The sequence below is a fragment of the Blastococcus sp. SYSU D00669 genome, from assembly GCF_054050715.1.
Genome location: NZ_JBJGZV010000018.1, coordinates 1 through 104,057, shown reverse-complemented (window position 1 = coordinate 104,057; position 104,057 = coordinate 1). Strand labels below are relative to the sequence as shown.

At 74.3% G+C, this 104,057-nt stretch carries 107 protein-coding genes and 2 tRNA genes; 53 read left to right on the top strand and 56 right to left on the bottom strand.

Annotated elements, in window-relative coordinates; genetic code table 11:
• The first annotated feature begins 309 nt into the window (after positions 1–309).
• Complete coding sequence (locus ACI8AF_RS14615) at positions 310–465, top strand: hypothetical protein (protein ID WP_456540447.1); 156 nt, start codon at positions 310–312, stop codon at positions 463–465.
• Between the two features lie 58 nt (positions 466–523).
• Here ACI8AF_RS14615 and ACI8AF_RS14610 read toward each other — a convergent pair whose 3' ends face one another.
• The 4 genes from ACI8AF_RS14610 to ACI8AF_RS14595 form a co-directional block, all read right to left on the bottom strand.
• Entirely contained in the window at positions 524–1,357 is an 834-nt protein-coding gene (locus tag ACI8AF_RS14610) for a tyrosine-protein phosphatase (RefSeq protein ID WP_456540446.1), read from the bottom strand.
• Positions 1,354–2,271, bottom strand: coding sequence for a 3-methyladenine DNA glycosylase (locus ACI8AF_RS14605; RefSeq protein WP_456540445.1), 918 nt, complete (start codon positions 2,269–2,271; stop codon positions 1,354–1,356). Before ACI8AF_RS14605 ends, ACI8AF_RS14610 begins: the two co-directional genes overlap by 4 nt.
• 19 nt (positions 2,272–2,290) lie before the next feature.
• Positions 2,291–4,087 carry a helix-turn-helix domain-containing protein gene (locus ACI8AF_RS14600; RefSeq protein ID WP_456540444.1) on the bottom strand — a complete coding sequence of 599 codons (1,797 nt, stop codon included), beginning with the start codon at positions 4,085–4,087 and terminating at the stop codon, positions 2,291–2,293.
• 65 nt (positions 4,088–4,152) lie between these two features.
• Entirely contained in the window at positions 4,153–4,902 is a 750-nt protein-coding gene (locus ACI8AF_RS14595) for a 3-hydroxybutyrate dehydrogenase (protein WP_456540443.1), read from the bottom strand.
• 265 nt (positions 4,903–5,167) lie between these two features.
• Here ACI8AF_RS14595 and ACI8AF_RS14590 point away from each other — a divergent pair, with 265 nt between their 5' ends.
• Positions 5,168–6,532, top strand: coding sequence for an MFS transporter (locus ACI8AF_RS14590; protein ID WP_456540442.1), 1,365 nt, complete (start codon positions 5,168–5,170; stop codon positions 6,530–6,532).
• 63 nt (positions 6,533–6,595) lie between these two features.
• On the opposite strand, the gene ACI8AF_RS14585 is transcribed toward ACI8AF_RS14590, so the two are convergent.
• The 9 genes from ACI8AF_RS14585 to ACI8AF_RS14545 all read right to left on the bottom strand — a co-directional run bounded on the left by ACI8AF_RS14585 (position 6,596) and on the right by ACI8AF_RS14545 (position 12,375).
• A complete protein-coding gene (locus tag ACI8AF_RS14585; RefSeq protein WP_456540441.1) occupies positions 6,596–6,787 on the bottom strand; it encodes a hypothetical protein in 192 nt (63 codons plus the stop codon).
• A 10-nt stretch (positions 6,788–6,797) separates the two neighbouring features.
• Entirely contained in the window at positions 6,798–7,016 is a 219-nt protein-coding gene (locus ACI8AF_RS14580) for a hypothetical protein (RefSeq protein WP_456540440.1), read from the bottom strand.
• Between the two features lie 83 nt (positions 7,017–7,099).
• A complete protein-coding gene (locus ACI8AF_RS14575) occupies positions 7,100–8,944 on the bottom strand; it encodes an acyl-CoA dehydrogenase (protein ID WP_456540439.1) in 1,845 nt (614 codons plus the stop codon).
• 287 nt (positions 8,945–9,231) lie between these two features.
• Positions 9,232–9,606 (bottom strand): lipopolysaccharide assembly protein LapA domain-containing protein, encoded by a 375-nt coding sequence (locus tag ACI8AF_RS14570; RefSeq protein ID WP_456540438.1) that lies wholly within the window; start codon positions 9,604–9,606, stop codon positions 9,232–9,234.
• A 63-nt stretch (positions 9,607–9,669) separates the two neighbouring features.
• Positions 9,670–9,846, bottom strand: a complete 177-nt coding sequence (locus ACI8AF_RS14565) for a hypothetical protein (protein WP_456540437.1) — start codon at positions 9,844–9,846, stop codon at positions 9,670–9,672.
• A 29-nt stretch (positions 9,847–9,875) separates the two neighbouring features.
• The gene (locus ACI8AF_RS14560) at positions 9,876–10,301 is read right to left on the bottom strand and encodes a hypothetical protein (RefSeq protein WP_456540436.1); all 426 of its coding nucleotides are present in this window, start codon (positions 10,299–10,301) and stop codon (positions 9,876–9,878) included.
• Positions 10,302–10,326: 25 nt separating this feature from the next.
• Positions 10,327–10,968 (bottom strand): TetR/AcrR family transcriptional regulator, encoded by a 642-nt coding sequence (locus ACI8AF_RS14555; RefSeq protein ID WP_456540435.1) that lies wholly within the window; start codon positions 10,966–10,968, stop codon positions 10,327–10,329.
• A 162-nt stretch (positions 10,969–11,130) separates the two neighbouring features.
• A complete protein-coding gene (locus ACI8AF_RS14550; RefSeq protein WP_456540434.1) occupies positions 11,131–11,268 on the bottom strand; it encodes a hypothetical protein in 138 nt (45 codons plus the stop codon).
• 90 nt (positions 11,269–11,358) lie between these two features.
• On the bottom strand, positions 11,359–12,375 hold the full coding sequence (locus ACI8AF_RS14545) for a TIGR03617 family F420-dependent LLM class oxidoreductase (RefSeq protein ID WP_456540433.1): 1,017 nt from the start codon (positions 12,373–12,375) through the stop codon (positions 11,359–11,361).
• Between the two features lie 50 nt (positions 12,376–12,425).
• On the opposite strand from ACI8AF_RS14545, the gene ACI8AF_RS14540 reads away from it, so the two are divergent.
• The 3 genes from ACI8AF_RS14540 (at position 12,426) to ACI8AF_RS14530 (ending at position 16,424) form a co-directional block, all read left to right on the top strand.
• Positions 12,426–13,580 (top strand): acyl-CoA dehydrogenase family protein, encoded by a 1,155-nt coding sequence (locus ACI8AF_RS14540; RefSeq protein WP_456540432.1) that lies wholly within the window; start codon positions 12,426–12,428, stop codon positions 13,578–13,580.
• Positions 13,581–13,620: 40 nt separating this feature from the next.
• Positions 13,621–14,778, top strand: a complete 1,158-nt coding sequence (locus ACI8AF_RS14535) for an acyl-CoA dehydrogenase family protein (RefSeq protein ID WP_456540431.1) — start codon at positions 13,621–13,623, stop codon at positions 14,776–14,778.
• A 62-nt stretch (positions 14,779–14,840) separates the two neighbouring features.
• Entirely contained in the window at positions 14,841–16,424 is a 1,584-nt protein-coding gene (locus tag ACI8AF_RS14530) for a 4-coumarate--CoA ligase family protein (RefSeq protein WP_456540430.1), read from the top strand.
• Here the strand turns inward: ACI8AF_RS14530 and ACI8AF_RS14525 are convergent.
• From ACI8AF_RS14525 to ACI8AF_RS14515, 3 genes are read right to left on the bottom strand one after another with little or no spacing between them, the layout of a single operon-like run.
• Complete coding sequence (locus ACI8AF_RS14525; RefSeq protein ID WP_456540429.1) at positions 16,415–16,567, bottom strand: hypothetical protein; 153 nt, start codon at positions 16,565–16,567, stop codon at positions 16,415–16,417. The two genes, ACI8AF_RS14530 and ACI8AF_RS14525, sit on opposite strands and share 10 nt — an antisense overlap.
• A 39-nt stretch (positions 16,568–16,606) precedes the next feature.
• Positions 16,607–17,533 carry a ribokinase gene (locus ACI8AF_RS14520; protein ID WP_456540428.1) on the bottom strand — a complete coding sequence of 309 codons (927 nt, stop codon included), beginning with the start codon at positions 17,531–17,533 and terminating at the stop codon, positions 16,607–16,609.
• Positions 17,534–17,561: 28 nt separating this feature from the next.
• Positions 17,562–18,137: a DUF6328 family protein gene (locus tag ACI8AF_RS14515; protein WP_456540427.1), complete on the bottom strand. Its 576-nt coding sequence runs from the start codon at positions 18,135–18,137 to the stop codon at positions 17,562–17,564.
• A 45-nt stretch (positions 18,138–18,182) separates the two neighbouring features.
• Between ACI8AF_RS14515 and ACI8AF_RS14510 the strand changes: the two genes are divergently transcribed.
• From ACI8AF_RS14510 to ACI8AF_RS14495, 4 genes are all read left to right on the top strand, one after another.
• Positions 18,183–18,524 carry a DUF3140 domain-containing protein gene (locus ACI8AF_RS14510; protein ID WP_456540426.1) on the top strand — a complete coding sequence of 114 codons (342 nt, stop codon included), beginning with the start codon at positions 18,183–18,185 and terminating at the stop codon, positions 18,522–18,524.
• Complete coding sequence (locus tag ACI8AF_RS14505; RefSeq protein WP_456540425.1) at positions 18,521–19,225, top strand: methyltransferase domain-containing protein; 705 nt, start codon at positions 18,521–18,523, stop codon at positions 19,223–19,225. The genes ACI8AF_RS14510 and ACI8AF_RS14505 overlap by 4 nt, the downstream gene beginning before the upstream one ends.
• Before the next feature lie 43 nt (positions 19,226–19,268).
• Positions 19,269–20,297 carry a type III polyketide synthase gene (locus ACI8AF_RS14500; protein ID WP_456540424.1) on the top strand — a complete coding sequence of 343 codons (1,029 nt, stop codon included), beginning with the start codon at positions 19,269–19,271 and terminating at the stop codon, positions 20,295–20,297.
• An 84-nt stretch (positions 20,298–20,381) separates the two neighbouring features.
• Positions 20,382–21,044 carry a response regulator gene (locus ACI8AF_RS14495; protein WP_456540423.1) on the top strand — a complete coding sequence of 221 codons (663 nt, stop codon included), beginning with the start codon at positions 20,382–20,384 and terminating at the stop codon, positions 21,042–21,044.
• 16 nt (positions 21,045–21,060) lie between these two features.
• Here the strand turns inward: ACI8AF_RS14495 and ACI8AF_RS14490 are convergent, their stop codons facing one another.
• The 3 genes from ACI8AF_RS14490 to ACI8AF_RS14480 all read right to left on the bottom strand — a co-directional run bounded on the left by ACI8AF_RS14490 (position 21,061) and on the right by ACI8AF_RS14480 (position 24,394).
• Positions 21,061–22,710 carry a GAF domain-containing protein gene (locus tag ACI8AF_RS14490; RefSeq protein ID WP_456540422.1) on the bottom strand — a complete coding sequence of 550 codons (1,650 nt, stop codon included), beginning with the start codon at positions 22,708–22,710 and terminating at the stop codon, positions 21,061–21,063.
• A gap of 50 nt (positions 22,711–22,760) precedes the next feature.
• Entirely contained in the window at positions 22,761–23,255 is a 495-nt protein-coding gene (locus tag ACI8AF_RS14485; RefSeq protein WP_456540421.1) for a universal stress protein, read from the bottom strand.
• A gap of 131 nt (positions 23,256–23,386) precedes the next feature.
• Positions 23,387–24,394 carry a hypothetical protein gene (locus ACI8AF_RS14480; RefSeq protein ID WP_456540420.1) on the bottom strand — a complete coding sequence of 336 codons (1,008 nt, stop codon included), beginning with the start codon at positions 24,392–24,394 and terminating at the stop codon, positions 23,387–23,389.
• A 157-nt stretch (positions 24,395–24,551) separates the two neighbouring features.
• Here ACI8AF_RS14480 and ACI8AF_RS14475 point away from each other — a divergent pair, with 157 nt between their 5' ends.
• The 4 genes from ACI8AF_RS14475 to ACI8AF_RS14460 are packed head-to-tail and all read left to right on the top strand — an operon-like array spanning position 24,552 to position 28,147.
• Complete coding sequence (locus tag ACI8AF_RS14475) at positions 24,552–25,493, top strand: decaprenyl-phosphate phosphoribosyltransferase (protein WP_456540419.1); 942 nt, start codon at positions 24,552–24,554, stop codon at positions 25,491–25,493.
• Positions 25,486–26,868, top strand: coding sequence for an FAD-binding protein (locus ACI8AF_RS14470; protein ID WP_456540418.1), 1,383 nt, complete (start codon positions 25,486–25,488; stop codon positions 26,866–26,868). The genes ACI8AF_RS14475 and ACI8AF_RS14470 overlap by 8 nt, the downstream gene beginning before the upstream one ends.
• Positions 26,865–27,632, top strand: a complete 768-nt coding sequence (locus ACI8AF_RS14465) for a decaprenylphospho-beta-D-erythro-pentofuranosid-2-ulose 2-reductase (protein WP_456540417.1) — start codon at positions 26,865–26,867, stop codon at positions 27,630–27,632. The genes ACI8AF_RS14470 and ACI8AF_RS14465 overlap by 4 nt, the downstream gene beginning before the upstream one ends.
• Positions 27,629–28,147, top strand: coding sequence for a GtrA family protein (locus ACI8AF_RS14460; RefSeq protein ID WP_456540416.1), 519 nt, complete (start codon positions 27,629–27,631; stop codon positions 28,145–28,147). Before ACI8AF_RS14465 ends, ACI8AF_RS14460 begins: the two co-directional genes overlap by 4 nt.
• Here the strand turns inward: ACI8AF_RS14460 and ACI8AF_RS14455 are convergent.
• Positions 28,136–29,248, bottom strand: coding sequence for a phosphatase PAP2 family protein (locus tag ACI8AF_RS14455; protein WP_456540415.1), 1,113 nt, complete (start codon positions 29,246–29,248; stop codon positions 28,136–28,138). The genes ACI8AF_RS14460 and ACI8AF_RS14455 overlap by 12 nt on opposite strands.
• Before the next feature lie 82 nt (positions 29,249–29,330).
• Between ACI8AF_RS14455 and ACI8AF_RS14450 the strand changes: the two genes are divergently transcribed.
• On the top strand, positions 29,331–30,842 hold the full coding sequence (locus ACI8AF_RS14450) for a hypothetical protein (RefSeq protein WP_456540414.1): 1,512 nt from the start codon (positions 29,331–29,333) through the stop codon (positions 30,840–30,842).
• On the top strand, positions 30,839–31,465 hold the full coding sequence (gene pgsA / locus ACI8AF_RS14445; protein ID WP_456540413.1) for a CDP-diacylglycerol--glycerol-3-phosphate 3-phosphatidyltransferase: 627 nt from the start codon (positions 30,839–30,841) through the stop codon (positions 31,463–31,465). The genes ACI8AF_RS14450 and pgsA overlap by 4 nt, the downstream gene beginning before the upstream one ends.
• Here the strand turns inward: pgsA and ACI8AF_RS14440 are convergent.
• Positions 31,431–32,948, bottom strand: coding sequence for a hypothetical protein (locus ACI8AF_RS14440; RefSeq protein WP_456540412.1), 1,518 nt, complete (start codon positions 32,946–32,948; stop codon positions 31,431–31,433). The two genes, pgsA and ACI8AF_RS14440, sit on opposite strands and share 35 nt — an antisense overlap.
• Positions 32,949–33,012: 64 nt before the next feature.
• Between ACI8AF_RS14440 and ACI8AF_RS14435 the strand changes: the two genes are divergently transcribed.
• Entirely contained in the window at positions 33,013–33,387 is a 375-nt protein-coding gene (locus ACI8AF_RS14435; RefSeq protein ID WP_456540411.1) for a DUF2784 domain-containing protein, read from the top strand.
• 59 nt (positions 33,388–33,446) lie between these two features.
• Here ACI8AF_RS14435 and ACI8AF_RS14430 read toward each other — a convergent pair.
• The 3 genes from ACI8AF_RS14430 to ACI8AF_RS14420 form a co-directional block, all read right to left on the bottom strand.
• Positions 33,447–33,513: transfer RNA gene (locus tag ACI8AF_RS14430), tRNA-Gly, on the bottom strand.
• Positions 33,514–33,516: 3 nt separating this feature from the next.
• Positions 33,517–34,347, bottom strand: coding sequence for a tyrosine-type recombinase/integrase (locus ACI8AF_RS14425; RefSeq protein ID WP_456540410.1), 831 nt, complete (start codon positions 34,345–34,347; stop codon positions 33,517–33,519).
• 44 nt (positions 34,348–34,391) lie between these two features.
• Complete coding sequence (locus ACI8AF_RS14420) at positions 34,392–34,535, bottom strand: hypothetical protein (protein ID WP_456540409.1); 144 nt, start codon at positions 34,533–34,535, stop codon at positions 34,392–34,394.
• Between the two features lie 211 nt (positions 34,536–34,746).
• Here ACI8AF_RS14420 and ACI8AF_RS14415 point away from each other — a divergent pair, with 211 nt between their 5' ends.
• A complete protein-coding gene (locus tag ACI8AF_RS14415; RefSeq protein WP_456540408.1) occupies positions 34,747–35,154 on the top strand; it encodes a hypothetical protein in 408 nt (135 codons plus the stop codon).
• Here ACI8AF_RS14415 and ACI8AF_RS14410 read toward each other — a convergent pair.
• The 12 genes from ACI8AF_RS14410 to ACI8AF_RS14355 form a co-directional block, all read right to left on the bottom strand.
• Entirely contained in the window at positions 35,141–35,416 is a 276-nt protein-coding gene (locus ACI8AF_RS14410; RefSeq protein ID WP_456540407.1) for a hypothetical protein, read from the bottom strand. The two genes, ACI8AF_RS14415 and ACI8AF_RS14410, sit on opposite strands and share 14 nt — an antisense overlap.
• A complete protein-coding gene (locus tag ACI8AF_RS14405; protein ID WP_456540406.1) occupies positions 35,416–35,769 on the bottom strand; it encodes a hypothetical protein in 354 nt (117 codons plus the stop codon). Before ACI8AF_RS14405 ends, ACI8AF_RS14410 begins: the two co-directional genes overlap by 1 nt.
• Complete coding sequence (locus tag ACI8AF_RS14400) at positions 35,766–36,086, bottom strand: DUF3467 domain-containing protein (protein ID WP_456540405.1); 321 nt, start codon at positions 36,084–36,086, stop codon at positions 35,766–35,768. Before ACI8AF_RS14400 ends, ACI8AF_RS14405 begins: the two co-directional genes overlap by 4 nt.
• Before the next feature lie 365 nt (positions 36,087–36,451).
• Positions 36,452–36,628, bottom strand: a complete 177-nt coding sequence (locus tag ACI8AF_RS14395) for a hypothetical protein (protein ID WP_456540404.1) — start codon at positions 36,626–36,628, stop codon at positions 36,452–36,454.
• Positions 36,629–36,849: 221 nt separating this feature from the next.
• Entirely contained in the window at positions 36,850–37,302 is a 453-nt protein-coding gene (locus tag ACI8AF_RS14390; RefSeq protein ID WP_456540403.1) for a hypothetical protein, read from the bottom strand.
• 287 nt (positions 37,303–37,589) lie between these two features.
• Positions 37,590–37,835 (bottom strand): hypothetical protein, encoded by a 246-nt coding sequence (locus ACI8AF_RS14385; RefSeq protein WP_456540402.1) that lies wholly within the window; start codon positions 37,833–37,835, stop codon positions 37,590–37,592.
• Between the two features lie 323 nt (positions 37,836–38,158).
• The gene (locus ACI8AF_RS14380) at positions 38,159–39,199 is read right to left on the bottom strand and encodes a hypothetical protein (RefSeq protein ID WP_456540401.1); all 1,041 of its coding nucleotides are present in this window, start codon (positions 39,197–39,199) and stop codon (positions 38,159–38,161) included.
• Positions 39,200–39,513: 314 nt separating this feature from the next.
• Positions 39,514–39,584, bottom strand: a tRNA-Gly gene (locus ACI8AF_RS14375).
• A gap of 57 nt (positions 39,585–39,641) precedes the next feature.
• Positions 39,642–40,601, bottom strand: a complete 960-nt coding sequence (locus ACI8AF_RS14370; protein ID WP_456540400.1) for a methyl-accepting chemotaxis protein — start codon at positions 40,599–40,601, stop codon at positions 39,642–39,644.
• 1 nt (position 40,602) lies between these two features.
• Positions 40,603–41,181, bottom strand: a complete 579-nt coding sequence (locus tag ACI8AF_RS14365; protein ID WP_456540399.1) for a PAS domain-containing protein — start codon at positions 41,179–41,181, stop codon at positions 40,603–40,605.
• 129 nt (positions 41,182–41,310) lie between these two features.
• Positions 41,311–41,826 carry an IPT/TIG domain-containing protein gene (locus tag ACI8AF_RS14360; RefSeq protein ID WP_456540398.1) on the bottom strand — a complete coding sequence of 172 codons (516 nt, stop codon included), beginning with the start codon at positions 41,824–41,826 and terminating at the stop codon, positions 41,311–41,313.
• A complete protein-coding gene (locus tag ACI8AF_RS14355; RefSeq protein ID WP_456540397.1) occupies positions 41,760–44,021 on the bottom strand; it encodes a S8 family peptidase in 2,262 nt (753 codons plus the stop codon). The genes ACI8AF_RS14360 and ACI8AF_RS14355 overlap by 67 nt, the downstream gene beginning before the upstream one ends.
• Positions 44,022–44,215: 194 nt before the next feature.
• On the opposite strand from ACI8AF_RS14355, the gene dcd reads away from it, so the two are divergent.
• On the top strand, positions 44,216–44,806 hold the full coding sequence (gene dcd / locus ACI8AF_RS14350) for a dCTP deaminase (protein ID WP_456540396.1): 591 nt from the start codon (positions 44,216–44,218) through the stop codon (positions 44,804–44,806).
• On the opposite strand, the gene ACI8AF_RS14345 is transcribed toward dcd, so the two are convergent.
• The 5 genes from ACI8AF_RS14345 to ACI8AF_RS14325 form a co-directional block, all read right to left on the bottom strand.
• The gene (locus ACI8AF_RS14345) at positions 44,772–46,112 is read right to left on the bottom strand and encodes a CynX/NimT family MFS transporter (RefSeq protein ID WP_456540395.1); all 1,341 of its coding nucleotides are present in this window, start codon (positions 46,110–46,112) and stop codon (positions 44,772–44,774) included. The genes dcd and ACI8AF_RS14345 overlap by 35 nt on opposite strands.
• A gap of 43 nt (positions 46,113–46,155) precedes the next feature.
• Positions 46,156–47,109 carry a DUF389 domain-containing protein gene (locus tag ACI8AF_RS14340; RefSeq protein ID WP_456540394.1) on the bottom strand — a complete coding sequence of 318 codons (954 nt, stop codon included), beginning with the start codon at positions 47,107–47,109 and terminating at the stop codon, positions 46,156–46,158.
• 23 nt (positions 47,110–47,132) lie between these two features.
• Complete coding sequence (locus ACI8AF_RS14335; RefSeq protein WP_456540393.1) at positions 47,133–47,699, bottom strand: hypothetical protein; 567 nt, start codon at positions 47,697–47,699, stop codon at positions 47,133–47,135.
• A gap of 46 nt (positions 47,700–47,745) precedes the next feature.
• Entirely contained in the window at positions 47,746–50,052 is a 2,307-nt protein-coding gene (locus tag ACI8AF_RS14330; protein ID WP_456540392.1) for a (Fe-S)-binding protein, read from the bottom strand.
• Positions 50,053–50,260: 208 nt separating this feature from the next.
• On the bottom strand, positions 50,261–51,256 hold the full coding sequence (locus tag ACI8AF_RS14325; RefSeq protein ID WP_456540391.1) for a type IV toxin-antitoxin system AbiEi family antitoxin domain-containing protein: 996 nt from the start codon (positions 51,254–51,256) through the stop codon (positions 50,261–50,263).
• 325 nt (positions 51,257–51,581) lie between these two features.
• On the opposite strand from ACI8AF_RS14325, the gene dnaK reads away from it, so the two are divergent.
• The 7 genes from dnaK (at position 51,582) to ACI8AF_RS14290 (ending at position 58,511) form a co-directional block, all read left to right on the top strand.
• Entirely contained in the window at positions 51,582–53,453 is a 1,872-nt protein-coding gene (gene dnaK / locus ACI8AF_RS14320; protein WP_456540390.1) for a molecular chaperone DnaK, read from the top strand.
• Complete coding sequence (gene grpE / locus ACI8AF_RS14315) at positions 53,450–54,121, top strand: nucleotide exchange factor GrpE (protein ID WP_456540389.1); 672 nt, start codon at positions 53,450–53,452, stop codon at positions 54,119–54,121. The genes dnaK and grpE overlap by 4 nt, the downstream gene beginning before the upstream one ends.
• Positions 54,122–54,140: 19 nt before the next feature.
• The gene (dnaJ, locus tag ACI8AF_RS14310) at positions 54,141–55,361 is read left to right on the top strand and encodes a molecular chaperone DnaJ (RefSeq protein ID WP_456540388.1); all 1,221 of its coding nucleotides are present in this window, start codon (positions 54,141–54,143) and stop codon (positions 55,359–55,361) included.
• Positions 55,358–55,819, top strand: coding sequence for a heat shock protein transcriptional repressor HspR (locus tag ACI8AF_RS14305; RefSeq protein ID WP_456540387.1), 462 nt, complete (start codon positions 55,358–55,360; stop codon positions 55,817–55,819). The genes dnaJ and ACI8AF_RS14305 overlap by 4 nt, the downstream gene beginning before the upstream one ends.
• Positions 55,816–56,298 carry a MarR family winged helix-turn-helix transcriptional regulator gene (locus ACI8AF_RS14300; RefSeq protein ID WP_456540386.1) on the top strand — a complete coding sequence of 161 codons (483 nt, stop codon included), beginning with the start codon at positions 55,816–55,818 and terminating at the stop codon, positions 56,296–56,298. Before ACI8AF_RS14305 ends, ACI8AF_RS14300 begins: the two co-directional genes overlap by 4 nt.
• Before the next feature lie 147 nt (positions 56,299–56,445).
• On the top strand, positions 56,446–56,904 hold the full coding sequence (locus ACI8AF_RS14295) for a MarR family winged helix-turn-helix transcriptional regulator (RefSeq protein WP_456540385.1): 459 nt from the start codon (positions 56,446–56,448) through the stop codon (positions 56,902–56,904).
• Positions 56,901–58,511 carry a DHA2 family efflux MFS transporter permease subunit gene (locus tag ACI8AF_RS14290; RefSeq protein ID WP_456540384.1) on the top strand — a complete coding sequence of 537 codons (1,611 nt, stop codon included), beginning with the start codon at positions 56,901–56,903 and terminating at the stop codon, positions 58,509–58,511. The genes ACI8AF_RS14295 and ACI8AF_RS14290 overlap by 4 nt, the downstream gene beginning before the upstream one ends.
• A gap of 65 nt (positions 58,512–58,576) precedes the next feature.
• Here ACI8AF_RS14290 and ACI8AF_RS14285 read toward each other — a convergent pair whose 3' ends face one another.
• Positions 58,577–59,011 carry an OsmC family protein gene (locus tag ACI8AF_RS14285; RefSeq protein ID WP_456540383.1) on the bottom strand — a complete coding sequence of 145 codons (435 nt, stop codon included), beginning with the start codon at positions 59,009–59,011 and terminating at the stop codon, positions 58,577–58,579.
• Positions 59,012–59,091: 80 nt separating this feature from the next.
• The gene (locus ACI8AF_RS14280; protein WP_456540382.1) at positions 59,092–59,547 is read right to left on the bottom strand and encodes a MarR family winged helix-turn-helix transcriptional regulator; all 456 of its coding nucleotides are present in this window, start codon (positions 59,545–59,547) and stop codon (positions 59,092–59,094) included.
• 213 nt (positions 59,548–59,760) lie between these two features.
• Here ACI8AF_RS14280 and clpB point away from each other — a divergent pair, with 213 nt between their 5' ends.
• The 11 genes from clpB to ACI8AF_RS14225 all read left to right on the top strand — a co-directional run bounded on the left by clpB (position 59,761) and on the right by ACI8AF_RS14225 (position 71,691).
• Positions 59,761–62,349 carry an ATP-dependent chaperone ClpB gene (gene clpB, locus ACI8AF_RS14275; protein ID WP_456540381.1) on the top strand — a complete coding sequence of 863 codons (2,589 nt, stop codon included), beginning with the start codon at positions 59,761–59,763 and terminating at the stop codon, positions 62,347–62,349.
• 117 nt (positions 62,350–62,466) lie between these two features.
• Positions 62,467–63,165, top strand: coding sequence for a hypothetical protein (locus ACI8AF_RS14270; RefSeq protein ID WP_456540380.1), 699 nt, complete (start codon positions 62,467–62,469; stop codon positions 63,163–63,165).
• A 58-nt stretch (positions 63,166–63,223) separates the two neighbouring features.
• The gene (locus tag ACI8AF_RS14265; protein ID WP_456540379.1) at positions 63,224–64,900 is read left to right on the top strand and encodes a molybdopterin-dependent oxidoreductase; all 1,677 of its coding nucleotides are present in this window, start codon (positions 63,224–63,226) and stop codon (positions 64,898–64,900) included.
• Between the two features lie 159 nt (positions 64,901–65,059).
• Positions 65,060–65,734 (top strand): fasciclin domain-containing protein, encoded by a 675-nt coding sequence (locus ACI8AF_RS14260; RefSeq protein WP_456540378.1) that lies wholly within the window; start codon positions 65,060–65,062, stop codon positions 65,732–65,734.
• A gap of 34 nt (positions 65,735–65,768) precedes the next feature.
• A complete protein-coding gene (pyrE, locus tag ACI8AF_RS14255; protein WP_456540377.1) occupies positions 65,769–66,371 on the top strand; it encodes an orotate phosphoribosyltransferase in 603 nt (200 codons plus the stop codon).
• Between the two features lie 91 nt (positions 66,372–66,462).
• Positions 66,463–67,896, top strand: a complete 1,434-nt coding sequence (locus tag ACI8AF_RS14250; protein ID WP_456540376.1) for an FAD-binding oxidoreductase — start codon at positions 66,463–66,465, stop codon at positions 67,894–67,896.
• A gap of 13 nt (positions 67,897–67,909) precedes the next feature.
• Complete coding sequence (locus ACI8AF_RS14245; RefSeq protein WP_456540375.1) at positions 67,910–69,265, top strand: FAD-dependent oxidoreductase; 1,356 nt, start codon at positions 67,910–67,912, stop codon at positions 69,263–69,265.
• Positions 69,262–69,843 (top strand): pentapeptide repeat-containing protein, encoded by a 582-nt coding sequence (locus ACI8AF_RS14240; RefSeq protein ID WP_456540374.1) that lies wholly within the window; start codon positions 69,262–69,264, stop codon positions 69,841–69,843. The genes ACI8AF_RS14245 and ACI8AF_RS14240 overlap by 4 nt, the downstream gene beginning before the upstream one ends.
• Positions 69,844–69,919: 76 nt before the next feature.
• A complete protein-coding gene (gene fbaA / locus ACI8AF_RS14235) occupies positions 69,920–70,954 on the top strand; it encodes a class II fructose-bisphosphate aldolase (RefSeq protein ID WP_456540373.1) in 1,035 nt (344 codons plus the stop codon).
• On the top strand, positions 70,954–71,376 hold the full coding sequence (locus ACI8AF_RS14230) for a DUF3151 domain-containing protein (RefSeq protein ID WP_456540372.1): 423 nt from the start codon (positions 70,954–70,956) through the stop codon (positions 71,374–71,376). Before fbaA ends, ACI8AF_RS14230 begins: the two co-directional genes overlap by 1 nt.
• 171 nt (positions 71,377–71,547) lie before the next feature.
• Positions 71,548–71,691: a GPGG-motif small membrane protein gene (locus ACI8AF_RS14225; RefSeq protein WP_456540371.1), complete on the top strand. Its 144-nt coding sequence runs from the start codon at positions 71,548–71,550 to the stop codon at positions 71,689–71,691.
• Here the strand turns inward: ACI8AF_RS14225 and ACI8AF_RS14220 are convergent.
• The 3 genes from ACI8AF_RS14220 to ACI8AF_RS14210 form a co-directional block, all read right to left on the bottom strand.
• Entirely contained in the window at positions 71,688–72,488 is an 801-nt protein-coding gene (locus tag ACI8AF_RS14220) for an ATP-binding cassette domain-containing protein (RefSeq protein WP_456540370.1), read from the bottom strand. The genes ACI8AF_RS14225 and ACI8AF_RS14220 overlap by 4 nt on opposite strands.
• Complete coding sequence (locus ACI8AF_RS14215) at positions 72,485–73,543, bottom strand: ABC transporter permease (protein WP_456540369.1); 1,059 nt, start codon at positions 73,541–73,543, stop codon at positions 72,485–72,487. The genes ACI8AF_RS14220 and ACI8AF_RS14215 overlap by 4 nt, the downstream gene beginning before the upstream one ends.
• Before the next feature lie 100 nt (positions 73,544–73,643).
• A complete protein-coding gene (locus ACI8AF_RS14210; RefSeq protein WP_456540368.1) occupies positions 73,644–74,261 on the bottom strand; it encodes a hypothetical protein in 618 nt (205 codons plus the stop codon).
• Between the two features lie 68 nt (positions 74,262–74,329).
• Between ACI8AF_RS14210 and ACI8AF_RS14205 the strand changes: the two genes are divergently transcribed.
• Positions 74,330–75,619: an adenylosuccinate synthase gene (locus ACI8AF_RS14205; RefSeq protein ID WP_456540367.1), complete on the top strand. Its 1,290-nt coding sequence runs from the start codon at positions 74,330–74,332 to the stop codon at positions 75,617–75,619.
• Positions 75,620–75,676: 57 nt separating this feature from the next.
• Here the strand turns inward: ACI8AF_RS14205 and ACI8AF_RS14200 are convergent, their stop codons facing one another.
• The gene (locus ACI8AF_RS14200) at positions 75,677–76,696 is read right to left on the bottom strand and encodes a glycerophosphodiester phosphodiesterase family protein (protein WP_456540366.1); all 1,020 of its coding nucleotides are present in this window, start codon (positions 76,694–76,696) and stop codon (positions 75,677–75,679) included.
• Positions 76,697–76,792: 96 nt separating this feature from the next.
• Between ACI8AF_RS14200 and rsgA the strand changes: the two genes are divergently transcribed.
• Complete coding sequence (rsgA, locus tag ACI8AF_RS14195) at positions 76,793–77,836, top strand: ribosome small subunit-dependent GTPase A (protein WP_456540365.1); 1,044 nt, start codon at positions 76,793–76,795, stop codon at positions 77,834–77,836.
• A gap of 23 nt (positions 77,837–77,859) precedes the next feature.
• Complete coding sequence (purD, locus tag ACI8AF_RS14190; protein WP_456540364.1) at positions 77,860–79,128, top strand: phosphoribosylamine--glycine ligase; 1,269 nt, start codon at positions 77,860–77,862, stop codon at positions 79,126–79,128.
• Positions 79,129–79,141: 13 nt separating this feature from the next.
• On the opposite strand, the gene ACI8AF_RS14185 is transcribed toward purD, so the two are convergent.
• Positions 79,142–80,044 carry an ABC transporter substrate-binding protein gene (locus ACI8AF_RS14185; protein WP_456540363.1) on the bottom strand — a complete coding sequence of 301 codons (903 nt, stop codon included), beginning with the start codon at positions 80,042–80,044 and terminating at the stop codon, positions 79,142–79,144.
• Positions 80,045–80,237: 193 nt separating this feature from the next.
• Here ACI8AF_RS14185 and ACI8AF_RS14180 point away from each other — a divergent pair, with 193 nt between their 5' ends.
• Genes ACI8AF_RS14180 through ACI8AF_RS14165 form a run of 4 tightly spaced genes read left to right on the top strand, consistent with a single transcriptional unit; the run spans position 80,238 to position 84,998 of the window.
• Entirely contained in the window at positions 80,238–81,332 is a 1,095-nt protein-coding gene (locus ACI8AF_RS14180) for an alpha/beta hydrolase family protein (protein WP_456540362.1), read from the top strand.
• Complete coding sequence (locus ACI8AF_RS14175) at positions 81,329–82,285, top strand: NAD(P)-dependent oxidoreductase (protein ID WP_456540361.1); 957 nt, start codon at positions 81,329–81,331, stop codon at positions 82,283–82,285. The genes ACI8AF_RS14180 and ACI8AF_RS14175 overlap by 4 nt, the downstream gene beginning before the upstream one ends.
• A 32-nt stretch (positions 82,286–82,317) precedes the next feature.
• Entirely contained in the window at positions 82,318–83,526 is a 1,209-nt protein-coding gene (locus ACI8AF_RS14170) for a M24 family metallopeptidase (RefSeq protein ID WP_456540360.1), read from the top strand.
• Positions 83,527–83,537: 11 nt separating this feature from the next.
• A complete protein-coding gene (locus ACI8AF_RS14165) occupies positions 83,538–84,998 on the top strand; it encodes an NAD-dependent succinate-semialdehyde dehydrogenase (protein WP_456540359.1) in 1,461 nt (486 codons plus the stop codon).
• A 203-nt stretch (positions 84,999–85,201) separates the two neighbouring features.
• On the opposite strand, the gene ACI8AF_RS14160 is transcribed toward ACI8AF_RS14165, so the two are convergent.
• The 5 genes from ACI8AF_RS14160 to ACI8AF_RS14140 are packed head-to-tail and all read right to left on the bottom strand — an operon-like array spanning position 85,202 to position 89,505.
• A complete protein-coding gene (locus ACI8AF_RS14160) occupies positions 85,202–85,837 on the bottom strand; it encodes a carboxymuconolactone decarboxylase family protein (protein WP_456540358.1) in 636 nt (211 codons plus the stop codon).
• Positions 85,838–85,851: 14 nt separating this feature from the next.
• Entirely contained in the window at positions 85,852–87,903 is a 2,052-nt protein-coding gene (locus tag ACI8AF_RS14155; protein WP_456540357.1) for a molybdopterin cofactor-binding domain-containing protein, read from the bottom strand.
• Positions 87,900–88,358 (bottom strand): (2Fe-2S)-binding protein, encoded by a 459-nt coding sequence (locus ACI8AF_RS14150; protein WP_456540356.1) that lies wholly within the window; start codon positions 88,356–88,358, stop codon positions 87,900–87,902. Before ACI8AF_RS14150 ends, ACI8AF_RS14155 begins: the two co-directional genes overlap by 4 nt.
• Complete coding sequence (locus ACI8AF_RS14145; RefSeq protein WP_456540355.1) at positions 88,355–89,008, bottom strand: GntR family transcriptional regulator; 654 nt, start codon at positions 89,006–89,008, stop codon at positions 88,355–88,357. Before ACI8AF_RS14145 ends, ACI8AF_RS14150 begins: the two co-directional genes overlap by 4 nt.
• On the bottom strand, positions 89,005–89,505 hold the full coding sequence (locus tag ACI8AF_RS14140) for a VOC family protein (RefSeq protein ID WP_456540354.1): 501 nt from the start codon (positions 89,503–89,505) through the stop codon (positions 89,005–89,007). Before ACI8AF_RS14140 ends, ACI8AF_RS14145 begins: the two co-directional genes overlap by 4 nt.
• Positions 89,506–89,629: 124 nt before the next feature.
• On the opposite strand from ACI8AF_RS14140, the gene ACI8AF_RS14135 reads away from it, so the two are divergent.
• Positions 89,630–91,807, top strand: coding sequence for an alpha-ketoacid dehydrogenase subunit alpha/beta (locus ACI8AF_RS14135; RefSeq protein ID WP_456540353.1), 2,178 nt, complete (start codon positions 89,630–89,632; stop codon positions 91,805–91,807).
• A 3-nt stretch (positions 91,808–91,810) separates the two neighbouring features.
• Positions 91,811–93,091, top strand: coding sequence for a dihydrolipoamide acetyltransferase family protein (locus ACI8AF_RS14130; RefSeq protein ID WP_456540352.1), 1,281 nt, complete (start codon positions 91,811–91,813; stop codon positions 93,089–93,091).
• Here ACI8AF_RS14130 and ACI8AF_RS14125 read toward each other — a convergent pair whose 3' ends face one another.
• Complete coding sequence (locus ACI8AF_RS14125; protein ID WP_456540351.1) at positions 93,092–94,501, bottom strand: AI-2E family transporter; 1,410 nt, start codon at positions 94,499–94,501, stop codon at positions 93,092–93,094.
• Positions 94,502–94,605: 104 nt separating this feature from the next.
• Between ACI8AF_RS14125 and purB the strand changes: the two genes are divergently transcribed.
• The 7 genes from purB (at position 94,606) to ACI8AF_RS14090 (ending at position 101,493) form a co-directional block, all read left to right on the top strand.
• The gene (purB, locus tag ACI8AF_RS14120) at positions 94,606–95,913 is read left to right on the top strand and encodes an adenylosuccinate lyase (protein WP_456540350.1); all 1,308 of its coding nucleotides are present in this window, start codon (positions 94,606–94,608) and stop codon (positions 95,911–95,913) included.
• Complete coding sequence (locus ACI8AF_RS14115; protein ID WP_456540349.1) at positions 95,910–96,776, top strand: phosphoribosylaminoimidazolesuccinocarboxamide synthase; 867 nt, start codon at positions 95,910–95,912, stop codon at positions 96,774–96,776. Before purB ends, ACI8AF_RS14115 begins: the two co-directional genes overlap by 4 nt.
• 126 nt (positions 96,777–96,902) lie before the next feature.
• Positions 96,903–97,787 (top strand): endonuclease domain-containing protein, encoded by an 885-nt coding sequence (locus ACI8AF_RS14110; protein ID WP_456540348.1) that lies wholly within the window; start codon positions 96,903–96,905, stop codon positions 97,785–97,787.
• A 106-nt stretch (positions 97,788–97,893) separates the two neighbouring features.
• Positions 97,894–98,145: a phosphoribosylformylglycinamidine synthase subunit PurS gene (gene purS, locus ACI8AF_RS14105; RefSeq protein ID WP_456540347.1), complete on the top strand. Its 252-nt coding sequence runs from the start codon at positions 97,894–97,896 to the stop codon at positions 98,143–98,145.
• Between the two features lie 5 nt (positions 98,146–98,150).
• Positions 98,151–98,822 carry a phosphoribosylformylglycinamidine synthase subunit PurQ gene (gene purQ / locus ACI8AF_RS14100; protein WP_456540346.1) on the top strand — a complete coding sequence of 224 codons (672 nt, stop codon included), beginning with the start codon at positions 98,151–98,153 and terminating at the stop codon, positions 98,820–98,822.
• Positions 98,819–101,101, top strand: a complete 2,283-nt coding sequence (purL, locus tag ACI8AF_RS14095; RefSeq protein WP_456540345.1) for a phosphoribosylformylglycinamidine synthase subunit PurL — start codon at positions 98,819–98,821, stop codon at positions 101,099–101,101. Before purQ ends, purL begins: the two co-directional genes overlap by 4 nt.
• Complete coding sequence (locus ACI8AF_RS14090; protein ID WP_456540344.1) at positions 101,101–101,493, top strand: sterol carrier family protein; 393 nt, start codon at positions 101,101–101,103, stop codon at positions 101,491–101,493. The genes purL and ACI8AF_RS14090 overlap by 1 nt, the downstream gene beginning before the upstream one ends.
• Positions 101,494–101,507: 14 nt before the next feature.
• Here ACI8AF_RS14090 and ACI8AF_RS14085 read toward each other — a convergent pair whose 3' ends face one another.
• Both ACI8AF_RS14085 and ACI8AF_RS14080 read right to left on the bottom strand, forming a co-directional pair.
• Entirely contained in the window at positions 101,508–101,660 is a 153-nt protein-coding gene (locus ACI8AF_RS14085) for an MFS transporter small subunit (RefSeq protein ID WP_456540343.1), read from the bottom strand.
• Positions 101,657–103,081 carry an L-lactate MFS transporter gene (locus tag ACI8AF_RS14080; protein ID WP_456540342.1) on the bottom strand — a complete coding sequence of 475 codons (1,425 nt, stop codon included), beginning with the start codon at positions 103,079–103,081 and terminating at the stop codon, positions 101,657–101,659. The genes ACI8AF_RS14085 and ACI8AF_RS14080 overlap by 4 nt, the downstream gene beginning before the upstream one ends.
• Positions 103,082–103,204: 123 nt before the next feature.
• Here ACI8AF_RS14080 and ACI8AF_RS14075 point away from each other — a divergent pair.
• A partial coding sequence (locus ACI8AF_RS14075; RefSeq protein ID WP_456540341.1) for a zinc-binding dehydrogenase occupies positions 103,205–104,057 on the top strand: 853 nt, incomplete at its 3' end.

Below are 104,057 nucleotides of genomic sequence, written 5' to 3'. Positions count from 1 at the left end.
TATCGATAGTCGGCGGGCGGGTGGGCGGCGCGGCGGGGCGGGCCGGGCGGCGCCCCCCCCCCCCCCCCCCCCCCCCCCCCCCCCCCCCCCCCCCCCCCCCCCCCCCCCCCCCCCCCCCCCCCCCCCGCACGCCGCCCGGGAGGCGGTCCGTGCGGTCCTCGCAGCCGAGGGGTGAGGCGAAGCTCACCCCTCGGGGTGAAGTTCTCTCGGTGTTTCCGCGCTGCTGCCTTCAGTTCTTAGGAATAGTCTTCGCTGCGCCTGTATTAGTACGGGTAGGACACCGAGACAGCCTGAGAAGGAGCAGTAGAGATGAGCAGCGTGACGTCCAGCTGGCGCGAGCGTCGGCAGGCGGCGCGGACGCGGCGGGCGCTCGACAACGCCCTCGCCCGCGCGACCGGCCCGGCGATGGTCGACGAGTTGCTGACGCTGGCCTCGAGCCACGCGTACAACAGCGTCCCTCGCTGAGCGCGCACGACGACGGCCCCGCCTCCTGCAGGAGGCGGGGCCGTCGTCGTCCGTCGGCTCAGTCGCGCAGGCGTGAGCGCAGCGCCGCGCGGTCGTCGGCGCCGAAGCCGTGGCTCTCCAGCCAGCCGATCGGCCCGCCGTGCCGCTCGTCCAGCACCCGCAGCAGCCCCTCCATCGTCGCGGCGTGCGGCGTGTGGTCGGCGACGGCGCGGCGCTGCATGTCCTCGGCGTAGGTGGGCGTGGCGGCCAGCCGGGCGACGATGTCGTGGATGACCTGGGCGGTCAGCGCGTAGTCGGCGACGATCTCCTCGTGGGGCACGCCGGCCACCGCGAGCGAGAGCGCCACGACGACCCCGGTGCGGTCCTTGCCGGCGGCGCAGTGGACGACCGCGGCACCCGGTCCGCCGTACCCCAGGGCGCGCAGCGCCTCGACCACGGCGTCGGACCGGTCGTGCAGGTAGCCGAGGTAGGAGCGCACCGCCGGCGGCTCGTGCTCGTCGCCCTCGGCCACCTGCCGCGGCAGCACCGACTCCTGCCAGCCCGCGGGCAGCTCCGGCAGCTCGTCGTCCTCCTCGACGGCGAAGACGTCGGTGCGGTGCCCCCGCTCGGGCAGCAGCGAGAAGTGCCGGTGCACCACGTCGGGGACGTCGCGCAGCGGGCCGCGGCCCTCCAGCAGGACCTCGGCGGTGGTGCGCAGGTCGATCACCTCGCGCACCTTGAGCTCGTCGACGAGCAGGCGGACGTCGTCGACGGTCAGGGTCTGCAGGTTGTCGCTGCGCAGGATCCGGCCGGGCAGCGTGTGCCCGCCGTCGGTGGTGGGCAGGCCGCCCAGGTCGCGGGTGTTGGCGGTGCCGGCGAGCCGGATCCAGCGGTCGGGGTGCGGGGAGGTCACGCCTCGACGGTACGGCCCCCGGACGACGGGACGGTGTCGAGACGGTTGCCGCGACCCGTACGCGCCAGCAGCCCGTCGCAGACGGCGACCAGCCGCTCCCGGAGTTCCGCCGCCCGCGCGGCGAACGCCCGTTGGCGCCGCACGTACTCCGCCTTGCCCTCCGCCGTCTCGACCGCGACCGCGGGCTGGCCGTAGGAGGACAGGTCGTACGGCGAGGCCTGCATGTCGAGCAGGCGCACGTCGCGGGCGAGCTCGAAGCAGTCGAGGGCCAGCTCGCCGGGCACGGCGGGTGTCAGCTTGCCGGCCCACTTGTGCAGGTCCATGGAGGCGTGCAGGCAGCCGGGCTGCTCGAGGTCGACCTGCGTGGCGCGGGTCGGCTGCAGCCGGTTGAGCGGGACGGCGGCCGGGGTGAAGAACCGGAAGGCGTCGAAGTGCGAGCAGCGGACCGGGTGCGCCTCGACGACGGCGTCGGTGCCGGCCTGGCCGAGCCGCAGCGGCAGCGGGTGCCGGTGCCCGTCCTGGCGGTAGACCATGGCCCACTCGTGCAGTCCGAAGCAGCCGGTGTGGACCGGCCGGGCGGCGGTGGCCGACAGCAGCCGGTGCACGAAGCGGACCGTGTCGCCGCGGTCGGTGACGAACGCGGCGACGTGGAGCCGGACGGCGCCGTCGTCACCGGTGGCGTACCAGCGCCAGTCCGCGTGCGGGGCCGGGCCGCCGTCGGCCGGCTCGAGGACGACGCCGGCGCCCGGGTGCCAGCGGCGCAGCAGCGACGGGCGGGTGCTGTAGTACTCGAACAGGAAGTCCTCGACGGCGTGCCGATCGCCGGTGGCCTTGCGGGCCCGGTGGCCGGCGGTCAGCGCATCGGCACGCTCGGCGTGCGCGCGCGACCGCTCCTGCCAGACCTCCGCGCGCACCGGTCCAGGGTACGGACGGTCAGGCGGAGGTGAGCCGGAGCAGCCGCAGGGCCAGCTGCAGCTCGAGGGCGGGGCCGGGCGCGGACCAGTCCGCACCCAGCAGGCGGCCGATCCGGTCGAGCCGCTGGCCCACCGTGTTGACGTGCACGCCCAGCGCCTCGGCCGCACGGGCCGGTGAGCCGCCGGCGTCGAACCAGGCCTCGAGGGTTGCCACGAGCGCGGTGCCGCGCCGCCGGTCGTACTCGACGACGGGGCCGACGGTCGCCGTCACGAAGCCGGGGACGTCGCGGTGCTCGCCGATGAGCAGCCCGACGAAGCCGAGCTCGGCGGCGCTGGCGGACTGGCCGGACCGCCCGAGGGCCAGCAGGGCCGCGGTGCAGCGGGAGGCCTCGGTGTACGCCGTCGCCAGGCCGGCCGCGCCCGCCGCAGGCCCGGCCGCCCCGGCGGTGACGGGCGCCCCTCCGGCGCCGGAGAGCTCGCGCCCGGCGGTGGCGGCCGCCTCCTCCGGGCCGATCCCCGGCACGCACAGCACGACCCGCCCGTCGTGCAGGCCGGCCAGGCCGCCCCGCGTCGCGGCCAGGTGCACGGCGGCGGCGAGCGCCCGCGCGCGGCGCGCGTCCGGCACCTCGGCGACGACGACGGCGTGCGGCTGGTCCAGGTCGGCCCCGAACCGCCGCGCGCGCTCGCGCAGGCCGTCGGGGTCGCGCCCCGGGGCGGTCAGCAGCTCGTCGAGCAGCTCGCCGCGCACGCGGTTCTCCGCCTCGCTCGCCGTCCGGCGGATGAGCAGCAGCAGCGCCGTGACCAGCGCCGCCCGCTCCAGGATCCGCCGGTCGGCACCCGACAGGTCGTCGTCCCGGTGCAGCACGAGGCCGCCGAGCAGCTCGTTGCCCACGGTGACCGCGGTGGTCCACCAGCTGCCGTCCCGCGCGGTCCGCCCGGTCGCCCGGGCCTGCGCCAGGGCGGCCGCGGGGTCGGGCGGGAGCTCGTCGTCCGGTCCTCCCGGGGACGGGCGGCCCTCCTCGTCGAGCACGGTGATCCGGCCACCGAGCACCTCGGTCACCGCCCCGGCGACGTCGTCCACCCCGCCGCCGCGGAGCACGACGTCGATGAACCGGTCGTGCGCCTCGGCCGCCCGCTCGACGGAGGTCGTGTGGGCGCGCAGCTCGCGGGTGGCGGCGGAGAGCTCCTCGAGGGCGGTGCGGGTCTCCTCCAGCAGCCGGGCGTTGTCGAGGGCGATCGCGGCGTGCGCGGCCAGCGACCCGAGCAGCGCCACCTCCGAGCGGTCGAACGAGCGCTGGCTGCGGTCGGCGGCGTAGAGGACGCCCATCACCGACGAGCCGCGGATGAGCGGGACGCCGAGGATGGCGACCAGGCCCTCCTCGTTGACCCCGCCGTTGATCTCGGCGGTGTGCAGGAACCGGTCGTCCCGCGAGTAGTCCGCCGTCGCGTACGGCGACGCCGTCTGCGCGACCAGCCCGCCGAGGCCCTCGCCCATGCCGAGCCGCAGCGCCTGGAACCGCGCCGAGACCGACCCGTCGGTCACCCGCATGTAGGTGTCGCCGCGGCCCTCGTCGTTGAGCGTCAGGTAGGCGACGTCGGTGCCGAGCAGCTGGCGGGCCCGGCGGACGATCGCCGTCAGCACCGAGTCGACGCTGCGCAGCGCGGCGAGGTCGCCGGCGGTGTCGAACAGGGCGGCCAGCTCCGACTCCCGCCGGCGGCGGGCGGCGAACGCCTCGCGCACGCGCAGCGCGAGGAGCTTCAGCTGCTCCAGCTCGGCGACGGTGGTGCCGTCGGCGCCCGCGGCGCGGGCGCGCACCAGCGGCCGCTCGTACTCGATCGCCGCGGCGTCGTCGAGCAGCAGCTGGAAGTACTCCGCGGCCGTCAGCGGGCGCTCCAGCCGCCGTCGAGCAGGAGCGACGTGCCGGTGACCGACGCGGCGGCGGGGGAGCAGAGGTAGGCGACGGCCTCGGCCACCTCCGCCGGCTCGAGCAGGCGCTTCACCGCGGCGGGGGCGAGCATCACCTGCTCCACCACCTCGTCCTCCGACAGTCCGTGCGCGCGGGCCTGGTCGGCGATCTGCCCCTCCACCAGCGGGGTGCGCACGTAGGCGGGGGCGACGCAGTTCGAGGTGACGCCGTGCTCGGCGCCCTCGAGGGCGATCACCTTCGACAGGCCCTCCAGGCCGTGCTTCGCCGTCACGTAGGCGGACTTGAAGGCCGAGGCGCGGTGCCCGTGGATCGAGCTGACGTGCACCACCCGGCCCCAGCCGCGGGCGTACATGTGCGGCAGCGCGCCGCGGACCAGGCGGAACGGCGCCTCGAGCATCAGCCGGAGGATGTGGGAGAACCGGTCGACGGGGAACTCGTGCAGCGGCGCCACGTGCTGGAGCCCCGCGTTGTTGACCAGGACGTCGACGTCCAGGTCGAGGTCGTCGACCGCGTCGAGGTCGGAGAGGTCGACGACGACGGCGAGCCCGCCGACCTCGTCGGCGACGGCCTTGGCGGCCTCGGCGTCCCGATCCACCACGACCACCGAGGCGCCGGCCGCGGCGAGCCGCTGCGCGCACGCGCGCCCGATGCCCGAGGCGCCCCCGGTGACCAGTGCCCGTCGTCCCACCAGCTCGTCGGCCATGGCAGCACGGTATGCCGGGGGCGTGCGGTGCGCGCACGTGGCGCCGCCACACACCCCGGGTTTCGACCGTGTCGTCGAGCGACATCGCGGGTAATGCGGCCGCACGGCCGGACCCGGGACGCACGGCCGGCGCGCGCCCGGTGTGGGCCCGCACCACATGGTCCGCAGGGCTTTCGCGGCCGGTCGCCACATGGTGACGCTCGTCACCGGCTCCTAGCGTCGGGAGGACTGCACCTCCCGGCCTCTCGACGAGGAGACCTCCCCCATGTCCGCACCCGCCACCTCCGGCACGCGCTTCGGCCGCGTCGTCGGCGCGAGCATCGTCGGCACCACGGTCGAGTGGTACGACTTCTTCCTCTACGGCTCGGCCGCCGCGCTCGTCTTCAACGACCTGTTCTTCCCGAAGCAGGACGACTTCGTCGGCACCCTCGCCGCCTTCGCCACCTACGCCGTGGGGTTCTTCGCGAGACCGGTGGGCGCGCTGGTGTTCGGCCACTTCGGCGACCGGCTCGGCCGCAAGAAGCTGCTGGTGATCTCGCTGCTCATGATGGGCGGCGCGACCTTCCTCATCGGCCTGCTGCCCACTTACGCCACGGTCGGCGTCCTCGCCCCCGTCCTGCTCATCCTGCTGCGTCTCATCCAGGGCTTCGCCCTCGGCGGTGAGTGGGGCGGCGCGGTGCTCATCGTGTCCGAGCACGGCAAGCCTGAGCACCGCGGCTTCTGGGCGTCCTGGCCGCAGGCCGGCGCCCCGGCGGGCAACCTGCTGGCCACCGGCGTGCTGGCCCTGCTGGCCGCGTTCCAGTCCGACGACGCCTTCGCAGCGTGGGGCTGGCGGGTCCCGTTCCTGCTCTCGGCCGTGCTCATCGTCGTCGGTCTGTTCGTGCGGCTGGCCGTGAGCGAGTCCCCGGTGTTCCTCGAGGCGCAGCGCGCCGCCGCCGAGAAGGCGGCCGCCAGTGGCGTGGCCGAGAAGGCCCCGATCGTCACGGTCCTCGCCCGCTACAAGCGCGAGGTGCTCACCGCGATGGGCGCTCGCATCGCCGAGAACGTCTCGTTCTACGTCCTCACGGCGTTCACGCTGGTCTACATCCGCGACGTGCGGGGGCTGGAGGCGTCGTTCGCGCTCAACGCCGTCCTCATCTCCTCCGCCGTCCACCTGGTGACCATCCCGCTGTGGGGGGCGCTGTCCGACCGGATCGGCCGCCGGCCGGTCTACCTGTTCGGCGCGGCCGGCATCGGGGTCTGGGCGTACGCGCTGTTCGGGCTGCTCGACCAGGACAACTTCGCCCTCGCCGTCGTGGCGATCACCACGGGCCTGCTCTTCCACGGTGCGATGTACGGGCCGCAGGCGGCGTTCTTCTCCGAGCTGTTCGGCACCAAAGCGCGGTACACGGGCGTGTCCGTCGGGGCGCAGCTGGCCTCGGTGGTGGCCGGGGCGCCCGCGCCGCTCATCGCGCTGGCGCTGCTGGGCAGCTTCGAGGACCCGAACCCGGGTGCGGTGGCGCTGTACCTGATCGCGTGCGCGGCCGTCACCTTGATCGCCGTCTGGTCCTACGGCGAGACCCGCACACGCGACCTCGCCGGCGACGAAGGCGTCGTGCTCGAGGACGGGCGCACCGCCGCGGGCGTGTAGGAGCCGCACGCAGGAACGGGCTCCCCGCGACCGGCCGGTCGCGGGGAGCCCGTTCGCGTGTCGTCAGTCGGAGGTGTTGCCGGGGCGGGCGACGCCGTCGTCCCGCTGCGCCTCGTCGTCGGTGGTCAGGGTGACGTCGCGCTCGCCGCCGTCGCTCGCGTCGTTGCCGGGCGTGCCGTCGACCATGTTGCTGCTCGAGTCGGCGTCGCTGGTGTCCGGGGACTCCCGGTAGCCGGTGGGCTGGGACTCGGTCACGGTGCTCCTCCTAGGCCGGGTCGGGTTCGGCGCGCTGCGCGGTCGAGAGGTCGCTGCCACCCCGGGCGGGCTGCTCGTCCGGCGACGCGGCGTCCCGCTCGACGGCCTGCTCACGGGTCAGGGGGACGTCCTCGAACGAGGACCCGGACCCGCTGTCGCTGTTGTCGCCGCTGCCCGAGGCGGTGGGGACGTCCTGCTGGATGCGGTCGCTGCCCGCAGGGTCGGTCATGGTCCGACCATGCCCAGGCCGGGCCCCCGGAAACGGCGACGGCCGCCTCCCCTGGTCGGGGAGGCGGCCGCCGGCGCTGTGGCTCACAGGGCCGCTTCGGGCACCTCCATGAGCGCGTTGTCGGTGTTCTCGACGACGAACCGCTCGGCGGTCAGCTTCGGCAGCACCTGGGTGCAGAAGAAGCGGGTCGCGGCGAGCTTGCCCTCGTAGAAGTGCCGGTCCCTCTCGCTCACCTCGCCGGCGAGCGCGGCGAGGGCGACCTCGGACTGGCGGACCAGCAGCCAGGCGGTGATCAGGTCGCCGGCGGCCAGCAGCAGCCGCGAGGTGTTCTGGGCGACCTTGTAGAGGCTGGTCATGTCCTCCTGCGCGGCCGTGAGGTGGCCGAACATCGCCGTCAGCATGCCCTGCACGTCGGAGAGGGCGGTGGCCAGCAGCGCCCGTTCCTCCTTGAGCCGGCCGTTGCCCACCTCGGCGTCGATCGTGGCCTGGATCTGCGAGGCCAGCCAGGTCAGCGCGACGCCGCCGTCCCTGACGATCTTCCGGAAGAAGAAGTCCTGGCCCTGGATCGCCGTCGTGCCCTCGTAGAGGGTGTCGATCTTGGAGTCCCGGATGTACTGCTCGATGGGGTAGTCCTGCAGGTAGCCGGAGCCGCCGAGGGTCTGCAGCGACTCGGCGGTGAGCAGCTGGGTGGCGCGCTCGGAGCCGAAGCCCTTGACCACCGGCAGCAGCAGGTCGTTGACCTTGGCCGCCAGCACGGCCTGCTCGCTGTCGGCAGCGCCCTCGGCCTCGGCCTGGATGACCTGGTCGCGGAAGGTGGCGGCGTAGAGGTAGAGCGCCCGCATGCCCTCGGCGTACGACTTCTGCAGCATCAGCGACCGGCGCACGTCCGGGTGGTGGGTGATGGTGACCCGCGGGGCGTCCTTGCTGGTCGCCGTCAGGTCGGCGCCCTGCACCCGCTCCTTGGCGAAGGCCAGCGCCTGCTGGTAGCCGGCCGACAGGGTGGCGATGGCCTTGGCGCCCACGAACATCCGGGCGTGCTCGATGACCTTGAACATCTGCGCGATGCCGTCGTGCACCTCGCCGACCAGCCAGCCCTTGGCCGGGACCGGCCCGTCGCCGAAGGTGAGCTCGCAGGTCGTGGAGACCTTGAGGCCCATCTTCTTCTCGACGTTGGTCACGTACACGCCGTTGCGCTCACCGAGCGCGCCGGTCTCGAGGTCCACGTGGAACTTGGGGACGACGAACAGCGACAGGCCCTTGGTGCCGGGCTTCGCGCCCTCCGGGCGGGCCAGGACCAGGTGGACGATGTTGTCGCTCAGGTCGTGCTCGGCGCTGGTGATGAACCGCTTGACGCCGGTGATGTGCCAGGAGCCGTCATCCTGCTGCACCGCCTTGGTGCGGCCGGCGCCGACGTCGGAGCCGGCGTCGGGCTCGGTGAGCACCATCGTGGCGCCCCACTTGTGCTCGATCATCAGCTCGGCCAGCCGCTGCTGGTCGGGCGTGCCGAGCTCGTGCAGCACACCGGCGAAGGCGGCCCACGCGCCGTACATGAAGACGGCGGGGTTCGCGCCCAGCACCATCTCGAAGGCGGCCCACGACAGGGCGTGCGGGGCGCCGAAGCCGCCGAGCCCCTCGGGCAGGTCGAGCCGGTACCACTCCCCGGCCTCGAGGGCGCGGACCGACTTCTTGAACGACTCGGGCAGCGTGACCGAGTGCGTCGACGGGTCGAACACCGGCGGGTTGCGGTCGGCGTCGGCGAAGGACTCCGCGATCGGGCCCTCGGCCAGCTTGCGGATCTCGGCGAGCACCCCGCGCGCGGTCTCGGCGTCCATCTGCTCGAACGGCCCGGTGCCGAACCGGTCCTTGGTGTCGAGGAACTCGAAGAGGTTGAACTCGAGGTCCCGCAGGTTCGCGGTGTAGTGGCCCATGCCGGTGGCTCCTGTGCTCGCTGTGACGGCGCTCGCTTACTCGCCAGTAACAAACGCTATTACTCGCGAGTAGCAAGAGCAAGCCAGCACGCCCGCGAGGGCGCTCGTCCGGGGTGGACGGGTGACCCTCGCGGTGCGGTCGCGGGCCTCGCGGCAGGCGGTGGGGGTGGCGGCCACGCGGCGCCGGTGACCGCCGTCCTCCCCCACCGGAAGAGGTCCTCCCCCGTGGTGCGGCGTGGGGGAGGAGCCCGCGGGATCAGGTCAGCTGATCGTGGCCGCGGTCGACGTCAGGGCTTCTTGGTGCGGCGCGCGCGCAGGGCGATGCCGGCCAGGGCGACGACGAGCCCGCCGAGCGCCGCGGCGATCACCAGCGCCAGCACCAGCGGCGCCTCGATGTTGCCGAACACCAGGCTGATGTCGACCGTCTGCGTGTTGAAGACGACGAACAGCACCAGCAGGACGGTCACGAAGATCAGCAGCGCCGCGGCCAGCGACCAGCCGATGGTCTTCCCGCGCCCACCGCCGGACGCAGGCGCGGGCGGCCGGGTGCCGACGGGGCCGGGAGCGCCGGGGGCCCCGGGGGCCCCGGGCAGCGGCCCGCCAGGACCGCCCGGGACGCCGGAGGGGCCAGGGGTGCCGATCGGGGGCTGGGGCGCGGTCACACGCCCAGTCTCCTGCGCGCCGACGCGGAGGTCACGGCCGGACCGCGCAGCGATACCGATCCGTCACCGGTGCGCGTCGGGCTCGCTCCCGGCGGGCGGGTAGGACGGCCCCGCCTGGCCGGACGCCGGCCCGGACGGGGCGCCGCCGGAGTCCTCGTCGTCGGGCGGGGCCACCGCGCTGCCCAGCGGGGCCGCGTCGGGGTCGAGCTCGGCGTCGTCCTTGCCCGTCGGTGTCGTCACCACCCGCGACTACCCCGGCTCGCGCGCGGTCAGTCGGACAGCGCCGGTCCGGCCTCGTGCCGCGGGTGGCCCGGCGTGCGCTCGCGCTGCTTCATCCGCGCCTCGAAGACGTGCCGGTCGCCGTCGGCCAGCTCGTTGCGCGCCCGCTCGTCGAAGGCGCGGAAGGTCGACCAGTAGCTGGCGTCGTAGTCCTCGACGATCTGGAACGTCCAGCGGTCGGCGATGACGTTGCGGCCGACGAGGTCGCGGTCGAGGTCGTCGGCCAGCGCGGTGTGGCCCGCCTTGCGGAACAGCTCCACCGCCTCCTGCAGGGTCAGGTCGGCGGTGCCGGTGAGCCGGTGGAAGCCGTAGAGCAGCCCGCGGGCGTGCTCGGCGGCCTCGAGGGCCTCCGAGAGCTTGCCGAGGGCCTCCACCGTGGTGTCGTCGAGGTCGGAACGGGTGCGATCGGTGCTCACCGGCCCATCCTGCGGGCGGCGGGCGTCAGGCGCGCGCCGTACCCGCCAGCTCGGCGGCGTGGTCGATCAGCTTCTCGGCGAGCTGCCGGCCGTGGGAGGCCGGGCCATCGGGGCCGAGCAGGCCGCCGGAGAGGTACATGCCGTCGATGATCAGGTGGATCTGCGCGGCCAGGTCCTCGCCGGCACCGGGCAGCAGCTCGTCGGCCAGGCGCTCCAGGCGGCCGTGCAGCTCGAACTTGTAGTCGGCGGCGGCCACGCGGGCGGGGTGCTGCGCGTCGTCGTACTCGCTGCTCACGTTGGTGAACGGGCAGCCGCGGAAGCCGGTGCGGGTGACGTCGCGCTCGACGTGGTCGACGACCGCCAGCAGCGCGGCCCGCGGGTCGCCGTCGCACCGCAGCAGCTCGGCGTCGATCGAGGCCAGCACGGTGGCGGCCTTGCGGGCCAGGTAGGCGCCGACCAGCTCGTCCTTGCTCTTGAAGAGCCGGTAGACGGTCATCTTGCCCAGGCCCGTCTCGCGCACCAGCTCGTCCATCCCGACGCTCCGCGAGCTGCGCGTCGCGAAGAGGCGCTCAGCGGTGTCGAGGACGATCGCCTGCCGCTCGGCGCGGCTGCGGCGGACCGGGGCCGACGCGTCGTCGGCGGGGGCTAGCTTCAGGGCGGCGGTCACGCGAGGGATGCTGCCGCAGCGCGTGACGGAAGAGTTCGCGGCACGCCGAGGATGGTTGCTCTGTGTGACCAGGGGCGATCGAGCTGTGCGGTGCGCCGGGGGTCTCTGGGACCGTTGTGGCCACTCTCGGTGAGATCGCAGCACGCCCCCGGCGCCGGCCGGTCAGTTGCGGCGGATGCGCCGGGGGTTGGCGAGCAGCCGCGCGGTGGGCAGGACCGCGGTCTCCTGGGGCCGGGACCCGTCGGACTGCTCCGCCGCGGCGCCGTCGGCTACTCGGATCTCGCGCTGGGTGTCGTCCACGCCGACCAGCCTGCCCGTGCCCCCACCGGCGGAAACAGCCCCGAACCGGTGATCCCGCTCGCAGTGGGGATGATCTCCGTCACGTCCGCCTCAGCGGAGGTCGGCCAGCAGGGGGTCCCACAGGTCGAGCGACGACGGGTACGAGGCGTACACGCTGAACCGGTCGACCAGCCCGCCGAACCGGTCCCGCACCCGGCCGCCGAGCTCCTCCGGCGTCCCGACGACGGCGAACTCGGCCAGGACGTCGTCGCCGACGAGGTCCCGCATCGCCGTCCACCTGTCCTCGCGGCGGCTGACCGACAGCGCGTGCAGCTCCTCGCCCAGCGCGGCCCAGCCGTGCAGCTCCAGCACGGGGCGGTAGGCCGGCGTGCTGCCGTAGAACGCGATCGTGCCCTTGACCGCCGCCGCGGCCTCGGCGAGCTCCTCCTCGGTGCGGCCGGTGACCACCAGCCCCGGCAGGTTCACCGTCACGTCGGCGCGCGTCCGGCCCGCCGCGGTCAGGCCCTCCTCCAGCGCCGGCAGCGTCCGCTCGCGCAGGTAGCGCGCCGTGGTGAAGCCGTGCACGAGCAGCCCGTCGGCCACCTCGCCCACGAGCCGGGTCATCGCCGGGCCGACGGCGGCCAGGTACACCGGCGGCGCGCCCCACTCGTGCGGCGGCGGCGAGAACATCGGCGTCATGAGGGTGTGCCGGTAGTGCTCGCCCTCGAAGCGCAGCGGGGTGCCCTCCTGCCACGCGCCCCAGATGGCGTGCAGCGCCCCGACGAACTCGCGCATCTGCGCCACCGGCTTGCCCCACGGCATGGAGAACCGCCGCTCGACGTGCGGCTTGATCTGCGTGCCCAGCCCCAGCACGAACCGGCCGCGGGTGTAGCGCTGCAGGTCGTGGGCGGTCGACGCGAGCGTCATCGGCGAGCGCGCGAACGCGACGGCGATCGCCGTCCCGACGGTCACGCGGGTGGTCGCCGCCCCGGCGGAGTGCAGCAGCAGGAACGGGTCGTGGGCGACCTCCGAGGCCCAGATCCCCGCGTACCCGCGCACCTCCAGCTCGCGGGCGGTGGCGGGCACGTCGTCGATCCCGGTGGACAGCAGCGCGGCGTCGAGGAGCACGGCTCGGGAGCCTGCCCCACGGCCGCCGACCACCGCTACCGTCCCGCCTCGTGACCGTCGACCCGTGGACGACGCCGGAACGGCGCGCGCTGCGCGAGACCGCGGCGGCCTTCGTCCGCCGGTCGGTGCTGCCCGGGCTCGCCGCGTGGGAGGACGCCGGCGAGGTGCCCCGAGAACTGCACCGGGAGGCTGCCGCGGTCGGCCTGCTCGGCGTGGGCTTCCCCGAGGAGGTCGGCGGGCAGGGCGGCGACCTGGTCGACGTCGTCACCGTGCTCGAGGCGATGGTCGCGGCCGGCGCGTCGAGCGGCCTGCTCGCCGCGCTGTTCACGCACTCCATCGCGCTGCCGCACGTGATCGCGGCCGGCGACGCCGACCTGGTCGACCGCTTCGTCCGCCCCACGCTGGCCGGCGAGCTGATCGGCTCGCTGGCCGTCACCGAGCCCGGCGGCGGGTCGGACGTCGGGGCGCTGCGCACCCGCGCCGCCCGCGACGGCGACGAGTGGGTGGTCGACGGCGCCAAGACCTTCATCACCAGCGGCGCCCGCGCCGACTTCGTGACCACGGCGGTGCGCACCGGCGGGCCCGGCGCCCGCGGGATCAGCCTGCTCGTCGTCGAGCGCGGCTCGCCCGGGTTCACCGTCGACCGCCGGCTGGCGAAGATGGGCTGGCACTGCTCCGACACCGCCGAGCTGGGCTACGCCGGGGTCCGGGTTCCGCTGGGCCACCTGGTCGGACCGGAGGGCAGCGGCTCCGCGCAGCTCGCCCGGCAGTTCGTGACCGAGCGGCTCGCCCTGGCCGTGCACGCCTACGCCGTCGCCGACCGGGCGCTGGCGCTGGCGCGGGAGTGGACGCAGCAGCGCGCGACGTTCGGGACCCCGCTGGCCGCCCGGCAGGCCGTGGTGCACCGGCTGGTCGAGGCGCGCCAGCGGGTGGAGCTGGCCCGCACGTACACCCGCGCCGTCGTCGTCCGGCACGTCGCGGGCGAGGACGTGACGGCCGAGGCGTGCCTGGCCAAGAACGCCGCCGTAGCCGCCGGGGAGTGGGTGGTCGACCAGGCCGTCCAGCTGCACGGCGGCGCGGGCTACCTGCGCGACTCCGAGGTGGAGCGCCACTACCGCGACGTCCGCATCCTCGGCATCGGCGGCGGGGCGACCGAGGTGCTCGCCGACCTCGCCGGACGGCTGCTCGGGTACGCGGCGCCCTGAGCCGTTGTGGCGGGAGCCACACGCGTGGTGAGGTCAGCCGGTGACCTTGGACTTCGACGAGGGCGAGGAGCTGCGCGCCCTGCGGGCGGCGGTCGCCGACCTCGGGGCCCGCTACGGCCAGCCGTACTTCCTCGAGCAGGCCCGCGCCGGTGGCCGGACCGACGCCCTCTGGCAGGAGGCGGGCAAGGCCGGCTTCATCGGCGTGAACCTGCCCGAGGAGTACGGCGGCGGCGGGGGCGGGATGGTCGAGCTCTCGCTCGTGCTCGAGGAGCTCGGCGCGGCGGGCTGCCCGCTGCTGATGATGGTCGTCTCGCCCGCGATCTGCGGCACGGTCATCGCCCGCTACGGCACCGAGGCGCAGAAGGAGCGCTGGCTGCCCGGGCTCGCCGACGGCTCGACCACCATGGCCTTCGCGATCACCGAGCCCGACGCCGGCTCCAACTCGCACCGCATCGGCACGGTCGCCCGCCGGGACGGCGACGACTGGCTGCTCTCCGGCCGCAAGGTGTGGATCAGCGGCGTCGACCAGGCCGACGCGGTGCTCGTGGTGGGGCGGCTCGCCGGCGGCCCCCCCGGCACGCTGCGGCCGGCGCTGTTCGTCGTCCCCACCGACGCGCCGGGGCTGACCGCGCACCCCATCCCGATGGAGATCATCAGCCCGGAGCGGCAGTTCCAGCTGTTCCTGGACGACGTCCGGCTGCCCGCCGACGCCCTGGTGGGGCACCCCGACCAGGGCATCGCGCAGCTGTTCGCCGGCCTGAACCCCGAGCGGGTCATGGCCGCCGCCTACTCGCTGGGGGTGGCCCGGCTGGCCATGGCCAAGGCGACCTCCTACGCGCGGGAGCGCCAGGTGTGGGGGACGCCGATCGGCGCGCACCAGGGGCTGGCGCACCCGCTGGCCGCCTGCCAGGTCGAGATCGAGCTGGCCCGCCTGATGACGCAGAAGGCGGCCTGGCTCATCGACGCCGGCCGCGACGCCGGCAGCGCGGCCAACAGCGCCAAGTACGCCGCCGCCGAGGCCGCGGTGCACGCCGTCGACCAGGCCATCCAGACCCACGGCGGCAGCGGCCTGTCCCAGGAGTACGGCGTGGCCGCGCTGCTGGCGATGTCCCGCGTCAGCCGGATCGCGCCGGTCAGCCGCGAGATGATCCTCAGCTTCGTCGCCCAGCACGACCTGCAGCTCCCCCGCTCCTATTGACCGCTTCCGGCGCCGAAAGCGGTCCCGCTTTCGGCGCGGAAAGCAGAAATCCGAGGACGCCCGTGCCCGAACCGCGCATCCACACCAGCGAGTACCCGCCGGTCGAGACGCCGACGACGCCCATCTGGCAGACCGTGCTGTCCGACGCCGCCGCCCGCGGCGACCACCCCGCCCTCGTCGACGGCGTCACCGGCCAGACCATCGGCTACGCGCAGCTGGCGCACATGGTCGAGCGGATGGCCGCGGGCTTCGCCGAGATCGGCGTGACGCCGGGGGACGTCGTCGCGCTGCACAGCCCGAACACGGTGCTCTACCCGGTCGTCTTCTACGCGGCCAGCAGGGCCGGCGCCACGGTCACCACCCTGTCGGCGCTGGCCACCGCCAAGGACATGGCCGGCCAGCTCGCCGACTCCGGCGCCACCCTCGTGGTCACCGTCGGCGCGCTGCTGCCGGTCGCGCTGGAGGCGGCGGGGGAGCGGCCGGTGTGGACCTGCGACCGGGTCGAGGGCCACCCCAGCGTGCAGGACCTCCTGGCCGCGCAGGGCCCGGCGCCCGAGGTCGCCGTCGACCCGGCCGAGGACGTCGCCGTCCTGCCCTACTCGTCGGGGACGACGGCGCTGCCCAAGGGCGTGATGCTGACCCACGCCAGCATCGGCGTGAACCTGGCGCAGATCGACGCGCTGCACACCATGGGCCCGGAGGACCGCATCGTCGCCGTCCTGCCGTTCTTCCACATCTACGGCATGACCGTGCTGATGAACGTGGCGCTGCGCAAGGGCGCCACCGTGGTCGTGCTGCCGCGCTTCGACCTGACCCAGTTCCTCGACGTGATGGAACAGCACCGCATCACGCGGGCCTACGTGGCGCCCCCGGTCGTCCTGGCGCTGGCCAAGCACCCGGCCGTCGAGGGCCGCGACTTCTCCGCCCTCACGTTCCTCCTGAGCGCCGCCGCCCCGCTCGACGCCGAGCTCGCGCAGGTGTGCGCCGACCGGCTGGGCTGCGAGATCGGCCAGGCGTACGGCATGACCGAGCTCAGCCCCGGCACCCACCTGGTGCCCGACGGCACCGCGCGGTCCGCCCCGCCCGGGACGGTCGGCAAGCTCTTCCCCTCCACCGAGGCGCGGCTGGTGTCGGTCGAGACCGGCGAGGACGTCGGCCCCGGCGAGGAGGGCGAGATCTGGATCCGCGGGCCGCAGCGGATGAAGGGCTACTTCGGCCGGCCGGAGGAGACCGACACCCTCATCGACGCCGACGGCTGGCTGCACACCGGCGACATCGGCGTCGTCGACGAGGACGGCTGGTGGTTCGTCGTCGACCGGGTCAAGGAGCTGATCAAGTACAAGGGCTACCAGGTCGCGCCGGCCGAGCTGGAGGCCGTCCTGCTGGCCAGCCCGGACGTCGCCGACGCCGCGGTCATCGGCGTCTACGACGAGAAGGGCGACGAGGTGCCCAAGGCGTTCGTCGTCCGCGCGCCCAGCAGCAGCGCCACCGAGGACGACCTGCTCGCGTACGTCGCCGAGCACACCGCGCCGTACAAGCGGGTGCGCCGCGTGGAGTTCATCGACGCGGTGCCCAAGGCGGCGAGCGGGAAGATCCTGCGGCGCGAGCTGCGCGCCCGGGAGAAGGAGACCGCCGGTCAGGCCTGACCCGGGGTGTCGGCGCCCTCTCCGACGTCGTCGCCCTCGGCCGGCTGCTGCGGGTGCGGGGTGCGGGCGTCGACCTCGCGGCCGGGGTCGGCGTCGCCCTCGGCCGGCTCGCTGGTGTGCGGCGTGCGCTCGGGTTCGGTCATGCCGCGTGCTGTGCCCGGGCGTGACCTCGTGAAACGGGGTCAGCGGACCTCGACCGCGGCCGGGGTGCGGGCCAGCGCCTCCCGGACGGCGGCGTCCTCCGGCAGCGCGCCGCGGGCGCCGGGACCGGTCGTCGACAGGGCGGCGGCGGCGACGGCGTACCGCACCGCCTCGGGCAGCGGCACGCGCTCGGCCAGGGCGGCGGCCAGCGCGCCGCAGAAGCAGTCGCCGGCGCCGGTGGTGTCGAGCGCGGTCACCGCGGGCGGCGCCTGCAGCAGCACCGGGCCGCCGCCGGCGGGGACGACGAGCGCGCCCCGGGCGCCGAGGGTGACCACGACCGCCGACGACGTGACCGATCGCGCCAGCCGCGCCAGCTCGGCCGGACCCCGCTCCCCGGCGGGTGCCCCGGCCAGGGCGGCCAGCTCGTGCTCGTTGGGCACGAGCACGTCGACCCGCGCCAGGAGGTCGGCCGGCAGCTCGCGCGGCGGGGCCGGGGTGAGGACGACGGTCCCGCCGGCGGCCGCGGCGGCCGCGGTGACCGCCGCGAGGGGGATCTCCAGCTGCAGCAGCAGGACGTCGGCCCGGTGGACCGGCTCGGCGACCACGTCGTCCGCCGTCACCTCCCCGTTCGCCCCGGGGACGACGACGATCAGGTTCTCGCCGCTGCCCTCCTCCACCGCGATGGTGGCGGTGCCGGTCGACGCGCCCGGCGTGCGGTGCACCCGGCTGACGTTCACCCGCGACTCGGCGAGCGCGGCCAGCTGCCGCGTGCCGGCCGGGTCGTCGCCGACGCGGCCGATCATGTGCACGCCCGGCGCCAGCCGTCCTGCGGCGGCGGCCTGGTTCGCGCCCTTGCCGCCGGGCGCCAGCGTCGTCCCCTCGCCGATCACCGTCTCGCCGCGGCCGGGCAGCCGCCGCACCCGGACGAGCACGTCCTCGTTCAGGCTGCCGACGACGGTGACGGACATGCGGGCCTCCCAGGGTGAGCGGGCCCGGTCATCCTTCCCGGTCGGCCTCCTCCTGCGGCTCGGGGGCCGTCCCGAGACCGGAGCGGCGCGCCCAAAGGGGCAGCAGGTAGAAGGTGGTGATCCCGACCAGCGCGAGGACGCCGCCGCTCAGCACCCCCGCCCAGCGGCCCAGGACGACGTCGAGCACCAGCAGCACGCCGGCGCTGATCGCGACCACCAGCAGGCCCAGGCCGGTCATGAGCAGCCGGTCGGCCACGGTCACCAGCCCCGCCTTCTGCCGGCGGCGGAACACCATGCGGTGGAACGACACCGGCGCGATGAGCGCGATCGTGGCCAGCGCCGTCGACAGCAGGGTCAGTGTGTAGACGCCGACCTGGAAGCCGTCGAGCTCCTCGAAGCGCTGCGTGAACGCCAGCCCGAGCAGGAACGCGAACAGCACCTGCACGCCGGTGATGGCGACGCGCAGCTCCTGCAGCAGCTCGGCCAGGTTGCGGTCGAGCAGCTGGTCCACCGTCTCCCCGCGCGTCCGCGCGCTCTGCGCCGTCGCCTCGGCGCCGAACCGCTCGCGGTGCGGCAGCAGCGACAGCTCCGGTTTCCCCGCCACGTCCCGGAGGTACCCGCTCCGCGCAGCCGACACCCGGGAGCCCCCATGGCCGAGTACGACGCCGACACCGTCCGCCGCGACTTCGAGGACGCGGTCAACATGACCGCCGGCGAGCTGGAGGAGTGGCTGGGGACCGACGAGTCGCAGGCCGTCGGGCAGAAGGACGGTCTGGGGGAGTCCACCGGCCACGCGTCCGGACGGCGGATCGTCGAGCTCCTGCGCACGAAGAAGGCCGACCTCACCGACGACGACCTCGACCACATGCGCAAGGTCCACGGCTACGTGCAGCGGCACCTGGCGCAGGAGCCCGCCAGGGAGGACGTCGAGACGTCGAGGTGGCGGTACTCGCTGATGAACTGGGGTCATGATCCGTTGAAGTCGGCGTGACCACGGAGCTGCGCCGCAACGACCCCGCCCAGTACGACCTGCTGGCCGACCAGTGGTGGGACCCCGCAGGCGGGTTCGCCGCCCTGCACTGGCTCGCCGCCTCGCGCGCCGAGCACCTGCCGCCGGCGCCCCGGCCGGGTGCCGTGCTGGTCGACCTCGCCTGCGGCGGCGGGCTCATGGCCCCCCACGTGCAGCGGCTCGGCTACCGGCACGTCGGCGTCGACATCCGCCGGCGCAACCTGGAGATAGCCGGTGACCACGGCGTCCTGCCGGTCCTCGGGTCGGTGCTCTCGGTCCCCCTGGCCGACGGGTGCGCCGACGTCGTCGTCGCCGGGGAGGTGCTCGAGCACGTGGACGACGACGTCGCCGTCCTCGCCGAGTGCGCCCGGCTGCTGCGCCCCGGCGGCACCCTCGTGCTCGACGCCCTGGCCGACACGAAGCTGTCGGAGCTGGTGATGGTCCGCCTCCTCGAGCACGTGCCCGGCGGGCCGCCGCCGGGACTGCACGACCCGGCGCTGTTCGTCGACCGCCGCCGGCTGCTCGCGGCCGCCGACCGGCTCGGGCTCGACCTCCGGCTGGTGGGCCTGCGGCCGTCGATGCGGGAGGCGATCGCGTGGAAGCTCGGCCGCCGGGAGATGGTCCGGATGAAGCCGATCCGCTCCACGGCGGTCGTCTTCGCTGGTTACGGCCGCAAGCGGTGAGCCGGATGCGCAGTTACCGTCGGGGAATGCGGGCGGACCAGCGGTGAACGCGGCGGTGCTGACCGGCGCGGGCGCGGCCCTGCCGGCGACCCTCGGCCAGGACGCCGTCTGGGAGGGCTACTTCGCCCGGCACTACGCGGGCGTGCGCGCCGCCCGGCGGATCTTCGCCTCGGCCGGCGTCCGCACGCGGCACGCGGTCGCCAACCCCGTCGACGAGGACCTCAGCGGCTGGGGCACCGGCGCGCGGATGGCCCGCTACGTCGAGGAGGCGCTGCCCCTGGGCAAGCAGGCGGTGGCCGGCGCCCTCGACGCGGCCGGCCTGGCGCCCGGCGACGTCGGCCTGTTCGCCGTCGCCACCTGCACCGGCTACGCCACCCCCGGCCTCGACATCCGCCTGGCCAGCGACCTCGGCATGCCGGCCGGGCTGCAGCGGCTGCTGGTCGGCCACATGGGCTGCTACGCCGCGATCCCGGGCCTGGCCGCGGCGGGCGACTTCGTGGCTGCCCGCGGCCGGCCCGCGGTCCTGCTCTGCTGCGAGCTGACCAGCCTGCACGTCCAGCCCGCGCAGGCCGACCTCGAGCAGGTCGTCGCGCACGCGCTGTTCTCCGACGCGGCCGCCGCCGTCGTGCTCGAGCCCGGCGCGGGCCGCGGCCGCCGGCTGGCCGGGGTGGTGGCGCGCACCGACCCCTCCACCGCCGACCACATGACCTGGGACGTCACCGACCTGGGCTTCCGCATGGGGCTCTCCGCGAGGGTGCCGGACGTGCTGGCCCGGCACGTCGGCGACGTCGTCGACGAGCTGCTCACCGGTGCGGGCCTGCGGGTGGAGGACGTCGCCGGGTGGGCGGTGCACCCCGGCGGCCCCCGGATCCTCGACGTCGTCCGCGACGAGCTGGGGCTCGCCGAGTGGGCGCTGGCCGCCTCCCGGCGCGTGCTGGCCGAGCACGGCAACTGCTCCTCGGCGACGGTGCTGCTCGTGCTGCAGGAGCTGGCCGACGTCGACGGGCCGGTGGTGGCGATGGCCTTCGGGCCCGGGCTCACGCTGTACGCCACCCTGCTGCTGCCCACGTAGGCGGGTCGGAAGTCCCCACCCAGGGACGTTGGGCCCTACGCTTCAACCTTGCAGTTCCGGCTCGTCCGGAAGGGGGCGGGGCTCGTGCAACGGAGCACGGCGGCGCCGGTGCGGGTCTTCCTCGTCGACGACCACGAGATCGTCCGGCGCGGGGTGGCCGAGGTCCTCGAGGAGGACCCCGGCATCACCGTCGCGGGCGAGGCGGGCTCGGTGGCCGAGGCGCTCGCCCGCGTGCCCGCCGTCCGGCCCGACGTCGTCGTGGTGGACATGCGGCTGCCCGACGGCAGCGGCGCCGAGGTGTGCCGGCAGCTGCGGGCCCGGGTGCCGGGGATGCGCACCCTCGTGCTCACCAGCTACGCCGACGAGGAGGCGCTCGCCGCCGCGGTACGCGCCGGCGCCTCCGGCTACCTGCTCAAGCAGGTCCGCGGGCCGGCGCTGGTCTCGGCGGTGCGCACGGTCGCCGCGGGCGGGACCCTCTTCGACCCCGGCGCCGGGCCGCCGCGGGGTGCCCCGGCCCGGCGGCCGGCCGAGGGGCGCAGCAAGCTGGCCCAGCTGACCGACCAGGAGCGCACCGTGCTGCGGCTGATCGGGGAGGGCCTGACCAACCGCCAGATCGGCGACCGGATGGGCCTGGCCGAGAAGACGGTCAAGAACTACACCAGCCACCTGCTGGCCAAGCTCGGCCTGGAGCGGCGCACCCAGGCGGCGATCCTCGCCACGGAGCTGCGCGACCGCCCGCAGGGCTAGGCGCCGCAGGGGCGGGTCACGGGCGGGGGACCGTCCAGCGGACCTCGGTGCCCGCCTGCCCGGAGGAGACGTCCAGCCGGCCGCCGCGGCGTGCGGCGCGGTCGGCGAGGTTGGCCAGCCCGCTGCGCGCGTAGACCTCCGGCAGCCCGGTCCCGTCGTCGGTGACGATCACGTGCACGTCGCCGTCGCCGTCGACGTCGGCGGCGACGGTCACCCGGTGGGCGCCGGAGTGCCGGACGACGTTGCTGACCAGCTCGCGCACGACGGCGACCAGGTCGGGCACGAGGTCGCGGGGCAGGGTGTCGAGCTCCCCGCGCAGCCGCAGGTCGCGGCGCAGCGGCCGGCCCTCGGTGATGCCGCGCACCACCTCGGCCAGCTGGCGGCGCACGGTGGCGGCCGCGTCGTCGTCCTCCTGGAGCTCGAAGATCGCCGCCCGGATCTCCGCGATGGTGGCGTCGAGCTCGTCGATGCTGCGACCGAGCCGTGAGGCGATGCCCGGCTGGCTGGCCTCGAGCGAGCGGCTGAGCCGGTCCAGCGACAGCACGGTGGCGAAGATCCGCTGGACGACGTGGTCGTGCAGGTCGCGGGCGATCCGGTCGCGGTCGGCCTGCACCTGCAGCCGCCGCTCCCGCCGCTGGCTGCGGGCGAGCTCCATCGCCAGCGCCGCGCGGGTGACGAAGGCGACGATCGGGTGGTGCGGACCGAGCTCGAACGGCTCGCGGCCCTTGCGGCGCATGGCGACGACCAGCCCCAGGGCCGGGGGCTGCCCGAACGGCGTCATGAACGCCGGCCCGAGGGCCCGGGTGATCTCGACGGCCACCTCGGCGTGCCGGCCGAGCACCGGATCGCTGCTCACGTCGTCGATCGACGTGGGGGTGCGCGACCGGTACACCTCCCCGACGTGCGTCGCGTGCAGCGGGATGCGGACGCCCTCCATGTCGGCGGCGCCGGGGCCGGACGCCGCAGCGACCCGGAGGTGGTCGTCGTCCTCGCCGGGGACCAGCACGCCGGCCAGGTCGGCCCCGGCCAGCACGCGGACCCGGTCGGCGATGTCGTGCAGCACGTCCTCCGGCTCGGCGCCGGAGAGCAGGCTCGTGGCCACCTCGGTCCCCGCCAGGAACCAGTTGCGGCCCTGCTCCGCCCGCTCGGCCGCCCGGGCGTTGCCGATCGCCAGGCCGGCCACCACGGCCAGGGCCTGCACGACCTCGACGTCGGCGGCGGTGAACGGCTCACCGCCCCGCTTCTGGGTCAGGTAGAGGTTGCCGAACACGGCGCCGCCGACGTGCACCGGGACGACCAGGAAGGGGTTGTGCGCCGGGTGCCCCGGGACGAAGCCGAGCTCGGCCGGGTCCTGGCCGAAGTCGTCCCACGTGACCACCCGCGGGGTGTCGACCAGCAGCCGCATCACCTGACCGGTGGGCAGCCGGCGGATGCGCTCGGCCTCCTTGGGGTCGGCGCCGACGACGACCATCCGGTCCAGCCGGCGCGCGTCGGGGGTGAGGACCCCGAGGGCCCCGTACGCGGCCCCGACGTGCTCCACCGCCGTCCGGAGGACGTCGTGCAGCGTCGTCTCGAGGTGGCCGGTCGCCGCGGCCGCCAGGACGGCAGCAGGCAGGACGGGCGGCTCCGCTCCCGGGTCGGGCGCCGGGAGGTCGGGCGGGGGCACGGCCCGACGGTAGGAGACCCCCGGCGGATCCGGGAGGGGCGGGCGCGCGGTCAGGCGCCCCGTGCCAGGCGGCGGCCCGGCGGCCGCGGGACGGCCGGGCGCAGCAGGGTCTTGGTCTCCGGGCCGACCACGACCAGGTCGGCGCCGTGGGCGGCGGCGGTCAGGGCCTCGAGGACCGGCCGGTCGAGCACCGACGTGCGTGCCCGCCCGTGCACGCCGGTCTCGGCGATGGCGCGCAGCACCTGCGCCTCGACGCGCTCGAGGACGGCGGCGTGCTCGCGCCACGACGGCCGGCCGCCGAGCGGCGCGTCGTCGTCGTCCAGCACGCTGATCGCGACGACGGTCCCCTCCCGCCGGGCGGCCTCGCGCAGCGCCCAGACGAGCGCGCCGTGGCTGGCCGGCGTCCCGTCGACCTCGACGAGCAGGCGGGGGGTCTGGCGGCGGGGGATGAGCGGGCGCAACCGGAGCGGCTCCACGCGGGCGGAGGGATCGGAGGGGGCAGGCGGCTGCTCGTGCTCGGAGGGAAGCCGTCGGTCCTCGCTCATGAACCGAATCGTTCCGGCCGGTTCCGCTGGGTGACAGGGCCCAAGGGCCCAGGGGCGGACGACCCGGTCACGCTCCGGAACGGCCCGCGGGCCCGAAGGCACGCGTGTCCTGACGTGGCGCGCCGTGCCGTTCACACTCCGTCGCCGGGCTCCGTGCGCACGCGGAACACCCAGCGGCTCCCCGGCCACTCGGTGACCGACCACAGCTCCTCGCCGGGGCGGGACCACGCCAGGTCCTCCGGTCCCGGCGGCAGCACGCCCCGGCGGCGCCGCCACCGGCCGGGAGCGCCCACGTGGAGGTCCCCCGGCCGGCCCTCCCCGGTGCTCGCCGTCAGGAACCACCGCGACCCGTGGACGGCGGCCCCCTGCATCCGGACCGGCTGGTCCTCGTGGACCTCGAGCGGCGCGCAGATCCCGGACGCGTCGGTCGCCGGCAGACCGGTCCGCGGGTCGAGCGGGTAGCTCGCGAGGCGGGGGTGCGAGCCCGCCCGGCGGTACTCGCCGACGACGAGCCGTGGCCGCCCGTCCACGGTGCCGACCGACAGGAAGGAGTAGCGCAGGCGGCGCCGGCCGGCGCGCAGCGGCACCCGGAAGGCGGTGACCTGGGGGAGCACGTAGCCGTACCCGCCGCGCGGGGCGCGCAGGACGTCGCCGAGGCGGAAGACCCGCACGCCGGCCAGGGTGTCGGCGACGTGCAGCAGGTCCCCGCAGACGGCGATGCCGCCCGCGTGCACGGGGACGCGACCCAGCCAGGGCGGCAGCCCCGGGAGGCGGCGCGGCACGACCAGCAGGACGTGCCGGTAGCGGGGCCCCGCCGGGGAGGAGCGGTCGACCACCGAGAGGCGGACGCCCTGGGTGCGCAGGCGCCGGCGCTTCGCGTACCAGCTCACCAGCAGCACCCGACCCGACCGCGTGGCGGCCACGCCCTGCGGCCACCAGCCGGGGTCCGACCGGTCGGCCGCGTCCCACGTGAAACCGTCCTCCGCGGCCTCGCCCGGCACCGCGCCCGGTTCCCCCGCGCGGTCGAGGTCGGCGAGGACGCCGTCCAGGCCGACCCGGGGCAGCCGAGCGGCCAGACGGTCGACCCGGCGGCCGCGGTGCCGCGTCGCTGCCAGCGCGAACGGCGGGACGGCACGCACGGGACCCATCCTCGGGCGGCCGGTGTCGCCGCGCGCGCTGTGCGCCGCTCAGCCAGCGGGCTCGGGGGACTGCCGCCATGCTGGGAGGTCTGCGGCGGCCGGATGCATGCGGGCGGGGCCGTGACCGGGGAGCACGGACGGCGAGGGGGCGACGGGGATGAGGGTCACGGCGGGCCGGGCGGACGCTGCGGCGGGTGCGCGGGCACCGGCGCGGCGGTCCCTCCCGTCGGCCCTGCTCCAGGCCGTGCGGGTGCGGCAGTGGCCCAAGAACGGCCTGGTGGTGGCGGCGCCGCTGGCCGCGGGCGTGCTGTTCCGGCCCGACGTCCTCCTGGACACGGCGGTGGCCCTCGTCGCCTTCGTCCTCGCCTCGTCGGGCACCTACGTCCTCAACGACGTCGGCGACGTCGAGCGCGACCGCATCCACCCCCGCAAGCGGTACCGGGCCGTCGCCAGCGGGGACCTGCCGCTGCGGCTGGCGACGGTCGCCGGCCTGGTGCTCCTGCTCTCGGCCGTCCTGGTCCCGCTGCTCAGCGGCTACTACTCGCTGACCGCCTGCATCGCCACGTACGTCGTCCTGACCTGCCTGTACAGCCGGTGGCTCAAGCACGAGCCCGTGGTCGACCTCGCGGTCGTGGCCACCGGGTTCCTGCTCCGGGCGATGGCCGGGGGGCTCGCGGCCGGGCTCGACCTGTCCCCCTGGTTCCTCACCGTGGCGTCGTTCGGCTCGCTGTACGTCGTCGCCGGCAAGCGGTACTCCGAGCTGGTCAACCTCGGCGACGAGGGCCCGTCGATGCGGCCGTGCCTGCAGAACTACTCGGCGAGCTACCTGCGCTTCGTCTGGACGGTGGCCGCCGCCGTCCTGGTCGCGACGTACTGCCTGTGGGCCTTCGAGGTGTCGGCGGCCCACGACCCGGGCTCGTCCGCGCCCTGGCTGGCCTTCTCCGTGGCGCCGTTCGTCATCGCGGTGCTCCGGTACACCCTGGCCATCGACCGCGGCGCCGCGGGCGAGCCCGAGGACATCGTGCTGCACGACCGCGGGCTGCAGGTCATCGGGCTGGTGTGGCTGGCCGTCTTCACCGTCGGTGCGCTCGGTGTCTGACCGCGCCCCGAGCGGCGCGGCGGGCGGCGGTCGGCGGCTGCTCGCCGGCTGGGGCGGGACGGCGCCGACGGCGGCGCGGGTCGTGCCCGTGGGGGCCGACGACGCCGCGGTGGCCGTCGCCACGGCCGGGGACCCGCGCGGCGTGGTCGTCCGCGGCCTCGGGCGCAGCTACGGCGACGCGGCGCAGAACGCGGGCGGGACGGTGCTCGACCTCACGCCGCTCGACGCGGTCCGTGCGCTCGACGCCGAGCGGGGGGTGGTCGAGTGCGACGCCGGGGTCAGCCTGGACCGGCTCATGCGGCTGGTGCTGCCGTTCGGCTGGTTCCCCCCGGTGACGCCGGGCACCCGCTTCGTGACGGTCGGGGGAGCTCTCGCCGCGGACATCCACGGCAAGAACCACCACCGGGAGGGCGCCTTCGCGCAGCACGTGCGCTGGATCGACCTGCTGACCGCCGACGGTCAGGTGCGGCGCGTCGGCCCCGAGCAGGACCCTGCGGCGTTCTGGGTCACCGCCGGGGGGATGGGGCTGACCGGCGTCGTCCTCCGGGCGTCGATCCGGCTGCTGCCCGTCGAGACGGCGTACGTGTCGGTCGACACGGAGCGCGCCGTCGACCTCGACGACCTCTTCGCCCGCCTGGCCGCCACCGACCACCGGTACCGCTACTCGGTGGCGTGGATCGACCTGCTGGCCCGCGGGTCCGCGCTGGGCCGGGCGGTGCTCACCCGAGGCGACCACGCCCCGCGCGCGGCGCTCGGGCGGCGGCACCGGGCGGATCCGCTGCGCTTCGCGCCCCGGCCGGTCGCCACGGTGCCCGGCGCGGTGCCCGGCGGGCTGCTGCGCCGCAGCACCGTCCGGGCGTTCAACGAGCTCTGGTACCGCCGGGCGCCCCGGGAGCGCCGCGGCGAGGTCCAGCCGCTGGCCACCTTCTTCCACCCGCTGGACGGCCTGCTGCGCTGGAACCGCGTGTACGGGCCGGACGGGTTCCTGCAGTACCAGTTCGTCGTCCCCTTCGGGCAGGAGGACGTCGTCCGGTCGGTCGTCGAGGAGCTCAGCGCGGCCGGTGCGCCCTCGTTCCTCGCGGTGCTCAAGCGGTTCGGTCCCGCCGATCCCGGGCCCCTGTCGTTCCCGCTGCCCGGCTGGACCCTCGCGCTGGACGTGCCCACCCGCACGCCGGGCCTCGCCCCGCTGCTCGACCGCTTCGACGAGCTCGTCGCCGCTGCCGGGGGCCGGGTGTACCTGGCGAAGGACTCGCGACTGCGGCCGGAGGTGCTGCCGCAGATGTACCCCCGGCTGGACGAGTGGCGGGCGGGCCGGGACCGCCTCGACCCGGGGCACGCGTTCTCCTCCGACCTCGCGCGGAGGCTGGGCCTGTGATCAACGCCGTCGGCTCCCCGCAGTCGCTGCTCCTGCTCGGCGGCACGTCGGAGATCGGGCTCGCCGTCGCCGACCGGCTGGTGCGCGACCGCACCCGGCGCGTCGTGCTGGCCGGCCGCGACCCCGTCGCGCTGCGGGCGGCGGGGGAGCGGCTGCGCGCGGCGGCAGCGCCCGCAGCGCTGGACGTCACCGTGCTGGAGTTCGAGGCGCACGACCGGGCGTCCCACGCCGCCGTCGTCGAGCAGGCCTTCGCCGGGGGCGACGTCGACCTCGCACTGCTCGCCGTCGGCGTGCTCGGCGACCAGCAGCGCGCCGAGCGGGACGCCGACCACGCCGTCGACGTCGTCACCGTGAACTTCACGGCGGCCGTCTCGCTGGCGATCCCCCTGGTCAGGGCCCTGCAGGCGCAGGGGCACGGGGTGCTCGCCGTCCTCTCCAGCGTCGCCGCCGAGCGGCCGCGGCGGTCCAACTTCGTCTACGGTTCGGCGAAGGCTGGACTGGACGCGTTCGCCGGCGGGCTCGGCGACGCACTGCACGGGTCGGGGGTGCACGTGCTCGTCGTCCGGCCCGGGTTCGTCCGGACGCGGATGACCGCGCACCTGCCGCCCGCGCCGATGAGCACGACGCCGGAGGCGGTCGCGGCGGCGGTCCTCGCCGGGGTCCGCTGGCGCAAGGACACCGTCTGGGTGCCCGGGCGGCTCCGCCTCGTCATGAGCGCGCTGCGGCACCTGCCGCGCTCCGTCTTCCGCCGGCTCCCCCTGTGACCGCGGAGCAGCCGGAGGAGGGGCGGGGCCGGGCGCTGGGCAGGGAGGCGTCCGGGTTCGCGCTGGTGGGCGCGTTCGGCCTCGCCGTCGACATCGGCGGCTACAACGCGCTGGTCCACCTGGGCGGGGACGGCCTGCTGGACGACCAGCCCCTGCTCGCCAAGACGATCTCGCTCGTCGCGGGCACCAGCGTCGCGTACTTCGGCAACCGGTTCTGGACCTACCGCGACCGGCCCCGCGGCCGGATGGCGGTGGAGTACACGCTGTACATGGCGCTGAGCGCCGTCGCGCTCGGGCTGTCCCTGGTCTGCCTCGCGGTGTCGCGCTACGTCCTCGGGCTCACCAGCGCGGTGGCCGACAACGTCTCCGCCAACGTCGTCGGGCTCGCCCTCGGCAGCCTCTTCCGCTTCCTCACCTACCGGCGCTTCGTCTTCCCCGAAGACCCGGCGCGGGGGCCGGCGAGGTCCCCGCGGCGCCGGCGGCGGGCCGGCGTCCCGGCCGGCTCAGGTCGGTGACGTGCCGGGGCGGCGGCGCAGCCGCCCCAGGACGTCGGCCCAGCGACGGCGGGCGTCCGCCGCGTCGGCCTCGGCCTCGGCCTCGCTGACCGGCGCCCGGCGGAACTGCCCGGTGCCCCAGCCGGCGAGCCCGACCGCGATGGCGGCGATCAGCACCCCGGCGATGTCGTCGACGACGTAGTGCCAGCCGAAGTAGACGGTGGCGAGGACCGTCAGCCCGAAGAAGACCCACATCAGCGAGCGCACCGCCCGCGACGTCAGCACGAACTGCGCGATCAGCGCCGCGGTCAGGATGATCGACACGTGCAGCGACGCGAAGGCGGCGATGCTCTGCACCCGGTCGGTCGCCTCCGGGTCGGTGACGACGATCGAGCGGGACACCAGCAGGCTCTCCTGCAGGGCCGACGTGCCGGTCTCGGGCAGCATCGAGAAGAGGCCGGGCTGGGCGTACACGGGCCCCATCGAGGGGAGGAGGTAGTAGCTCGCGGTGCCCAGCGACCAGTTGAGGCAGAGCGCCGTGACGTACCAGCTCGCCTCGCGCGAGCGGCCCCGGGTCACCAGGGCCAGCCCCAGCGAGGCGGGCACGAACACCAGGAACGCGAGGTAGACCCAGGACAGGACGTGCGCCGCCACACCCGTGCCGAGGACGTCGTGCAGGTACTGCGCCGGGGGGACGTCGCCGAGGAAGGCGCTGTCGAGGGCCCGCAGCTCGTCGTCCACCAGGTTCGGCCGCAGCAGCGGCAGGTAGTGCTTGAGGTTCCGGTAGGCGACGTAGGTGCCGTAGAAGGCGGCGAGGCCGATGAGCACCGGGCGCAGCCGCCGCCAGGGCCAGCGCTCGCGCCAGACCTCCACCGCCGCGGACCGGAGCCCGCGCAGCGAGCGCGTCCGCCGCAGCGCCCGCGGCAGCACGTCGGCGGCGAGCAGCAGCCCCGCGATCAGCGGCAGGCGGACGTAGGTGGGGCCCAGGAACCCGTCGGGGTCGCGCAGCGGCAGCCCCAGCACCAGGGCGCAGACCACGGCGACGATTCCCGTGACGAGAGCGACCGCGACGGCCAGGGCGTAGGCGCGGTCGCGGACTTCTCGCTCGGCAGCCTCGCTCATCCCTCGCTATCTTCACTGAATCGGAGCCCGCTAGCACGTCGTCCCCGACCCGCCGGCCAACACTGGATGAACTCGGAGGGTCGTGAGGACGATCACCGTACCGCCCGAGGCGGCCGCATCTCCCCGGGCACGCGAGGGGACGACGCGGTCGGGCGTGGGCTGGGCCGTGGCCGGGCTGGGCGCCGCGGTGCACCTGGCGTTGTGCTGGCTGTTCCGCGGCTTCCTCACCGACGACGCGTGGATCTCCGTCCGCTACGCCGAGAACCTGGCCACGGGTGCCGGGTTCGGGTGGAACCCGGACGGGCCCCGCGTCGAGGGGTTCAGCAACCCGCTGCTCGTCGCGATCGAGGCGCTCGCCCACCTCGTGGGCTGGTCGGCACCCGGCGCGGCCCGCCTGCTCGGCGTCGTCAGCGGCGTGGCCTGCGTGGCCCTCGTCTACGCCGCCGGCCGGGCCGTGGTCGGCGAGCGCGCGGCGCGGATCGCCGCACTGCTGACCGGGTGCAGCGCGCCGTTCGCCCTCTGGGCCGTCGGCGGCCTCGAGACGCTCCTGGTCGCGCTCGCCCTCACCGCGGGCACGCTCCAGGTGGCCCGGCCCGACGGCGGCCGGCCGGCGCTGGCCGCCGCGGCGTTCGCGGTGCTGCCCTGGCTGCGTCCCGAGGGGCTGGTGATCGCCGGGGCGGTGGTGGCGCTCGGCGAGCTCCCGGGGCTGCTCCGGGCGGCGACCCGCCGGCGCGCGGTGCGGCGGGCCCTCGTGCTCGGCGGTGTCCCCCTGGCCTCGCAGGCCGTGCTCGAACTCGTCCGCCTGGGCGTCTACGGGCACCTGCTGCCGAACTCGGTGCTCTACAAGTCAGGAGCCGGGGACGGCACCACCGTGCTCGGCAAGTTCCTCGAGGAGGCCTGGCCGGCCCTGGCGCTGGCCGCGGCCGGCGCCCTGCTGCTGCGCGGGCGCGGGCGGCTGCTGGCCGTGCCGCCGGTCGTCTACGCGGCCGGGTCGATCGGCACGCTGGACAGCGCCAACGCGTACAGCCGCTTCTTCATGCCGGTGTGGCCGCTGGTGGCGCTGCTGGCCGCGGTCGTCGTCGGGTTCGTCGTCGCGCGGCTCGCGCGCCGCGGCGGCCGGTTCTGGGCGGTGGCGCTGCCCGCCGTCGCCGCCGCCGGGCTGCTGGTGCTGCCGCCGGCCGACGCCCGCAGCGTCCAGGCCACGCAGCAGGCCTACCTGGACTGCCGGGTCGCCGCCCGGGAGTCGGTGCTCGCCTGGCTGCGCACGACGCCGGAGGACACCACCTTCGCCATCTCGGACGCCGGACTGGTGCCGGCCCGCGCAGGAGGGCGGACCGTGATCGACAACTTCTTCCTCAACGAGCCGCTCATCCAGGAGACCGGCCGGCTCCCGGTCCGGGTGCGCGCCGACCTCGTGCACCGTCGCGCGCCCGACGTGCTCGTGCTGGCCAGCCGCGAGGAGCGCCGGTTCGAGGGCTACTACCCGACCGACCGGGCGATCCACGACCACCCCGGCATGGCCGACTTCCGCCTCGCGCACGTGGCACAGGGGCAGGAGCCCTGCGGCTACACCCTCATGGTGTTCCAGCGGTGATCGCGGAGATGCGGACGCTGCCGAACGTCCTCACCTGCCTGCGCCTGCTCACGGTGCCGTTCCTCGGGGTGGTGCTCATCTCCGGGGGAGGCACCGCGGCGGGCCGGTGGACGGCCCTCGCGCTGTTCGTGGCCGCCTCGCTCACCGACCTCGCCGACGGCTGGCTCGCCCGGCGCCGCGACCAGTGCACCGCCTTCGGCGCCCTCGCCGACCCCATCGCGGACAAGGCGCTGGTGGCGACGGCGCTGGTCTGCCTGTCCGCCCGCGGGCTGGTGCCCTGGTGGGCGACCGCGGTGGTCCTCGCCCGCGAGGCGGCCGTGACGCTGCTGCGCATGTCGGTCCTCTCCCACGGCGTCATCCCGGCCAGCCGCGGCGGCAAGGTGAAGACGGTGGCCCAGACGACGCTGATCGTGCTCGCCCTGGCCGCGCCCGGGTGGACGGCGCTGCTGTCGGTCGTCGTGGTGGGCACGGTGGTCTGGACGGTCGTCACCGGCCTGGACTACGCCGTCAAGGCGGGCGCCCTGACGCGGTCCGCGGCGTCCGGCCTGCCGGTGGCGTCCGGCCCGGGTCCGGTGCTCCCCGGCGACGTCAGCAGGCCGGACGCGGCGCCAGCTGCCGGGTGAGGTCGCGGCGCAGCCACACCGGGCTGCCGCACACCTCCGCGACCACCCGGTACTCCTGGTCGAGGAGGGCGCGCAGCCGTCCGCCGTCGTCGATGCCCCAGGCGTTCAGACCGGTGACCTCGACGACCCACGTCGGCGCGTCCGGGCCGGCGAGCGTCGCCCGCAGCCGGGACTGGTCCGGGTCGAGGGTGCGCATGGGCACGCTCCACAGGTAGGGGTAGGGCGAGGACAGGTCGGCGGTCTCCAGGACCGAGGGCAGCCCGTAGGCGACGAAGCCGGTGTCGCCGGCCTCCCGCGAGGCGGCGAGCCACTCGCCGATCCGCCGGCCGGGTCCGGCGGGGTCGGTCGCCGGGACGGCGGTCGTGACGACGGTGCCCACGACCGCGGCGGCCACGACCGCCCTGCCCGCCCCGCGCATCCACGCGCCCGGGCGGGACGGCGAGGGGGCCAGCAGGCCGGCCGCGAGGACCCCGGCCGGGGCGAGCTGGAGCAGGTAGGGCGGCCAGAAGCTGCCGCCGGCCGCGATCGCGGCGAGGCCGAACACCAGCAGGGCGGTCACCGTGCCGGCCGCGGGCAGCCCCCGCCGGGTGCGGCCCGCGGCGAACCACGTGAGGACGATCGGGAGCAGACCGGTGACCAGGCCCAGCACCAGGAGCAGCCCGGCCCTCCTGATCGACGCGTCGGGCTCGTCGGACCAGATGACGTCGAACGCGGCGCCGCGGAAGCCGACCAGGTCGCGCCAGGCCGCGGCCGGGTCGATCCCGGCCGCCGCCAGCCACAGCCACCCCGCCCCCACGACGAGCCCGGCACCGAGGGCGGCCGCCGCCCCGAACCGGACGGCGCGTGCCCGCGCGGCACCGCCGACCCGCCAGCAGGCGGCGACGACCAGGCCGGTGAGGAAGAGCACGCCCTCGAGCAGGTTCTGCTTGACCAGCGGCGCCGCGGCCGCGACCGCCCCGGCGGCCAGCGCCCACCACGGCCGGGACCGGGACTCGGCGTGCCAGGCGGTGAGCGCCAGCGCGAGGGACGCCATGACCAGCGCCGCTCCGAACAGCTCGCCGTCGGCCTGGTCGGCGGCCAGTCCCGGCGAGCACACCACCCCGGCCGCGACGACGGCCGCCCAGCGCCCGCCGGACGGACCGCCGAGCAGGTGGCCGGCCCGCCAGCCGGCGAGGACGAACCCGACGACGAACGGGATCGCGAGCACGCGGACGGCCTGGTCCCACTCCACCAGCGCCGCGACCCGGAAGATCAGGAGGAGCAGCGGCGGGCGGTCGACGAAGTGGTCGCCGTACAGGAACTCCCCGCCCGTGTGCCACCGCCGGGCGACGAGCAGGTAGCCGCCCTCGTCGTTGCGCAGCGGGCGCGGCACGTGGAGCGCGCGGACGGCGACCACGGCGAGGCAGAGCGGGACGAGGAAGCGCCGCCGCGGCCCGGCGGGACCGCGCGTGGCCGGCTCGACGTCCCGGGTCGACGAGGTCACGCGCCATTCAACCGTCCGAGGGCGCCGGGTGTGCGCAGGACCACCCCGGCGGTAGGGTCCGGTCGTGGCAGCCCTGGTGGCCGCGGCGGTGGTCGCGGCCCTGCACATGGCGTACCTGGGCTACATGGTGTTCGGGGGCTTCCTGGCCCTGCACCGGTTCGCGTGGATCTGGCCGAGCGTCGTGTCGACCCTCTACTCGGTGTACGTCACCGTCACGGACTTCCGCTGCCCGGTCACCGCCATCGAGAAGTGGCTGCTGGAGCAGGGTGGGCGGACGCCGTACGAGGGCAGCTTCACCGCGCACTACCTGCGCGACACCCTCTACCCGGCGCAGTACGAGAACGCGGTCTGGCTGACCGGCATGGGCATCGCGGTGTGCTCGTACGTCCTCGTCCTGACGCGGCGCCGGCGGCACGTCCTGGCCGGCCAGAGCGCCTGACACCTCCGGGGACGGCGACGCCCCGGGCACCTCGGGGAGGGGCGCGGGGCGTCGGTGCGAGCGGGTGAGGGGAATCGAACCCCCACTGTCAGCTTGGGAAGCTGAGCAATGCTCCGGCATACCCGCAGGTCAAGCGCTTGAAGCTGCCTCCTGGGCGCCGTTCGTGTCCCGTACGTGTCCTTCGCGCTTCCGAAGGGCCACGACCGAGCCGGTCAGGACGCCGTCCAGAGCCCGCGCGATCTCGTCGTCGCGGTGGTCGAGCGCGTGCTGGTAGCGCATCGCTGCCGCGGGGGTGGAGTGGCCCATGCGCCGCATCAGCTCGGCCGTCGTCGCGCCGGTCTGCGCCGCCCAGGTGGCGCCCGTGTGCCGCAGCTCGTGCGGTCGCACCGGCGGCAGCCCGCAGGCCTCCACGGCCCGGCGGAAGACCTGGCCGAAGTTGGCCGAGTGCAGGAAGGTGCCCGCGCTCGTGCCGAACACCAGCGCGTCGGGGGAGTCGGGCACGTAGTGCTCGAGGTGGTCGGCCAGGACGTCGGCCAGCGACGGCGGCAGGCTGACCGTGCTACGGCCCGCGTCGGTCTTCGGGTCGCCGACGACCCACTGCCCGTCGAGGTAGCGCACGCCGCGCTCCACGCGCAGTCGGCGGCCGTCGTCGAGGACGTCCGACCGGCGCAGCGCCGTGGCCTCGCCGAAGCGCAGGCCCGCGTAGGCCAGCACCAGCACGAGCGCGCGGTACCGGTCGGTGCGCTTGTCTGGCCCAGATGCTCGCCGAGCTGGCTGACCTCGGCCGTCGTCAGCGCCCGCGACGGCCGGGCCGCCTTCGGCGTGCTGGCGTTGCGCAGCCTGCAGGGGTTGGCGGCGAGCACCTCGTCGGCCACGGCCACGCCGAGGATCGAGCGCAGCAGCCGGTAGCTCTGCGCCAGCGCCGTGGCGCCGGTCTTCTTCGCGGCCTTCAGGTGCCACGAGCGCACCGCTGCGGGCGTCACGGCGCCGACCGGTGCGTCGGTTCACTCCTCGGCGAGGTGAAGCCGCCACAGGCCCGAGTACAGGGCTCTCGTGCTGGCGCGCAGGTCATCGCGGGCCAGGTACTCCTCGGCGTACTCGCCGACCGTGCGGCGGCCGGCCTTTGGTGCGCGCCAGGCTCTGCGCACGAGGTCGGCCTGCTGGGTCGCCAGCCAGGCCTGTGCATCGCTCTTGGTGTCGAAGGTGCGTGATCGGCGCTTGCCATCGGGCCCGACGTACCTGGCCCGCCAGCGGCCCTTCCGGGCGCCGAAGGTCCTCTGTTCGCCTACCTGAGCGGCGTACCGTCGGTCGCGCCGCGGCTTCCCCCCGGGCAATAGCACCGGGAGGAGGGAAGTCGACGTGTCCGCCGAGAACCGGCTCACCGCCGGGGAGCTCGCCGCCCTCTCCCCCGGCGACCAGGTGGTCATCGAGACCAGCGGCGACTTTCGCCGCCCCCGCCGTACGGCCGGCACCGTGATCCGCATCGAGGGCCCGACCATCGTCGTCACCGCCCGCAGCGCCCGCGGCGTTGCCTATGTGCATCATTTCGGCCGCCGCGACGGCGTACGCGCCGGTGGCGGCCGCCAGGCCGAGCTCGTCCACGCCGCCGTAGATTTGCCGGCCACCAGCGAGGAGCGCCGCGCGCAGATGCGCGTCGACGCCGCCTACCGCGCTTGGGCCCGCAACCGGGGCGACGTCGAGAAGCTCCGCGAGCTACAGGCCGCCGTCACCGAGGTTCTCGCCGAGGACCTCATCACAGCCCGCTGAGCATCTCCGCGACGAATGACTCCCGGTTGACTGTGCACGCGATTGCGCCGCGGAAGACTGGCCCGCTCACGTGGCACTGGCGAGCCATCATCCCGAGCAGCTTGTCTCCGATGTCCTTCCCCGGAGCCTGATGGCTGATCTTGGTAACCGCCACGACCTTTCCGTCGTGCTCGTACTCAAAGACCTCGTGATCGGTGTGCGACGCCTGAAAACCGAGCTTGCTCGTGAGGGTCTTCTTGACGTTCTTCGCCGAAGCGGGCATCAGACCCAGGGGAAGTCGTGCTCAAGCCTCAGGAGGTCGTGCAGCAGCCGCTGGTGCAGCCGCTCACGGTTCGCGCGCAGGTAGGCCACATGCTGCTGCAGGGCAGCACGGAAGTCGTTGAGCGCCTCGGAGAGAGTGGAACCGGTCCCGACGACCTGGTCCTCGTGATCCGACACGAGGTAGGTGCCATCAGCCTCTCGGTCGATTGACACGGGGAGGCGATGCAGAGCCACGGGTCGAGTGGCGACTTCAACCCCAGGGAAACCCTTGTGGCTGCGTGCAGCGGCACTGACAGCCGTCCGGTCCGGCACGGACGGCGTCGATGAGGTTCGCAGGTCGACTGCTGCCGTCACTGGTCATCCTCCCTTCCGATGCCAGGTAGTCCGTAGAGGTCTAGGTACTTCTCGTAGTTCTCGCGGAGGGCGGCGATGAGTCCGGGGATCACACCTACCGGCAGGATCAGATCGGCCACCGCTTCTGGCGCGATCGTCCCAGTCTCCGCCAGATGGGCTGTCTCAGGGCCCGGACGCGGCGCCTTCAGTAGTGCGAAGGTCAGCCGGAAGTCGAAGGGAGTGTGGCCGACGTTGGCGAAGTTGGCGTACGTCGGCCGCAGGTAGTCCGGGACGTCCATCGCCCCGATCTCGATTGACTGTGGCTGCTCGTCAGCCATCCTTCACCTCCCGTCGCTGCGCGCTCATACGTGTCGCTCTGAGCGACCTCGCGTCAACCGTCGCTATCGGCAGTTCCTATCAGCTTCTTCATTGGAGCGACTCGGGACTACCTGTCAGTCCGCCTTGTCACCCGCACGGGTTGCGCTCCGGACTCGCTGTCCCTCGATGACGCGACGCTCGCCCGGTACAGGAACCAGACCCGTCCCAACTCATCCGCGCTCGACTCTGGCCCTGTCACCGTCAACGTCGACCAGTCAGGCGTCGTTCCAGGCGTTGAGCAGCCGGTGACGCAGCTCCGCACGCAGCCCAGCCGTCGCCCGCTCGAGGTGCGGGTACGGCAGCGCCGTCGACGCCTCGAACGCGGTCACCGCGCGATGAAGTAGACGACCAGGAGCAGCACGGCCAGCGCGATGTGGATCCAGGTCAGGACGAACCAGACGTGGGCCAGCTTGGCAATGCGCTCCAGCGCGTCGGTCTGCGCCTCGGCCCCTCGGCTCTGAGCGGATAGCTCGCGGCGGATGCCGTCGATGACGTCTAGCATCAGGCCGCGGGCATCCGCGGGGCTTATCCCAGTCTCCACGCCACCATGCTCAGCCAGCCGCGTCGGTGGCAGAACTGCTAAACCCCCGCTTGTCACCCCCATAGGGGTAGCGAGCGGGGCTCCTTCGTCGTTCGCGCCCGCGACGCTTGCGGGGACGCGCTCGTATGGCACGCCGCCCGACGCGGTCGCTTGCATCCCCGCTGGCTTCGCCCGACTAACGATCAGCCGAGGGAGAGGTCGAACTCGTAGCCGTTTCCGGCCAGCTCTGCCTGGCTGTAGGTGATCGCGCCCCGGGAGCCCACTTCAGCGGAGTAGAAGGCTTCCCCGAGCCGGACGTCGCGGACGATGACGCTCCACAGGCAGTTGACGCCGCTGGCGTTGGAGCCTCGCCCGAGCGAACCGGCGCCCAGGATTTCACCGGTGCCGCTCTTGATCGTGACCGGGGTACCGGGGCCAATGTCGCTGTACCCGCCTTGGCCGATGCAGCCGGCGGCAGCCGACTTGGCATCCTCTAGGAGGAAGTTCACGATGATGTCACGGTCCTCGGGACCGCTGCTGGCGGCAGGCGCCTCAGTGGGCGACTCCGCTTGAGCCGTGACGGCATCCTCCGCCTGAGGGGAGGGCGAAGGGATCAGCACGACGGCCAGCGCGGTCGCCAATGCGACGACGAGCACCCACGGCACGATTACCGGCAAGTTCCGCCGCCACCACGGCCGGCGCGCGGGCGGGGTCCACATAGGCGTCGAAGGCGGTGGACTGGGAGGTGGCGGAACCGCTACCCACGTCACCGGCTCGTACGAACCACCGGTGTCCGGACCGCCGTAACCCCCGTAGTGCGACATCCGAGGTCGCCTCCCACTATCCCCCTGCCGACGGTGGCCGGGACCGTACCGGACCATGCCGCGCTCTAGTGGCTCGAGCGTTACGGCCGCTGACGAGAACGCACCGTTCCAGCGAAGGGTCAGCCAATGAGCGTGTCGTAGGACAGCCCCGGAATCATGTACGCCCGGTCCAACGCGGCGGTCCACTGGTCGCTTGATTCACTGACTGCGGTGAAGCAGGCGCTCCATTCATCATCGGCTGGCCCCGGGTTGCGCGCGCAGGCGTCGTCCACCTCCTCGCGCGCCTCCGTGTAGGCCTCGAACCCGGCGACCATCCGCTCGTGGTCGATCTCTTCCCCCTCGGGCGGCGTGAGGCCCTCGATCACGGACGCGAATGCGACCCAGTCCGATGTCGGAGCGTCGTGATGGGATCCGCCTTCGGGATGGGTAGCGCGGAAGGCCTCGATGACCTGGTCGGCGTACTCCTCGGCGTCCGTGGCGACCTCTGAGGCTGCGGACGACTCGACTCGAGCCTCGGATTCCGGGTCACTGCCGCAGCCGGTGAGCAGGAGGCCGGCCTACGGCGAAGAGGATGGCGAGGTTCCGATTACGCACGGTGCGGGATCGTGCGTCAAGGCTCTGCCGGTGTCCAGCGCGACGCGCTCGATCGCCGCGCCTCTACATGGTCGCCGGCTACCTCGCCCGACGCTCAGGACTTCGCGATCGACCAGGGGCCGTCGGCCTCCACAACGAGCACGATGGTCCCCTCCGGGAGCAAGGTCTCTCCGCTGTACGCCCCGATCTCGTTGACCAACAGGTCTTCGCTGTCGCCGTACGCCCAGACCGCGAAGTTGCCTTCGCCCTGGTGGGTAAACGTGACGGGCGTAAGTCCTTCGGCGACCCCTCTGACGAGGATCACTCCCGCACCCTGCGCGCTGTAGGGCGCTGCGCCGTCCCATGCGGGTGCAGAGGTGAACGGCGCCGAGACGACAGTCCACTGTCCGTCCGCTTCGATCTTGAGAGCGGCCACGTCCTCGCCCTCAAGGAAGTTCAGCGGCACCACGCCGGAGTACGAGCCAATCGTGTTGACGAGCAGGTCGATGTCCTGCCCCTGCGCGTTGACGCTCCACACGGCGAAGTTGGACTCCCCGTCGTGTGTGATGGTGACGATGCGCGGATCTGTGGCCACCAGCGTCACCACGGACGCTCCTGATCCGGAGTACTGCTCGGGGGCCGCGGGCGGGGGTGGCGCCGGCGTGGTTGGCGCCGGCGTGGTCGGCTCGGCAGCCGGCGCCTCATAGTCGAAGATCTCGCCGCCCAACTTGTCGCCGAGCGCCTGGCAGGCGTCAGTGTTGGCGGAGGCGTCGACGGACCAGGCGCCCTCGTCGCCTTCCCCGCGCCCCAGGACCCAGCAGTAGCCGGTGTCGCCGCCGATCGAGGCGATGATGTTGGACGTGGCGTCGTCGCGCGTGAACGCGTCCGGCCAAAGGTTGAGCGTGAGCTGTCCTCCCGCTACGTCGCAGGTCCCGACAGCGGTGGAGCGGCCGATGACGCCGGATTCCGCAAAGCCGGTGCAGTTAACCCCGCTGTCGACGATGGCGTCGTGCAGCTCAGCGATCGACTCGTAATTCTGCGTGCCGTCGGTCGCACGCTCGGACGTGCTAGCAGGCGTGCCTGCTCCCACGGTCATGTTGCTGCAGGCGGCAAGTGATGCGATGACCGTGAGCAGCGGCCAAGTTATGCGACGCACGTAGCCCCCCGATCATCCGGTGGTGGCCGGGACCGTACCGGATTAGCTGGTCTCGTTAGCTAGCTCGAGCGCTGCGCCCGCTGGCGAGTCGGCGAAGCCCCTAGAGGCCTCATCGAGGCAGCCCATGTCGAGTCGACCAGGTGTGGAGTGCGATATGGGTCGCTGGGCTGGGCGGATGCCGCGTCCCGCGTGTCCTTCGCGTGTCCGTGTGGGCGGATACGGGCGGGAAATCACGGGGTCTAGCGGGCAATGAGCAGGGCCCCCCGGAGGTGTCTCCGAGGGGCCCTGGTGGCGCTGATCTTGGCTTTCGCCAGAGCGGGTGAGGGGAATCGAACCCCCACTGTCAGCTTGGGAAGCTGATGTTCTGCCATTGAACTACACCCGCAGGTGACGCCGAGAGTACCCGGCAGCGGGCGGGCGGCGGCACCCACCCACCCCCGGGCTACCGCCGCATCTCGGCGAGGAAGCCGGTCGCCTCCGAGCGCAGCCGCTCCGCCATGGCCGAGAGCCCGGTGGTGTAGGTCCGGTCCGGGCCCAGGGACGCCGACCCGTCGACCGCCGCGGCGATGCCGTCCACCAGGCCGTCCATCTCGCCGACCGTCGTCCCGACGGTGCTCATCGCCGTGGCGACGTCGTCGCAGGCCTGCCGGATCTGCTCGACCTGGGCGGTGACCCGCTCGGTCGCCCGGCCGGTCTGGTCGGCCAGGTCCTTGACCTCGGAGGCGACGACGGCGAAGCCCTTGCCGGCCGCGCCGGCGCGGGCCGCCTCGATCGTGGCGTTGAGCGCCAGCAGCCGCGTCTGCGCCGCGACGCTGTCGATCACCGCGATGATCTCCTTGATCTCGGCCGACGAGCGGGTCAGCGACGCGATGGTCTGCTGGGCGCGGTCGACCTCGGCGGTGGTCGCGTCGGCGGCCGTGGTCAGGCCCGAGGCGGACGCCGACAGCTCGGTCGACGCCGTCGCCACCTGCTCGGACATCGCGAGGACGACGGACTCGAACCCGTCGGCCAGCTGCAGCCGGGAGGTCTGGGCGTCGGTGACCTGGGCGGCGGTGTCCCGCATGGCGTCGCGCGCGGTGTTGATGTCGACGGCGCCCTGCCGGAACGCGCCCTGCAGGCCGGTGACCAGCACCCGGCGGTGGAAGCGGTTCTCGGCGGCCGAGGTGAGCGCGGCGCTGGACTCGCGGACGAAGGCGTCGGAGACGTCCAGCGTGCGGTTGACCGCGTCCTGCAGCGCGGTCAGCTCGGGGACCTCCGTCGAGCCGGGCACCGGGCGGCAGCGCGCCTCGAGGTCGCCGCGGGCGGCGGCCTCCAGGTCGCGGGTCAGCTGCCGGACGAAGGCGCGGTAGATCTCGAGCTCGGCGTCCCGCCGGTCGCCGTCGCGCGGGCGCAGCATCGCCATCTCAGGCCTCTTCCTCGCTGATGATCGCCCAGATCAGGTCCTCGTACGACGCCGCCGACCGGGCGATCACCTCCTCCAGCAGCCGGGACGACGCCTCGACCGCCGCCCGGCCGTGGGGGTGCCGGCGCTCCTCGGCGAGCAGCTGCTCGTAGACCGGCCGCAGCCGTGCGATGGCGCCGGGGGAGGGCAGCCGGCGGTTCGAGTGGTAGCCGACGACCCGGCCGCCGGCGCCGTAGGACGGCGTCACGTGCGCCAGCACCCAGTAGTGGGCGCCGTCGGCGGCCAGGTTGTTGATGTAGGCGAAGATCTCCTGCCGCCGGCCCAGGGTGTCCCAGAGCAGCTTGAACACCGCCTTGGGCATCCCGGGGTGGCGGATCAGGTTGTGCGGCCGGCCGACGACCTCGTCGAGCCGGTAGCCGCTGACCCGCAGGAAGACGTCGTTGGCGTAGGTGATGACCCCGCGCGGATCGGTCTTGGAGACGATCAGCTCGTCGGCGCCGAACCGCCGTTCGACGCCGGACGGCGCCGCGCCCGGGCGTCCCGGTCTCGGGGTCCCCCGGGCGGCAAGGGTGTCCAGCACGCGATCCTCCACGTCCGTCCGACGACGTCCGGATCGTTCTCGGCAGGAGGTCGCGCACCACGCACCCGAACGGCGGGAAACGGGACGAAGGTCCCACCTCCCGCCGCCCGGGTGCCGACGGGGCCTACGTCAGTAGGGGATGCCGGTGCAGGACCTCGAGCAGTCCACCGACCAGATGCCGCGCAGGCCGCTGAACTTCGCCGACGGGACCAACCGCTCGCCGCCGGGCCCCTGGCGGACGCCCGGCGCCGCGGTGCCGCCGGTGCCGCCGTCCGAGCCGGTGCCGCCGTCCGAGCCGCTGCCGCCGCCGGGCCCTGGCGAGCCGCTGCCGCCGCCCGATCCTGCCGAGCCGCTGCCGCCCGGGCCCGAGCCGCTCCCCGCGCCCTCGACGTACTCGAGCGCCTGGGCGAGGACGGTGCTGCGGCCGTCGGGGGCGAACACGGCGACGTCGTAGACCCCGGCGACGCGGGCCGGTGCGGTGAACACCAGCTCGGTCGCCGTCGCCCGGACCACCGTGGCGGCGGTGGTGTCGCCGATGCGCACCCGCGGGTTCGCCGGCAGGGCGCCGCCGGTGACGGTCACCCGCGTCCCGCCGGTCGTGCCGACGCGGTGGGGGCTGATCGAGGTGATCCGGAACTCGCCCACCGACGGGTAGACGGTGCTCCCGCCGACGCCGGGCGCCGACCCGCTGCCGGGAGGCGTGGAGGTGCCGCCGGAGCCGCCGCTCCCCGAGCCGCCGGAGCCGCTGCTCCGCTGCCGCCCGGGGTGCCCGGTGCGGCCGGCCCGGTGCCGCCGTCGGACGGCGGGGTGCCGGTGCCCGAGGAACCGGAGCCGGAGGAGCCCGAGCCGGGGGAACCGGAACCGGAGGAGCCGGAGCCGGTCGAGCCCGAGCCCGTGGTACCCGAGCCCGTCGAGCCCGAGTCCGTGGAGCCCGAACCGGTCGAACCGTAGCCCGTGGAGTCCGAACCGCTGGAGCCCGAGCCGCCGGACGAGCCCGAGCCCGGCGCGGCCGACCCGGACGAGCCGGAGCCGCCGGAGCCCGAGCCGCCGGACGAACCGTTCCCGGTCGAACCGTTCCCGGTCGGACCGGGGGCCGGGGAGCCAGACCCGGACGAGCCGGAGCCGCCGGAGCCCGAGCTGCCCGAGCCGCCGTCGTCCGACCCCACCGCCGTGCCGACCAGCAGCGGCGCCGCGTACGGGCGGTCGAGGGGTCGGCCGTCGAGGAGCAGCTGCGCGGTGAGCACGTACCGGCCGTCGCCGAGCCCCACCGAGGGGTCGAGCTCCAGCGTGCCGACCGACGGCCGGCTGCCCAGGTCGAACGCGACCGAGCCCTCGTCGTCCGTGGTCGCGGTGACGCCGCCCATCGTGACCGCCGCGCCCGACAGGGCGTGGACGTCGCCGGCGTCCTCCATGCCCAGGCCGAGCTCGACCGAGTAGGCGCCGGCGCCGTCCGGGCCGGTGGCCGTCACGCGCGGCTCCACCACGCCGGCCTCGGCGGTCATGGCGGTGAAGGTGTAGCGGACCTCGGGTGCGGCGCGCTCGGCCAGCGAGTCCAGCGTGAGCCGGCCGCCGGTCACCGACCTCCCGGCGAACGCGGCGACCGGGTCGACGTCCGCGAGCAGCCGCGTGCGCAGGTCCCCCGCCGTCGCCGCGGGGTCGACCGCGCGGTGGAGCGCGACGGCGGCGGCGACCTGGGGCGCGGAGAAGGACGTGCCGGACACCAGCCGGTAGCCGCCGTCGTTCCAGGTCGAGAAGACCAGCGTGCCCGGCGCGAACAGGTCGACCGACGTGGCGCCGTAGCCCGAGAAGTCGCTGACCGTGTCGCCGGCCGTGGACGAGCCGACGGTCACCAGGTTCGGGTCGGTCAGGCTGGCCGGGTAGACGACCGAGGTGTCGCGGTCGAGCGAGTCGTTGCCGGCCGCCGCGACCACGACGACGCCCTTGCTGTGGGCGTAGGCGATCGCGGCCCGGAGCGCGTCGAGCGCCGGGCCGCCGAACGAGCCGCCCCAGGAGGCGTTGACGATGGCCGCGCCGTGGTCGGCGGCGTACCGGATCGCCTCGGCGCCCAGGTAGACGTCGACGGTGTCCCCGGCGCCGATGACCAGCGGCATGATCCGCACGTCCGGCGCGATGCCGGCCGATCCCTCACCGTTGCCGGCACGGGCCGCGATGACGCCGGAGACGCTCGTGCCGTGGGTGCCGTGCGCGCCGTTGTCGACGTCGGCCGAGTTGGTGGCGAAGTTCCAGCCGTGGCAGTCGCCGGCCTTGCCGTTGCCGTCGGTGTCCACGGTGCCGCAGTTCTCGCTCGGGTTGGTCCAGACCGCGCCCCGCAGGTCGGGGTGGTCGGAGTCGTAGCCGCTGTCCAGGACGGCGACGACGACCCCCGCACCGGTGCTCGTGGCCCAGGCGTCCGGCGCGTCGGTGTCGGCGTCGGCGCGGGCCGCCTGCCCGTAGGCGTTCGAGCCGGTGTTGTCGAGGTTCCAGCCGTAGCTCGGCCAGAACGGGTCGCTCACCGTGCCCATGAGCGGCACGGACGGCGACACCTCGACGGCGGTCACGCCCGCCACCCGCTGCAGGTCGGCCGGCGTCAGCCCCTCCGTCGCCACCAGGGTGCGGCCGTCGGAGAGCTGCTGCGCGTTCACCACACCTGGCAGGCCGGGCAGCTCCGCGGCCGATCCGGCGGCGGCGGTGACGACGTAGCGGGTCAGCCCGTCGCCGGGGCCGAAGTCCTCGGCGACGGCCACCGAGGGCAGCGCCAGGGCGGAGAACGCCGCAGCTCCGGCGTAGCCCGCCACCGCGGCCGCCACGAGGACGACCGCCTTTCCCCGCGTGCCCGACATCGAGCTCCCTCCGCGACGCGCGCCGTCCCCGGCGGTTCCGGGGGGCGGCAGCCTGCGTGCGCAGGGCAGACGTCGTTCCGGTCGCCAACGGCAGGCCTCCGGGGCGCGTTGAGGACCGTGGCCGCAGGTTCGCTCGATCCGGTGACGACCGGCGGCGGTCGGGCGGCCGGGACGGGCGTGGGAGACTCCGCGCCATGCTGCTGTCCGACCGCGACATCACCGCCGCGATCGCCGAGGGCCGGCTCGGCATCGACCCCTACGACAAGGCGATGGTGCAGCCGTCCAGCATCGACGTCCGCCTCGACCGGTTCTTCCGGGTGTTCAACAACGCCCGGTACACCCACATCGACCCGGCGGAGCAGCAGGACGACCTGACCACGCTGGTCGAGCCGGAGGGCGACGACCCGTTCGTGCTGCACCCCGGAGAATTCGTGCTGGGCTCCACCCTGGAGGTCGTGAGCATCCCTGACGACCTGGCCGGCCGGCTGGAAGGAAAGAGCTCGTTGGGGCGCCTCGGGCTGCTCACCCACTCGACCGCCGGTTTCGTCGACCCCGGCTTCTCCGGGCACATCACGCTCGAGCTGTCGAACGTCGCGAACCTGCCGATCACGCTGTGGCCGGGCATGAAGATCGGCCAGCTGTGCCTGTTCCGGCTGACCTCGCCGTCCGAGCACCCGTACGGCTCACCGGTCTACGGGTCCCGGTACCAGGACCAGCGCGGTCCCACGCCGTCGCGCTCGTTCCGCAACTTCACCCGCGCCGAGACGCGTCGTCCGGCTCCCTGAGGTGCACCGGCGCCTCGGCGCCGGCCACCTCGATGCACTCCTCCTGCCGGCCGGCCGGTGACCAGCCGGGGACGCGGGTCTCCACCTCGTCGTCCACGTAGCGCTGCCGGGTCACCACCCAGCCGGCGGCGCCGAGCAGGGCCACGCCGGCGAAGGCCAGCACGAACATGCCGGTGTAACCGCCGGTGAGCCCGCGCAGCACGCCGACCAGCAGCGGCCCGGCACCGGAGAGCAGGTAGCCCCAGCCCTGCGTCACCGTCGAGAGCGCGGCCGTGGTCTCCGGGGTGCGGGCGCGGAGGCCGATGAGCGTCAGCGCCATCGGGAAGGTGGCCAGGCCCAGCGCCAGGACCAGCATCCAGAGCAGGGCGGCCGCCCGCGGCGCGACCCACAGCCCGGTCCAGCCGACGACGTAGCAGGCGAGGAAGAGGGCCAGCAGCGGCCGCTGCAGCCGCGGCCGGACGGTCAGCACCGGCACGATGCCGTTGAGCGGGATGGTGATCACGGTGTTGATCGCCAGCAGCAGCCCCGCCGTGGCAGCCGGCAGCCCGCTGTCGCGCAGGTACTGCGGGATCCAGCCGATGATCACGTAGGCCTGCATGGCCTGGACGCCGAAGAACAGCGCCATCGCCACGGCCAGCGGGCTGCGGACCAGCGGCCGCATCCGCACCCGCGTGTGCGAGCCGCGGGAGGCGCCCGGCCGGGGCGGCACGAACAGCCAGGGGACGGCGGAGACCACCGCGAGCACCGCCCACATGCCGAGCGCCCAGCGCCAGCCGTCCTCGGCCCCGACGGAGGCGACCACCTGCTGGGGGAGCAGGGCCGCCAGGCCGCCGCCGACGCTGAGCGCGGCGCCGTACGCGCCGACCAGCAGGCCGGTGCGGGTGGGGAAGTACCGCTTCACCAGGCTCGGCAGCAGCACGTTGCCCAGGGCGCCGCCGGCCATGGCCAGCACGGTGCCGACCAGGAAGAGCGCGAAGTCGTCGACGACGGCGCGCAGCACGAGGCCCGCGGCCATCGTGAGCAGGCCGCCGGCGAGCACGTGCGAGTCGCGGAAGCGGGCCGACAGCGGCGGGCCGGCGAAGCCGAGCAGCGCGAAGCAGACCACGGGCATCGTGGTGATGACGCCGGCCGCGGCGCTGGAGATGCCGAGGCCCTGCTCGATCTCCTCGAGCACCGGGCCGACGCTGTTGACCGCCGTCCGCAGGTTCAGGCCGGTCATCACGATGGCGACGGCGATGAGCAGGAGGCCGCGCTGCCGGCTCGTCCCGGGTGCTGCTGACGTCGAGGCCGGGGCGGTGGAGCTCACCGGAGGATCTTCCTCCTCCCGTCGGGACGCCCCGGCGGCGGGCTCAGCCCACGCGGTCCAGGTGCGGGACGACCCGCGGCATGCGCCGCCACAGCGTCTTCTGCGCCAGCAGGGTCGCCGTCGCGGCGACCAGGATGCCGGCGAGGTTGATGCCGAGCTGGGTGGCCGCCCGCACGAACTCCGCGCCGCCGCCCAGCGCCAGGCTGATCGCCATGTCCGCCGCCGCGGGGACGGTGGTGACGGAGATGAAGACGCCCACCAGCGCCCCGCTCTTGGCCGAGGTGAGGGAGAGCACGCCGGCGATCCCGGCGAGCACCGCGACGACGACCGACCAGCGGTCGGGGGCGGTGATGAACCCGGTCTCCGGCCGGTCCTGGGTGAGGACCTCGGTGCCGAACCAGCCCAGCGCCCGGCCGGCGAGCACGGCGAGCGCGGTGACCGCGATGGCCACGGCGAAGCCGACCAGCAGCGAGACGGCGGCCCGCCGGGCGATCGACCGCCGGCCGTGCACGACGGCGACGGCCAGCGCGGCCAGCGGGCCGAACTCGGGGCCGAGCACCATCGCGCCGATCGTGAGGATCGCCGAGTCGTTGATGATCGCCACGGCCGCCAGCAGCGTGGCGATGGTCAGGAACGCCAGGTAGGAGACCGAGAGCGCGGAGTCGGCGTCGGTCGTGCGCACCACCTGCTCCCACACGACGGCGTCCGACCCCTCGCCGGGCGCGGCCTCCTCGGCCTCCTCCGCCCGGCGGGAGACCGCCGCGTCGACCGCCTCCATGGTGATGCCGCCGTCGCGGTCGACCCCCAGCTCGCGCAGGGCGGTGATGAGCGCGTCCGCCGACTCGCGGGCGACGTCGGCCATGATCAGGTCGCCCGCCGGGGACTCGGCGGCGCCGGGGAGGACCGCCAGGTGCGCGGTGCCCGGCGAGCGCGCGAACAGCTCGCGCACGTCGGCGGTCCGGTCGGGGGGCACGGTGACCCGCAGGTGCAGCAGCACGCGATGTTCTTAGCGGGTGGTCCTCAGCGGGTGCCCGTCACGGTCACGGTCACGGCGGTGACCTCGCGCGTCGTGCCGTCGTCGGCGACCTCGAGCAGGGCGAGCTCGTGCGGGCCGTCCCCGGCCGGCGCGGCGATGGTCAGCGTGGGGGAGAGGCACTGCTGCAGCTGCAGCGCGGGCCCGGCCGGCGTCTCCCGGTACCCGACGACGCTGCCGGCGTCGCCGCGGACTGGTTCGCCGTCCAGCGTGACGACGTAGGGGGTGTCGTCGGGCCCGGTGAGCCGGAAGCGCAGCGCGGCGCCGGCGTCGACCTGGCTGGAGGCGACGGCGATCGCGGGGGTGCTGCAGTCGGCGGTGAGCGGGACGTCGTCCTGGCCGCGGGCGATCAGGGCGAGCACGGCCATCACCGCGGCGGCGATGGCGAGGACCAGCCAGTGCCGGCTGCGCCGCGGGGCGCCGCTGCCGCCGTCGGGGTCGGCCAGGGTGCGCTCGTCGTTGATGTCCCGCGCCATGCGCAGGCGGTGCCGGCGGTTGGCGGCCTCGAGCTCGGGGTCGGAACGACCACGGACGCCGCCGAAGATGAAGCTCATCGCGCGGCGGCGTCCGAGGTGGTCATGCGCTCAGTGTGCGCCCGGCTCAGGCCTGGGCGCCGTGCTCCGTCGCCGCCGATCCGGCGCCGGCGACGTCGTCGGCCTTGTCCCCGACCTTGGCGCCCTCCTCCGTGCCGGGCGCGCCGACCGGGGCCATCGACCGCAGCAGGATCTGGCTGACGTCGAGCACCTCGACGTGCTCGCCGGCCTCGCCCGCCTGCTGCTTGCTGTTCACCGCGTCGCTCAGCATCGTGATGCAGAACGGGCAGGCGGTGGAGATGACGTCGGGGTCCAGCGCGAGCGCCTCCTCGGTGCGCTCGACGTTGATCCGCTTGCCGATCTTCTCCTCCATCCACATGCGCGCGCCGCCGGCGCCGCAGCAGAACCCGCGGTCCTTGCAGCGGTGCATCTCCTGGGTGGTGAGGCCCTCGACCGAGCCGAGGATCTCGCGCGGCGGCGTGTAGACCTTGTTGTGCCGGCCCAGGAAGCACGGGTCGTGGTAGGTGATCTTGCGGTCGACCGGGGTGACCGGCGTGAGCCGCCCCTCCTCGACGAGCTGGCTGAGCAGCTGGGTGTGGTGGACGACCTCGTACTCGCCGCCGACCTGCGGGTACTCCCGGCTGAGCGAGTTGAAGCAGTGCGGGCAGGTCGTGACGATCTTGCGCATGCCCGGCACGCGGCCCGCGAAGACGCCGTTGAGGGTCTCGACGTTCTCCTGCGCCAGCATCTGGAAGACGAACTCGTTGCCCATGCGGCGGGCCGGGTCGCCCGAGCAGGTCTCGCCGTCGCCGAGGACGGCGAACTCGACGCCGGCCATGTGCAACAGGGTGGCGACCGCCTTGGTCGTCCGCTTGGCCCGGTCGTCGACGGCACCGGCGCAGCCGACCCAGAACAGGTACTCGATGTCGTAGTCGAGGGGGCCGTCGGCGACGGTGACCTCGAAGTCGAGCTCCTTCATCCAGTCGTTGCGCACGCTGGCCTGCACGCCCCACGGGTTGCCGCGGTTCTCCAGGTTGCGCAGCATCACGCCGGCCTCGGACGGGAAGTTCGACTCGATGAGCACCTGGTAGCGGCGCATGTCGTCGATGTGGTCGATGTGCTCGATGTCGACCGGGCACTGCTCGACGCAGGCGCCGCAGTTGGTGCAGCTCCACAGGACGTCGGGGTCGATGACCCCGCCCTCCTCGAAGGTGCCGACCAGCGGGCGGTGCGCCTGGGCGTCGTTGGTGCCGGGGATGCGCGCGTAGCCGGAGCTCCAGACCTGCTCGTCGCTGGGCTCGAGGACCGAGTACTCGGCGAAGTCGGGAGCGTTGTCCGACGCCTTGCTCGCGCCGGTGAGGTACGGGGCCTTCGCGTAGAGGTGGTCGCGGAGGTCCATGATCACCATCTTGGGGCTGAGCGGCTTGCCCGTGTTCCAGGCCGGGCACTGGCTCTGGCACCGCCCGCACTCGGTGCAGGTGGTGAAGTCGAGCATCCCCTTCCAGGTGAAGTCCTCGATCTTGCCGCGACCGAAGATGTCGTCCTCGCCGGGATCCTCGAAGTCGATCGGCTTGCCGCCGCTCGTCATCGGCAGCAGCGGGCCGAGGGCCGGGGCGTCGGCGTCGGGGTTGCGCTTGAAGTAGATGTTGAAGAACGCGCTGAACCGGTGCCACGCGACGCCCATGTTGAGGATCCGCGAGATCACCACGAGCCAGATCAGCGAGACGACGACCTTGACGAAGGCGATGACGCTGACCAGGTCGGGGCTGTCGGGGAAGAGGGTCGCCAGCGCGCTGGAGATCGGGTGCTGCCAGGCCGGGGTCTCGGTCAGCCCGCTGGCGATGCTCGCCGCCCGGATGCTCAGGATGCAGATGCCGATGGTGAGGACGACGGCCTCGACGAAGTAGCCGCGGCCCTCGTTGGAGCCGGCGAACCGGCTGCTGCGGCCCTGCCGGCGCGGGTGGTCCTTCTGCCGCCGGTAGATCAGGTAGAGGATCCCGACGACGGTGAGCGCGCCGATCAGGTCGACGAACCAGTTCCAGAGGAAGAACTCGCCGATCAGCGGCAGGTGGAAGCCGGGGTTCCAGACCTCGCCGAAGGCCTGCACCAGGGTGAGGAACAGGCCGTAGAAGCCGACGAACACGAACCAGTGCGCGACGCCGATCGCCGACCACTTGAGCATCCGGGTGTGGCCGAGGCTCTCGATGAGCATGGCCTTGATGCGCTGGGCGAACGGACCCTTGCGGCTGTCGTCCGGCTGGCCGGTCCGGATGATCCTGATCATGGCCCGCACCGCGCGGGTGGCGTACACGACGGCCACGATCAGGAACAGGACGGCGATCGTCCCCAGGACGATCTGCAGCGGGCCGGTCATGGTTCTCCCTACTCCCCCGCGGACGCGGCACGGACGCCGTTGCCCGCACCAGCGCACGATAGCTGGCCGTCCGAGAGGCTACTCGCCGGTAACTTCAAGTGCCCCGCGCACGCGATTTCGTGGCGGTTCGAGCGTCCCTCGTGCGCTGTGGTCGCGCCCCTCGGGGTGTGCGGTGAGGACCGCGACCACGCGGTGAGGGTGGTGTCTCTCAGGCCGACCGGCGGACGCCGCGCGCCCGCGGGACGGCCGCGAAGGACCGCAGTGCCGGTCCGGGCTCGTCGAGGAGCCGGCGCAGTCGCTTCTCCACGACCGGCCAGCGCGCCAGGTCGGCATCGGCGAGCCGGAGGAAGCGGACGCCGAGCGCGCGCATCTCGTCCTCCCGGCGCTTCTCGTCCCACAGCACGCGCTCGGGGGTGCGCCCCCGCCAGGGCTGCGTGTACTTGACCCGGCCGTCGAACTCGACGGCCACCGCCTCGTCGTCGAACCAGGCGTCCACCACGCCCAGGAACGCGCGGCCGGCGTGGATCTCCACCTGCAGCTGCGGCGCGGGGAAGCCCGAGCCCAGCAGGCGCAGCCGGCCCCGCGTCTCCAGCACGGACTCGGCGCGGCCGTCGGCGAGACCCACCGCGCGAGCGGCACGGGCCGCGCCGGGCCAGCCCTGCGCCCTACCGACGGCTCGGGCGAGGGCGTCCTCGGTGGTCCACCCGGCGAGCAGGGCCGCGTCCATGGCGATGACGGCGTCCTCCAGCGGCCACTCGCGGGCGCAGTCGACCAGCGTGCGGGCGGGCGCTGTCCGCCGCGGCGGACTGCCCGTCACGAGGTCCTCGGCCGGCAGTGGTGCCGGCACCACGCGGAACCCCTCCCCGCGGCGCCAGAGCGCGGGGTCCGTCAGCCGGACCGTGCGGTCGAGGCCGCGGTTGACGGGCACCCCCATGAGCCGGGCTGCGGAGGTGTGGCTCACCGCCGCCGCCGTCCGCCCCAGGCCGAGCAGCACCGCCGTGCAGTCGACCGCGTGCCGCCGGCCGGCGCTCTCCTGTGCGGCGAGGTCCTCCGCCGTGACGTAGACGCCGCGGCGCAGCGCGACCCACCGGCCCGAGGTGCGCAGCCGGCGGATCTCGGGGTGCTCGTAGCCGGCGGCGCGGGCCTCCGCGGCGGTGAAGACGCCCAGCCGGCGGTCGGCGAGGGCGCGCAGGATCGGGTGCACGGGCAGAGCCTGTCGGCGGTAGGGGCACGCCGGGCGCCTCGCGCGAGTTCTGTGGACAGGGCTCGCGTCGGTGCATCCCGCGCGATGTGGTCGCCACCCCCGCCGTGTGCCGCGCGGGTGGGGACCACGCGGCGTGGGTGACCGGGCGGGCGCCGGCCGAGCCCCGGCACGAGAGCCCGGAAATTGGTGGGACGGGGGGGAACACCGGCCGACGGGGTGCCGTTAGGCTGGGCAGGAAAGTTGAGCGCACCGAGCGCAAGGTTGGTGCCTCAGCTACCGGAACAGACCCGGCACCACCCCAGCACACGGAAGAGAGGCCAGCTCCATGGCTCGAGCGGTCGGAATCGACCTCGGCACCACCAACTCCGTCGTGACCGTCCTCGAGGGCGGTGAGCCCACGGTCATCGCGAACTCGGAGGGCTCGCGCACCACCCCGTCGGTCGTGGCGTTCGCCAAGAACGGCGAGGTCCTCGTCGGCCAGTCGGCGAAGAACCAGGCGGTCACCAACGTCGACCGCACCATCCGCAGCGTCAAGCGGCACATGGGCACCGACTGGAAGACGCCGGAGATCGACGGCAAGCGCTACACCCCGCAGGAGATCAGCGCCCGCATCCTGCAGAAGCTGAAGCGGGACGCCGAGACCTACCTGGGCGAGACCGTCACCGACGCCGTCATCACCGTCCCCGCCTACTTCGAGGACGCCCAGCGCCAGGCCACCAAGGAGGCCGGTGAGATCGCGGGCCTCAACGTCCTGCGCATCGTCAACGAGCCGACCGCGGCCGCGCTGGCCTACGGCCTGGACAAGGGCGAGACCGAGCAGACGATCCTCGTCTTCGACCTCGGTGGCGGCACCTTCGACGTCTCCCTGCTCGAGATCGGGGACGGCGTCATCGAGGTGAAGGCCACCGCCGGTGACAACCACCTCGGCGGCGACGACTGGGACGAGCGGGTCGTCAAGCACCTGGTGCAGACCTTCAACGCGTCCAACGGCATCGACCTGTCCAAGGACAAGCTGGCCATGCAGCGCCTCCGCGAGGCGGCCGAGAAGGCCAAGATCGAGCTGTCCGGCGCGCAGTCGACCAACGTCAACCTGCCCTACATCACCGCCGGCGCCGAGGGCCCGCTGCACCTCGACGTGACCATGACCCGCGCCGAGTTCCAGCGGCTCACGCAGGACCTGCTCGAGCGCACCCGTGCGCCGTTCAACCAGGTCATCCGCGACGCCGGCATCTCCGTCGGCCAGATCGACCACGTCGTCCTCGTGGGCGGCTCGACCCGCATGCCCGCCGTCACCGACCTGGTGCGCGAGCTGACCGGGGGCAAGGAGCCCAACAAGGGCGTCAACCCCGACGAGGTCGTCGCCGTCGGCGCCGCGCTGCAGGCCGGCGTCCTCAAGGGCGAGGTCAAGGACGTCCTGCTGCTCGACGTCACCCCGCTGTCCCTCGGCATCGAGACCAAGGGCGGGATCATGACCAAGCTCATCGAGCGCAACACCACCATCCCGACCAAGCGCTCCGAGATCTTCACGACGGCCGACGACAACCAGCCGTCCGTGCAGATCCAGGTCTTCCAGGGCGAGCGCGAGATGGCGGCCTACAACAAGAAGCTCGGCATGTTCGAGCTGACCGGGCTGCCGCCGGCGCCGCGCGGCGTGCCGCAGATCGAGGTCGCCTTCGACATCGACGCCAACGGCATCGTGCACGTCACCGCCAAGGACCTCGGGACGGGCAAGGAGCAGTCGATGACCATCACCGGCGGCTCGGCCCTCCCCAAGGAGGACATCGAGCGGATGATGAAGGACGCCGAGGCCCACGCCGAGGAGGACAAGCGCCGCCGCGAGGAGGCCGAGACCCGCAACCTGGCCGAGTCGCTGCAGTACCAGACCGAGAAGTTCCTCGCGGAGAACGGGGACAAGATCCCCGCCGACAAGAAGGAGGAGCTCGGCGAGGCGCTGACCGAGCTGCGCTCGGCCCTGGGCGGCTCGGACATCGAGGCGATCAAGTCCGCGCAGGAGAAGGTCGCGCGGGTCTCGCAGGAGGTCGGCGGGGCGCTCTACGCCCAGCAGGCCGAGGCGAACGCCGCGGGCGCCGGTGCCGGTGCCCCGGGTGACGGTCCCGCTCCCGGTGCGACCAGCGGTGGGGACGACGACGTCGTCGACGCCGAGATCGTCGACGACGAGGACACCGACCGCCGATGACCGGACCGCAGTCAGGGGAGGAGCCGCGGGTCGTCATCCGCGACAAGCGGCGCATCGACCCGGCCAGCGGCGAGGTGCGGGTGCCGGCCGGCGAGCAGCCGGCCGGCACCCCGCCGGGACGAGGGGAGCAGATGAGCGAGCAGGAGACGCCGGTGGCGGCCGCCCCGGCGCAGAGCGGTGACGGCGACCCCGCCACCAAGGACGTCGCCCAGCAGCTGGCCGAGCGCACCGAGGACCTGCAGCGGGTCACGGCGGAGTACGCCAACTACCGGCGCCGCGTCGACCGCGACCGCCAGCTCGTCGTCGACCAGGCGGCGGAGCGGTTCGCCGCGCAGCTGTTCCCGATCGTCGACGACATCGAGCGGGCCCGGGACCACGGCGACCTCGAGGGGCCGTTCAAGGTGGTCGCCGACCGGGTCCTCGGGGTGCTCGACGGCCTCGGGGTGACGGCCTTCGGCGTGGCCGGCGACCCGTTCGACCCGTCGCTGCACGAGGCGGTCATGCACGAGACGTCGTCCGACGTCGCCGTGCCGACGGCCAGCACCGTGCTGCGGCAGGGCTTCCGCCGCGGCGACCGCGTGCTGCGCACGGCCATGGTGGCGGTGACCGACCCCGCGGGGCCGGTCACGCAGGCCGCCGACGAGCCCGGCACCGCGGCGTCCGAGTAGCGCAGAGAGGGGGCGTCCGATGAGCACCCGGGACTTCATCGAGAAGGACTACTACGCCGCGCTGGGCGTCCCGAAGGACGCCGACGCCGCGGCGATCAAGAAGGCGTACCGGCAGCTGGCCCGCGACCTGCACCCGGACAAGAACCCGGACAACGCGCAGGCCGAGGCCCGGTTCAAGGAGGTCTCCGAGGCCTACGACGTGCTCTCCGACGACAAGCGGCGCGCCGAGTACGACGAGGCGCGCCGCCTGTTCGGGGCCGGTGCCGGCCGCGGGGGCAACCCGTTCGGCGGATTCGGCGGCGGGGGCGGGTTCCCCGGCGGCAGCGGCGGGAGCACCACGTTCGACCTCGGCGACCTGCTCGGGCAGGCCGGTGCCGGGGGCGGCCGGGCCGGCGGTCTGGGCGACCTGTTCGGCGGGCTGTTCGGCGGCGGCGGGACGGGCAGTGCCCGCGCCCGCAGCCAGGCGGCGTCCGGTCCCGCCAAGGGGCAGGACGTCGAGACCGAGGCGACCCTCTCCTTCGAGGAGGCCGTCCTCGGCGTCACCGTGCCGCTGCGGATGCAGAGCCCGGGCGCCTGCCCGACCTGCTCCGGCACCGGCGCCAAGCCCGGCACCTCGCCGCACACCTGCCCGGTGTGCCAGGGCGCCGGGGTGACCAGCCGCAGCCAGGGCGCGTTCGCGTTCTCCGAGCCGTGCCGCAACTGCCGCGGCACCGGCACCGTGATCGACGACCCGTGCCCGACCTGCTCCGGCAGCGGGATCACCTCGCAGACCCGCACGATCACCGTGCGGATCCCGGCGGGGGTCAAGGACGGCCAGCGCATCCGGCTGCCCGGCAAGGGCGCGCCCGGCCGCCGCGGCGGCACGCCCGGTGACCTGTTCGTCGTCGTCCACGTGACCGACCACGAGCTGTTCGGGCGCAAGGGCGACGACCTGACGCTGACCGTGCCGGTCAGCTTCGCCGAGGCGGCGCTCGGCACCACGCTGACCGTGCCGACCCTCGACGGCAGCGTCTCGCTCAAGGTGCCGGCGGGCACCGCGAGCGGGCGCACGCTGCGGGTGCGGGGCCGGGGCGTGCCGGGCAAGACGCGCGCGGGCGACCTGCTGGTCACCGTCGAGGTCGCCGTTCCTGCGAAGCTGTCCCCGGCCCAGCGGAAGGCGGTCGAGGCGCTGGCCGAGGAGCTTGACGAGGACCCGCGGCCGCAGATCACGGCCGCGGTGCGGGACGGAGGTGCCCGGTGAGCTCGCCGACGAGGGGGAGGACGCCGCAGGACGCCGCCCGCGCGGTGGCCGACGACGCGCCGGTCTTCGTCATCTCGGTCGCGGCCGAGCTGGCCGGCATGCACGCGCAGACGCTGCGCCAGTACGACCGCCTCGGCCTGGTCAGCCCGGGGCGCACCCCGGGCGGCGGGCGGCGCTACAGCCCGCGCGACGTCGCCCTGCTGCGCGAGGTCCAGCGCCTCTCGCAGGAGGACGGTGTCAACCTGGCCGGGATCAAGCGCATCATCGAGCTCGAGTCGCGGGTGGAGGCGCTGCAGGCCCGCGTCCACGAGCTGCTCGAGGAGCTCGAGATGTCGGAGCAACGACGGATGGCCGCCGAGTCCGCGCTGCGGGCCGGCTACGGCTACGGCGGCGACCTGGTGCCCATGCGCCCGTCCACCAACGCCCTCGTCGTCTGGCGACCGCGGGACGACCGGTGAGCACCGAGGCGCACGAGGCGTTCGTCCGCCTCGAACGGGAGATCGGCCTGCTGCTGCGCCGGTCCCGCGCCATCCAGGCGCGGCTGGCCGCCGAGCTGCACCCCGACCTGGACGGCGCCTCGTACGGGCTGCTGGCCCTGCTGCAGGACGCCGGCCCGCTGCGGGCCAGCGACCTGGTCAACCGGCTCGGCCTCGACAAGAGCACGGTGAGCCGGCAGGTCGCCGGGCTCGTCGCGCTCGGGCTGGTCGACCGCGCCGCCGATCCGGAGGACGGGCGGGCCCAGGTGCTGTCGCCCTCGGTGGAGGGGTCGGCCCGGCTGGCCCGCATCCGCGAGGCGCGGCGTGCCCGGTGGGAGGCCGACATGGCCGACTGGCCGGCCAGCGACGTCGCGACGCTGGGCGAGCTGCTCGGCCGGCTCAACCGGCTGGGCGAGGCGCGGGAGGCCCGCGAGGCGCGCCAGACGCAGCCGAGCAGCTAGGACGAGACACCGCACGACGCCCGGACCGCAGGACGGTCCGGGCGTCGTCGTGTTCCGGGAACACTCCGACCGGGTGTCTGGTTGTTGACAGCAACCAACAAGATGTATGGTTGCGGTCTGCATCTACCTGATCGTCCGAGGAATCCCGTGTCCGTCACCCCCGCCACGTGCGAGCGCATCACGTCGAGCCTGTCGCAGCTCGTCCGCGCCGGCCGGCACCTCAGCGCCCGCGGTGTCGCCGGCGACCTGCCGTCCTTCGGGCCGGCGCTGCTCGTGCCGCTCGAGCGCGGGGGAGCGCTGCGGCTCAGCGTGCTCGCCCAGCACGCCGGCGTCGACGCCTCGGTGGCCAGCCGGCAGGTCGCCGTGCTGGAGCACGCCGGCCACGTCGAGCGCCGTCCCGACCCGCACGACGGGCGGGCGTCGCTGCTCAGCCTCACCCCCGCGGGCGCCGGGGCCCTGGCCGCGGCGCGCGCCGAGCGGACCCACTGGGCCGCCGGGGCGCTGGCCGGCTGGGACGAGCCGGACGCGCGGCGGCTCGGCGAGCTGCTGGAACGGCTGACCGCCGACCTCGAGACCGCGACCGCCCACCGCGAGGAGAACCGTTGAGCACCACCCTCGAGACCCCGGTCGCCGTCGGCCGGACCGCGGCGGACCTGCCGCCGGTCGAGCAGCAGGGGCGCATGACGCACCGGCAGATCCTGGAGGCGCTCTCCGGGATGCTGCTGGCGATGTTCGTGGCGTTCCTGTCCTCGACCGTCGTCTCCAACGCCCTGCCCACGATCATCGCCGACCTGCGCGGCAGCCAGGGCCAGTACACCTGGGTGGTCACCGCCACCCTGCTCGCGTCGACGGCGTCCACGCCGATCTGGGGCAAGCTCGCCGACCTGTTCAGCAAGAAGCTGCTCATCCAGATCTCGATCGTCGTCTTCATCGCCGGCTCGATGCTGGCCGGCCTCGCCGGCTCGGCCGAGACCCTCATCGCCTGGCGGGTCCTCCAGGGCCTGGGCCTCGGCGGCCTGCAGGCGCTGGTGCAGATCGCGATGGCGGCGATGATCAGCCCCCGCGAGCGCGGCCGGTACTCCGGCCTGCTGGGCAGCACGATGGCCGTGGCCACGGTCGGCGGCCCGCTGCTCGGCGGCGTGCTGGTCGACACCAGCTGGCTGGGCTGGCGCTGGTGCTTCTACGTCGGCGTGCCCTTCGCCGCCGTCGCGCTGGTGCTGCTGCAGCGGACGCTGCACCTGCCGGTCACCCGGCGGAAGGTGACCATCGACTACCTCGGCGCCGCCTTCCTCACCGCCGGCGTCTCGGGCCTGCTCATCTGGGTCACGCTCGCCGGCGAGAGCTTCGCCTGGCTGTCGGCCGAGACCGCCTGGTTCGTCGGCGGCAGCGTGCTGGCGATCGTCGCCTTCGTCGTCACCGAGCTGCGGGCGGCCGAGCCGATCGTGCCGCTGCGGCTGTTCCGCGACCGGACCACGACGCTGGCGATCCTGGCCAGCGTGGCGGTCGGTGTGGCCATGTTCGGCTCGTCGGTGTTCCTCGGCCAGTACCTGCAGGTCTCCCGCGGCTACTCGCCGACGGCGGCGGGCCTGCTCACCGTCCCCATGGTCGGCGGCATGCTGCTCAGCTCCACCGTCTCCGGCGTCCTCATCACCCGGCACGGCCGGTGGAAGCGGTACCTGGTCGCCGGCTCGGTCCTCGTCGTGGCCGGGTTCGCCCTGCTGTCGCGGCTGGACCACGCCACGCCCATGCTGCTGCTCGGGGTCTTCCTCTTCGTGCTCGGCGTCGGCATCGGCATGACCATGCAGAACCTGGTGCTGGCCGTGCAGAACACCGTGGCCGCCGCCGACCTCGGCGCGGCCAGCTCGGCGGTCGCGTTCTTCCGCAGCCTCGGCGGCACGATCGGCGTCTCGGTGCTCGGCGCCGTCCTCTCCGGCCGCGTCACCGACCTGATCCGCGAGGGCCTGACGACCCACCCCTCCGTCGCGGCGGCCGTCGCCTCCTCCGGCTCGACGGACGTCGGCCTGGCCGACCTGACCGACGCCCCGCCGGCGCTGCAGGCCCTGATCCGGGTGTCCTACGGCGACGCGACCGGGCGGATCTTCCTGGTCTCCGCGGTGGTCACGGTCGTCGCCGTCGTGGCGATCGCCTTCATCCGCGAGATCGCGCTCAGCACGCAGAACGGCGAGGAGCGCCGCGCCACCGAGTCCGCCTGAGGCATGGGAAGCGATCCCTGCGTCCTCCACCCGGGGACGCGGGGATCGCTTCCCGTGCCCGGGTCTCAGCTCCCCAGGGCGGCGTCGAGGGTGATGTCGACGGCGGCGAGCGCCTTGCTCACCGGGCAGCCGACCTTGGCGGCCTGGGCGGCCTTGTCGAACCCGTCGGCGTCGAGCCCCTCGACCTCGGCGCGCACGGTGAGCTTGATCCCGGTGATCGTGGCGCCGTCCTGCAGGCCGAGCGTGACGTCGGCGGTGACCTCGAGGGACTGCGGTGTGCCGCCGGCCTTGGCGATCTCGTTGGACAGCGCCATCGAGAAGCAGGCCGAGTGGGCGGCGGCGATGAGCTCCTCGGGGCTGGTGGAGCCGCCGGCCTCGTCGGACGTGCGCTTCGGCCAGCTCACGTCGAAGGTGCCGAGCTTCGAGCTGGACAGCTCGACCTGGCCGGAGCCGTCCTGCAGCGTGCCGTTCCAGGCGGTGCGAGCGGTACGGGTGGGCATGGGTCCCTCCAGACGTCGCGGCCGACCCCCTGCTGGACCGGCGCGTCGCCCCTACCCTCCCAGGTCGCGGACCCCCGCGATCAGCAGACGGTGTCGCCGCTGTTGACCCGGTCGACCAGCACCCGGAGGCGGTCCTTGAGGTCGTCGAACTCGGTGGTGTCGAAGCCGATCGCGCCGATCATCGCCTCGGAGATCGGCAGCGCCTTGTCGCGCAGCGCGCGGCCGGCGTCGGTCAGCGCGATGCTCACCGACCGCTCGTCCTCCACCCGCCGGTGGCGGGTGACGAGGCCGGCCGCGGTCAGCCGCTTGAGCAGCGGCGAGAGCGTGCCGCTGTCGAGGGCCAGCTTCGACCCGAGCTGGCCGACCGTCTGGTTGTCGTTCTCCCAGAGCAGCATCATCACCAGGTACTGCGGATAGGTCAGCCCGAGCTCGTCGAGCATCGGGCGGTAGCGCGCGGTCACGGCGCGGGATGCGGCGTAGAGCGCGAAGCACAGCTGGTCGTCGAGGACCACGCTCGGAGCCGGCAGGCGGTTCATGCACCGATCGTACGGCCCATTGCGTCGTGCGTTATCACCTCGCGTGCCAGAGACCTCCGCCGGGACGGCGCGCCGGGCCCGGCTGGACCCACGGGCCGGACCGGAGTTGACTGGGGTTGAGCGGAACAGACTCAACCTTGCCGTCGTTGGACCGCGTGACAGACCACCCGGCCGATCCGCCGGCCGCTCCCGAGAGGACCTGCGCCCGAGACCATGGCTCAGAGCAAGCTCACCACCCGTTCCCAGGAGGCCATCGCCGCCGCCCAGCGGCTCGCGGTCGACCGCGGTCAGGCCGCCCTGGAGCCCCTGCACCTGCTCGCCGCGCTGCTGGAGCAGTCGGACGGCATCGCCGTGCCCCTGCTCAAGGCGGTGGGCGCCGAGCCCGCGGACGTCCGTTCCAAGGCCGAGGCCGCGCTCAAGCGGATGCCCAGCGTCACCGGGGCGACGGTCTCCGCGCCGTCGCCGTCCCGCGAGCTGCTGCGCGTCATCAACCTCGCCTCCGAGCAGGCGAGCGCGCTCGGCGACGAGTTCGTCTCCACCGAGCACCTCCTGGTCGGGCTGGCCGACTCCGACGGCGAGGCCGGCACCGTGCTGAAGAGCTCGGGCGCGACCCGCGACGCGCTCCTGGCCGCCTTCCGCACCGTGCGCGGCACCCGCAAGGTCACCAGCCCCGACCCGGAGAACACCTTCCAGGCGCTGGAGAAGTTCGCCGTCGACCTGACCGACCGCGCCCGCGAGGGCAAGATCGACCCGGTCATCGGCCGCGACACCGAGATCCGCCGCGTCGTCCAGGTGCTCTCCCGCCGGACCAAGAACAACCCGGTCCTCATCGGCGAGCCCGGCGTCGGCAAGACGGCGATCGTCGAGGGCCTGGCCCAGCGGATCGTGGCCGGCGACGTGCCGGAGAGCCTCAAGGGCAAGCGCCTCATGGCGCTCGACCTCGGCGCGATGGTCGCCGGCGCCAAGTACCGCGGTGAGTTCGAGGAGCGGCTCAAGGCCGTCCTGCAGGAGATCACCGAGGCCGAGGGCCAGATCATCACCTTCATCGACGAGCTGCACACGATCGTCGGGGCCGGCGCGACCGGTGACTCCGCGATGGACGCCGGCAACATGATCAAGCCGATGCTCGCCCGCGGCGAGCTGCGCATGGTCGGCGCGACGACGCTCGACGAGTACCGCGAGCACATCGAGAAGGACCCCGCCCTCGAGCGCCGGTTCCAGCAGGTGCTGGTCGGCGAGCCGAGCGTCGAGGACACCATCGGCATCCTGCGCGGGCTCAAGGAGCGCTACGAGGTGCACCACGGCGTCCGCATCACCGACGCCGCGATCGTCGCCGCCGCCACGCTCTCCGACCGCTACGTCACGGCCCGGTTCCTGCCGGACAAGGCGATCGACCTGGTCGACGAGGCGGCCAGCCGGCTGCGCATGGAGATCGACAGCCGCCCGGTCGAGGTCGACGAGATCGAGCGCGTCGTCCGGCGCATGGAGATCGAGGAGATGGCGCTGGCCAAGGAGGACGACGAGTCCTCCCTCGAGCGGCTGGCCGCCCTCCGCGAGGACCTCGCCGACCGGCGCCAGCAGCTGGCCGAGCTGACCGCCCGCTGGCAGCAGGACAAGAGCGCGATCACCCGGATCCAGCAGATCAAGGAGGAGCTGGAGCGGCTGCGCTCCGAGGCCGAGCGCGCCGAGCGCGACGGCGACCTGGCCCGCGTGGCCGAGCTGCGCTACGGCCGGCTGCCCCAGCTGGAGAAGGCGCTCGCCGACGCCGAAGAGGCGGCCGAGCAGGCCTCGATGCTCAAGGAGGAGGTCGGCCCCGACGACATCGCCGACGTCGTCCAGGCGTGGACCGGCATCCCCGCCGGCCGGCTGCTCGAGGGCGAGACCCAGAAGCTGCTGCGCATGGAGGACGAGCTGGCCACGCGGGTCGTCGGCCAGCCCGACGCCGTCCGCGCCGTCTCCGACGCGGTCCGGCGGGCGCGCTCCGGCGTCGCCGACCCCGACCGGCCCACCGGCTCGTTCCTCTTCCTCGGCCCCACCGGCGTCGGCAAGACCGAGCTGGCCAAGGCGCTGGCCGAGTTCTTGTTCGACGACGAGCGGGCGATGGTCCGCATCGACATGAGCGAGTACTCCGAGAAGCACTCGGTGGCCCGCCTGGTCGGTGCGCCCCCGGGCTACGTCGGCTACGAGGCCGGCGGTCAGCTCACCGAGGCGGTGCGGCGGCGCCCGTACACCGTCGTCCTCCTCGACGAGGTGGAGAAGGCGCACCCCGACGTCTTCGACGTGCTGCTCCAGGTCCTCGACGACGGCCGGCTGACCGACGGCCAGGGCCGGACGGTGGACTTCCGCAACACCATCCTGATCCTGACCTCCAACCTCGGCTCCCAGCTGATCGCCGACCAGTCGGTGCCCGAGGAGCGCCGCCGCGACGCCGTGATGGGCGTCGTCCGCGGGCACTTCAAGCCGGAGTTCCTCAACCGGCTGGACGACGTCGTGGTGTTCCGGGCGCTGGGCAGCGAGGAGCTGGCCGGCATCGTCGACATCCAGGTCGGCGTCCTGGCCCGGCGCCTGGCGGCCCGCCGGCTGACGCTCACCGTCAGCGACGCGGCCCGCGAGTGGCTGGCCCTCAACGGGTTCGACCCGGTGTACGGCGCCCGCCCGCTGCGCCGGCTGGTGCAGTCGGCGATCGGCGACCAGCTGGCCAAGGCGCTGCTCGCCGGGGAGATCCGGGACGGCGACGACGTGCTGGTCGACGCCGCGGACGACTTCGCCGGCGAGAGCGGGCTGACCGTCCGCCGCGCGTGAGCCCGGGCCCGCCACGGCCTCCCGACGGGCCGTGGCGGGCCGACACGCGCACGGGGTGTGCCCGGGCGGTGCACGGGTCCACCATGATCGTGGGCCGATGCCGAGCAGGGAGTGGACATGACGTCAGGGCAGGGCGGCTTCCCGGAGCAGCCGACGGGGCAGCCCGGCAACCAGGGGTGGGACGGCGGGCAGCAGGGCGCACCCGGCCAGGGCGCGCCGCCACCGCAGGGCTACCCCGCGGCTCCACCCGCGCAGCCCGGCTACCCGCCGGCGCCCGGGTACGGCCCTGCTCCCGCGGCGCCCGCCGCCCCGTGGGGCGGCGGGCCGAAGCCGGTGGAGCGCCCCGCCACCGTGCGCTTCGGCATCGGCGCGTTCGTCGCCAGCCTCATCCTGGGCGTGATCGGCACGATCGTGACCTTCGCCGACCTCGACTCCCTCGTCGACCGCGCGGTGGCCGAGGCGACGGCCCAGGGCGGCACCGTCGACCTCACCGAGGACGCGGTCCGCGCCGTGCTCGTGGTCAGCGCCGTGATCGGCCTGGTCATCGTCGGCCTCGAGGCGATGTTCATGTGGTTCGCCTGGAACGGCCGCAACTGGGCCCGGATCGTCCTGTTCGTCATCGGCGGGTTCGGCATCGTCAGCGGCCTGTTCGCCCTCGGCGGCGGCGACACCATGATGGTGTCGGGCTTCCTGCAGGGCCTGAGCATCTTCCAGTTCCTGCTGGTCCTGGCCGGTGTCGTCCTGCTGGCGATGAAGCCGTCCAACGAGTGGTACCGGTACCGCGGCTGGTTGCGGGCCACCGGCCAGAGAGGCTGACGGCCGCGCGCCGACGTCCTGCCATGAACCGATCCCGGCCCAGCGCCGAACGACTCCCGTGACCACCACCGAGCAGAGCCCGGCGGCGCCGGCCGGTGCCCGGCCCGAGCCGGGTCCCGACCGGCGTGGTCTGCGCCGGCTGCTCGCGGCGCTGGCCGGGCTGCTCGCCGCCGCGGTGGCCCTGGGGGCCGGGCAGCTCGTCGCCGGGTTCGTCCGGCCGGCGTCGTCGCCGGTCGTGGCCGTCGGCGACGCGGTCATCACGCTGACGCCGGAGGCGGTCAAGAGCTTCGCCATCCGGACCTTCGGCGAGAACGACAAGGTGGCCCTCGTCGTCGGCACGCTGGTCCTGCTGGCGCTCTACGCCCTGGTGCTCGGCGTGCTCGCGCTGCGCCGCCGGTGGCTCGGCGTGGCGGGGATCGCGCTGTTCGGTCTGATCGGCGTGGTCGCCGCGCTCACCCGGCCGGCGGGCGGCCTGCTCGACGCGCTGCCGTCGGTCGTCGGCGCCGCGGCCGGCGTCGTCGCCCTGCTCGCCCTGCTCCGCCCGCTCACCCCGCCGGCCCCCGCCGTCGCCGCGACCGGGACCGGCACGGAGGCCGGCGACGAGGAGGTCGTCGAGCGCCTGCGGGCCGCCCTGGCCATGGCCGACCGCAAGGGGACCGGCCTCGACCGCCGCCGCTTCTTCGTCACCAGCGGGGTCGCGCTCGGCGTCGCCGCGCTGGCCGGTGGCGGCGGCCAGCTGCTGCGCCGGCGCTTCGACGTCGCCGACGCCCGCGGCGACATCACGATGCCGACCCCGGCCTCGCCGGCGGCCCCCCTGCCGCGCGGCGCCGATCTCGCCGGGCAGGTCGACGGCCTCACCCCGCTGTTCACGCCCAACCGCGACTTCTACCGGGTGGACACGGCGATCACGACGCCGCAGATCCGCCCCGCCGAGTACCGGCTGACGCTGTCCGGGATGTTCGACGAGCGGCGCACCTTCACGCTGCAGGACCTCTTCGACCGCAGCGACCTGATCGAGCGGGACATCACCCTGACCTGCGTGTCCAACGAGGTCGGCGGCGAGCTCGCCGGCACCGCCCGCTGGATCGGCGTCCCGCTCGGCGACTTCCTCCGGGAGAACGGCATCCAGGACGGCTCGACGCAGCTGGTCTGCCGCTCCACCGACGGCATGACGATCGGTGCCCCCACCGGCGCCGCGCTGCGCACCCCCGACGCGATGCTCGCCTTCGGCATGAACGGCGAGCCGCTGCCGGTCGAGCACGGGTTCCCGGTCCGCATGATCATCCCCGGGCTCTACGGCTACGTCTCCGCCTGCAAGTGGCTGACCGACATCGAGGCCAGCACCTTCGAGGCCTTCGACGCCTACTGGGTCGAGCGCGGCTGGGCCGCGCAGGGCCCGATCAAGACCGCCGCGCGGATCGACACCCCCGGTCCGCTGCGGCCCGTCCGCGCCGGCCGGCGGGCGGTCGCCGGCGTGGCCTGGGCGCAGGGCCGCGGCATCAGCAAGGTCGAGGTCCGGATCGACGACGGCGACTGGCAGGAGGCCGAGCTCTCGCCCGAGGTCGACGCCGACGTCTGGCGGCAGTGGGTGCTGCCCGTGGACCTCGACGGCGGCCACCACGAGATCACCGTCCGCGCGACCGACGGCGACGGCGACCTGCAGACCGAGGACCGCGCCTCGCCGTTCCCCGACGGCGCCAGCGGCTGGCACTCCGTGCGGGTCCTCGTCACCTAGCCGCACCACCCCCCCGATACCCGTCACCGGCACCGTGGCCGGCGACGCGATCCCGGCCGCCCGCAGGACGGTCCGGGCGCACCACCCCGCCCCGCGACATGCTGTGCACCGGCCACGCCGGCGTGCGGCGTCTCGCACGGACAGGACAGGAGCACCCCCGTGAAGAGCACCACCCTCACCCGCGGCGCGATCTTCCCCGCCGCCGTCGCGCTGGCCCTCACCCTGGGCGCGTGCAGCTCCGACGGCTCGTCGGACGCCGGCAGCGCCTCGGGCTCGGAGAGCAGCTCCCCGGCGACGTCGTCCGGGATGGCCGAGGAGACCGGCCCGACGTCGGACCAGCCGTTCGGGGCGGCCTGCTCGCAGGTGCCGGCCGAGGGCGCGGGCAGCTTCGCCGGGATGAGCACCGCCCCGGTGGCCAGCGCCGCGAGCAGCAACCCGGTCCTGTCCACCCTGGTGCAGGCGGTCACCGCGGCCAACCTCGTCGACTCGCTGAACGCCCAGGAGGACGTCACCGTCCTCGCCCCGGCGAACCCGGCGTTCGCGGCGATCCCGCCCGACCAGCTCGGCGCCGTCCTCGCCGACGTGCCGCAGCTGACCTCGATCCTCACCCACCACGTGATCCAGGGGCGGCTGGCGCCCGACGAGCTCGCCGGTGAGCACACCACCCTGAACAACGACACCGTGACCATCGAGGGCTCCGGCGAGGAGTTCACGATCAGCGGCGAGCAGACCATCACCACGCAGCCGGCGTCGGTCATCTGCGGCAACGTGCAGACGGCGAACGCGACCGTCTACATCATCGACCAGGTGCTGGCGCCCGAGGCCGCCGCCTGAGAGCACGGTCGGGCAGGGTCCTAGGGTCGGCGCCATGGACAAGGACCCCGTTCCCCCCCACCCCTCGTCCCTCGGGGCGGGCCCCTGGAACGGGACCGCCCAGCCCGACCGTGACCGCCTGCTCGAGCTCATCGTCGAGCTGGCCGTCGTGCACGGGAAGGTGACCCTCTCCTCCGGCCGCGAGGCCGACTGGTACATCGACATGCGCCGGCTGACCCTGCACCACGAGGGCGCGCCGCTGGTCGGCCGCGTGATGCGCCAGCTCACCCGCGACCTGCGCTACGACGTGGTCGGGGGGCTCACCCTCGGCGCCGACCCGGTCGCGACGGCGATGCTGCACGCGGCCGCCGACGGCGAGGGCTTCCTCGACGCCTGCGTCGTCCGCAAGGCCGGCAAGGCGCACGGCCTGCAGCGGCGGATCGAGGGGCCCGACGTCGCCGGGCGGGCGGTCCTGGTCGTGGAGGACGTCTCCACGACCGGCAGCAGCCCGCTGACCGCCGCGGAGGCGCTGCAGGAGGCCGGCGCCGAGGTCATCGGCGTCGCGGTCATCGTCGACCGGGGCGGGCGGGCCGCGGTCGAGCAGGCCGGCTTCGCGTACCACGCGGCGTTCGAGCTGGCGGACCTCGGCCTCAGCTGAACCCGGCGAGATCGGCGCTCGCGCACCCTCCCGCGGGCCGGGACGCGCGAGACCGCCGATCTCGCCGGGCGGCGGGTCGTACGGTGTGACCGTGACCACCGTGACGGCGACGTGGGTCGCCGAACTGACCGCCGCGCTCGGCGCGGACGGCGTGCTGACCGACCCCGACGTGACGGCGGCCTACGCCCGCGACCAGGCGATGCTGGCCGAGGCCGGCACCCCGGCCGCGGTCGTGTTCCCCCGCAGCACCGCCGAGGTGTCCGCGGTCATGCAGGTCGCGAGCCGGCACGGGGTGCCCGTCGTCCCGCGCGGCGCCGGCTCCGGCCTGGCCGGGGCGAGCAACGCCGTCGACGGGGCCATCACGCTGGTCATGACCCGGATGGACGCCGTCCTGGAGGTGTCCCCGGCCGACCGGCTGGCCGTCGTCCAGCCCGGTGTCGTGAACAAGGCGCTGCGCGACGCCGTCGCGGGGCACGGGCTGTTCTACCCACCCGACCCGTCCAGCTACGACTGGTGCACGATCGGCGGCAACCTCTCGCAGAACTCCGGCGGGCTGTGCTGCGTCAAGTACGGCGTCACCACCGACTACGTCCTGGGCCTGGAGGTCGTGCTCGCCGACGGGCGGGTGCTGCGCACCGGCCGGCGCACCGTCAAGGGCGTCGCCGGCTACGACCTGGCCCGCCTGTTCGTCGGCTCCGAGGGGACGCTCGGCGTCATCACCGAGGCGACGCTGCAGCTGCGCCCGGCCCCGAAGCCCCCGGTCACCCTGGTGGCCACCTTCGCCACCACGGCGCAGACCGGCGAGGTCGTCGAGCGGGTGGTCACCTCCGGGCTGGTGCCCAGCCTGCTCGAGGTCATGGACAACACCTGCATCTGCGCGGTGGACGACCTGCTCAAGGCCGACCTCGACCGCGACGCGCACGCCCTGCTGGTCGCCCAGTCCGACGCCGGCGGCGAGGCGGCCGCGCAGGAGATCGAGGCGCTGGCGCAGCTGTGCCGCGACGCCGGCGCCGACCTCGTGCACACCACCGACGACCCGGCCGAGGGTGACCTGCTGCTGGCCGCCCGGCGCATGGCGCTGCCGGCCCTCGAGACCCTGGGCAGCACCCTGATCGACGACGTCGCCGTCCCCCGCTCGCGGATCGCCGGGTTCCTCGACGGCTGCGACGCGATCGCCACCGGGCGGGGGCTCACCATCGGCGTCGTCGGGCACGCCGGCGACGGCAACATGCACCCGACGATCTGCTTCGACGCGACCGACGCCGAGGAGCGCGCCCGCGCCTTCGCGGCGTTCGACGACATCCTCGAGCTCGGCCTCTCCCTGGGCGGCACGGTCACCGGCGAGCACGGCATCGGGTCGATCAAGGTCGACTGGCTCGAGCGCGAGATCGGCCCGGTCGCGCTGGACGTGCACCGGGCGATCAAGGACGCGCTGGACCCGCAGGGCCTGCTCAACCCGGGCAAGGTGCTGCGCCGCGCCCCGGTCGGCGCCCTCGCCGACGTCGCCGCGCTCAGCGGGCGGTGACACGCTGTCGCTCGTGAGCGACGCCAAGAAGCGGCTCGTGGTCATCGGCGGGGACGCCGCGGGGCTGTCCGCGGCCACCCGGGCCCGACGCCTGCGCGGTCCGGACGAACTCGACATCCTCGTGCTGGAGCAGGGCCCCGAGGCCTCGTACTCCGCGTGCGGCATCCCGTACTGGGTGGGCGACGTCGTCGCCGACCGGGACGCCCTCATCGCCCGCACGCCGGCCGACCTCGCCGCCCAGGACATCACCGTCCGCACCGGCACCCGCGCCGAGGGGATCGACCTCGACGCCGGCACGGTGGCGGCCGGCGGGCGGCGGATCGGCTTCGACACGCTCGTCGTCGCCACCGGCGGCCGGCCGCTGCGGCCAGACGTGCCCGGGCTGGACGCCGACGGCGTCTTCGGCGTGCACCGGCTCTCCGACGGCGCCGCGATCCGGGCCGCGGTGGCGGCGGGCGCCCGGCGGGCCGTCGTCCTGGGCGGGGGCTACATCGGCCTGGAGATGGCCGAGGTGCTGCAGCTGCGCGGGCTGCAGGTCACCGTCGTCCTGGCCGATCCGCAGCCGATGGCCCAGCTCGACGCGGACATGGGCGAGCGGGTCCGCAAGGCCATGGGCGACCTGGGCCTCGACGTGCAGACCGACCAGCCGGTGCGGGAGATCGAGACCCGCGCCGACGGCGCGGTGACCGCGGTGCGCACCGACGTCGGCCGCTACCCCTGCGACCTCGTCGTCCTCGGGTTGGGCATGGGCCCGGAGGTGGCGCTGGCCGAGGCCGCCGGGATCCGGCTGGGCAGCACCGGCGCCATCGACGTCGACCGCACCCAGCGCAGCCGCTCGCACGAGCAGGTCTTCGCCGCCGGCGACTGCGCGCAGACCGTCCACCGGCTCACCGGCGACCCGGTGCACGTCGCTCTGGGCACCCACGCGAACAAGCAGGGCCGCGTGGCCGGCTCGGTGATCGGCGGGCAGCCGGCCCGCTTCGCCGGCGTCCTCGGGACGGCGGTGACCAAGGTGGGGGAGCTGGAGATCGCCCGCACCGGCCTGTGCACCACGCAGGCCGAGGACGGCGGGTTCGACGTCGTCGCCGAGACCGTCGAGGGGACGACGAAGGCCGGCTACTACCCCGGCGCCGACCCGATCGCGGTCAAGGTGCTCACCGAGCGCGGGTCGGGGCTGCTGCTGGGGGCGCAGATCGTCGGCGGGCCGGGCAGCGGCAAGCGGATCGACGTCCTGGCCACCGCGATCTGGGCCGGGCTGACGGCCGAGGAGCTGGCCGGCTCCGACCTGTCCTACGCCCCGCCGTTCTCGCCCACCTACGACCCGGTGATCGTCGCCGCCCGCGTGGCCAGCCGGGTGGAGCGCGGGTGACCGCGGACGTCCGTGGCGCGGACTGGTACGGCGAGGACATCGGTGGGCAGCAGCACAGCGGGGTGTCGTTCAGCGGCGTGGACCTGTCGGAGGTCACCGACGACGGCGCCGTCTTCGAGGACTGCACGTTCCACGACTGCCGGTTCAACGGCTCGCGGCACACCGAGGCGGCGTTCCTCAACTGCACCTTCACCGGCTGCTCGTTCTTCGAGGCGGAGTTCGACCGGTGCAAGCTCGTCGGCAGCCGGTTCGACCGGTGCTCGTTCGACCTGCTCACCGTCACCGGCGGCGACTGGTCGTTCGTCGGGCTGGCCGGCGCCGACCTGGCGCGGGCGTCGTTCAGCGGGGCGCGGATGCGGGAGGCCGACCTCTCGGGTGCCCGCTGCACCGGGGCGGTGCTGCGCGACCTGGACCTCTCCGCCACCGAGCTCGGCGGCGCCGACCTCTCCCGCGCCGACCTGCGCGGCTCCGACCTGACCGCCCTCGACCCGGCCGCCGTGGAGCTGCGCGGGGCGGTGGTGGACCTCGCGCAGGCCGTCGTCCTCGTGACCGCGCTGGGGCTGCGGGTCGAGCCGTGATCGGGCGGCTGCCGCAGCCGGTGGCCCGGGTGGGATGCTGACCGCGAGGACGCCGCCGACGCGAGGAGTGCCAGGGATGCCCATCGCGACCCCTGAGGTCTACGCCGACATGATCCGCCGGGCGAAGGAGGGCGGGTTCGCCTACCCGGCGATCAACTGCACGTCGTCCGAGACGGTCAACGCCGCGCTGCGCGGGTTCGCCGACGCCGGCAGCGACGGGATCATCCAGTTCTCCACCGGCGGCGCGGAGTTCGCCTCCGGCACGATGGTCAAGGACATGGTCACCGGCGCGGTCGCGATGGCCGAGTTCGCGCACGTCGTGGCGGAGAAGTACCCGGTCAACGTCGCGCTGCACACCGACCACTGCCCCAAGGACAAGCTCGACGCCTACGTGCGGCCGCTGATCGCGCTGTCCCAGGACCGCGTCGACGCCGGCCAGGAGCCGCTGTTCCAGTCGCACATGTGGGACGGCTCGGCGATCGACCTGGAGGAGAACCTGCAGATCGCCGAGGAGCTGATCGACAAGACCGCCGCGGCGAAGATCGTGCTGGAGCTGGAGATCGGCGTCGTCGGCGGCGAGGAGGACGGCGTCGCCCACGACATCAACGAGAAGCTCTACACCGCCCCCGGCGACTTCGTGGCGACCGCCAAGGCCCTCGGCCTCGGCGAGCGCGGCGTCTACCTGCTCGCGGCGACCTTCGGCAACGTGCACGGCGTCTACAAGCCGGGCAACGTCAAGCTGCGCCCCGAGATCCTCAAGCAGGGCCAGGACGTCGTCGCCCAGGAGTTCGGCCTCGGCGACGGCGCCAAGCCGTTCAACTTCGTCTTCCACGGCGGTTCGGGCTCGGCGCAGTCGGAGATCCGCGAGGCGCTGTCCTACGGCGTGGTGAAGATGAACGTCGACACCGACACCCAGTACGCCTTCACCCGCCCGATCGCCGGGCACATGTTCAGCAACTACGACGGCGTGCTCAAGGTCGACGGCGAGGTCGGCAACAAGAAGACCTACGACCCGCGCAGCTACCTCAAGGCCGCCGAGACGAGCATGGCCGCGCGCGTCGTCGAGGCCTGCGAGGACCTGCTGTCGGCCGGCCAGTCGCAGGGCGCCTGATGACCCACTCGCACCAGAACCTGCTGGGGGAGCCGCCGGCCACCCTGCTGCCCGCCAACGACGAGGCGGCGGGGGAGCTGGCCGACGGCGTCCCGGCGGCCGAGGTGGCGGCGCACCACCCCACCTTCAGCGCGGCGTGGGCGGCGTTGGCCGAGGAGGCCATCGACCGCCCCGAGCGGCAGCTCGGCGACACGATCGAGGCCTACGCCTACGCCCGCACCGGCTACCACCGCGGGCTGGACGCGCTGCGCCGCAACGGCTGGAAGGGTTACGGCCCGGTCCCGTGGGCGCACGAGCCCAACCGCGGCTTCCTGCGCTGCGTCACGGTGCTGGCGCGGGCCGCCGAGGCGATCGGCGAGACCGCCGAGCAGGAGCGCTGCACCCAGCTGCTGCGCGACTGCGACCCGACGCTCGCCCCCTGACCCGCGCGGTGCGGTCGCCGCCCTCACGTTCCACGGCGAGGGTGGCGACCGCACCACGCGGGTGGGCGGGTCCGCGGACGCTCACCCGCTGTAGGGGTTTGACCTGGGAGTTCCCGGGAATGATCTCACCGTCCGTGAGCACAGGGGGTCCGTCGTTCCGGGGAGGTCAGCATGGCCACGCTTCTGTGGATCATCGCCGTCGTACTGGTGGTCGCCGGCATCGTCGCCATACTCAGGCGTCAGCTGCTGTGGGGCATCGTGCTCATCGTCGTCGGCCTGCTCGTGGGTCCCGGCGGCGTGAGCGTCTTCACCTAACCCCGGTCGCCCAGCTCGGGGTGCAGGGCGGTGAGCGCGGCGGTGAGCGAGGTCAGCTCCTCACCGCCGGCCATCAGCCGCGTCAGGTCGTCGACGTCGACGTCGTCCCGGGTGAGGCTGCCGGCCACCTGCCCGCGCGCGAGGAGCAGGAAGCGGTCGCCGACCAGGTGCGCGTAGCGCGGGTTGTGCGTCACGAAGACCACGGCCATGCCCTGCGCCCGGGCGGCGACGACCGACTGCAGCACGAGGGTGTGCTGGGCGACGGTCATCGGCGCCGTCGGCTCGTCGATGACCAGCACCCGGGCGCCGAAGTGCAGCGCCCGGGCGACCGCCATGCTCTGCCGCTCACCGGCCTGCAGCGCGCTGGCCGGCTGGTCGGGGTCGAGGCCGGTGACGCCGACCCGGGCCATCGCCCGCACGGTGACCCGGCGCGCCTCCTGCAGGTCGAGCCGGCGCAGCGGCCACGGGCCGCGGGTGGGTTCGGCGCCGAGGAAGAAGTTGCGCCACACCGACAGCAGCGGTGCGACGGCGAGGTCCTGCCAGACGGTGGCGATCCCGGCGGCCCGCGCCTGCTTCGGCGACCGGAACCGCACGGGCCGGCCCGACACCAGCAGCTCGCCCTCGTCGTGCCGGCGCAACCCCGACAGGACGGCGACGAGCGTCGACTTGCCCGACCCGTTCTCCCCGAGCACGCAGGTGATCTCCCCGGCCCGCAGGGTGACGCTGAGCCGGTTGAGCGCGGGCACCGAGCCGTAGCGGACGGTCAGCCCGCGCAGCTCGACGACGGGGTCGGTCACGACCTGGGCACCGCCTTCAGCCGCCGCCGGACGACGCCGTTGGCCAGCAGCGCCACCAGCAGGAGCACGCCGAGGAACGCCTGGAACCACCGCGGGTCCCAGCCGGCCAGCGGGATGCCCTGACGGACGACGGCGTAGAGCAGGGCGCCGATCGCCGCGCCCACCGCCGAGCCGTAGCCGCCGGTGAGCAGGCACCCGCCGATGACGGCGACGACGATGAACTCGATCTCGTTGCCCAGCCCCGGCGCGACCTGGACCCCGCCGAGCCGGACCAGCCCGAGCGTGCCGATCAGCCAGCCCGCGGCCGCGGTGAGGCAGAACAGCGTCACCGTCGTCCCGCGGACCGGCACGCCGAGTTCCCGGGCGGCCCGCCGGGCCCCGCCGCTGGCGAACACCGCGTTGCCGAAGCGCGTGCGCCACAGCACCCACGTGGCCAGGGCGGTGACGCCGAGGAACCACAGCAGCGAGACGCGGAACCGCCCGTCGCCGATCAGCAGCGTCGACCCGAAGAGGGCGACCGCGGAGTCCCAGCCGGCCGCGGAGTCCAGACCCTCGATCCGCGCCGAGCCCGCGACGGCGTGCGTGCCGGCCAGCGTGACGCCCTGCAGCACGAGGAACGTCGCCAGGGTCACCAGGAAGCTGGGCAGGCCCGTGGTGACGACGAGCAGCCCGTTGACGGCGCCGACCGCCAGCGCGCTGAGCAGCGAGACCACCAGTGCCGGCCAGATGCCCCACCCGGCGGACTCCACCAGCAGCGCCGTGACCAGGGAGCTCGCGACCGCCACCACGCCCACGGAGAGGTCGAACTGGCCGGCGACGAGCAGCAGCGCGACCGGCACGCCGCCGATGCCCAGCAGGGCGGCGACGTCCAGCACGCTGGCCAGCCCGCCGGAGGTGAGCAGCCCGGGCGCCTGCAGGCCGAAGAAGACCACCACGACGGCCAGGCCCACCAGCGCCGCGAGGCTGGGGCGGGCCAGCGCCCGGCCGAGCAGCCGGCGTGCGGCCGGGACCGTCGCGGGCGCCGGGCCGAACGTGGGCAGGCGGTCGGCGGTCACCGGGCGTCGGGGCCGGTCGGCGGGGACGACGTCGGCAGCGGGACCTCCTCGGGAGTGCACGTGCCGCCCCAGTGTCCACGAGAAGGCTGGGTGCGGCCGGTCAGGGCCGCAGGAGCCAGCGCACCCGGTCGTCGGCGTACCAGGTCCAGCGGGTCACCGGCTTCGGGAACGGCACGCCGTCCCGGATCACGCGGGCCGGGTCGCTGGCCACCTGCAGCGCACGGCCCTTGGTCCGCCGGACCGGCCGCAGCGGGATGGTCATCACCGACACGCCGATCGTGTCGACCGCCGACCAGTCGGGGCGGACGTCGAGCCGGGTCACCTGCCCGTCGGCCACCTTCATGTCGTCGTGGTGCGCCTGCAGGCCCAGCCGGCGGCCGAGGCTGCGCCGCGGGTCGTCGCTCCACGGTTCCAGCCGGCCGTGGTGCAGCAGGACGCCGCCGTGGTCGTCGCGCACCAGGGTGAGCTCCCGCTGCTCCCCGGTCCCGATGCCCAGCGCGCGGGCCAGCCCGGTCGAGGCGGTGTCGTCGGCCGGCTCCCAGGCGACCGGTACCTCGGCCGTGCGCCCGGCACGCAGCAGGGCCGCCAGGACGCCGGCGAGCGCGGGGACGGCGCCGCGGACCACCACGGACCCGGCGTCGGCCACCGCGGCCACGTCGTCCTTCTCGGGGGCCGAGCCGGGTTCCAGACCGCGCAGGTCGAGCTCGACGAGAGGCATGCGGCTACCCTGCCACCTGCCAGCCGGGACCGGCCGGGAAGCTCGCGCGAGGAGATGGACACAAGCCGATGCCGGCAGTCGTGCTGATCGGTGCCCAGTGGGGCGACGAGGGCAAGGGCAAGGCCACCGACCTGCTCGGGGGCCGCGTGCCCTACGTCGTCCGCTACCAGGGCGGCAACAACGCCGGGCACACCGTCATCACCCCCGACGGTGAGCGCTACGCGCTGCACCTGATCCCGTCCGGGATCCTGACCCCGGGCTGCACCCCGGTGATCGGCAACGGCGTGGTCATCGACCCGCAGGTGCTCATCACCGAGCTCGCCGGCCTGGAGGAGCGCGGGGTCGACACCTCGCGGCTGGTGATCTCCTCCGACGCGCACCTGATCATGCCGCACCACCGGGCCCTCGACAAAGTCACCGAGCGCTTCCTCGGCAAGCGCAAGATCGGCACCACCGGCCGCGGCATCGGCCCCGCCTACGGCGACAAGGTGGCCCGCGTCGGCATCCGCGTGCAGGACCTGCTGGACCTGTCGATCCTCCGGCAGAAGCTCGAGGGCACCCTGCAGGAGAAGAACCAGATCCTGGTCAAGGTCTACAACCGCCGGGCGATCGACGTCGACGAGGTCGTCGAGGAGTACGCCGGCTACGCCGAGCAGCTCAAGCACCGGATCGCCGACACCCGGCTGCTGCTGGGCAAGGCGCTCGACGCCGGCGAGTGGGTGCTGCTGGAGGGGTCGCAGGGCACGCTGCTCGACGTCGACCACGGCACGTACCCCTTCGTGACGTCGTCCAACCCGACCTCCGGCGGCGCGGCCACGGGCTCGGGGATCGGCCCGACCCGCATCTCGCGGGTGGTGGGCATCCTCAAGGCCTACACGACCCGCGTCGGCTCGGGCCCGTTCCCCACCGAGCTGTTCGACCAGTGGGGCGAGTACCTGCGCAAGCAGGGCGGCGAGGTCGGCGTCACCACCGGCCGCGACCGGCGCTGCGGGTGGTTCGACGCCGTCGTCGCCCGGTACGCCAGCCGCGTCAACGGGATCACCGACTACTTCCTCACCAAGCTCGACGTCCTGTCCGGCCTGGAGACGGTGCCGATCTGCGTGGCCTACGACGTCGACGGCGTCCGGCACGACGAGATGCCGATGACGCAGACGGAGTTCCACCACGCCACGCCCGTGTACGAGGAGATGCCGGGCTGGTTCGAGGACATCCGCGGCTGCCGGACCTTCGACGAGCTGCCGGCGAACGCGCAGGCCTACGTGCGGCGCCTGGAGGAGCTCTCCGGGGCGCGGATCAGCGTGATCGGCGTCGGCCCCGGCCGCGACGAGAACGTGGTGGTCCACGACCTGCTCCAGTAGGCCCCCTGCAGCGGCCCGCCGCGAGCTCGCGAGCGGTGCGGGGCAGGGGGCCCCTTCTCAGGCGGCGACGAGCTCGGCGCGGGCCCGGACGGCGACGTCGGGGGAGTCGGTGATCACGCCGTCGACGCCCAGCGCCAGCAGCAGGCGGGCCTCGCCCTCGGCGTCCCCGGTCGCGGCCGGGTCGCCGCCGCGGCGCAGGTGCCGGGGCAGGAAGGCGTTCTCGGCGCGCAGCGTCCACGGGACGACGACCAGCCCGGCCCGGTGCGCCTGGGTGACCAGGTCGGAGATGCCGGTGAGCGTCTGGTGCTCGTCGCGCAGCAGGATGCGGTGCCGGCTCGGGGCGATGCCCTGCGCGTAGGTGGAGACCTCGCGCAGCCCGGCCGGCGTCACGAACTCGTCGCCGACCGGGGCGTCGTCCACCAGCTGGAACATCTGCGGGCCGGCGTCGCCGAGCTCGGCCCGCAGGGCGCGCAGGCCGGCCCCGTCGAAGGACTGCACCACCACCGGGCCGTCGGGGCGGGCGGCCCCCAGCCGGCGCAGCTCGTCGGCGACCAGCTCGGTCATCGGCAGGCCGTGCTCGGCCGACCAGGTCGGCTTCTTCAGCTCCGCGAGCACGCGCACCGGCCGCTCGGGGGTCGACCGGCGGACGGCGAGCTCGACGACCTCGGCCAGCGTCAGGATGCCGAACCGCCCGTCGTAGGCGGTGTTCAGGGGGCGCAGCGCCGGCATCCGCTCGACCGCGCGCAGCGTGCGCAGCTCCGCCAGCGTGAAGTCCTCGGCGAACCAGCCGGTGCGCTCGACCGTGCCGACGACGCGGGTGGTGCGCCGGGCGGCGAACTCGGGGCGCTCGGCCACGTCGGTCGAGCGGGACAGCTCGTTCTCGTGCCGGACGACGAGGGCGCCGTCCCGGCTGACCACGACGTCGGGCTCGATCAGGTCAGCACCGAGGTCGACGGCGAGCTCGAAGCTGGCGAACGTGTGCTCGGGACGGTAGGCGCTGGCCCCGCGGTGCCCCACGACGAGGGGCACGGAGGAGCGGGTCGCCGTGCGAGAGGCCGGCGACTCGGTCGCGGTCATGCCATCGAGAACACCCGAGGAACCTGAACGAACGTCGAACGCCGAGGGGTGTTTCGCCCACAATTCGGGCGACAGGGAGCTGACCTGCGCGCGAGCATGTCCGCCGTGACCGAACTAACAGCCCTCGGGTGGACACCCGACCGGGTGGCGCAGCTCCCGGAGGGCACCGTCCCGGCGCGGGTGGCCCGCGTCGACCGCGGGCTGCTCACCGTCCTCACCGCCGACGGCGAGCAGCGCGTGCACCCCGCCGCGGCCCTGCACGACGAGAGCGGCCTCGCCTCCCCGGCGGTGGGCGACTGGCTGGCGCTGCGCGGCGAGCTGGCGGTGGCGGTGCTGCCCCGCCGGTCGGCGTTCACCCGCACCGTGGCCGGGCGGACGTCGGCGGCTCAGGTGGTCGCCGCCAACCTCGACACCGTCCTGGTGGTGGACGCCCTGGTCGGCGACACCCGCATGCGCCGCGTCGAGCGGTACCTCGCCGTGGCGTGGAGCAGCGGCGCCACCCCCGTCGTCGTCCTGACCAAGGCCGACCTGTGCGACGACGTCCCGGCGGCGGTGGCGGCGGTGGCCGAGGACGCGCTCGGCGTCGAGGTGCTGGCGGTCAGCTCGGTCACCGGGGAGGGGCTCGACGCCGTGGCCGCGCTGCTCGGCCCCGGCCGGACGGCGGCCATGGTCGGCCCCTCCGGCGTCGGGAAGTCGAGCCTGACCAACGCCCTGGCCGGCCGCGCGGTCGCCGAGACCCGGGAGATCCGCGAGAGCGACGGCCGCGGCCGGCACACGACCACGGCGCGCGAGCTGCACGTGCTGCCCGGCGGGGGCCTGCTGGTCGACACCCCCGGCATGCGCGAGCTGGCTCTCTACGACGACGCCGAGGGCGTCGAGGCCGCGTACGCCGACATCACCGAGCTGGCGGCCGGCTGCCGGTTCCGCGACTGCGAGCACCGCACCGAGCCCGGCTGCGCGGTCGCCGCCGCGGTCGACGACGGCACCCTCGACCCCGCGCGCCTGGTCGCCTGGCGCAAGCTGCAGCGCGAGGCGCACCGGCAGCTGCTGCGGGTCGACGCCCGGGCCCGCGCGGAGGAGAAGGCCCGCACCCGCGCCTTCTTCCGCTCGCTGCGCGACCAGCCGAACCGGGTCCGGTAGCCACCTCGGTAGATTCGGCGCCCGTGCGCGTGCTCGTGATCGGCTCCGGCGCCCGGGAGCACGCCCTGTGCGTGGCTCTGTCCTCCGACCCCGCGGTCGAGGCGCTCGCCTGCGCGCCCGGCAACGCCGGCACCCGCGCGGTCGCCGAGCCGCTGCCTGTCACCGTGGCGGACCCCGACTCGGTGGCCGCGGTCGCCCGCGAGTGGGGCGCCGACCTGGTCGTCGTCGGGCCCGAGGTCCCGCTCGTGGCGGGGGCCGCCGACGCCGTCCGGGACGCCGGCATCCCCTGCTTCGGCCCCTCGGAACAGGCCGCGCAGCTGGAGGGCAGCAAGTCCTTCGCCAAGCACGTGATGGCCGCCGCCGGGGTGCCCACGGCGCGCTCGTGGCCGGTCGGCGGGCCGGCCGAGCTGGAGACCGCGCTCGGCGAGGTCGCCGCGGTCGCCCCCGGCGAGCCCTACGTCGTCAAGGACGACGGCCTGGCCGCCGGCAAGGGCGTGCTGGTCACCCCCGATCGCGACGCCGCCCTCGCGCACGGGCGGGCGGTGCTCGACGGCGGGCACGCGGTGCTGGTCGAGGAGTACCTCGACGGGCCCGAGGTGTCGCTGTTCGCCGTCACCGACGGGACGACGGTGCTGCCGCTGGTGCCCGCGCAGGACTTCAAGCGCCGCGACGACGGCGACGGCGGCCCCAACACCGGCGGCATGGGTGCCTACGCCCCGCTGCCGTGGGCACCGCCCGGCCTGGTCGACGAGGTGCTGGCCACCGTGCTCCAGCCGACCGTCGACGAGATGCGCCGCCGCGGCGAGCCGTTCAGCGGCCTGCTCTACGCCGGCCTGGCGCTGACCTCCCACGGCGTCCGGGTGGTCGAGTTCAACGCCCGCTTCGGCGACCCGGAGACCCAGGTCGTGCTGCCGCTGCTCGAGACCCCGCTGGCCGGGCTGCTGCACGCCGCCGCCACCGGCACCCTCGCCGACCACCCGCCGCTGCGCTGGCGCGACGGCGCGGCGGTCACCGTCGTCGTCGCCGCGCCCGGGTACCCGGAGAGGCCGCGCACCGGGGATCCGATCACCGGGGCGGACGGCGAGGGCGTGCTGCACGCCGGCACGGCGGTCACCGCCGACGGCGCCGTGGTCTCCGCCGGCGGTCGGGTGCTCGCGGTCACCGCGGTCGGCGCCGACCTCGCCGCCGCCCGGCAGCTCGCCTACGAGCGGGTCGCCGGTGTGCGGCTGGCCGACGCGCACTGGCGCACCGACATCGCGCTGGCCGCGGTGGAGGGCCGGGTCACGGCCTAGGTCCCGCCCCCGGTCACGCCGTGGCGAGCAGGCCGGACGACGCGTCGAGCGGCCGGTCCAGCACGTCGGCGCCGTCCACCACCTCGGGCAGGAAGCGCCGCCGCAGCCCGGCGATCGTGGCCAGCCCCGCCGGGTCCACCCCGCCGTGCGGCACCAGGCCCTCGGTGGGGCTGCGCAGCCGGGCGACGTGGCGGCGGGCGAGCTCAGGGGAGAGCCCCAGCCGCTCGGCGGCCACGTCGGCGGCGAGGTCGTCGAGCTCCCCGGCGAGGACGGCGTCGGCGGTGCCGGCCAGCACGCCGGCCAGCGCCCGCGCCGGCTCCAGGTGCGCCTCGCCGGCCACGGCCAGGACCGTGCCGAGGTACGGCGCGCACTCGTCGGCGACCGCGGCCAGGCGCCGGCAGCCGCGCTCCTCGGCGACCAGCTCGTTGCCGGCGTTGAGCATCGTGGCGTCGCAGTCGCCGGCCAGCAGGGCCGCCAGCCGCCGCGGCGTGGAGCCGAGCGCCACCAGCTCGTACTCGTCCCGGGCCACCCCGAGCGACTCGGCCAGCGCGTACATCGCCAGCGCGAACCCCGAGGTGGGGACGTCGACGCCGACCCGCGCGCCGCGCAGCGTGCCGAGGCCGGGCCGGGCGTAGAGGGCCAGGCCCAGCCCGCGGTCCACGGCGCCGACGATCCGCACGTCGAGCAGCTCGCCGAGGGGGTTGCCCGGGCTGAACCGGTAGGCCAGCACGTTGTCGGGGCTGGTGAGCGCCACGTCGAGCTCACCGGCCAGCAGCGACCGGAACTGCCCCGGTGACGAGGCGACCGGCACCTCCTCCGGGTCGAGCCCGGCCTCGGCCAGCCGGCCGGTGCGGCGGGCGAGCGAGAGCAGCACCGAGGGGCTGAAGGCGCCCACGACGAGACGGGGAGCAGACATCCTGCGGCGTCCTCCGGGTGGTCCGAGCGGGACCAGGGAGTATGCCGCCGTGCAGTCGATTGCACCAGAGCTGCACGATCTGCGGGACCGCCGCGCACTGCGGGGGCCCGGCGACCGGTGCTTGACAGGGCGGTCCCCGCGATAGGACCCTGCTGGCACCGGTCACAATCGATTGCAGAGCGGGAGGACCCAGATGGACGAGCGGGTGTCGTCGGCGATCGCGCACTGGGGCCCTCGCTTCACCACCAACGGCGTCACCGTCTCGGACTTCGAGGAGGTCACCCGCCGCGTCGAGCGCTGGGCCGACTGGTGCGCGGCCTGGTCGGCGAAGGGTGCCGAGCACGAGCAGCTCGGCCGGCGCGCTCTGGCCGACGGCCGGTCGGTCTCGGCCGGCCAGCACCTCGCGCAGGCCGCCGTCTACTTCCACTTCGGCAAGTTCGTCTTCGTCGAGGACCTCGACCAGATGCGCGCCGCCCACGAGCGCGCCGTCGCCTGCCTCACCGACGCCCTCCCGCACCTGCTGCCCCCCGGGCGCCGGGTCGAGATCCCGTTCGAGGGCACCTCGCTCGTCGGCGTGCTCCGCACCCCCGGCGGCGCCGGCCCGCACCCCGTCGTCGTCCTGCTGCCGGGCCTGGACTCCACGAAGGAGGAGCTGCGCTCCACCGAGGACACGTTCCTCGACCGCGGCCTGGCGACGTTCAGCGTCGACGGCCCGGGCCAGGGGGAGGCCGAGTACGACCTGCCGATCCGCGGCGACTGGTCGGCCGTGGGGGAGGCGCTGCTCACCGCGCTGGAGGGGCTGCCGGAGGTCGACGCCGGCCGCGTCGCGGTGTGGGGCGTCAGCCTCGGCGGCTACTACGCGCCGCGGGTCGCCGCCGCGCTGGGCGACCGGGTGCGTGCCTGCGTTGCGCTGGCCGGCCCCTACGACTTCGGCGACTGCTGGCCGCAGCTGCCCGAGCTGACCCGCGAGACCTTCCGGGTCCGCTCGCGCGCGGCCACCGACGACGCGGCGCGGCTGCTCGCGCACACGCTCTCGCTCGAGGGCGTCGCCGAGAAGATCACCGCCCCGCTGCTGATCGTGTTCGGCCGCAAGGACCGGCTGATCCCCTGGCAGCACGCCGAGCGCCTGCGCGACACCACCGGTGGCGAGGTGGAGCTGCTGATGCTCGAGGACGGCAACCACGGCTGCGCCAACGTCGCGCCCTGGCACCGCCCGTACACCGCCGACTGGCTCGCCGACCGGCTCGCCGCAACCCCGCTCGCCGATGGAACGAGGAGCACCCAGTGAACGACAGCGTCGCCACCCCGGAGTCGGTCGGCTGGATCGGCGCCGGCCGGATGGGGGCCGCCATGGCCACCCGGCTGGCCAAGGCCGGTGTCAAGGTGACCGTCTGGAACAGGACGAAGGCCAAGGCCGAGCCGCTGGCCGAGGTCGGCTGCGTGGTCGCCGACCGGATCGCCGAGCTGCGCGGCATGGACGCCGTCTTCGTCATGGTCTCCACCTCCAAGGACCTCGAGCAGGTCCTGCTCGGCGAGGGCGGCCTGCTGACCGACCCGGACGACGTGCCGCGGATCGTCGTCGACTGCTCGACGGTCGACCAGGCGGCGTCCGAGGCGATGCGCGCGGCGGCCGAGGAGCGGGGCGTGGCCTTCCTGGCCAGCCCGGTCAGCGGCAACGGCAAGGTGGTCAAGGCGGGCAAGCTCAGCCTGGTCGCCTCCGGGCCGGAGGAGACGTTCGAGCAGGTCCGGCCGCTGCTGGAGCACATCGGGCGGCACGTCACCTACGTCGGCGAGGGCGACGTCGCCCGGCTGGTGAAGATCTGCCACAACCTCATGCTGGGCGTGGTCACCCAGTGCATGGCCGAGATCACCGTGCTCGCCGAGAAGGGCGGGGTCCCGCGCGCGGCGTTCCTCGAGTTCCTGAACAACAGCGTCATGGGCTCGGTGTTCACCCGCTACAAGTCGCCGGCGTTCGTGAACCTGGACTACTCGCCCACCTTCACCCCGATCCTGCTGCGCAAGGACTTCGACCTCGGGCTGGCGGCCGCGCACGACCTCGACGTCCCGATGCCGATCGCCGCCGCCACCGCGGCGGCGGTGCAGGCCAGCGTCAGCAGCGGCCGGGTCGAGGAGGACTTCTCGATCCTGCTCGACCTGCAGGCGCACAACTCCGGCCTCCGGCTCGAGCCGGAGAACGTCCCCGTGGACGACGGGCTGAGCGCGAACGGCGGCGCGCGGTGACCGGTGCGCGGCCCCTGCCGGCGCCCGGACACATGGGCGTCGACTACGAGCAGCGGGTCGACTTCGCCCGGCTCCGCGAGTACCGGCTCGGCCGGGCCAAGGCCTCCCTGGAAGCCAGCGAGTGCGGCGCCTTCCTGCTGTTCGACTTCTACAACATCCGCTACACGACCCAGACGTGGATCGGCGGCGCCCTCGGCGACAAGATGATCCGGTACGCGCTGCTGGCCCGCGGCAAGGACCCCGTGCTGTGGGACTTCGGCTCGGCCGTCAAGCACCACCAGCAGTACTCCCGGTGGGTCCCGACCGAGAACTACCGGGCCGGCTTCCTCGGCTTCCGCGGAGCGGTCGCCCCGACGGTCGGCCTCATGGCCGAGGCGGTGGCCGAGATCAAGTCGCTGCTGGTCGAGGCGGGAGTGGCCGACCTGCCGGTGGGGGTCGACATCGTCGAGCCGCCGTTCCTGTTCGAGATGGAGCGGCAGGGCCTCCGGGTGGTCGACGCCCAGCAGCTCATGCTCGACGCCCGGGTGATCAAGTCACCCGACGAGATCGCCCTGCTCAACCAGGCGGCGGCCATGGTCGACGGCGTCTACCAGGACATCGTCGAGATGCTGAAGCCCGGGGTGCGCGAGAACCAGATCGTCGCGCACGCCAACAAGCGTCTCTACGAGATGGGCTCCGACCAGGTCGAGGCGGTCAACGCCATCTCCGGTGAGCGGTGCAACCCGCACCCGCACAACTTCACCGACCGGCTGATCCGCCCGGGCGACCAGGCGTTCTTCGACATCATCCACTCGTACAACGGCTACCGGACCTGCTACTACCGGACCTTCAGCGTCGGCAGCGCCACCCCGGCGCAGCGGGACGCGTACAAGCAGGCCCGCGAGTGGATGGACCGCGGGCTGGCCGGCATCAAGGCCGGCGTGGGCACCGACGAGGTGGCCGCGCTGCTGCCGAGGGCGGAGGAGTTCGGCTTCGGCAGCGAGATGGAGGCCTTCGGGCTGCAGTTCGCCCACGGTCTCGGCCTCGGTCTGCACGAGCGGCCGATCATCTCCCGGCTCAACAGCATGACCGAGCCGATCGAGCTGCAGGTCGGCATGGTGTTCGCGCTGGAGACCTACTGCCCGGCCGGCGACGGCTTCTCCGCCGCCCGGCTGGAGGAGGAGGTCGTCGTCACCCCCGACGGGCCGCAGATCCTGACGCTCTTCCCGAGCCAGGACCTCGTCGTCACCAACCCGTACTGAGAGGGCCGGCCATGAGCCTCGATGCACTGGGCGAGTTCGACCACCTGCTCACGGAGCTCTGGATCGGCGGCAAGCCGGTGCCGGCCTCCGACGGCAGCCGGTTCGACGTCCTGGACCCCGCGACCGGTCAGGTGCTGACGACGGTCGCCGACGGCACCGTCGAGGACGCGATCGCCGCGGTCGACGCGGCGGAGGCCGCGGCGGCGTCCTGGGCGGCGACCCCGCCGCGCGAGCGGGCGGAGGTGCTGCGCCGCGCGTTCGAGCTGATGACGGCGCAGAAGGAGCCCCTCGCCCGGCTGGTCACCCTGGAGAACGGCAAGGCGCTGCCCGACGCCCGCGGCGAGGTCGCCTACGCCGCCGAGTTCTTCCGCTGGTACGCCGAGGAGGCCGTGCGGGCGACCGGTGCGGTGCAGACGGCCCCGTCGGGCGCCAACAAGATCCTGGTCGTGCAGCAGCCGGTCGGGATCTGCGTGCTGGTGACGCCGTGGAACTTCCCGGCCGCGATGGCCACCCGCAAGATCGGCCCGGCGCTGGCCGCCGGCTGCACCGTGGTGCTCAAGCCGGCCAGCGACACCCCGCTGACGGCGCTGGCGATGGCCCGGGTCCTCGAGGACGCCGGGGTGCCGCCGGGTGTGGTCAACGTGCTGCCCGCCCGCCGCTCCGGCGCCGTCGTCTCGGCGATGCTGCACGACCCGCGGGTGCGCAAGCTGTCGTTCACCGGCTCGACCGAGGTGGGGCGCGTGCTGCTGCACGAGGCGGCCGACCAGGTCATCAACTGCTCGATGGAGCTGGGCGGCAACGCGCCGTTCCTGGTGTTCGCCGACGCCGACCTCGACGCCGCCGTCGACGGCGCCATGATCGCCAAGATGCGCAACGGCGGCGAGGCGTGCACCGCGGCCAACCGCTTCTACGTGGAGCGCCCGGTCGCCGAGGAGTTCGGCCGCCGGCTCGCCGAGCGCATGGCGGCGCTGGCCATGGGGCCGGGGCTGGACGAGGACACCCAGCTCGGCCCGCTGGTCAACGACGACACCGCCGCGAAGGTCGACGAGCTGGTGCAGGGGGCGGTGGCCGAGGGGGCGACCGCCGTCGTCGGTGGCCGCCGTCCGGACCGTGCCGGCTTCTACTACGAGCCGACGGTGCTCACCGGCGTGCGCCCGGGGTCGGCGATCCTCGGCGAGGAGATCTTCGGCCCGGTGGCGCCGATCGTGGCCTTCGACGACGAGGCCGAGGCGATCCGCATGGCCAACGACACCGAGTACGGCCTGGTCGCCTACGTCTACACGCGCGACGTCGGCCGCGGCCTGCGGGTGAGCGAGGCGCTGGAGTCGGGCATGGTCGGCCTCAACCGCGGGCTGGTCAGCGACCCGGCGGCGCCGTTCGGCGGGGTGAAGCAGAGCGGCATCGGCCGCGAGGGCGGCCACCACGGCCTGCTCGACTACCTGGAGAGCAAGTACATCGCCGTCACCTGGTGACCCCGCCGCCGTTCAGGGGCGGGCCTGCCCTCGGCCCCGACCCGCGCGGTGCGGTCCCCACCCGCGCGGTGTGCGGCGCGGGTGACGACCTCGCGGGGAGGGTGACGCCGCCGTCCTCCCCCACGGCAGCGGCTCCTCCCTCACGCCGCAGCACGAGGGAGGAGCCGCCATGACCAGGTCACCTGATCATGGCGAGCCGCCGTTCAGGGGCGGGAGGCCGCCCAGTAGTCGGGGCGGGCCTTGCTCTCCGCGAGCTCCTCGGCGGTGCGGAAGCCGGGCGCCATCGAGGCGTCGGTGCCGGCCATGTACTGGTGGTGGTCGATGCCGAGCAGGCGGATCCAGCTCTGCTGGCCGAAGGTGAGCGCGATGCAGCAGCCCAGCTCGACCAGCTCCGGCTCGGAGAAGTGCGCGTGCAGCCGCGCCCAGAAGCCCTCCTCGTCGGCCGGCATGCCCCACGCGATCGCCTCGGCGTAGGCCAGCGCCGCCTTCTGCCGCTCGTCGTACCTCTCCGACTTCTCGAAGTTGAGCAGCTCGTCGTACTGCATCTCCTCGAGGCCGGCCTTCGCCGCCTTGGTCGAGCGCTGGTTGCCGCAGAACTCGCACTTCACCGTGCGCGAGATGTAGACGCGGCACAGCTCCTTGATCGCGTGGTCGCAGACGCCGGAGTGGAACAGCGCCTTCCACGAGTCGGCGAACGCCCAGAACGCCTCGGGCACGTGCGCGCGCACCGCCGAGCTCTCCGGCCGGGGCGTGCCCTCCCGGGCGCAGCGGTGCATCTCCTCCTGCATCGCCTCGTTCATCGACTCCAGCGGCACGTAGCTGATGTGCGGGCGGGGCATGACGGACTCCTTCGTCAGTCGGATGCGGAGATGGCGGCCGTGACGGCCTCGGGGGTCAGGGGCAGGTCGCGCACCCGGACGCCGACGGCGGCGGCGAGCGCGTTGCCGATCGCGCCGGCGGTGGGGCCCTGCGCGGCCTCGCCGGCGCCGACCGAGGGCTCGCCCGAGTCGAGCAGGTGCACCTCGACCTCGGGCACCTCGGAGAAGCGCAGGACCGGGTAGCTCTCCCAGTCGTCGCTGGTCACGCGGCGGCGGTCGAAGCGCACCCGCTCCTTGAGCGTCCAGCTGGTCGCCTGCACCGCGCCGCCCTCGATCTGGTTGCGGACACCGTCGGGGTTGACCACCCGGCCGACGTCGACGGCGACCGTCAGCCGCCGCACCCGCACGTCGCTCACGGCCTCGACCTCGGCGACGACGGCGCAGTACGCGGCGCGGCCCTTGTAGCGGGCGACGGCCAGGCCCCGGCCCAGGCCGTCCGGCAGCGGCGCGCCCCAGCCGGCCGCCTCCGCCGCGGTGGTGAGCACCGCCCGCGCGCGTGCGTCGGCGAGGTGGCGCAGCCGGAACTCCAGCGGGTCGGCGCCGGCCAGCGCGGCCAGCTCGTCGACGAACGACTCGATCGCGAAGACGTTGAGGTGCGCGCCCAGCGCCCGCAGCGCCGAGGAGCGGACCGGGTTCTCGAGCAGCCGGTGCCCGTGCACCCGCCGGGCGCCCACCTCGTAGAGCGGGACGGCGTTGCGCAGCGACCCGCCCCCGGTGGGCAGCGGCGGGTCGGCGGCCGGTGGCACGGGCAGCGGCCGCGCCAGGTGGCGCCCGGCGAGCAGCCCCGGCACACCGGCGTAGCCGGGCCGGGCGGTGTGGCCCTGCGACCAGACGTCGTAGCTCCACGAGGTGATGCGCCCGTCCTCGTCGAGCGACGCCGACACCTGCGCGGTCATCGCCGAGCCGAACGGCGCCCACGACAGCTCGTCGCGGCGGCTCCACTGGACCTGGACCGGGCGCCCCTGAACGGCCCGGGCCAGGAGCACGGCGTCGAAGGCTGCGTCGTCGGCGCCGTTGTGGCCGTAGCAGCCGGCGTTCTCGACGTGCTCGACGGTGATCGCGTCGCGGTCGAGGCCCAGCGCCCCGGCGAGCGCGTCGCGCAGCCGGTGCACGCCCTGGCTGGAGCTCCACACGTGCACGCGGCCGTCGTCGTCCCACCGGGCCAGGCCGCAGCTGGGTGCGATCGAGCCGTGCGCGAGGAACGGCCGGCTGTACCGCGCGGTGTGCGTGGCGGGCCGGACGGGCTCGTCCAGGACGGTGACCGTCTCGCTCGGCGTCTCCTGCAGGTAGGCGTCCAGCGCGCGCTCGTCGGGCAGGGTGTCCTGCTCGTCCCAGCTCGCGGCCGCGCGCAGCCGCTCGGCGGCGACGGCCACCGCCGCCTCGTCGGTGCCGACCACCCCGAGGAACGACCCGTCGCGGACGACGGTGAGCCCGTCGCCGACCGCCCCCTCGGCCACCGCGCGCAGCGTCGCGCCCGGCGACGGCGGGCGCACCACGCGGCCGAAGAGCTGTCCCGGCAGGCGCAGGTCGGAGATGTACCGCGGCCGCCCGGCGATCTTGTCGGGCAGGTCGAGCCGGGGGGTGCTGGTGCCGACCAGCCGGTAGGTCGCCGGGTCGCGCAGCGGCACCGCCGGGTCGGCGTCGACGTCGAGATCGACGGCCACCGACCCGTACGGCGCGCCGGCGTGCAGCCCGCGCACGTGCGCGCAGACCAGGCGGACCGCCGGCACCGCCTCGGCGACCGACATGCTGCCCGCGGTGAGCCCCTCGTCCGGCCCGAACGTGGCGGCGGGCAGCATCCGCACCTGCTCCAGCGGCACACCGAGCTCCTCCGCGGCCACCTGGGCCAGCGCGGTCACGATCCCCTGGCCGAACTCCACCTTGCCGACCCGCAGCTCGACCACGCCGTCGGACAGCACCCGCACCCAGGACGACAGCCGCGGGCTGGCCGCGACGTCCTTGGGCAGCTGCGGGGGCGCGGACGGCGCCGCGTCGACCCGGGGGCCGGTGTCGGAGGTCGCCGTCACGGCGCACCCCCTGCCTCGACGACCGCCTCGACGATCCGCCGGTGCGCGCCGCACCGGCACAGGTTGCGGTCCAGTGCGGCGGCGACCGTGGCGGCGTCGGGGGAGGGGACCTCCTCGAGCAGGGCGGCCGCGCGCACCGCGATGCCCGAGATGCAGAACCCGCACTGGGCGGCCTGCCGGTCGAGCAGCGCCTGCTGGACCGGGTGCAGCGCGCCGTCGCCGCCCAGTCCCTCGACGGTCACCACCTCGTGCCCGGCCGCGGCCTGCACCGGGGTGTCGCAGGAGGGGACGACGGCGCCGTCGAGCCGGACGAAGCACGCCCCGCACAACCCCAGCCCGCAGCCGAACCGCGAGCCCACCAGGCCCAGCTCGTTGCGCAGCACCGTGAGCAGCGGGGTGCTCGGCTCGGCCTCGACGGAGCAGGCGCGGCCGTTGACCGTGAACGCGAACCTCACCGGGTGAACACCTCCGGGTGGCGGCCGAGCTCGATCCGCGTGCGGCGGATGTGCCCGGCCAGGCAGCGCTCGGCGTCGACGACGTCGCGGCGCTCGATCGCGTCGAGCAGCAGCCGGTGCTCGGCGTTGATCACCCACTTGCGCCCCGGTCCGGACAGCCGGACGAACTCGCGCCGGTGGTGGGCGGTGGAGTTCCACAGCCGGGTCACCGTCGAGGTGAGCTGCTCGATCCGGCAGCCGGTGTAGCTGGAGAGGTGGAACTCGCGGTCGAGCTCGAGGAAGCCGGCCAGGTCGCCGTCGGCCTCGATCTGGTCCTGCACCTGCTGCAGGTGCCGGATCTGCGAGTCGGTGAGGTTCGGGATGCTCTCGGCGATGGCCAGCTGCTCGAGCTGCTCGCGCATCCGGTAGACGACGTCGACCTCGTGCATCGACAGGCTGGGCACCCGGGCACCGCGGTGCCGCTCGTGCTCGGTGAGCCCCTCGGCCTCGAGGATCCGCAGCGCCTCGCGGACCGGCAGCCGGCTCGAGCCGAGCCGCTCGGCCACCTCCTCCTGGCGGATCCACTCGCCGGGCCGGATCTCCCCGCGCAGGATCGCCTGCCGGAGGTGGTCGGCGACCCGCGCGCTCGCCGCGTCCTGCACCGAGGTCATGCGAACGCCTCCGGGTTGCGGGACCACGCCTTGCCGTCGGGGTAGCTGACCAGTTCGAACTGCATCCCCCAGGGCGCGAGGAAGTAGACCCACCGCTGGCCCTCGTGGGCGCCGCGGCTCGCCGTCGGCTCGCCGAGCACCCGCACGCCGTGCGCCCGCAGGTGGGTGACGGCGGCGTCGAGGTCGTCGACGTAGAGCGCGACGTGGTGGCCGCCGACGTCGCTGTTGCGCGGCGGCTCGGGGGTCTGGTCGGGCGCCTCGTACTCGAACACCTCGAAGATCGCCTGCCCGCCGCAGCGGAAGAAGCAGTTCCGCATGCGCGCCCGCGGGTGCACGTTCAGGTGCTCGGCCATCCAGTCGCTGTCGTCGTGGACGAAGGGGCCCAGCGAGTAGAGGTACTCGCAGCCCAGGACGTCGACGAGGAACGCGCGCGCCTGCTCCAGGTCGGGCACGGTGAACCCGACGTGGTCCACCCCCGTGAGCCCCGGCAGCGCCATGCGCATCTCCCTCGATGTCAGCGGGTTGGATCCAGAGCCTAGGCGAATGTGATCGGGAGCACTAGCATCCGGCGCAGATCACTCGCAGTCGGATCCAATACGGATCCGCGAGAGGAGAAGCGTCATGCCGCTCCACCGCCGCCTCGAGCCGTCCGCGCCCTGGGTCGAGCTCGTCGCGACCGACGAGGACTGGGACGCGGCCGACCCCGAGCTGCTCCGCACGGTGCACGCCCAGCTGGTGCTGGTGCGCGTGTTCGAGGAGTACGTGCTCGAGCTGGCCGGCGGCGGGCTCATCCACGGCCCGGCGCACTCCAGCATCGGCCAGGAGGGCGGCGCCGTGGGATCGGTGCTCGCCCTGACCAGCGCCGACCAGGTGAACGGCTCGCACCGCGGCCACCACCAGTTCCTCGCCAAGGCGCTGCACCACGTCGCGCCGAAGGGTCTCGACCTGACCGGCGGGGTCGACGACGACGTCCGCGAGGTGCTGCTGCGCACGCTGGCCGAGATCTGCGGGCTGGACCGCGGGTGGAGCCACGGCCGCGGCGGCTCGATGCACCTGCAGTGGAAGGACGCCGGCGCGATGGGCACCAACGCCATCGTCGGCGGCGGCGTCCCGCAGGCGGCCGGGTTCGCCTGGGCCGACCGGCAGGCCGGCACCGACGCGGTCGCGGTGACCTACTTCGGCGACGGCGCGGTCAACATCGGATCCACCCTCGAGACGCTCAACCTCGCCGCCGCCTGGCACCTGCCGGTCTGCTTCTTCATCGAGAACAACCGCTACGCCGTCTCCACCAACGTCTTCGAGGCCACCCGCGAGCCGCGTCTGTCCGGCCGCGGGCCCGGGTTCGGCATCGCCAGCTGGAAGGTCGACGGGATGGACCCGCTCGCCGTCCACCTGGCCATGCGGGAGGCGGTCGCGCACATGCGGGCCGGCCACGGCCCGACCGTCGTCGAGGCCGACACCTACCGCTACTTCCACCAGAACGGCGGCTTCCCGGGCAGCGCCTTCGGCTACCGCAGCAAGGAGGAGGAGCGGGAGTGGCGGGCCCGCGACCCGATCGACCAGGTCGTCGGCCACCTCGTCCGCCTCGGCCTGGCGACCCGGGCCGACCACGAGGCGACCCTCGCCGCGGCCCGGCAGGCCATGGCCGACGTCGGCGACGTGCTGTTCGAGCCCGACCCCGACGGCAAGCCCGGCGCCCGCCGGATCCGCGCCGCCGAGTGGCCCGACCCGTCGTTCGTCGACGTCGGCGTCCGCGGCGACCTGTCGGAGTTCGCCGGCGCGCGGTTCGCCGACACCGGCGACCCCGCCGTCGAGGTGCGGGAGCAGAAGTTCATCGAGGCGGTCGCCGCGGTGATGAACCGCCGGATGGAGACCGACGAGCGGGTCGTCGTCATGGGGGAGGACGTGCACCGCCTCAACGGCGGCACCAACGGCGCCACCCGCGGTCTCAAGGACCGCTTCCCCGACCGGATCCTCGGCACGCCGATCAGCGAGAACGCCTTCGCCGGCCTCGGCGGCGGGATCGCCGTCGACGGACGGTTCCGTCCCGTCGTCGAGTTCATGTACGCCGACTTCATGTGGGTCGCCGCCGACCAGCTGTTCAACCAGATCGGCAAGGCGCGGCACATGTTCGGCGGCACCGGCCCGGTGCCGTTCGTGCTGCGCAGCAAGGTGGCGATGGGCACCGGCTACGGCTCGCAGCACTCGATGGACCCCGCGGGCATCTTCGCCACGAACCCGGGCTGGCGGATCGTCGCCCCGACCACGCCGTTCGACTACGTCGGGCTGATGAACGCGGCGCTGCGCTGCGAGGACCCGGTCGTCGTCCTCGAGCACGTCGACCTCTACAACTCGACCGGTCCCGGCCCGGTCGACGACCTCGACTACTGCCTGCCGGTGGGCAGGGCGGCGGTCCGGCGGACCGGCGGCGAGGTCACCGTCCTCACGTACCTGGCGATGACGCGCTACGTGCTCGAGGCCGTGGACGACGGCGGCTTCGACGTCGACGTGGTCGACCTGCGCTGGCTCGACCGGGCCAGCATCGACTGGGAGACGATCGGCGCCAGCATCCGCAAGACCGGCAACGTGCTCATCGCCGAGCAGGGCGCCGTCGGCACGTCGTACGGCGGGTGGCTGGCCGACGAGATCCAGCGCCGCTTCTTCGACTGGCTGGACTCCCCGGTGGAGCGGGTCACCGGCGGCGAGGCCTCCCCGAGCATCAGCAAGGTGCTCGAGCGCGCCGCGATCGCGCAGAGCGCCGAGGTCACCGCGAAGCTCGCCGAGATGACGGGGATCTGAGCCGTGGCCCGGTTGATGCTCATGCCCGAGGTGGCGGCCAACGCGACCGAGGCGGTCCTCGCCGGCTGGTCGCTCGCCGAGGACGCCGAGTTCGGCGCGGACGACGTCGTCGCCACGGTCGAGACCGAGAAGGCCGTCGTCGACGTCGAGGCCGAGCAGGCGGGCAAGGTGCTCAAGCTGCTCGTGGCCCCGGGGACGACGGTGGCCGTCGGCGCGCCGATCGCCGTCCTCGGCGACCCCGGCGAGCAGGTCGACGACCTCGGCGCCGTCCTCGCGTCGCTCGGCGTCGGCGGGCTCCCGGACTCGCCGCCCGACCCGGAGGGCGGCAAGCAGGAGTCACCGCCGTCCCCGGCCGTGCCCGAGCCGCTGCTGGCGGCGGCCGAGTCGGTCCCGTCGGCCGCGCCGGTGGGGAACGGGCACGGGCGGATCTTCTCCAGCCCGCTGGCCCGGCGGCTCGCCCGCGAGGCCGGGGTGGCGCTGGAGTCGATCACCGGCACGGGGCCGGGCGGCCGGATCATCCGGCGGGACGTCGAGGCGGCCCGGACGGCGCCGGCCCCGGCCCCCGAGCCCGCCCCCGTGGCCGCCGCCGCCCGGGCCGAGGAGCCCGCGGGCTGGACCGACGTGCCGCACACCCCGATGCGGCGGGCGATCGCGCGCCGGCTGACCGAGAGCAAGCAGACGATCCCGCACTTCACGGTGCGCGCCTCGCTGCGGGTCGACGAGCTGCTGCGGCTGCGCGCCGGGCTCGCCGACGCCGGCACCAAGGTCTCGGTCACCGACCTGCTGGTCAAGGCCGCCGCCCGCGCGCACACCGCCGTCCCCCGGATGAACGCGATCTGGACGCCCGAGGCGACCCGGCAGTTCACGTCCGTCGACGTGGCCGTCGCCGTGGCGACGGAGACCGGCCTGCTCACCCCGGTGGTGCGGGGCGTGGACCGGCTGGGCGTGGCCGAGGTGGCGGCGGCGACCCGCGACCTGGTCGAGCGCGCCCGGGCCGGTCGGCTGCGTCAGGACGAGCTCGAGGGCGGCGCGCTGTCGGTGACCAACCTCGGCATGTTCGGCACCGAGGAGTTCTCGGCGATCATCAACCCGCCGCAGTCGGCGATCCTCGCCGTCGGCGCGGCCCGGCAGGAGCCGGTCGTCGTCGACGGCGCGCTGGCGGTGGCCACCGTGGTGAAGGTGACCCTCTCGGCCGACCACCGGGTGGTCGACGGCGCGCTGGCCGCGGAGTGGATGGCGGCGTTCACCGCGACCGTGGAGCAGCCGCTGCGGATCCTGGTCTGACTACTTGGCGGTGACCGCGGGCTTCGCCCGCTCGGGCCGCGGCTCGGGCGGGCGGGGCCCGTCGTGCCGGCGCGACAGGTACGTGCCGGCGACGTTGGCGCACGCCACCGTCGGCACGGCGATCAGCGCGCCGAAGATCCCGCCGACCAGCAGGCCGGCGGCGATGGCCAGGACGACGGCGAGCGGGTGCACCCGCACCGCGCGGCCGAGCAGCAGCGGCTGCAGGACGTGCCCCTCCAGCTGCATGACCAGGACGACGATCGCCAGCGCGATCAGCGCCTTGATCGGCCCCACCGACACCAGCGCGACCAGGACGGCGACCGTTCCGGCGAGGAACGAGCCGATGATCGGGATGAACGCTCCGAGGAAGACGAGCGCGGCCAGCGGGATGACCAGCGGCACGCCCAGGATCGCCAGCCCGACGCCGATGCCGACGGCGTCGACCAGCGCGACGGCCACGGTGGCGCGGACGTAGGAGATCAGCGTCCGCCAGGCGCGGCGGGCCGCCTCGTCCATGTACGCCCGGGACTCCCGGGGGCACAGGCCGACCAGCCACAGCCAGATCGACCGGCCGTCCTTGAGGAAGAAGAACAGCGTGAACAGCGCGAGGACGATGCCGGTGAACACGTGGCCCACGGTGGCCGCGGTGGTGATCGCGCCGCTGGTGATCGTGTCCTGGTTGGACACCAGCGTGTCCTGCAGCGTGCCGACCGCGTCCTCCAGCTGGCCGCGGGTGATCGGGAAGGTGCGGACGATGAAGGTCTGCACCTGGCCGATGCCCTCGCTGACCTGCGCGGCGAGGTCGGAGAAGCCGGCGGTGAACCGCTCGACCACGAGCGTGATGATCCCGGCGACCACCCCGAGGCCGACCAGCAGCATCGCCGTCGCGGCCAGCGAGCGCGGCCAGCCGCGCTTGATCAGCCCGGCCGCGCCGGGCTGGAGCAGCGCCGAGAGCAGCAGCGCGACGATGACCGGGACGACGACGACGGCGATGGTCGCCATGGCGTAGACCAGCGCGTAGATGCTCACGATGACGACGATCAGCCGCCACGACCAGGAGGCCGCCGTGCGCAGGCCGGTGGGGACCGCCGCCTCGGGAGCGGTGCGCTCGCGCAGCAGCCGGGAGGTGCGCTCGCCGGGCCGGTGCGGGCGGCCGCCGCTCGGCGGGCCGCTGACGCCGCCGGGGTTGATCGGGCCGTCGAGGTCGGGCGCGCCGGGCTCGGGACTGCCCAGCGGCGGGCGGCTCGCGCCGTTGCCCTCGACCGCCGGCTCGGCAGGCTCGAGCTCGTCGTCGTGGAGGAGGATGGCCCGGTCGTCGTCGCGCTCGGGCCAGGCGTGCGGATCGTGCTCCGCGGCGGCGCGGATGCGCTCCCGGGCCCGCATGACCACGGCGTTCGCCCGTCGCAGCATCCCGCACCTCCGCCCTGGCTCTGGGGGCCGTCCATGATCACGGTAGCTCTGCGGGAGGATGGTCCCGTGGTGCGACGAGCTGACCGGGCCGAGGCGGTACCCGCATGATCGAGCGGTACACGCTCCCCGACATGGGCCGGGTCTGGAGCGACCAGCACAAGTACGAGCTCTGGTGCCGGGTGGAGACCCTGGTGCTGGAGGCGCATGCGGCGGCCGGCCGGGTGCCCGCCGACGTCGTCGAGCCGGTGCGCAACGCGCCGCCGCCGACGCCGGAGCGGGTGGCGGAGATCGAGGAGACGACGCAGCACGACGTCATCGCCTTCCTCAGCGCCTGGGCCGACAACACCTCGCCGCGGTCGGCCGCCGCCTACGTGCACCACGGCATGACGTCGTCCGACCTGCTCGACACGGCGCTGGCGGTGCAGCTGACCGAGGCGACCGACCTCCTGCTGGCCAAGGCCGACCGGCTGGTCGCCGCGCTGCGCGACCATGCGCTGGCGCACCGGCACACGATCAAGGTGGGGCGCACGCACGGCGTGCACGCCGAGCCCGACGTGTGGGGCCACCGGGTCGCCGACCTCGCCTTCGCGGCGGCGCGCTCCCGCGACCGGCTGCGGGCGGCCCGCGAGCGGGTCGGCGTGGTGGCGATCTCCGGCGCCGTCGGCACGTACTCGCTGATCGACCCGTCGGTGGAGGTGGCCGTCGCCGCCGCGCTGGACCTGCGGCCGGCCGACGCCTCCACCCAGGTGGTGCTGCGCGACTCGATCAGCGAGTGGGTGGCCGCGCTGGCGATCATCGCGACGGTCTGCGAGACGGTGGCGCTCGAGGTGCGGCACGGGCAGCGCACCGAGGTGCGGGAGCTGTCGGAGGCGTTCGGCGCGGGCCAGAAGGGCTCGAGCGCGATGCCGCACAAGAAGAACCCGATCCGCTCCGAGCGCATCGCCGGGCTGGCGCGGGTGGTGCGGGCGGCGGTCGTGCCGGTCATGGAGGGCATCCCGCTCTGGCACGAGCGGGACATCTCGCACTCGTCGACCGAGCGGGTGTTCCTGCCCGACGCCGCGATCACCACCGACTACCTGCTGCACCTGACCGCCGGGCTGGTGGAGAACCTCGTCGTGGACGCCGACCGGATGCGGGCCAACCTGGAGTCCACCGGCGGGCTGATCTACACGTCGTCGGTGCTGCTGGAGGTGGTCGAGGGCGGGCTGTCGCGGGAGGACGCCTACGCGCTGGTGCAGTCGGCGGCGATGGAGACGTGGAACACCGGCGCGCCGTTCCGGGAGACGCTGCGCGCCCGGGCCAAGGCGTCGTCCGTCGAGCTCGACGAGGCGCGGCTGGACGAGATCTGCCGGCCGGAGCGGTACGTGCAGAACCTCGACCCGCTGTTCGAGCGGGTCGCGGCCTTGCGGTGACCGCCGTCGACCTGCCCCTGGTCGCCCGGGGCAAGGTGCGCGAGATCTACGACGCCGGCGACGGCCGGCTCCTGCTGGTCGCCTCCGACCGGATCTCCGCCTACGACCACGTGCTGCCCACGCCGATCCCCGACAAGGGGAAGGTGCTCACCCAGCTGTCGGTGTGGTGGTTCGAGCAGCTGGCGCCGGTGCTCGCCGCGTTCGGGGCGACGCACCACCTGGTGTCGGCGGACGACGTCCCGGCCTCGGTCGCCGGCCGGGCGATGCTCGTGCGGCGGCTGGAGATGCTGCCGGTCGAGTGCGTGGCCCGCGGCTACCTCTCCGGCTCGGGGACCCGGGAGTACGAGCGCACTGGCGCGATCGTCGACGTCGCCCTGCCGCCTGGGCTGGTCGAGGGCTCGCGGCTGCCGACGCCGGTGTTCACGCCGTCCACGAAGGCCGAGGTGGGCGAGCACGACGAGGCGATCGGGTTCGCCACCGTGGAGTCGCTGGTGGGGCCTGGTCGGGCGGCGGCGCTGCGGGACCTCACGCTGGCGCTGTACGAGCGGGCGCACGAGATCGCGTCTTCCGCCGGGATCGTCCTGGCCGACACCAAGTTCGAGTTCGGGCTGGACGGCGAGCAGCTGGTCCTCGGCGACGAGGTGCTCACCCCCGACTCGTCGCGGTTCTGGCCAGCCTCCTCGTGGGCCCCGGGCGCGGCGCAGCCCTCGTACGACAAGCAGTTCGTGCGCGACTGGCTGACCGACGACTCGGGCTGGGACCGCGTCTCCCCGCCACCGCCCCTGCCCGCCGACGTCGTCGCCGCCACCCGCGACCGCTACGTCACCGCCTACGAACGCCTCACCGGCCGCACCTTCCGCTGAGGCGCGCCCTGCCGAGATCCCGTGATCTCGGCAGGAAGCGCGCCCTCATGTGTCGAGATCGCGTGAACTCGGCCAGGCTGTGGACGGCGGCAGCACGGGCGGCGCGCGGTCGGGCAGGGTGCCCCGGTGCCTGCCCCGCGCCGCCCGTCCTTCCGGCCGACGGGTCCGCTCACCCGCGCTGCCGCTCTGGCCGCGGGGCTGGACGACCGACGGCTGCGCCAGCCCGCATTCCTCCGGCTGTCCCGCGACACCTACCTGCCACGCGCGCTGGAGGACGACGTCGATGCCCGGGTAGCCGCAGTCCTCATGACGGCGCCGGCCGGTGCTGTGGCGAGCCACCGCACCGCCGCAGCGCTGTGGGACATCGCGATCCCGCTGGCGGACCGGGCGGACCGGCGCGTGGACCTCATCGTTCCCTCCGGTGGGCGGGCGGAGAGCCGCGCCGACCGGCGCATCCACCGGCTGGACCTGGCGACCGACGAGCGCACCCAGCGCCGCAGCCAGCCGGTCACCACGCTGGCCCGCACCTGGCGGGACCTGGCGGCCGTTCTCGAACCGCCCGCACTGCTCGCAGTGACCGACCAGGTCCACCGGCGGCTGAGCGGCGTCGCCCCGCTCAGGGAGCAGCTGTCCCGCCGTCCGCGCGGGCGCGGGTGCGCACGGGCCAGGTTGGTGCTGCCGCTCGCCGATCCTCGCGCGGAGTCCCCGATGGAGTCGGTGGTGCGCTGGATCTTCGATGCCGGCGGCCTGCCCGCGCCCGATCTGCAGTACGTCGTCCGCGACGGGGCGGGTGCCTTCCTCGCCCGTGCCGACTTCGCCTGGCCCGACCAGCGCGTGATGGTGGAGTTCGACGGCGACCTGCACCGCGAGCGCGACGTCTTCGTCCGCGATGTGCGCCGGCAGAACTCGGTGGTAGCGGCCGGCTGGACGCCGCTGCGCTACACCTCGGCTGATGCCCTGGGACGGCCGGACGACATGGTGGCCGAGGTCCGGCGGGCCCTGCGCGTGTGACGAGATCGCGTGATCTCGGCGCAGGAAGCGCCCTGACGGGCTGAGATCACGCGATCTCGGCACAGGGGGGCGGGGGGTCGGCGGCGCCCAGGTACGCTCGGGAACCGTGCCGCGGGTGGTCGTCGACGTCGTCCTGAAGCCTGAGATCTCCGACCCCCAGGGTCAGGCGGTGCTCGGCGCGCTCGGCCGGCTGGGCCACGACGGCGTGACCAGCGTCCGGCAGGGCAAGCACTTCGTGCTCGACGTCGAGGGCACCCCCGACGAGGCCGAGCTGCGCCAGATCGCCGAGACGCTCCTGGCCAACCCCGTCATCGAGGACGTCGAACTGCACCTCCCGAAGACCGACCGAACGGACTGAAGCTCGTGCGCATCGGGATCATCACCTTCCCGGGCTCCCTGGACGACGTCGACGCCGCGCGGGCCGTGCGCCTGGCCGGTGGCGAGCCGGTCGCGCTCTGGCACGCCGACCACGACCTGAAGGACGTCGACGCCGTCGTCCTCCCCGGCGGCTTCTCCTACGGCGACTACCTGCGCGCCGGCGCCATCGCCGCCCGCTCGCCGCTCATGCAGGACGTCGTCGCCGCGGCGGGCGGCGGCCTGCCGGTGCTGGGCATCTGCAACGGCTTCCAGGTGCTCTGCGAGGCCGGCCTGCTGCCCGGCGCGCTGACCCGCAACAGCCACCTCCACTTCCGCAACCGCGACCAGGTGCTGCGCGTCGAGCGCGCCGACACCGCGTGGACCAGCGCCTACGAGCCGGGGCAGCACATCGTCATCCCGGTCAAGAACGGCGAGGGCCGGTACGTCGCGGCCGAGAAGGACCTCGACCGGCTCGAGGCCGAGAACCGGGTCGTCGTCCGCTACGTCGGCGGCAACCCGAACGGCAGCTCCCGCGACATCGCCGGGGTGACCAGCGGGAACGGTCGCGTCGTCGGTCTCATGCCGCACCCCGAGCACGCGGTCGAGGACCTCACCGGGCCCTCGACCGACGGGCTGGGCTTCTTCACCTCCGTGCTGAAGGCGGCCGTGAACGCATGATCGACACCGTCGAGCTCGCCGCGAAGACGCCGGATGACGCGCAGCCCTGGGCCGAGCTGGGCCTGAAGTCCGACGAGTACCTGCGCATCCGCGACATCCTCGGCCGCCGGCCGACCACCGCCGAGCTGGCGATGTACTCGGTCATGTGGAGCGAGCACTGCTCCTACAAGTCGTCCAAGGTGCACCTGCGCCGCTTCGGTGACCTGCCGAAGAGCGAGTCGCTGCTGGTCGGCATCGGCGAGAACGCCGGTGTCGTCGACGTCGGCGACGGCTACGCGGTCACCTTCAAGGTCGAGTCGCACAACCACCCGAGCTACGTCGAGCCCTACCAGGGCGCGGCCACCGGCGTCGGCGGCATCGTGCGCGACATCCTCACCATGGGCGCCCGCCCGGTCGCCGTCATGGACTCGCTGCGCTTCGGCCGCGCCGATGCCCCCGACACCGCCCGCGTGCTGCCCGGCGTCGTCGCCGGCGTCGGCGGCTACGGCAACTGCCTCGGCCTGCCCAACATCGGCGGCGAGCTGCTCTTCGACGAGTGCTACGCCGGCAACCCGCTGGTCAACGCGCTGTGCGTGGGCGTGATGCGGCACGAGGACGTCCGGCTGGCCAAGGCCGAGGGTGTCGGCAACAAGGTGATCCTGTTCGGTGCGCGCACCGGCGGCGACGGCATCGGGGGCGTCAGCGTGCTGGCGAGCGAGACCTTCGACGCCGAGGGCCCGGCCAAGCGGCCCAGCGTGCAGGTGGGCGACCCGTTCACCGAGAAGCTGCTCATCGAGGCGTGCCTCGAGATCTTCGCCCAGGACCTCGTCACCGGCATCCAGGACCTCGGCGGCGCCGGGCTCTCCTGCGCGACGTCCGAGCTGGCCAGCGCCGGCACCGGCGGCATGCACGTCGACCTCGACGCCGTCCCGCTGCGCGACTCCACGCTCACGCCGGCCGAGATCCTGATGAGCGAGTCGCAGGAGCGCATGTGCGCGATCGTCGAGCCCGGCAAGGTCGACGCCTTCCTCGCCGTCTGCCGCAAGTGGGACGTCCTCGCCACGGTCATCGGTGAGGTCACCGACGGCGACCGGCTGACCGTCGACTGGCACGGCGAGCGGATCGTGGACGTCCCCCCGCGGACCGTCGCGCACGAGGGGCCGGTCTACGACCGGCCGATGGCGCGCCCGCAGGACCTCGACGACCTCCAGGCCGACGACGCGGCGGCGCTCCCGCGCCCCGCGACGCCGGAGGGGCTGCAGGCGCACTGGCTGGCCGTCGTCGCGAGCCCGGACGGCGCCGACAAGACCTGGGTGACCGAGCAGTACGACCGCTACGTGCGCGGCAACACGGTGCTGGCGCAGCCCGAGGACGCCGGCGTCGTCCGCATCGACGAGGAGAGCCACCGCGGCATCGCGCTGGCCCTCGACGGCAACGCCCGCTTCGCCCGCCTCGACCCGTACGCCGGGGCGCAGCTGAACCTGGCCGAGGCCTACCGCAACGTGGCGGTGAGCGGCGCCCGCCCCCTCGCCGTGACCAACTGCCTGAACTTCGGCTCCCCGGAGGAGCCCGAGGTGATGTGGCAGTTCGCCGAGGCGGTCCGCGGCCTCGCCGATGCCTGCCGCGAGCTGGGCCTGCCGGTCACCGGCGGCAACGTCAGCCTCTACAACCAGACCGGCGACGTCGCGATCAACCCGACCCCGGTGATCGGGGTGCTGGGCGTGCACGACGACGTCCGCACCCGGGTGCCCTCCGGCTGGAAGGCGTCGGGTGAGACCGTGCTGCTGCTCGGCGAGACCCGCGAGGAGCTCGGCGGCTCGGCGTGGGCCTCGGTCGTGCACGGCCACCTCGGCGGGCGCCCGCCCGCGGTCGACCTGGCCGCGGAGAAGGCGCTGGCCGAGCTGCTCGGCGCCCTGGCCCGCGAGGGGCACCTCACCTCGGCGCACGACCTGGCCGACGGCGGCCTGGCCCAGTCGCTGGCCGAGTCCGCCCTGCGCCACGGCGTCGGCGCGGCGCTGACCCTGCCCGGCGACCCGTTCGTCGCGCTGTTCAGCGAGTCCGGTGCCCGCGCGATCGTCACCACGACCGACCCGGGGGCCGTGAAGACGACGGCCGACTGGGCCGGCGTGCGCGTCACGGAGCTGGGGACGACGGGGGGCGACACGCTCGCCGTCGACGGCGTGGCTGCGCTCCCGCTGGCCGAGCTCCGGGCCGCGTGGACGGCGACGCTGCCTGCCCTGTTCGGCACGCCGGAGGCCACGGTCGGCACCGTCCCGGCGGGGACCGTCCCCACGAGCTGATGCCGGCGAGCAGGCCCATCCCGGCCGACGAGCTGGCCGCCGCGGTGACGCCGGTGCGCGCGTGGCTGGCCGGCGAGGCCGAGCAGCCGCCGCGCGGGGTCCTCGGCGCGGCGGTGAAGACCAGCGCCCGCTGGCTGGCCCAGCAGGTGCCCGGCCGGTCGGTGGAGCTGCGGGTACCGCCGCACGTCGCCGTCCAGTGCGTCGAGGGACCGCGGCACACCCGCGGCACCCCGCCCAACGTCGTCGAGACCGACGCCGCCACCTGGCTGCGGCTGGCCACCGGCGCGACCACCTGGGCCGACGCCCTCGCCGAGGGGAAGGTCAGCGCCAGCGGCAACCGCGCCGACCTGAGCGGTCACCTGCCGCTGCGCCCCCTCACCAGGGAGCTCTAGCCCGACGAAGCACCTCAGCCGGTGAAGAGGGCGGTCGCGGTCTGGATCGTGCGGACCAGGCCGTAGAGCAGCGGGATCCCGACCAGCACCCAGGCGAGCACGATCAGCGCCACGGGCGTGTGCGTGGTCGGCCGCCCGCCGTCGGAGGAGGAGAGGGAGGAGCTCATCGGGCGGCACTCCGTTCCGTGGTGTGGTGCGGGTGGGTGAACTCCTCGACGGCCTCCTTCGGCTCGTGCCACTTGTCGGCGACGGGCCGGACGAGGAGGTTGGCGACGAACCCGATGGCCAGCAGGGCGATCATGATGAACAGCGCCGGCCGGTAGTCACCGGCGACCAGCTGGCCGGGGGTACCGCGGGTGTCGAGGACGCCGTTGACGATCAGCGGGCCGGCGACCCCGGCGGCCGACCAGGCGGTGAGCAGCCGGCCGTGGATGGCGCCGACCTGGTAGGTGCCGAACAGGTCGCGCAGGTAGGCCGGGATGGTGGCGAAGCCGCCGCCGTAGAAGCTGATGATCACCGCGGCGGTGAGCACGAAGATCCAGGTCGCCGTCGTCCCGAGAGTGGCGAGGACGAAGTACAGGACCATCCCCAGCCCGAGGTACAGCATGTAGATGCGCTTGCGGCCGATGTAGTCCGACGTCGAGGACCACACGAAGCGGCCGGCCATGTTGAACAGCGACAGGACGCCGACGAACCCGGCGGCGGCGCTCGCGGCCACCAGCGAGCCCTCCCCGCGCCGGAAGAAGTCCTGGATCATCGGCGCGGCCTGCTCGAGGATGCCGATCCCGGCGGTGACGTTGCAGAACAGGACGGTCCACAGCAGCCAGAACTGGGGCGTCTTCGGGGCGTTGCGCGCCGACACGTTCTCGGTGGTGACCAGCGCCTTCTTCTTCACCGTCGACGGGTCGAAGCCCGCCGGTTTCCAGTCGTCGGCCGGCACCCGGACGATCAGGGCGCCGAAGAGCATGAAGACGAGGTAGACGAGCCCGAGGGTCAGGAAGAGCAGTGCGACCGCGGTGCCGTTCGGGATCGACGTCGGGTCCGCCGCGTCGTAGGACGGGTCGTACCAGGCCATGAGCTGGCGGGACAGCGGCGAGGCGATGAGCGCGCCGCCGCCGAAGCCCATGATCGCCATGCCGGTGGCCAGTCCCGGACGGTCGGGGAACCACTTGATCAGCGTGGAGACCGGCGAGATGTACCCGATGCCCAGGCCGATGCCGCCGATCACGCCGTAGCCCAGGTAGACCAGCCACAGCTGCGACGTCGCGATGCCCAGGGATCCGACCAGGAACCCGATCGACCAGCACACCGCGGCGACGAACATCGCGGCCCGGGGGCCGTTGCGGTCGACCCAGGTGCCGAAGACGGCGGCCGAGAGGCCCAGCATGACGATGGCGATCGAGAAGATGATCCCGATCGCGGTCAGGCTGGTGTCGAAGTGCTCCACGAGGGCGGTCTTGTAGACGCTCGTCGCGTACGCCTGGCCGATGCACAGGTGCACGGCGAGCGCCGCGGGCGGGATCAGCCAGCGGTTGAACCCCGGCTTGGCCACGATGCGCTCGCGGGCGAGGAACGCGGGAACTGCCACGGTGCGACCTCCGACGGTCGGGGACCCGGGCCGTCGGGGTCCGGGGCGAGGGTTGCCCCGCGGGGGAGCAGCGGAAACGGCGGCCCGTGCGGAGCGGTCCGGTCGGGTGCCTAGGCTCAGGCCATGCCGTACGAGGTTCGGGGCGTCGTCGCCCGCGCGAAGGGTCAGCCGGTCACCGTCGAGACGGTCGTGGTGCCTCACCCGGGCCCGGGTGAGGCGGTCGTGGACGTGCAGGCCTGCGGGGTCTGCCACACCGACCTGCACTACCGCGAGGGCGGCATCAACGACGAGTTCCCGTTCCTGCTCGGCCACGAGGCCGCCGGCGTGGTCTCCGCGGTCGGGGAGGGGGTGACCAACGTCGCGGTCGGCGACTTCGTCGTCCTCAACTGGCGGGCGGTGTGCGGGCAGTGCCGCGCCTGCCTCAAGGGCGAGCCGCAGTACTGCTTCGACACCCACAACGCCGCGCAGAAGATGACGCTGACCGACGGCACCGCGCTGTCGGCGGCGCTGGGCATCGGCGCGTTCGTGGAGAAGACGCTGGTCCACTCCGGCCAGTGCACCAAGGTCGACCCGGCCGCCCCGGCCACCGCCGCCGGCCTGCTCGGCTGCGGCGTGATGGCCGGCGTCGGCGCGGCGGTGAACACCGGCGCGGTCCGGCGCGGGGAGTCGGTGGCGGTGTTCGGCTGCGGCGGCGTCGGCGACGCCGCGATCGCCGGGGCCGCGCTGGCCGGCGCGGGCACGATCATCGCCGTCGACCTCGACGACCGGAAGCTGGAGTGGGCGAGGCGCTTCGGCGCCACCCACACGGTGAACTCGACGGAGACCGACGCCGTCGCGGCGATCAAGGGTCTCACCGGCGGCTTCGGCGTCGACGTCGCGATCGACGCCGTCGGCCACCCGGCGGTGTTCGAGCAGGCCTTCTACGCCCGCGACCTGGCCGGCCGGGTGGTGATGGTCGGCGTCCCCACCCCGGACA

Bases quoted from the DNA above. Each gene is read 5' to 3' on its own strand.
- ACI8AF_RS14615 (WP_456540447.1), top strand. From the start codon at position 310: ATGAGCAGCGTGACGTCCAGCTGGCGCGAGCGTCGGCAGGCGGCGCGG.
- ACI8AF_RS14595 (WP_456540443.1), bottom strand. From the start codon at position 4,902: ATGGCCGACGAGCTGGTGGGACGACGGGCACTGGTCACCGGGGGCGCC.
- ACI8AF_RS14590 (WP_456540442.1), top strand. From the start codon at position 5,168: ATGTCCGCACCCGCCACCTCCGGCACGCGCTTCGGCCGCGTCGTCGGC.
- ACI8AF_RS14580 (WP_456540440.1), bottom strand. From the start codon at position 7,016: ATGACCGACCCTGCGGGCAGCGACCGCATCCAGCAGGACGTCCCCACC.
- ACI8AF_RS14575 (WP_456540439.1), bottom strand. From the start codon at position 8,944: ATGGGCCACTACACCGCGAACCTGCGGGACCTCGAGTTCAACCTCTTC.
- ACI8AF_RS14525 (WP_456540429.1), bottom strand. From the start codon at position 16,567: ATGACCGAACCCGAGCGCACGCCGCACACCAGCGAGCCGGCCGAGGGC.
- ACI8AF_RS14520 (WP_456540428.1), bottom strand. From the start codon at position 17,533: ATGTCCGTCACCGTCGTCGGCAGCCTGAACGAGGACGTGCTCGTCCGG.
- ACI8AF_RS14510 (WP_456540426.1), top strand. From the start codon at position 18,183: ATGGCCGAGTACGACGCCGACACCGTCCGCCGCGACTTCGAGGACGCG.
- ACI8AF_RS14485 (WP_456540421.1), bottom strand. From the start codon at position 23,255: ATGAGCGAGGACCGACGGCTTCCCTCCGAGCACGAGCAGCCGCCTGCC.
- ACI8AF_RS14475 (WP_456540419.1), top strand. From the start codon at position 24,552: ATGAGGGTCACGGCGGGCCGGGCGGACGCTGCGGCGGGTGCGCGGGCA.
- ACI8AF_RS14455 (WP_456540415.1), bottom strand. From the start codon at position 29,248: ATGAGCGAGGCTGCCGAGCGAGAAGTCCGCGACCGCGCCTACGCCCTG.
- ACI8AF_RS14410 (WP_456540407.1), bottom strand. From the start codon at position 35,416: ATGCCCGCTTCGGCGAAGAACGTCAAGAAGACCCTCACGAGCAAGCTC.
- ACI8AF_RS14400 (WP_456540405.1), bottom strand. From the start codon at position 36,086: ATGGCTGACGAGCAGCCACAGTCAATCGAGATCGGGGCGATGGACGTC.
- ACI8AF_RS14395 (WP_456540404.1), bottom strand. From the start codon at position 36,628: ATGCTAGACGTCATCGACGGCATCCGCCGCGAGCTATCCGCTCAGAGC.
- ACI8AF_RS14370 (WP_456540400.1), bottom strand. From the start codon at position 40,601: ATGGCGATGCTGCGCCCGCGCGACGGCGACCGGCGGGACGCCGAGCTC.
- ACI8AF_RS14355 (WP_456540397.1), bottom strand. From the start codon at position 44,021: ATGTCGGGCACGCGGGGAAAGGCGGTCGTCCTCGTGGCGGCCGCGGTG.
- dcd (WP_456540396.1), top strand. From the start codon at position 44,216: ATGCTGCTGTCCGACCGCGACATCACCGCCGCGATCGCCGAGGGCCGG.
- ACI8AF_RS14335 (WP_456540393.1), bottom strand. From the start codon at position 47,699: ATGAGCTTCATCTTCGGCGGCGTCCGTGGTCGTTCCGACCCCGAGCTC.
- ACI8AF_RS14330 (WP_456540392.1), bottom strand. From the start codon at position 50,052: ATGACCGGCCCGCTGCAGATCGTCCTGGGGACGATCGCCGTCCTGTTC.
- dnaK (WP_456540390.1), top strand. From the start codon at position 51,582: ATGGCTCGAGCGGTCGGAATCGACCTCGGCACCACCAACTCCGTCGTG.
- grpE (WP_456540389.1), top strand. From the start codon at position 53,450: ATGACCGGACCGCAGTCAGGGGAGGAGCCGCGGGTCGTCATCCGCGAC.
- dnaJ (WP_456540388.1), top strand. From the start codon at position 54,141: ATGAGCACCCGGGACTTCATCGAGAAGGACTACTACGCCGCGCTGGGC.
- ACI8AF_RS14285 (WP_456540383.1), bottom strand. From the start codon at position 59,011: ATGCCCACCCGTACCGCTCGCACCGCCTGGAACGGCACGCTGCAGGAC.
- ACI8AF_RS14280 (WP_456540382.1), bottom strand. From the start codon at position 59,547: ATGAACCGCCTGCCGGCTCCGAGCGTGGTCCTCGACGACCAGCTGTGC.
- clpB (WP_456540381.1), top strand. From the start codon at position 59,761: ATGGCTCAGAGCAAGCTCACCACCCGTTCCCAGGAGGCCATCGCCGCC.
- ACI8AF_RS14270 (WP_456540380.1), top strand. From the start codon at position 62,467: ATGACGTCAGGGCAGGGCGGCTTCCCGGAGCAGCCGACGGGGCAGCCC.
- pyrE (WP_456540377.1), top strand. From the start codon at position 65,769: ATGGACAAGGACCCCGTTCCCCCCCACCCCTCGTCCCTCGGGGCGGGC.
- fbaA (WP_456540373.1), top strand. From the start codon at position 69,920: ATGCCCATCGCGACCCCTGAGGTCTACGCCGACATGATCCGCCGGGCG.
- ACI8AF_RS14230 (WP_456540372.1), top strand. From the start codon at position 70,954: ATGACCCACTCGCACCAGAACCTGCTGGGGGAGCCGCCGGCCACCCTG.
- ACI8AF_RS14225 (WP_456540371.1), top strand. From the start codon at position 71,548: ATGGCCACGCTTCTGTGGATCATCGCCGTCGTACTGGTGGTCGCCGGC.
- ACI8AF_RS14210 (WP_456540368.1), bottom strand. From the start codon at position 74,261: ATGCCTCTCGTCGAGCTCGACCTGCGCGGTCTGGAACCCGGCTCGGCC.
- ACI8AF_RS14205 (WP_456540367.1), top strand. From the start codon at position 74,330: ATGCCGGCAGTCGTGCTGATCGGTGCCCAGTGGGGCGACGAGGGCAAG.
- ACI8AF_RS14200 (WP_456540366.1), bottom strand. From the start codon at position 76,696: ATGACCGCGACCGAGTCGCCGGCCTCTCGCACGGCGACCCGCTCCTCC.
- rsgA (WP_456540365.1), top strand. From the start codon at position 76,793: ATGTCCGCCGTGACCGAACTAACAGCCCTCGGGTGGACACCCGACCGG.
- ACI8AF_RS14185 (WP_456540363.1), bottom strand. From the start codon at position 80,044: ATGTCTGCTCCCCGTCTCGTCGTGGGCGCCTTCAGCCCCTCGGTGCTG.
- ACI8AF_RS14180 (WP_456540362.1), top strand. From the start codon at position 80,238: ATGGACGAGCGGGTGTCGTCGGCGATCGCGCACTGGGGCCCTCGCTTC.
- ACI8AF_RS14170 (WP_456540360.1), top strand. From the start codon at position 82,318: ATGGGCGTCGACTACGAGCAGCGGGTCGACTTCGCCCGGCTCCGCGAG.
- ACI8AF_RS14165 (WP_456540359.1), top strand. From the start codon at position 83,538: ATGAGCCTCGATGCACTGGGCGAGTTCGACCACCTGCTCACGGAGCTC.
- ACI8AF_RS14160 (WP_456540358.1), bottom strand. From the start codon at position 85,837: ATGCCCCGCCCGCACATCAGCTACGTGCCGCTGGAGTCGATGAACGAG.
- ACI8AF_RS14145 (WP_456540355.1), bottom strand. From the start codon at position 89,008: ATGACCTCGGTGCAGGACGCGGCGAGCGCGCGGGTCGCCGACCACCTC.
- ACI8AF_RS14140 (WP_456540354.1), bottom strand. From the start codon at position 89,505: ATGGCGCTGCCGGGGCTCACGGGGGTGGACCACGTCGGGTTCACCGTG.
- ACI8AF_RS14135 (WP_456540353.1), top strand. From the start codon at position 89,630: ATGCCGCTCCACCGCCGCCTCGAGCCGTCCGCGCCCTGGGTCGAGCTC.
- ACI8AF_RS14125 (WP_456540351.1), bottom strand. From the start codon at position 94,501: ATGCTGCGACGGGCGAACGCCGTGGTCATGCGGGCCCGGGAGCGCATC.
- purB (WP_456540350.1), top strand. From the start codon at position 94,606: ATGATCGAGCGGTACACGCTCCCCGACATGGGCCGGGTCTGGAGCGAC.
- purL (WP_456540345.1), top strand. From the start codon at position 98,819: ATGATCGACACCGTCGAGCTCGCCGCGAAGACGCCGGATGACGCGCAG.
- ACI8AF_RS14090 (WP_456540344.1), top strand. From the start codon at position 101,101: ATGCCGGCGAGCAGGCCCATCCCGGCCGACGAGCTGGCCGCCGCGGTG.
- ACI8AF_RS14085 (WP_456540343.1), bottom strand. From the start codon at position 101,660: ATGAGCTCCTCCCTCTCCTCCTCCGACGGCGGGCGGCCGACCACGCAC.